This window comes from uncultured Pseudokineococcus sp., assembly GCF_947499845.1.
GTDB lineage: Bacteria > Actinomycetota > Actinomycetes > Actinomycetales > Quadrisphaeraceae > Pseudokineococcus.
In genome coordinates, this window is record NZ_CANMPM010000005.1 from 112,204 (window position 1) to 201,096 (window position 88,893).

An 88,893-nucleotide genomic window follows, 5' to 3' on the forward strand; every position below is an offset into this window, starting at 1 on the left:
GCCGCCATCACCACCGTCCACGGGGTGGGCTACCGCGTCGACGGCCACGCAGGATGAGCGGCGGGGCGGGATGAGCGGCGGGGTGTCGTGGGTCGGCTCCTGGTGGCGGCGCCGGGCCGGCGCGGCGAGCCTGCGCAGCCGCCTGTCCTGGGGCGCCACCCTCGTCGTGGCCGCCTGGGCGCTCCTCCTGGCGGTCGGCGCCTACCTCCTGCTCGGCGAGGCCCTGGAGGAGGAGGCCGTGGGGGTGCTGCGGGCCCGCGCCCAGGCCGTCGCGGCCACCGTGGCCGTCGACGCGGGAGGCGCCGTCGAGCTGCGCGAGGGCGGCGACGACTCGGCGCTCGACGTCGGCACCTGGGTGTACGACCCGGACGGCGCGGTCGTCGAGCGCCCCCCGGGCGCCAGCGAGCGGATCGACGAGATCGCGGGCCGCCTCGCGCGGCGAGCGGCCGACGAGGGCGCGGAGGTCGTCGTCGACGCCGGGCTCGTGACGCCCACGCGGCTGCTCGCCCTGCCCGTCGGGACCAGCGGCGGCGGGGCGCCGGCGGTCGTCGTCACGAGCGCCTCCTTCGCGCCGTACGAGGGGCTGCGCGAGCTGGCGGCGGCGGGCTCGGCCGTCGCCGGGCTCGCGCTCGTCGTCGTCGTGCACCTCGTCCTGCGGGCGACCGTGGCGCGGGCGCTGCAGCCGGTGCAGGACATGACGGCGCAGGCGGCGCGGTGGAGCGCCGACGACGTCGACCGCCGCTTCGGCGCCGCCCCCCGGCCGGCGGAGCTCGCGGCGCTGGCCGCCGTCCTCGACGGGGTGCTCGACCGCGTGGGCGCCGCGCTCCGCCACGAGCGCACCTTCACCGCCGAGGTCTCCCACGAGCTGAGGACGCCCCTGGCCCGCGTGCGCGCCGAGGTGGACTGGCTCCGGCGCGCCGGCGGGGGCGGCGAGGACGTCGAGCGGGGGCTCGCGACGCTCGACGAGGCGGCCGCGACCCTCGAGGGCGTGGTCGTCACCCTGCTCGACACGGCCCGGGCGTCCTCGAGCCGGGCGCCGGGGCGCGCCGCCGCACGCCCCGTCCTGGAGGGGCTGGCGGGCGCCGCCCGCGAGCGGCGGCCGGAGGTCGACGTGGAGGTGGCCGGGGACGTGGTCGGGGACGTGGTCGGGGACGCGGCCGGGGAGGTGACCGGCGACGTGGCCGGGGACGTCGTCGTCGGCGTCGACGCCGCGGTGCTCGAGCGGCTCCTGCAGCCGGTCGTCGACAACGCCGTCCGGCACGCGCGCTCGCGGGTGGGGCTGTCGGCGGCCTCCGCGCCCGACGACGGGGTCGTCGTCGCGGTCGACGACGACGGGCCCGGGATCCCGTCGCACCTCCTCGAGGAGGTGTTCGTGCCGGGCGTGCGCGGGGACCCCGGGGACGGCCACGACGGCGCAGGGCTGGGGCTGGCGCTCGTCCGCCGCCTGGCGCGGGCGGCGGGCGGGGACGCGCACGCGGAGGGGCGGCCGGGCGGGCGCGTCGTCGTGCGGCTGCCCCGCGGCTGAGGGGCTCCCGCGTCGCAGCGGGCGTTCAGGCGGATGTCAGGTGCTGGCGCCGACCCTGGGGTCGACAGCGACCCCGGCGCCGCCCGCCCCTGCTCCCGCCCGTCGCGGCGCCCGCACCACGAGGCCCAGGAGATCCACCATGACCACCACCCGCACGGCCACCGACCGCAGCGCCACCGGCTCCTCGCGCGGCGTCGCCCTCCTCGTCACGCTCGCGGCGCTGTCGGTGCTCGCGGAGCTGTGGCAGTTCGTCACCGCCGGCCAGCTCTTCCCGGGCGACGGCGCTCTCGAGTACCACGAGGCGGGCGCGATCGTCCTGCACGTCGCCTCGGGGCTCACCCTCGTCGCCGCCTTCCTGGCCTCCCGCCGCGGAGCCGCGCCGACGTGGCTGTGGGTGCTCGCCGGGGTCGTCTTCGCCCTCACCTTCGTCCAGGCCGCCACCGGCGGGCGCGACACGCTGTGGATCCACGTCCCGGGCGCGATGGTCGTGACCGTCGGCTCGGTGTGGGTGCTGGCGGCGTCCACCGGCCTCGCCCGCGGGACGTCGGCGGCGCGCGCCGGGGCGTGAGCGCCGTGAGCGGCCTCGTCGACCACCTGCTGCAGGCCCCGGCCTGGGTGGTCTACCTGGCCGCCTCCGGCGTCGTCTTCGTCGAGGCCGCTGTCTTCCTCGGCTTCGTCGTGCCGGGGGAGACGGCGGCCGTGCTCGCCGGCGCCGCCGCGGCGCTGGGCCACGTGTCGCTGCCGGTCGTGCTCGTGGTCGTCGCCCTCGGCGCGACGACGGGCGACGCCGTCGGCTACGCGGTCGGGCGCCGGCTCGGGCCCGCCGTCCTCGACCACCGGTGGCTGGCGCGCCGCCGCGCGGCCCTCGACCGCGCCGCCGACCTCCTCGCCCGCCGCGGCGGCCCCGCCGTCCTCCTCGGCCGGTGGACCGCCTTCCTGCGCGCCGTCACCCCGGCTCTCGCGGGCAGCGCCCGCATGCCGTTCCGCCGCTTCCTCCTGTGGGACGTGATCGGCGGGCTGCTGTGGACGGGCGTCGTCGTCACCGTCGGCTACCTCGCCGGCACCTCCTACGCCTCCGCGGCGTCGCGGCTCGGGGAGGGCACCGCCGCGGCCGCCGTCCTCGTCCTCGTCGCCGCGGTGGTCGCCTGGCGGGTCGTGCGGCACCGCCGGTCGCGCCACCACGGGTCGGGATCCGATCCGCAGGACGGCGCGGCGCGGGAGGACGGGGCCGGGCGGGAGGGCGCGGCGGCGCTGAGCCCCTAGCGCGCCGCCAGCGCCGAGCGGGCGTCCGGCCAGGCGCGCAGGCGCTCGCGGACCCGCTCGTCGCGCTCGGCGGCCACGGCCTCGGCGCGGGCGCCCTCGAGCAGCGCGTCGAGGTCGACGACCCTTCCGCTGCCCGCCGAGGCCACGGCCGCCTCGACCACCGCGAGGCTCATGGCGTTCTCGTGCACCTCGCCGCTGGGCGCCTCGCCCGTGCGCAGGGCCGCGCAGAAGACGGCGAGGGCGCCGGCGATGCCGTCGAAGGGCGAGCGCGGCCCGGCGAGCAGCGCGTCGACGCCGGCCCGGCCCTCGGCGGGCGCGTCCTCGGCCACGACGACGACGGGCTCGTCGTCGCCGTCCCAGCGCACCGAGCCGTGGGCGCAGCTGGCGGTCCACCGCCCGTTCCACGAGGTCTCCTCGCCCGGCGCGCACCAGGAGCCGGTGTAGGAGTAGCGCGCCCCGCCGCCCGTGGTGACGACGGCCGCGGCGCTCGCGTCGCCGCGGTACCAGCTCCACGGCGGGTTGGACGTCGTGCACCACACCGCGGCGGGCTCGTCGCCGAGGACGTGCCGCGCGGTGTCGAAGGCGTGGATCGCCATGTCGACGAGCAGCGGGTGGTCCATCTCCTCGCGGAAGCCCCCGAAGCGGGGCGCGCGGAAGAACTCCGTCGTCAGGGTGCCCGCCCCGCCGAGGAGGGCCACGGCGTCCCGGAACAGCGACACGTGCGGGTTCCACCGCCGCGACTGGCTGACCATGAAGAGCTCGCCGGTCACCTCGGCGGCCGCGACGAGCGAGAGCGCCTGCGCCAGCGTCGCCGCCGCCGGCTTCTCGCCGAGCACGGGCAGGCCGGCCGCCAGCGCCGCGGTCGTCACGGGGTGGTGGGCGGCCGGGACGGTGACGTCCACGACGGCCCGCGCACCGGTCGCGCGCGCCAGCTCGACGGCGTCGCGCCCCAGCGGCAGGTCGGGCCGGCCGAGGTCCGCGGCGGCGCGCCGCGCGGCGTCCAGGTCGAGGTCGACGAGGCCGACGAGCTCGGCGTCCGGGGACGCCTCGAGGACGTCGAGCCAGGCCCGGCCCATGCCGCCCGCCCCGACGGAGACGACCGGCAGCCGCTCGTCGGTGCCGAGGTCGAGCACGCGGTGGCTCACGCCCCGTCCTGCCCGGCCACGCGCGCCGCGGGGTCGACCGCGCCCGTGTAGCCGTGCCCGCTCCAGAAGCGCTCGGTCTCGTAGCGCAGCAGCACCGGCGCCGAGCGCTCGCGGCGGTCGCTGGCGGCCCACTCGACGCCGTTGGAGATGACCCGGCGGACGCCCTCGTGGAAGTACACGGGGTAGTCCTGGTCGCCGGGGGAGAAGTAGAAGACGCGCCCGTGGCCGCGCCTGAAGGTGCAGCCCGAGCGCATGACCTCCCCGCCCGAGAACGTCGAGAGGAAAACGAGCTCGTCGGGGGCGGGGATGTCGAAGTGCTCCCCGTACATCTCGTCCTCGTCGATGACCATCGGGTGCGGGACGCCGCGGGCGATGGGGTGGGTCGGGTCCACGGTCCACACGAGCTCGCGGTCGTGCGCGCTGCGCCACCGCAGGGAGCACGAAGTCCCCATGAGGCGCGTGAAGATCTTCGACCAGTGGCCGGAGTGCAGGACGAGCAGCCCCATGCCCGCGAGGACGTGCCGGTGCACCCGCTCGACGACGGCGTCGTCCACCTCGTCGTGGGCCGCGTGGCCCCACCACGTGAGGACGTCGGTGCCGGCGAGCACCTCCTCGGTCAGGCCGTGCTCGGGGTCGTCGAGCGTCGCGGTGCGGACGACGGCGCGCTCGCCGAGGTTGGCCTCGACGCCCGCGGCGATGGCGCCGTGCATGCCGTCGGGGTAGCGGGCGGCGACCTCGGGCTCGGTCTGCTCGTGGCGGTTCTCGCCCCAGACGAGGACGCGCAGCGGCTCCTCGCGGCGCGCGCGCAGGGGCAGCGGCGCGGGGTCGGGGCCGGCCGCGCCGTCCTCCGAGGTGCGGTACGTCGTCTCGCTCATGCGCTCCTCCTGCGGGTGGGGTGGTGCTCGCGGCCGCTCGTCACTTGACCGCACCGCCCGTGACGCCCGCGGCGACGTACCGCTGGGCGAGGACGAGCAGCGCGATGGCGGGCAGCGAGGCCATGACGGCGGTCGCCATGACGGTGCTCCAGTCGCTCACGTAGGTCCCGATGTACTGGTAGAGGCCCAGCGTGATGGGTCGGACGTCGGCCGTCGTCGTCAGCGTCAGGGCGAAGAGGAAGTCGCCCCAGGCGAAGAGGAAGGTGAAGAGCCCCGCGGTGATGAGCGCGTTGCGGCTGATGGGCAGCACGACCGAGACGAACGCCCGGATCGGCCCCGCGCCGTCGACCCGGGCGGCCTCGACGAGCGAGGGCTCGAGGCTGCGCATGAACGCGAGCAGGATGAGGATCGCGAAGGGGATCCCCGCCGTCGCGTCCGCCAGCACGAGGCCGCCGACGGTGTTGAGCAGGCCGAGGTCGTTGTAGGCGCTGTAGAGCGCGTTGGCCACGATGATGCCGGGGATCATCTGGCTGATGAGGACGCCGAAGAGCACGACCCCGGCGTACCGGATGCGGAACTGCGCCAGGGCGTAGGCGGCCGGGGCCGCGATGACGAGGCTGAGGGCGACGGCGCCGAGCGAGACCACGAGGCTCGTCACGAGGTTGCCGCTCTGCTGCTCGAAGGCCGTGCGGTAGCCCTCGAAGCTCAGCTGGGCGGGGAACCACGACGTCCGCGACGCCGAGCCCGCCGGCTGCAGCGAGACGTTGAGCATCCAGTACAGCGGGAAGAGCAGAACCGCGAGGAGCGCGACGCCGGCCACGGTGGAGCCCCAGCTGCGGCGGCGCCGCTGCTGGGGGGCCGGGCCGGCGTCGGGCACGGGCACGGACGCGTTCAGCGACATGGGTGCTCCAGGGTGGTCGTCGCCGGGACGGGGGCCGGGGAGGGCGTGGGCGGCCTCACTCGTCGACCGCCCGGCGGTTGGCGCGCAGGTACAGGACGGCGAAGACCAGCGAGACGACGATGAGGACGTTGCCGACCGCGGCGCCGAGCCCGAACTCGAACTGGGTGAAGGAGAGGCTGTACGACTGCACGGCGAGGGTCTGCGTGGCCCCGGCCGGCCCGCCCTGCGTGAGGCCGAGGATGACGTCGAGGACCTTCAGCGTGTAGACGACGCCGAGCACCAGCACGACCGTGACCACCGGTCGCAGCAGCGGCCAGGTGATGTGCCGGAAGGCCCGCCAGCCCGTGGCGCCGTCCAGCGAGCCCGCCTCGTAGAGCTCCTCGGGGATGTCCTGCAACCCGGCGTAGAGGATCGTCGTGTTGAACGGGATGCCGATCCAGATGTTGACGACGATGACCGCGACGAGCGCCAGCGACGTGTCGGTGAGCCATCCCGGCGACCCGCTGACGATCCCCAGGGCGCCGAGCACCTGGTTGAGGACGCCGTTGTCGCGGTCGAGGATCCAGCCCCACACGGCGCTCGCGGCGATGAGCGGGATGAGCCACGGCAGCAGGAGGAGCGAGCGCAGCAGGTTCCCCAGGGGGAAGCGGCGGCGGAAGAAGACGGCGATGGCGAGCCCGAGGACGAACTGCCCCGCGATGGAGCCCACGGTGAAGATCGCCGTGTTGAGGGCGGTCCGGCCGAAGGAGGGGTCGCCGAGGACGGTCGCGTAGTTGTCGAGGCCGACCCACGGCGCCTCGCCGGTGACGAAGGTCCGCGTCGTGTAGTCCTGGAACCCCATGAGGAGGTTCTGGACGACCGGGTAGCCGAAGAAGGCCAGCAGGTAGACCACGGCCGGCGCCAGGAACGCCAGCTCCAGCAGGCGCACCCGGGCGCGCGGCCCGCGCCACCGGGACCGGCGCGACGCGGCGCCGCCCGCCGTCGGACCGTCGCCCGAGCCGTCCTGCGGACGGGCGGCGGCGCCGCCCGTCCGCGTCGTCGTCGTGCTCACGGGGCGGCTCAGCGCCCCTGGGCCTGCTCGAGCGCCTGCTCCGGCGTCGCCCCGCCGGTGAGCGCCGTCTGCACGGCCTCGTAGATCGACGTCGCGGCGTCGGTCCACTCGGCGCCGAGCTCCCCGGTGCGCGAGCGCAGATCGGGCACCTGGTCCACGAAGGCCTGGATGCGCGGGTCCTCGGCGACGACCTGCTCGCCCAGCTCGGGCTTGGAGGGGACGGTGCTGTTGGTGAGGGCGTCCTCGACGATGTTCTCGTCGGTGCCCATGCAGGCGATGACGTCGGCCGCGACCTGCTGGCGCGCCTCGTCGCCCGTGGCGGGCAGGGTCCACGTCGCGCCGCCCAGGGGCGCGGAGACGGTGCCGCCGGCCTCGGGCGCGGGGAGGGTCGTCACCTCGTACTCCACGTCCGGGTTCTGCGCGAGGACGGGGAACTGCCACGTGCCCTCGTAGCTCGGCGGGGCCGAGAAGGCGATGCCGTAGCGGTCGCCCTCGGTGAGCGTCTCGGCGGCGGAGCGCAGCTCGTCCCAGGTGGTCGGCGGCTCGACGCCCGCCTCCTCGAGGGCGGCGGGGTCGTAGAACAGGGCGAGGGTGTTCGTCGTGGGCTGGAGCCCGTAGAGCTCGCCCTCGTAGGTGTTCGCGTCGACGACGCCCTGGCTGTAGCCCTCGGCGGACACGCCGTACTGGTCGAGCGGGGCCAGCGCCCCGGCGTCGGCCAGCTGCTGGACGTCGGGGTTGTCGATGGACAGGACGTCCGGGAGCGTCTGCGAGGACGCCTGCTGCAGGACGCGGGAGATGATGTCGCCGCCGGGGATCGACTGCCGCTCGATGTCGACGCCGACCTCCTCGCCGCACGCGTCGAGCTGCTCGCCGTAGAAGGTGGCGCCCGGGTCGGTGACGAAGGTGTCCTGGACGGTGATGCTCGTGACGTCGGCCGGGTCGCCCGACCCGGCGTCGTCCCCGCCGCCGCAGGCGGCGAGACCCACGGCGCCGAGCAGGGCCGCGGCGGCCGCGGCGACGGAGCGCCCGGTCGCGCGGGTGGTGGGGTGGTGAGCGTGCGCTCCTCGTCGAGCCATGGCGGGTCCTCCGTGCAGCAGCTGGGCCTCCGGCGTGTCACCGGTGGGGGCGGGTGCCCCGGGCGATGCGCATCGACGGAGACGAGACCCGTCCGCGGGGTGTCCGCGGAGCCCGTCTCTTCATCGATACGGATCGACCGGCGGTGACGCTAGCAACCGGGTGGTCGCAGCGGCAAGACCGTGCCCTCCGGCTCCCGCGGTGACCGATCGGCCTCCTTGCTGCCTGGCGTCGACCTGGCCTACGGTCCGCGGCATGCGCTGAGTCGAAGCGTATCGACGCGCTCGACGGAGAGGCGCGGACACCGGGGACGAGGAGACGGCGTGAAGTTCACCGACGGCTACTGGCAGGACCGACCGGGCGCGCACGTGCTCCGGGCCCGGCAGGTCCGCTCGATCACGGCGGGCGACGGGCGCATGACGGTCCTCGCGCCCACCGCCGTCGTCCGCGGTCGCGGCGACACCCTCAACCGGCCGGCCCTGACCGTCACGTACAGCTCCCCGGCGCCGGGCGTCATCGGCGTGCGGGTGGAGCACCACGCCGGTCGCCGCTCCGCCGGTCCGTCCTTCGCGCTGGCGGCGGAGCCCGGCCACGTCCCCGACGTCGTCGTCGACGACGACGCGGGCGTCCTCACCGCGGGAGACCTGTCGGTGCGCGTGCCCCTCGGCGACGCCTGGGAGGCCGAGTTCCGCTCCGGCGGGCGGCTCCTCACCGCGAGCCGCGCGAAGGCGGTCGGTGCGGTGACGACCGACGACGGTGGCGAGTTCGTCCACGAGCAGCTGTCGCTCGCCGTCGACGAGCACGTCTACGGCCTGGGGGAGCGCTTCACGCCCTTCGTGCGCAACGGGCAGGTCGTCGACGTCTGGAACGCCGACGGCGGCACCTCCAGCGAGCAGGCCTACAAGAACGTGCCGTTCTACCTCTCGGACCTGGGCTACGGCGTCTTCGTCGACCACCCCGAGCACGTCTCCTTCGAGGTCGCCTCCGAGGTCGTCTCGCGGGCGCAGATGTCCGTGCCCGGGCAGGTGCTGCAGTACTACGTCGTCGACGGCCCGACGCCGAAGGATGTGCTCGCCCGCTACACGGCCCTGACGGGGCGGGCGCCGCAGGTGCCCGCCTGGTCCTACGGCCTGTGGCTCTCGACGTCCTTCACGACGGACTACGACGAGGCGACCGTCACGGCGTCCGTCGACGGGATGCTCGAGCGCGGCGTCCCCCTGTCCGTCGTGCACTTCGACTGCTTCTGGATGCGCGAGTTCCGCTGGTGCGACTTCGAGTGGGACCCGGACGTCTTCCCCGACCCGGCGGGGATGCTGGAGCGCCTGCACGACAAGGGGTTGCGCACCTGCGTGTGGATCAACCCCTACATCGCCCAGGCCTCGCCGCTCTTCGCCGAGGCCGCGGAGGCCGGCCACCTCGTGCGGCGCCCCGACGGCGGCGTCTGGCAGTGGGACATGTGGCAGGCGGGCATGGGCGTCGTCGACGTCACGAGCCCGGCGGCGCGGGAGTGGTACCAGGGCCACCTGCGGCGGCTGCTGGCGATGGGCGTCGACTCCTTCAAGACCGACTTCGGCGAGCGCATCCCCACCGACGTCGTCTGGCACGACGGGTCCGACCCGCAGCGCATGCACAACTACTACGCGCAGGCCTACAACGAGATGGTGTTCGAGGTCCTGCGCGAGCACCACGGCGAGGGCGGCGCCGTCGTCTTCGCCCGGGCGGCCACGGCCGGCGGCCAGCAGATGCCCGTGCACTGGGGCGGCGACTGCTTCTCGACCTTCGAGGCCATGGCCGAGACCCTGCGCGGCGGGCTGTCCCTCGGGCTGTCCGGCTTCGGGTACTGGAGCCACGACATCGGCGGCTTCGAGGGCACGCCCGACCCGGAGGTCTTCAAGCGCTGGGTGGCCTTCGGGCTGCTGTCCTCGCACAGCCGGCTCCACGGGTCGAGCTCGGTGCGCGTGCCCTGGGCCTTCGACGACGAGGCCGTGGAGGTCACCCGCACCTTCGCGCGGCTGAAGATGGCGCTCATGCCGTACCTGGCCGGCGTCGCCCGGGAGGTCACCGACGCCGGGCTGCCGATGGCGCGGGCGATGGTGCTCGAGCACCCGGAGGACCCGACGGCCGCCTTCCTCGACCGCCAGTACATGCTCGGCGGCGCGCTGCTCGTCGCCCCCGTCATGTCGGGGGACGGCGTCGTCTCGTACTACGTGCCCGAGGGGGAGTGGACCTCAGTGCTGTCGGGCGAGGTCGTCACCGGGCCGCGGTGGGTGCGCGAGCGGCACGCCGCCACCTCGTTGCCGCTGCTCGTGCGCCCGGGGACGGTCCTGCCCGTCGGCGCGCGCGACGACCGCCCCGACTACGCGTGGGACGAGGGCGTCGTCCTGCGCCTGTTCGCGCTGGCCGACGGGCACCGCTCGACCGTCGTCGTCCCCCGGGAGGACGGGCCGGGCACGACCTTCACGGTCGCGCGGGACGGCGACGAGGTCGTCGTCGAGGCGGACTCCGGCCTCGGCGGGTGGGGCGTGCAGGTGGCGGGGGACGCGGCGACGCTCGTGCGCGCACCGGAGGGCGCCCGCGAGGTGCGCCTGCAGCTCTGACGCCGTCTCAGGCGCCGGCGGGCCCGGCGACGGTCGTGCGGCGGTGCGTCAGCCGCGGCGGCACGAGGTGCACGCCGCCGCCGGTGGGCGGGTCGTCGCCGAGGAGGCGGAAGAGCTCCTGCACGGCGCGGCGCGAGACGTCGCGGCTCTCCGTCGAGACGTTGCTCACGGGCGGCGACGTCGCCGCGGCCGTGGCGTCCGGGAGCATCGCGACGACCGAGACGTCGCGCCCCGGGACGACGCCCCGCTCGGCGAGGGCCGTCAGCGCGAGCGGGACGGCACCCCCGCTGGCCACGACGAGGCCCAGCCCCGCGTCGTCGTCCAGGCCGTCGTCGTCCGCGCCGTCGCCGTCCCGCGCCGTCTCCAGCGCCCGGCCCACGGCGGCCCGGACGGCGGCCGCGGTGTGCGCGACGGGCGACAGGAGCGCGCACTCGACGCCCGCCGCCGACGCCGCGGCGAGGGCCGCGTCCCCGAAGCGGCGCACGTAGCCGATGTCGCGCTCGACGGCCTCCGGCGGGTAGCCCAGGACGGCGATGCGGCGGTGGCCCCGCTCGACGAGGCCCTCCACGGCCAGGCGCCCGGCGGCGGCGAAGTCGAGGTCGACGCACACGAGGCCGTCGGGCTCCTCCGGGACGCCGACGAGGAGCACGGGCACCCGCAGGCCCGAGGCGACGGCGATCCGCTCGTCCCGCGCCTCCACCTCCATGAGGACGATGGCGTCGCAGAGGCGCCGGCCCTCGAGGCGGGTGAGCGCGCTCGTCCCCTCGTCGGCGGTGACGAGGAGGACGTCGTGGTCGTGCTCGCGCGCGCCGCTCGCGATGGTCTCGATGAAGGGCAGCAGGCCGCCCGGGTCGGCGGAGGCGCCGAAGGGGACGACGAGGCCGACGACGTGCGTGCGCCGCCCGGCGAGGGCCCGGGCGCCCGCGTTGGGGTGGTAGGTCAGCTCCTCGATGGCGGCCTGGACGCGCTGCCGCACCTCCTCGGAGATGGGCCGCTTGCCGCTCATGACGTACGAGACGGTGCTCTGGGAGACGCCGGCGAGCCGGGCGACGTCCTTGCTCGTCGGCACGTCGCCACCTCTCTGCTCGGTCGGGCCCGCCCCGCTCCCGACGTCGACCTGCGGGTCGATCCGGATCGACGATCGACGCTAGGGCACGGCCTCGGGCGCGGACAACCACCGGTCCGCGTGCGGCGGTGCTGGTGGGCGCCCTCCGGCCTGCGTCGGCGCGGACTTCGAGGGCCGGCGGCCGGCGCGTCGGCCCTCGAAGTCCGCGCCCGCACCCGGCGGCCCGGCGCGTCGGCCCTCGAAGTCCGCGCCGGGACGGACGCGGGGCCGCCGCCCGGGAGGGCGACGACCCCGCGGTCGTGGACGGTCGCTGCTGCGACCGGTGGGGCCGCGGCCGAGGGCCGCGACCGGTGGTGCGTCAGCTCGCGGCGCCCATGAGGTGCTCGAGGGCGAGCTGGTCGAGGCGCACGTGGCCGCCGTGGCGGGCGCCCGAGGCCTCGGCGTCGAAGTCCTCGAAGGCGGTGCGGTCCGCGGCGAGGTCGGCGAGGGTCTCGCCCTCGGCGAGGGTCGGGGTCGCGAGCTCGGTGACCTGCGCCTGCTGCAGGGCCTCCTGGACGCGCGGGTCGGCGCGGAACGCGAGGGCGCGCTCCTTGAGCAGGAGGTAGGTCGCCATGTTCGCCTCGGCCGACGTCCAGACGCCCTCGGTCGACTCCACGCGCAGCGGCTTGTAGTCGAAGTGGCGCGGACCGTCGTACGTGGGACCGCCGCCCGGGAAGCCGTTCTCGAGCAGGTCGACCGTGGTGAAGGCGTTGATGAGGTCGCCGTGGCCGAAGATGAGGTCCTGGTCGAACTTGGGCCCGTGCTGGCCGTTGAGGTCGATGTGGAAGAGCTTGCCCGCGGAGAGCGCCTGGGCGATGCCCTGCGTGAAGTTGAGGTTGGACATCTGCTCGTGCCCGACCTCGGGGTTCACGCCCACGAGGTGGGGGTGCTCGAGGGTGTGGGTGAAGGCGATGGCGTGCCCGACCGTCGGCAGGAGGATGTCGCCGCGGGGCTCGTTCGGCTTCGGCTCGATGGCGATCCGGATGTCCCAGCCCTGCTCGACGATGTGCGTCGTCAGCAGGTCGACGGCCTCCTTGTAGCGGGAGAGCGCGCCGTGGACGTCCTTGGCGACGTCGACCTCGCTGCCCTCGCGCCCGCCCCACATGACGAAGGTCTTGGCGCCCAGCTCGACGCCGAGCTCGATCTGCATCAGCGCCTTGCGGAGGGCGTAGCGCCGCACGCCGCGGTCGTTCGCGGTGAAGGCGCCCTCCTTGAACATCGGGTGGCTGAAGAGGTTGGTCGTGACCATCGGCACCTGCATGCCGGTGTCCCGCAGCGCCCCGCGCAGGCGGTCGAGGATGCGCGTGCGCTCGGCGGCGTCGCGCTGCGTCGTCTCGAAGGGGACGACGTCGTCGTCGTGGAACGTGATGCCGTAGGCGCCCATGTCCGACAGGCGGTGCACGGCCTCGACGGTGTCGAGCACCGGGCGGGTGGCCGCGCCGAAGGGGTCGTTGGCCGTCCAGCCCACGGTCCAGAGGCCGAAGGAGAACTTGTCGTCACGGGTGGGCGTGGGTGCCACGGGGAGGCTCCTCGTCGTCGAGTCGGGCTTTCGTCCAGTCACTGAACATAAGCGGTCGGCGGGGCGCCGTCAACGGGGAGGGCCGCCCGTCCTCCTCCGGGTGAAGGGGCGTCACCGTCGCCCGGGGGAGGCGCTCGGGGCGTGAAGGAGGCGTCACCTTCGCGGTGGGAGGGGGCTGGGGCGTGAAGGAGGCGTCACCTTCGCGGTGGGAGGGGGCTGGGGCGTGAAGGGGGCGTCACCTTCGCCGGAGGAGGCGGAGAGGGTGGGTCGTCGTTCCGGGAGCGGTGGGCACCGGGGGCTGTGGCACGGTGCGCGCGTGGACGTCACGCGGCAGGAGGACCTGCGCGAGCGCAACAGCGCCGCGCTCCTGTCGCGCGTCGTCGCCGCCGCCGAGCCGCCGTCGCGCGCGTCGCTGGCCGCGGCCACGGGGCTGACGCGCACCACCGTCTCCGCGCTCGTCGACCAGATGCTGCTGGCCGGGCTGCTCGAGGAGGTCGACCCGCCCGGGCCGGCCCGGGGGCGACCGGCGCAGCGCCTGCGGCTGTCGGGACGGCGCGTGGCCGGCCTCGGCGTCGAGGTGGGGGTCCGGCACCTCGCCGCGGGCGTGCGCGACCTGGCGGGCGCGACCCGCGTCCTGCGCGTCGTCCCCGGCGACCAGCGCGGCGCGGAGCCCGAGCGGGTGCTCGACGCGGCGCTCGCGCTCGCCGACGAGGTGCTGGCCGCCGCGGCGGCGCAGAGGCTCGAGGTCGTCGGTGCGGCGTGGGGCCTCCCCGGGCTCGTGGACGCGAGCGCCGGCGTCGTCCGGATGGCGCCCAACCTCGGGTGGCGCGACGTCGACGTCCTCGGGCGCCTGCGGGACGGCGCGGCCGCGCGGGGCGGGGGCGCCGGGGCGCTGCCCACCGTCCTGGAGAACGAGGCGGCGCTCGCCGCCCTCGCCGAGGCGCGCTCGGTGGACGCCGCGGTCGGGTCGAGCGGCCCCGGGGCGGGTGAGGCGGCTGCGGCGAGCGCCCCGCCTGCGGACGGCCCCGCCCCCGGCAGCTTCCTCCTCGTCTCGGGCGAGGTCGGCATCGGCGCCGCCGCCGTCGTCGGCGGGCGCCTGCAGCGGGGCGAGCACGGCTGGAGCGGCGAGCTGGGGCACGTGGGGGTGGACCCGGGCGGCCCGGTGTGCGGCTGCGGGGCGACCGGCTGCCTCGAGGTCTACGCGGGGCAGGACGCCGTCCTCGCCGCCGCGGGGCTCGACCCGGGCGGGAGCAGCGCGGCCGAGGGGGGCGGGGCCGGCGCCGTCCTCGCCCGCGCCGCCGCCCGCGGCGAGGAGCGGGTGCTGCGGGCCCTCGACGCGGCGGGCCGGGCCCTGGGCGTCGCGACCGCCTCGGCGGTCAACGTGCTCGACGTCGACGCCGTCGTGCTGGGCGGCGTGTACGCGCCCCTCGAGCCGTGGCTCGGCCCACCGCTGCGGGAGGAGCTGGACCGCCGGGTGCTGCGCGCCCGCGTGCTGCCCGTCGCCGTGCGCGCGGCGCGCCTGGGCTCGGACGCCGTCGTGCTCGGCGGGGCCGCCCGCGTGCTGCAGGGCGTGCTCGAGCGGCCGGCGGCGCTCCTCGCGGCGGTTCCGCCGCCCGGCGCGGCAGGTGGCAGCACCACGTCGGCGTAGAGGCCGACCACGTGCTGCCACCTGGCCCTCTGCGGATCGCCGGCCACGAGGTCGAGGCGGAGGGCGGCCCGCTGCGCGTCCGCGGGGCCCGAGCGGGGCCGCTCGTCGCTCCCAGGGCCTGGTGCGCGGCGCCGTCGGACCGCACGATGGGCCCCCGAGCCGCGAGGGAGGACGCCGTGACCGTCGACCCGCCGACGTCGGTGCGCGCCCCGCGACGCCCCGAGCAGCCCGAGCTGACGGTCGCCGACGCCGCCGCCTGGCGGGCCTGGCTCGACGAGCACGAGAGCACCAGCGACGGCGTCTGGCTGCGGCTCGCGCGCAAGGCCGCGGCCGCCGACGGCGGCGGTCCGACGACGCTCGTCTACGCCGAGTCGCTGGAGGAGGCGCTGTGCAGCGGCTGGATCGACGGGCAGTCGCGCCGGGGGGACGAGCGCGCCTACTGGCAGCGCTTCACGCCCCGCCGGGCGCGGAGCCTGTGGTCCGCGCGCAACACGGTCGCCGTCGCCCGGCTCGCCGAGGCCGGCCGGATGCGCCCGCGCGGGGCGGCCGAGGTCGAGCGCGCGCAGGCCGACGGGCGCTGGGACCGCGCGTACGCCGGACCCGCCGACATGGTCGTCCCCGAGGACCTGCGGTCAGCCCTCGACGCGGACCCCGCCGTCGCCGCCGCCTTCGCGGCGCAGCCCGCGCAGGACCGCTACGCCGCGTGCTTCCGCGTCGTGACGGCGTCCACCCTGGCCGTCCGCGCCCGCCGCGTCGCCGCGGTCGTCGAGCGCTTGGCCGGCGCGCAGGGCGAGTAGGCGACGACTCGCCCCGGGGTGCGGCGCCCGGAGGCGGACTCGCCCGGGCGGGGCGCCCCGGGCGCCCCTGCGCACGCGCGCGGCCGCGGGGTGCCAGGGTCTGCGCCGTGCCCGAGGCCCCTCCGCCGTCGCCCGTCCCGCCGCCGCGGGGCGCTGCTGCGCGCCCGGGACGACGTCGCGGGGGACGCCGCCCGGGCGCCCTCGCCCCGGTGCGCGGGGCGGCCGGGCGGGGGACGGGCAACCCGGCCCTCGTCGTCGTCGGCGGCTTCGCGGGCGCCTCCGCGGTCGGGACGGCGCTGCTCTCGCTGCCCGTCGCGACGGCGTCCGGCCAGCGGGCGCCGCTCGTCGACGCCCTCTTCACCGCCGTGTCGGCCGTGTGCGTCACCGGGCTCGTGACCGTCGACACCGGCTCGTACTGGTCGATCTTCGGCCAGGTCGTCATCCTCCTGCTCATCCAGGCCGGCGGGCTGGGGATCATGACGCTGGCGACGCTCATCGCGCTGCTGCTGCGCCACCGGCTCGGCCTGCGGGCCCGGCTCGTCGCCCAGACGGAGACGAAGACGCTCACGAGCGCGGACGTGCGCCGGGTCGTGCGCCGCGTCGTGCTCTTCAGCCTGGGCTGCGAGGCCGTCGTCGCCGTCGTCCTCACCGCCCGCTTCGCCGCGGGGTACGACGAGCGGCTCGGCGCGGCGCTCTACGACGGCGTCTTCCACGCCGTCTCGGCCTTCAACAACGCGGGCTTCTCGACGAACGCCGACAGCCTCGTCGGGTACGCGGGCGACCCGGTGGTCCTCGGCGCGGTCTGCGCGGCCGTGGTCGTGGGCGGCCTGGGCTTCCCCGTCGTCTTCGAGCTCGTGCGCTCCTGGCGCCGCCCGTCGGGGTGGTCGGTCCTGACGCGCATCACGGTCGCGGTCACGGCGGTGCTCCTCGTCGTCGGCACGGTCGGGTACCTCGTGGGCGAGGTCAGCAACCCGGCGACGCTGGGGGCCCTGGACCCCGAGGACCGGGCGCTGGGGGCCTTCACGGCGTCCGTCATGGCCCGCACCGCCGGCTTCAACGCCGTCGACATCGGTGCGCTGCGCCCCGAGACGCTGTTCCTCACCGACGTCCTCATGTTCATCGGGGGCGGCAGCGCCGGCACGGCCGGCGGCATCAAGGTGACGACCTTCGGGCTGCTCGCCTTCGTCGTCTGGGCCGAGGTCCGCGGCGAGCCGGCCGTCGTCGTGGGGCGGCGCCGCGTGCCGCCGGCCACGCAGCGGCAGGCGCTCTCGGTGGCCCTCCTCGGGACGGCGCTCGCCGTCGTCGGCACCTCGCTCCTGCTCGACCTCACGAGCGTCTCCCTCGACCAGGCGCTCTTCGAGGCCGTCTCGGCCTTCGCCACCGTCGGCCTGTCGACGGGCATCACCGCCGACCTGCCCACCGACGCGCGGCTCGTGCTCGTGGCGCTCATGCTCGCGGGCAGGGTGGGGCCGCTGACGCTCGCCACGGCCCTGGCCCTGCGCGAGCGCTCGCGCCGCACGCAGTACCCCGAGGAGAGGACCATCGTTGGCTGACCGCCTGACCCCCGTCGCCGTCATCGGGCTCGGCCGCTTCGGCACCGCCCTCGCCCTCGAGCTCGTGCGGCGCGGCGCGGAGGTGCTCGCCGTCGACCGCGACCCCGTCGTCGTCCAGCGGATGGCGGGCCAGATCGGCCAGGTCGTGGCCGCGGACTGCACCGACCGCGAGGCCCTCGAGGAGCTGGGCGTCCCCGACTTCGACCGCGCCGTCGTCGCCGTCGGCAGCGACCAGCACTCGAGCATCCTCACGACGGCGCTGCTCGACGAGCTCGGCGTCGAGCACATCTGGGCCAAGGCGCTCGACCGCCAGCACGAGCGGATCCTGCGCCGCGTCGGCGCCCACCACGTCGTCCTGCCCGAGGAGGAGATGGGCGCGCGCCTGGCGCACCTCGTGTCCGGCGAGGTCAGCGACTACCTGCAGGTGAGCCGCGACTGGGTGCTGGCGACGGCGACCCCGCCGCAGGACCTCGTGGGCGTGCCGCTCGGCGAGAGCGGCCTGCGGCGCCGGCACCGCGTCACGGTCGTCTCCGTCAAGCACGCCGGGGCCGAGGAGTTCACCTACGCGGACGCGAGCACGACCCTCGCCTACGGCGACGAGATCCTGCTCGCGGGGCGCACGGCCGACGTCGACCGGTACGTGCGCTCGCGGTAGCCGGCCCGGCGCTCCTCGGGTCGAGGGCCCGGGTCGAGGGCCCGGGTCGAGGGAAGGGCCGGGGCGACGAGGGGCGAGGGACGACGAGGGGCCCGCACCCGGTCGGGTGCGGGCCCCTCGGGGCGTGCGGGTGCTCAGGCGGTGAGCTTGCGGCTCACCGAGATGGCGCGGGTGACCATGTGGTCGAGCGCGCCGTTGGTGACGTCGTCGACCGGGGCGTCGTTGCCGCCGCCGGTGACGTGCCCGACGCCGTAGGGGTTGCCGTCGACGAACTTCGAGCCGTCGGTGTAGCCCGGGGTCACGACGATGCCGCCGAAGTGGTGGATGGTCGTGTACAGGCTCAGCAGGACGGCCTCCTGGCCGCCGTGCAGCGTCTGCGACGCCGTGAAGCCGGCGTAGACCTTGTCGGCCAGCAGCCCCTTGGCCCACAGGCCGCCGAGGCTGTCGATGAAGACCTTGAGGCGGCCGGCCACGTTGCCGTAGCGCGACGGGGAGCCGAAGAGCACGACGTCCGCCCACTCCATGTCGTCGGCGGTCGGCTCCTGCGGGCGGTCCGTCGAGCCCTCGGCGCCAGCGGCGTCCTCGCGGCCCACGGCGAGGAGGCGCACCTCGGCGCCCTGCTCCTCGGCCGTCGCGGCCAGGCGGCGGGCCATCGTGTCGATGGTGCCGGTCATGGAGTAGTAGATGATCGCGACCTTGGTCGCCATGGGGCCTCCTCGGATCGGTGCTCGTGCCACGCCCACGGGTATGTGAACGTTGGACTACCGTCAGCGTAGCCGAGGTCTCCGACGGGTGCGCCCGGTCGTGCGCGAGACGTCCTCCGGACGGGCCTGCACCGGCTCGCCGCGCCGGCGCCCGAGCGCCACGCCCGCGCTCGCCGTGCTGACGAGCGCCAGCGCCACGAGCTCGGCCGGCGCCAGGCCCTGCCCCAGCACCACGAGCCCGGCGATCGCGGCGGCGACCGGCTGCAGGCTCATGAGGACGCCGAAGACGCGGGTGGGCAGGCGGCGCAGCGCCGCGAGGTCCGCCCCGTACGGCACGACGGACGACAGCAGCGCCACGGCCAGGGCCGCGAGCAGCAGGCCCGGGCGCTCGACGACCCCGAGCGCGCCCCCCAGCCCGAAGGGGGCCACGAGGACGGCGCCGACGAGCAGCGAGACGGCCAGCCCGCCCGTGCCCGGCACGAGGCGGCCGACCCGGGCGCTGGCGAGGATGTAGCCCGCCCAGCACGCCCCCGCCGAGGCGGCCAGCACGAGGCCGAGGACGTCGAGGCCCTCGCCGGCCCCGGCGTCGCCGAGCGCCCGGACGCCGAGGAGCACGACCCCGGCCAGGGCGAGCGCCGACCACAGCGCGTCCTGCGCGCGGCGGGCCTGCACGACCGACAGGACGAGCGGGCCGAGCAGCTCCACGGACACGGCGACGCCGAGGGGGAGGCGCTCGATCGAGAGGTAGAACAGCGCGTTCATGCCGGCCATGGCGGCCCCCAGCAGCGCGCACCCCGCCAGCGCGCCCGCCGACCAGCGGTGCACGCGCGGGCGCAGCAGCACCGCGAGGAGGCCGCCCGCGAGCAGCAGCCGCAGCAGGACCGTGCCGGGCGCCCCCAGCGCCGGGAAGAGCGTGCTCGCGACGGCGCTGCCGAACTGGACGCTGCCGATCGAGACCGCCATGAGCAGCGGCGCCGGCACCCGGTCGACCGGCCCCAGGACGGGAGGGGCTGCGGGAGGGGGCGCGGCGGTCACCCGAGGTTCCTACCCCGGGCGGCCCCGACGGCGGGCGGCGGGCCCGCTGGGCGGACGCCCGTTTCGTCCGTGGAGGAGGCCACGGCGTCCGCCCGCGGGGGCTCGCTCGCCGGAAGAAGGGTACGAACTCCGCCCGCGGGAGCCCGCTCGGCGGACGAAGGCTACGAACTCCGTCTGCGGGAGCCCCCTCGACGGAAGAAGGCTACGAAGTCCGCCAAGGGCGCCTCGGGGGAGGCGCGCGACGGCGCCTCCCCCACGGGGCTCAGCCGCGGCTCTCGCCCTGCTCGCCCTCGGGGTCGTCGCGCTCCTCGCCGTCGACCGCCGCGTCGTCCGGCGTCGCCTCGCCCTCCGGCGTCGCCTCGCCCTCCGGCGCGGCCGTCCCCTCCGGCGCGGCCGTCCCCTCCGGTGCGGCGTCGGCGCCCGGCGCCGCAGGGTCCTCGGGCGCCCAGGGGTGGTCGCGGTCGTCGCCGGAGGCGTCGAGGCCGCGCAGGTAGGCCTCGAGGTCGGCGGCCAGCTCGTCGCCGTCGGGCATCTCGTCGGCCGGCAGCGACGGCGCGAGCAGGCCCGGGCCCTCGAGCGCGCGGCCGGCGAGGACGGCGTCGTAGGTGTGCTCCATCGCCGTCACCGCGCTGCGGGTGTCCTCGTCGCCGGCGACCTGGCGGTCGACCTCGGCGAGGACGTCCTTCGACGCCGCGACGAGCGGCCCCGTCGGCAGCTCGAGGTCGGCCGTCTCGCCGAGGGCCTCCAGCAGCGCGATGGCGGCCGGCGGGAAGTCCGCCTGCGCGAGGTAGTGCGGCACGTGCGCGGTGAAGCCCACGGTCGGCAGGCCCGCCTGCCCGAGGCGCTGCTCGAGGAGCGCACCGACGTGGCCCGGCACCTCGACCTCGCCGATCCAGCGCGGGCGCCCCGCGATGAGGGACCGGTCGCTGGCGTGCGGGGTGAGCCCCACGGGGCGCGTGTGCGGCGCCGCCCAGGGGATGCCGTGCAGGCCCACGACCATGCGCACGTCGAAGCGCTCCGCGAGGAGGCGGACGGCGGCCGTGAAGCGCTCCCACTGCAGGTCCGGCTCCGGGCCCGACAGCACGAGGAAGGGTCGCCCGCCCTCGTCCCGGACGGCGTGCACGAGGATCTCGGGCATCGTCACGGAGTCGAAGCGGTCGGTGCGGAAGGTCATGCGCGGCCGGCGGTCGCGGTAGTCGACGAGCTGGTCGGCGTCGAAGCGCGCGACGGGCTCGTTCTCCAGCTCGGCCAGGAGCGTGCTGACCGCCAGCGAGCTCGCGGACCCGGCGTCGACGAAGCCGCGCAGGGCGTGGACGAGCACGGGCCGCTCGCCGGGGGTGAGGTCGGAGGTCTCGTAGACCTCGACGAGGTCGTGGGGATCGAGCATGTCCTCCCCAACGCGCGAGGGGCGCTCCTGCATCCCGGCGCCCCTCCCGGGCCGCCCACGTGGCCCCGGGGACGGGGAGGAGGGCCGCCGCGCGCCCAGGACGCCGAGCCCCCGCGGCGGCACACTCGCGGGCATGACCCCGCCGACCGGAGACCGTGACCCCCACGACGCCGCCCCCCACGACGACCGGCGCCCCGGCGCCCGCTCGGACGACGTCGAGGCGGGCCGCCCCGACCTCCGCGACCCGGCGGTCGGCCTGCGCCTGGAGGCCCGGCAGGTCACGTCGCCGCTGGCCCACCACGGCGAGGGCCCGGTGTGGGACGAGCGGGCGGGCGCGCTGCGCTGGGTCGACATGCTCCGCGGCGACCTGCTCTCGTGGACGCTCCCGGAGGGGTGGGACGGCGAGCGCGCTGCTGACGACGACGTCGAGCGGCACCACCTCGGCGACGTCCTCGCCGTCGTGCGCCCCCGCGAGCAGGGGGGCTTCGTCGTGGCCCTCGAGCGCTGCCTCGCCCTGCTCGACGAGGGCGACCTGGGCCGCGTCCCGCCGCGCCGCCTGCCCGACGTGTGGGACGACCCGACGATCCGCTTCAACGAGGGGGCCTGCGACCCGCAGGGGCGCTTCTACGCGGGGTCGATGGCCTACGACGCCCGCGAGGGCGCGGCGAGCCTGTACCGCCTCGACCCGGACCACTCGGTGCACGTCGTCCTCGAGGGCCTGACGATCTCCAACGGCCTCGCGTGGTCCCCCGACGGGTCCTGCGCGTACTACCACGACACGCCCACCCAGCGGCTGTGGCGCCTCGTCGTCGACGACGCCGGCGAGGTCGTCGACCGCCGCGCCCTGTGGGAGACGCCGGAGGAGAAGGGCGGCCCCGACGGCCTCGCCGTCGACGAGGAGGGCTGCGTGTGGGCGGCCCTCTTCGGCGGCTCGGCGGTCCACCGCATCTCGCCGGACGGGGACCTGCTGGCGGTCGTCGACGTCGGCGCCCGCCAGGTCACCGCGTGCGCCTTCGGGGGCCCGGACCTCGCTGACCTCTTCATCACGACGTCGGCCGAGGGCCTCGAGGAGGCCGAGCCGGGCGCCGACCCGGCCGCCGACCGCGACGACGACCCGCTCGCCGGGGCGCTCTTCACGGTGCGGCCGGGGGTGCGGGGCCTGCCGGTGCGGCCCTTCGCGGGCTGAGGCCCGCGCCCGATCGCGCCGGGGGTCGCGACCGCCGCCCCGTAGGGTGGGCCGGGACGGCCGACGGGTCGGGCGCCCTCCTCCTGCGGGGCCGCGGGCACGCCCGCGGCCGACCACGGGGGACGGCGGCCGAGGTCCCGGCCGGTGCGCGGCGCCGCCGCGCGCAGCTCCGCACGGGTCGGGCCCCTCGGGCCCGGCCCACCGACCCGAGAGGCCGGTGCCCGTGATCGCTCTCGTCGGCGCCCACGCCGTGGCCGCGCTCGTCGCGCCCGCCCTCGTCCGCGTGCTCGGGCGCCGCGCCTTCCTCGTCCTCGCGCTCGTGCCCGCCGCGTCGCTGGTGTGGCTGGTGTCGCTGCTCGTCGGCGGGGGCCCGGGCGTCGAGCGGGTCGAGGTGGTGCCGTGGGCGCCGTTCCTCGACCTCGAGCTGGCCTTCCGCGTCGACCCCCTGTCGCTCGTCCTGGGCCTGCTCGTCACGGGCGTCGGCGCGCTCGTCCTCGCCTACTGCACGTCGTACTTCGACGACGACGAGGAGGGCCTCGGCCGCTTCGCCGGCGTCCTCGTCGCCTTCGCGGGGGCGATGCTCGGCCTCGTCCTCGCCGACGACGTCCTGCTCCTGTACGTCATGTGGGAGCTGACGACCGTCTTCTCGTACCTGCTCGTCGGCCACCTCACGGAGCAGCGCGCGAGCCGGCTGGCGGCCATGCGGGCGCTCGTCGTCACGACCTTCGGCGGGCTCGCGATGCTCGTCGGCCTCGTCGTCCTGGCCGAGCGGGCGAGCACCTACCGCCTCTCGGAGCTCGTCGCGGACCCGCCCGTCGTCGACGCGGCCACCACGACGGGGCTCGTCCTCGTCCTCGTGGGCGCGCTGTCGAAGTCCGCGATCTGGCCCTTCTCGCTGTGGCTGCCGAGCGCCATGGCCGCGCCGACCCCCGTCAGCGCCTACCTGCACGCCGCGGCGATGGTGAAGGCGGGCGTGTACCTCCTCGCCCGGCTGGCCCCCGGCTTCGCCGACGACCCCGCCTGGCACCCGGTCGTCCTCGGCCTCGGCGGCGTGACGATGCTCGTCGGCGGCTGGCGGGCGCTGCGCCAGTACGACCTCAAGCTCCTGCTCGCCTACGGGACCGTGAGCCAGCTGGGCTTCATGACCGTCGTCGTGGGCCTCGGCGGGCCCGACGGCGCCCTGGCCGGCCTGGCGCTCGTCTGCGCCCACGCGCTCTTCAAGTCGACCCTCTTCCTCTCGGTCGGGGCCATCGACCACGCCACGGGCACGCGTGACCTGCGCCAGCTCTCGGGCGTCCCGCGCCGGCTGCCCGTCGTCACGGCCGCCGCGCTCCTGGCCGCGGCGTCGATGGCCGGCGTCACACCGCTGGCCGGCTTCGCGGCCAAGGAGTCGGCCTTCGACGCCCTGCTCCACCGGCCGGAGGGGTGGGCGACGGCGGCGCTCGTCGTCGTCGTGCTCGGCTCGGGGCTCACGGCCGGCTACACGATCCGCTTCTGCTGGGGCGCCTTCGCCGCCAAGGGCCGCGAGCCCTCGTCGGCGCACGGCGTCGGGCTCGGCCTCAACGCGGTGCCGGCGGTCCTGGCCCTCGGCGGCCTCGCCGTCGGCCTGGCCACCGGCCCGTGGGAGGCGCTGCTGGCCCCCTACGCCGAGAGCACCGGCGGCGAGCCGGAGGTGCACCTGCAGGCCTGGTACGGCCTGTCGCCGGCCTTCGGGCTCAGCGTCGCGTCCCTGGCCCTCGGCGCCGCCCTCTTCGCCGCCCGCCGCGCCGTCCTGCGGGTGCAGGCGGCCGCGCCCGTCCTCGTCGACACCGAGCGGGGCTACGCGCGCCTCGTCCGCCTCACCGAGCGCCTGGCCGTCGAGGCCACGGGCGCCACGCAGCGCGGCTCGCTGCCCGCCTACCTGGCCATCATCTTCACGGTGCTCGTCGTCGGGCCCGGCCTCGCCGCGGCCCTCTCGGGCGCGTGGGACGTGCGCGTGCGCTGGTGGGACACGCCCGCGCAGCTCGCGGTCGCCGTCGTCGTCGCCGCGGCGGCGGTCGCGACGACGCGCTCGCGGCGGCGGCTCAAGGCGGCCGTGCTGCTCGGCGTCACCGGGTACGGGACGGCGCTGCTCTTCGCCCTCCACGGCGCACCGGACCTGGCCCTCACCCAGGTCCTCGTCGAGACGGTGAGCCTCGTCGTCTTCGTCCTCGTGCTGCGCCGCCTGCCCCCCTACTTCTCCGACCGGCCGCTGCGGCGCAGCCGCTTCCTGCGCGCCGGGCTCGCGGTGGCCGTGGGCGCCGCGGTGAGCGCCGCCGGTGTCGTCGCGGCGGGCGCCCGCACCGCCGTCCCCGTCTCCGAGCCGTTCCCCGACCTGGCCTACGACGAGGGCGGGGGCCGCAACGTCGTCAACGTGATCCTCGTCGACATCCGCGCGTGGGACACCGTCGGCGAGCTGTCGGTGCTGCTCGTGGCCGCCACCGGCGTCGCGAGCCTCGTCTTCCTCGGCCGCCGCTTCGGCCACCTCGACGTGGAGGAGGGGCGCGAGGCCGCCGTCGTGCCCGCCGCCTCCTTCCCCTCCGCCCGGGCGGCCCGCGCGGCCGCGGCGCTCGCCTCGCCCCCCGGCGCGGCTGCGGGCGACGGCGGGGGGCCGGGGCGCGGCGGGAGCGACGGCGCGGACGACGACGCCGAGCCGCCGGACGCGGGCGTGCCGGACGCCCGCGAGGAGTCGGCCCCCCGCAGCTGGACGCGCACGGCGCCGTCCCTGCCCGCGGAGCGGCGCTCGGTCATCTTCGAGACGGTCACGCGGCTGACCTTCCACACCGTCGTGCTCTTCTCGCTCTACCTGCTCTTCGCCGGGCACAACCAGCCCGGCGGCGGCTTCGCCGGAGGGCTCGTGGCGGGCCTCGCGCTCATGGTCCGCTACCTGTCCGGGGGCCGGCGCGAGCTCGACCGCGCGGCGCCCGTGCCCGCGGGCCTCCTCCTCGGCTCGGGCCTCTTCCTGTCCGCCGGCGTCGGCCTGGCCGCGGCGCTGCTCGGGTACACGCCGCTGCAGAGCGCGGTGCGCGACCTCGAGGTGCCCGTCCTCGGCGAGGTGCACCTCATCACGGCCCTGTTCTTCGACCTGGGGGTCTACCTGCTCGTCATCGGCCTCGTCCTCGACGTCCTGCGCAGCCTCGGCGGCGGCGTCGACGCCCACATCGAGGCGGACGCCGAGGAGGGCCGCGCGACGGCCGCGCTGTCGGTCTCCGGCCCGCTCGCCGGGTCCGGGGTCGCCCCGGGGCCCGACGGCGCGGCCGGTGCGGCAGGGGCGCAGCCCGACCGCGAGGAGGTCGTGCGCGCCGCCGCGGCGCCGGGCCGGGGCCCGGGTGGTGCCGGCGACGACGCGGGGGAGGGGCGCTCGTGAGTCCGGCGCTGGTCCTCGTCGCCGTCGTCTTCGTGCTCGTGGCGACGGGCGTCTACCTGGTCCTCGAGCGGAGCCTCACGCGCGTGCTCGTCGGCGTCATCCTCATGAGCAACGGCATCAACGTGCTCTTCCTCGTCGCCAGCGGGGCCGCCGGGGAGCCGGCGCTCGTGGGCAGCGCCGAGCCGGCGCGGATGAGCGACCCGCTGCCGCAGGCGATGGTGCTGACGGCCATCGTCATCACGCTCGGGCTCACGGCCTTCCTGCTCGCCATGGCCTACCGCAGCTGGCAGCTGCACGGGCACGACGAGGTGCAGGACGACGTCGAGGACCGGCAGGTCCGGGGCCGCGCCGTGCGCGACGAGACCTCCGGCAGCTACGACCCGGACGACGAGGAGGCCCCCGTGGAGGAGCGCTCGGAGGACCGCCGGCGGGCCCACGCGAGCCCCTCGCCCCGCGACCCCTCTCCCCACGACCGGGCGCCCGACGACGGCCCGCGCCGGGCCGCGCAGCGGCGGGAGGAGGGCCCGTGAGCGGCGTCGGGGCCCTCGCCGCCGCCCTCCCGCACCTGCTCGCCCTCGGCGCCGACGACGCCCCCACGGGTCCGCAGGGCCTGGGGCTGCGCGCCACGCAGGGCCAGGTGCTCGAGTGGCCGACGCTCGTGCCGCTGCCCGTCCTCGTGCCCCTCGTGGCCGCGGGTCTCGCGCTGGCGCTGGCGCGGCACCGCAGGGCGCAGGCCGCCGTCAGCACCGTCGCGCTCTCGGTCGTCCTCGCCACGTCCGTGGCGATGCTCCTCGCGGTGCAGGACGTCGGGACCCTCGTCGTCACGGTGGGCGGGTGGCCGGCCGCCAGCGGCATCTCGCTCGTCGCCGACCAGCTGTCCACCCTCATGCTCAGCGTCTCGAGCGCCGTGACCCTCGGCGTCCTCGTGTACTCGGTGGCGCAGGGCGCCGCGGACGGGGACGACGGCGCGCCCGTCGCGATCTTCCACCCGACCTACCTCGTGCTGTCCGCGGGCGTCTCCAACGCCTTCCTCTCCGGCGACCTGTTCAACCTCTACGTCGGCTTCGAGATGCTGCTCGCGGCGAGCTTCGTGCTGCTCACCCTCGGCGGCACCAGCGCCCGCATCCGCGCGGGGTCGACCTACGTCGTCGTGAGCATCGCCAGCTCGCTCGTCTTCCTCGCCGCCATCGCGCTGGTCTACGCGGCCACCGGCACGGCCAACCTCGCCCAGCTGCCCGAGCGCCTCGACGCCCTCGACGACGGCGTGCGCCTCGCCCTCCAGCTGGCGCTGCTCGTGGCCTTCGGCATCAAGGCGGCGGTCTTCCCGCTGTCGGCGTGGCTGCCCGACTCCTACCCGACGGCGCCCGCCCCGGTCACGGCCGTCTTCGCCGGCCTGCTCACCAAGGTCGGCGTCTACGCCATCATCCGCACCCAGACCCTGCTGTTCCCCGAGGGCCGCCTCGACGACCTCCTGCTCGTCGTCGCCCTCGCCACGATGGTCGTCGGGATCCTCGGCGCCGTGGCGCAGAGCGACGTCAAGCGCCTGCTGTCCTTCACGCTCGTCAGCCACATCGGCTACATGGTCTTCGGCATCGCCGTCGGCTCGGTCGCCGGCCTCGCCTCGGCGATCTTCTACGTCGTCCACCACATCACCGTGCAGACGACCCTCTTCCTCGTGCTGGGCCTCGTCGAGCGGCGGGGCGGCTCGACGTCGATGGACCACCTGGGCGGCATGGCCAAGCTGTCGCCGCTGCTCGGCGTCCTCTTCTTCGTGCCGGCGATGAACCTCGCGGGCATCCCGCCCCTGTCGGGCTTCCTCGGCAAGGTCGGGCTCATCCAGGCGGGCGTGGCCGACGGAGGGGTCCTGCCGCTGGTGCTCGTCGGCGGCAGCGTCGTCACGAGCCTGCTCACCCTCTACGCCGTCGCCAAGGCGTGGAACCGCGCCTTCTGGAGCCGGCCGGCGACGGTGGGCCGCGAGGAGGAGACCCGCTCGGACGACGACGAGGCGCCCGACGCGGCGACGACGCTGTCCGGCGTCGGCGAGGTGAGCCAGCGGCAGGACGCCGTGGAGCGGGCGCAGGGCGTCTCGGCCCTCGCCACGGAGGAGGACGACGAGGCCGCCGCCGCGGGCGCGCTCACCGGCGCCGCCGTCGACCCCGAGCGCACCCCCGTCGAGATGACGCGCGTGCCCCGCGGGATGGTCGCCCCGACGGCGGCGCTCGTGGCGCTGGGCCTGTCCCTCACCGTGCTGGCGGGGCCGCTGCTGCGCGTCGCCGAGGACTCGGCGCTCGAGCTCGACCAGCGCCAGCCCTACGTCCGCGCCGTCCTCGGGCAGGCGGCGGCCGACCGCGTCGCGCCGACGACACAGGTCGGCCCGGCGGGGGGCTCGCGGTGACCCGCGCGCGCCGCGCGGTCGTCCAGTGGCCCGTCCTCGTCTGGACGGCCCTCGTCTGGGTGCTGCTGTGGGGCGACCTGTCGGTGGCCAACGTGCTCGCGGGCGCCGTGCTCGGCCTGCTCGTCGTCCTCGTCTTCCCCCAGCCGCCGGTGCGCTTCCCCGGCGCGGTGCGCCCGGGGCCGGTCCTGCGCCTGCTGCTGACCTTCGCCCTCGACGTCGTCCGCGCGTCGCTGCAGGTGGCCGCCCTCGTGCTGAGCCGGCGCACCCCGACGAGCTCGGTGCTCGAGGTGCACCTGCGCACGGCGAGCCTCGCGCACCTCACCGCCACGGCCGAGCTCATCTCGCTCGTGCCCGGCAGCGTCGTCGTCGAGGTGCGGCCGGGCACGCAGAGCCTCTTCGTGCACGTCATCGACACCCCGGACGCCGCCGCGGCGGAGCGGGAGCGGGCGGGGGTGCTGCGCGTGGAGGAGCGGGTCGTGCGGGCGTTCGGGACCGCCGAGGAGGTCGCCGACGTCGAGCGGGGCGACGCCACCGGCCGCGGCCGGCACCCGCGGCCGCCGGTGCGCCGCCGCGTCGTCGAGGGCGGCGCCCGCGCGGGCCGCTCGCCGCGGCCGGGCGAGCCCGTGCACGAGGTGGGCGAGCCCGGCGAGGACTCCGCGCGCCGCGAGGCGCCCGACGACGCCGCGGCGGCGGCCGCGACGCAGGAGGACGTGGAGGCGGGCCGGGGCAGGAGCAGCGGGAGCACGGGCAGAGGCGAGGAGGAGCGGTGACCGGGGTGCTGGAGGGGCTGGGCCTGGGCGGGGCGTCGGTCGGCGGCGGCTGGTCGGGGGTGCTCGTGCTGCTGGCCGGGGCGGCCCTCCTGGTCGCCGGGCTGTGCGTGCTCGTGCGCGCGGTCGTGGGGCCGACGGTCCTCGACCGCGTGGTGGCGCTCGACGCGCTCGTCGTCGTCCTCGTCGCCGCCTTCGGGCTGCAGGCGGCCGTGACCCGCAGCACCGCGACGCTGCCGGTACTCGTCGTGCTCGCCCTCGTCGGGTTCGTCGGGTCGGTCTCGGTGGCGCGCTTCGCCGCGAAGGAGACCCGGTGAGCGGCGGCGCCGTGGGCGCCGTCCTCGACGTGCTCGCGGGGCTGTGCCTCGGCGCCGGCGTCCTCCTCGCGCTCGTCGCGGCCCTCGGCGTCCTCCGGCTGCCCGACGTCCTCACCCGGCTGCACGCGGCCGCGAAGCCGCAGGCGCTCGGCGTCGTGCTCGTGGCGGTCGGGGTGGGCCTCGCCGTCCGGACCCCGACGGCGATCGGCGTCGTGGCGCTCGTCGTCGTCTTCCAGCTCGTGACGGCGCCCGTGGCCGCGCACATGGTCGGCCGGGCGGCCTACCGGACGGGCAAGGTGCGCCGCGACCTGCTCCTCGTCGACGAGCTCAGCGACCTCGAGGGCGGCGAGGCCCCCGAAGGCGGGCTGCCCGACGGCTGCACGGTCCACGACGCTGAGCCCGCGCCCGGTGCCCCCCGCGCCGACCACGAGGAGCCCCGCCGCGCCTGACGCGGGTCGACCTCGTGGGCCGGGGCCCTCGCGGGTGGACCCTGTGGGCCGACGCGCCGTGCGTCGTCCCACGGGGTCCACCGCGGTGGCCGGTGCCCCACGAGGTCGACCACCGGCGCGTCCCCGGGTGCTGGCCAGGGGAGCTCGACCCCAGGGCAGCTCGATCTCAGGGGAGCTCGACCTCAGGGCAGCTCGACCACGGGGCCGACCGAGGACGTCGCCAGCCGCAGCGCCGTCGGCTGCACGAACCCGGCCAGCGCGGTGATCCTCAGCGCCGCGACGTCGTGGACGCCGCCGGCGCTGCGCTGGTCGTTGACGACGAGGGAGACCGCCGACCGCAGCCCGGACAGGGCCGTGGACGCCGCCTGGGTCACCGCCGGCAGCGGCGCGCGGACGGCGGTGCCGAAGGTGGCGACGGCGCCGGAGGGGCCGAGGAGGTTCGTGAGGCTGGTCTGGACGAGGCCGGTGACGAGCGACGCGACGTTGGCCGGGACCAGCGAGAGGGGAGCTATGACGCCCACCAGCTGCACCTGCGCCGTCCCGGCGAGCACTTGGGCGGCCGTGGCGTCGAGGGACAGCAGCGGCAGCCCCGCGAGGCGCACGTCGACCACCACCCGCGCCGCCCGCAGCGCCGCGTCGACGGCGGTCTGCAGGCTCGTCGCCCACTGGGTCAGCAGGGTGTCGACCCGGGTGGTCACCTGGGTCAGCAGGGCGTCGTCGAGCACCAGCTCGGTGCCCGGGGCGCGGCCGTTGAGCCCGCCCCGGCCGGACAGGAGCCGCTCGAGGTCGACCTCGACGACGCCCCGTCCCAGGTCGACGACGACCTCGGTGCCCTCGCCGAGCCGGGCGTTGAGCAGCGGGTTCACGGCGGCAGCGAGGTCGACCTGGACGGTGACCGTCGTGAGCGAGCCCGACAGCCCGCTGATGGCCTTGATGCTCGAGACGAGCTGGCTCTCGAGGCCCCTCACGGACGACGTGGCGCTCGACGTCGCGGTGACGGCGCTCTGCCGCGCCGCGACGACCGCCGGCGACGCCAGCTGCAGGCGGAGCCCGGCCACCCGGTAGTCGCGCACCGGCCCGGCGCCCGTCTCGTCGCGCAGGCACCCGTCGAGCGCCGCCGTCGAGGACAGGGCTCCGACCTGGAGCTTGAGCCCCGCGAGGGAGGAGACGCCGGGGGCGAGAGCGGCGAGGTCGACCACCGCGGGACCGGGCAGGGACCCGTCGGGGCCGACGGTCGAGGAGGTCGTGCGCACCGCGCCGGTGTCCGTGACAGCGCCGGCGGCGGAGCGCGCCTCATCGTCGCTCCCGGCGTACGCCGTCTGGTGGAGCAGGGCGGCCTCCTGGCCGGCGGCCGGCAGGACGACGACGGACGCCGCCTGCCCGCTCGCGACGCCGCTCAGGGCGGTGACCGACAGCGGTGCCGCGTAGGCGTCCGTCCCCACGGCGGGGGCGGTGCTCGGCGTGGCGACGGCGCTCGTCCCGGGCGCGCCGGTGTGCTGCGTCGTCACGCCCGAGAGCGAGGCGACGGGCGACAGGTCCGCCCCCAGCAGCGTGCCGGAGAGCATCCGGGCGTCGGCGCGCGAGGCGTACCGGTAGGCGCGGTCGCAGTCCCGGGCGCCGCCGAGGAGCTCGGAGCGCACGTGCTCGGTGTCGAGCCACGAGGCGTCGGTGAGCCCCAGGGCCGGGAGGCCGACCGGCCCGTCACCGTCGGCCGCCCGGCCGAGGGCCGGCAGCAGGGCGACGGCGACGGCGAGCGCGCCGGCGCCGGCGATCACGCGCGCGCGGGTGCCACCGGCTCGGGAGCGACGGCGGGGGTGGCGGCTCACGGGGTCCTCCGGCGGGTGCGGGTGCGGGCGACGCGGCCGAGGAGCAGACCGACCGCGACGGCGGCCGCGGCGGCGGCCGCGGCGGGCAGGGCGTCGGCGCCCGTGCGGGCGAGGCGCTGGGGCAGGGACAGGGGGGTGGTGCCGCTCGTCGTGCCGGCGGCGTCGGAGCGCACGCCGCTGCGCGACAGCGGGAGGAGGCCGGCGTCGCCGGTGGACGCGCCGATCGGCAGGGCGCCGCCCGAGGTGCCTTCGGGCGACCCGGGGACGCCTCCGGTGGTGCCCGGCGCGCCTCCCGTCGTGCCGGGGACGCCGGGCGTCCCGCCGGGAGCGCCGGGCGTGCCCCCCGGTGCACCGGGGGTGCCGGGAGTGCCTCCCGGACCACCCGGCGTGCCGGGCGTGCCAGGCGTGCCGGGCGTGCCCGGGCCGGGACCCGACGTCGGGCCGGGGCTCGGGAAGGGGGTGGGCGTCGGGCCGGGGCCCGGCACGGGGTCGAGCTCGTCGCCGATCGCCGTGACGCCGACGCCCATGAAGGACCGCTGGCCCTGCAGCTCGTCGGGCGCGTCCTCCGGGAGCGCCAGCGTCATGAGCAGGTGCTCCCCCTGGCGCGACGTGATGGACCGGTGCGGGATGGTCGTCAGGCGTGGCGCGTCGCCCAGCCGCTGCGCGGGGAGCATCACGCGCAGGCCGGAGGCGCAGGTGGGCTGGGCCGCCGACGTCGCGTGGAGCTGGCGCGAGACGCCCGCCCACGGCTGCGCGCACCCCGCGAGGGAGATGAGCAGGCCCTTCGGGTGGTCCACCATCGGGCCGTCGGCCACGAGCTGGAGGCTGAGCTCGCCGGTGGGGGCGCCCTCGATGCGGGCGTCGATCGTCCAGTCCACCTCCTCGCCCGGGGCGAGCCGGCTGAGGGCGTCCGGGTCGACGGTCGAGACGAGGCGCAGCACGTCGACCTCGTCGCGCGGCGTCGAGCTCGCGGCGGCCGGGGCGGCGGCGAGGACGGGGGCGAGCGCGGCGGCCGCCACCACGGCGACGGCGGCGCGGGACGCGGCGCTCACCGGGCCACCTGCTCGTGCTCGTGCGCCGCCTCGTCCTGCCGCCGCGGCCAGACCGCGAGGACGACGAGGCCGGCGACCGCCGCCGTGGCGGCGCCGAGGACGGCGGGGCGCTGGGCGGTCTCGACCCAGGTGCCGAGGTGCGGGAGGGCCCACACCACGCGGCCCACGCGGGTCACCTCGTAGGGCATCGGGTCCACGGAGCTGTTGGCGTCGCCGCGCAGGACGAGCCGGGCGCCGCCGGGCACCGCCGGGTCGGGGTCCGCCTGCACCACGCGGTGCGTGATGGGCAGCCGGCCCTCCCGGGTGACGGTGACGACGTCGCCCATGCCGACGTCGGTGGCGTCGACCTGCCGGACCACCGCCAGGGCCCCGGTCGGCATGGTCGGCGACATCGAACCGGTCGTGAAGACGACCAGCGTGGCGTCGAGGACCGCGCCCAGCAGGACCAACGCCAGGCACGCGCAGCCCAGCACCGCTCCGGTCGTGAGGGCCGCCTCGCGCAGCCGCTCCCTCGTCGTGCTCATGTCCCACCCCCGTGGTGACGGTCGTGCGGGCGCCGGCCCGCGGAGGGCCGGTGCCGCGCTCAGCGGGACTGGCTGGTGAAGGACCAGACGGGCGTGGCGCCGAGACCCTGGAGGGAGTCGGGCGAGCCGCCGGGCAGGGTGATGGCGAAGCACAGGTCGACCGGCGCGCCGGCCGTCGTGGCCGTGGCGGCGCCGAGCTGGAGCGCGCCCGCGGTGGAGCCGGTGCTCAGCGGGGCGCTCGTGACGAGCTCGGTGCCCAGCGCCGTCGCCGGGGCGAAGGCGGCGTCGCCGCACGCGCCCTGCGGGACGCCGCTGCGCACCGAGTAGCGCAGCGCGCCGAAGAAGGTGGGGTCGCCGGCCTGGAGGAGGGCGGGGGCCACGGTGACGTTCGCGGCGGCGCTGCCGACCGCCGTCCGCAGCTGCATGGGCGCGTAGACGAGGTCGCTCGGAGAGAGGGCCCGAGCCTTGAGCGGCGAGAAGACGAGCCCGCCGGCGACCGGCTGCGTCTCGCGGTTGACGAAGTTGGCGACACCGCCGACGCCGTCCCAGACGTTCTGCTCGACCTCGAAGACGCTGGCGGCGACGCCGCTGACGCCGCCGTCCGCCGAGCCGTCGCCGTACACCCACTCGGTGTCGGTCCAGGCGGCCAGGGTGGCGGCTGAGCCGACGCCGAGGACGAGGCCGCCCGCGAGGAGGGCCCGCACGAGGCCGCGACGGCGCCGAGGCTCGGGCCGAGCGGTGCGACGCCAGCCGTAGGCGGCGGTGGAGGCAGAATCGCTGGTGCTGGCGTCGGTGCTCACGTCGGGACCCCCCGGTCGTCGGACCGGGGCCGTCCCCGGGTCCTCCTGTGCCAGGGGTCTCGGCACGCGGGGAGGAGGACCTGCGTCGTTGAAAGATGAATCTCCACCGGCCGGGGTAACTCACCGGGTGGAGAGACGACGCCCGTCGGTCCGGCCCGAGGCTCTCGATGGCGTGGGACCGGGGGCGACGCAACGGCAGCGGAGGGGTCGACGCCTCACGTGAGCAGTTCGAGCAGGCCTCGCAGCACAGGCACCAGCGTGGGGATCAGTGCGGCGACCAGACCGAGGACGAGAAGGACGGCCACCACGCGCACGCCCCGCGACGGCCCGCCCGCGGGGTCGCGGAGCGTGCGGAGGACCACGGGGTCAGTGGGCCTTCTCGAGGTTGCCAGGGAGGTGACCGGTGCTCTTGCGGTAGTACGACGCCGCGTTGCGGCGGAACGCGAGCCGCGCGACGCCGACGACCGCGCCCGACAGGAGGGCCCAGGCGATGGCCTCCTTCCACGTCGTCTCGTCCGACTCGGGGTTGATGGGCGGCTCGCCGCCGAGGGTCTTGCGCCACACGGCGGTGAGGACCTTGTTCGCGGCGATGCCGGCGGCCACGGCGCCCCCCGTGCCGACGACCTTCCAGATGGCGTCTCCCATGCGGCTCACCCTGCCGCCGCCCCCGCCGACGGGCAAGGCAGGACGTCGAGGGTCGACGCGTCCACCGGTGCGTCGCCGGCGAGTGTCGTCACGCTGAGTGCCGACTTTGGACAGCCAGTGGCCAGATGGGGGTCTCTGGGGGGACGATGCCGGGGGCGTCGTCGCCCTGACGGCGCCAGCCGGACCCGTCCGCCCCCCGCGCGGACGCTGGGGGAGCCGTGCTGACGGCCGAGAGGAGCACGTCCATGAAGGTCTTCCGCTGCGGCGACGTCGTGCCCGGCTGCACCACCGAGCTCCGCGGGGACGACGAGGAGGCGGTGCTCGAGGCCGTCGAGCGCCACGCCCGCGCGCAGCACGGCGTCGCGCCGGACGCCGAGCTCGTCGGCGCCGTGCGGGACCGGGTCCGCGAGGGGTGACCGCCGTGAGCGCCGCGCCGGGCACCGCCGGAGGGCCCGCGCCGGGGGCGGACCCCCGGAGCACCGCCCGGCGGGCGCTCGCGGCGGTGCTCGCCGAGCCGGAGCTGCTGGGGTGCGCGGTGCAGCCGGTCGTCGGCCTCGAGAGCGCCACGGTCGCGGGCTACGAGGTGCTGGCCCGTCCGGCCGCCCACCTCGGGGTCGGACCGGCGCCGCTCTTCGCCGCGGCCGGCGACGAGGGCGCGCTGGCGCACCTGCACGTGCTCGCCCTGCGCCTCGCGCGACCCCTGCTCGACACCCTGCCGCCCGACACCTTCCTCACCGTCAACGTCGACCCGCTGGCCCTCGCCGAGCCCGCCGTGGTCGACGAGCTGCTCTCCTGGGGGGACCTCGGCGGCCTCGTCGTCGAGGTGCTCGAGGGGCGCTGGCCGGACGACCACGCCCGCGTGATCGCTCCGCTCGACGCCCTGCGCACAGCGGGGGCGCTGGTCGCCCTCGACGACGTCGGCGCGGCCTGGGCCGGGCTCGCGCGCGTGCTCGAGGTGCGCCCCTCCTTCGTCAAGCTCGACGGGCGGCTCGTCGCGCAGCTGGGGCGGGACCCGGCCGTGGAGGCCGCGGTGCGCGCCGTCGGGGACATGGCCGCCACGCTCGACGCCTGGGTGTGCCTCGAGGGCGTCGAGCGGCGCGAGCAGCTGGCGACCGCCGTCCGCCTCGGGGTGCCGCTGGCGCAGGGCTACCTGCTCGGCCGCCCCGAGCGGGCGTGGCCCGCCGGGGACCTCGGCGACGCGCGGGACCTCGCCGCCGCCGCGCGGCGTGGCGAGGGCCTGGCGGACCTCGTCCGCAGCCCGTCGGCGGAGGAGCTGCGCACGGACGCGCGTGGCCGGCCGCTGGCCGTCCGCACGGCGCTGCCCGACGGCGGCCGGCACGAGCACCCCGTGACGTCGCTCTCGCCCGCCACCGCGCCGCACGAGGCGCTGGCCCGCGCGATGGCGAGGCCCCAGCACGAGCGCTTCGCGCCGCTGGTCGTCACCGCCGCGGACGGGCGCACCCTCGGGCTCGTGCACGTGGACGTCCTGGCCACGGCGGTGGCGACGGCGGCCCACCGCGCCGCGGCGGGCTGACGCCGGGGCGTCGAGCGGGGCGGCGCTGCGACCCGCCGCCGCGCGGGGCTAGCATCGGCGGCGGACGACAGGGGAGCGCCGGAGGGCGCTGAGAGTGCGGCGAGCGCCGCAGACCCTCGAACCTGACCCGGTTAGCACCGGCGTAGGGAGTCGGGCTCGACGCCGTCGCGCACCCGCGCGCGGCGTCCCCCTCGTGCACCGCACGGGAGGAGCACCACCATGTCCAGCACCGAGAGCACCACCGCACGCCCCACCGGACGCAGCCGCCGCAGCTGGCGCGTCGTCGACATCGTCACCTGCGCCGTCGTCGGCGTCGCCGCGGGCGTCGCCCTCTGGGCGTTCGGCGCCCTCTACGAGCCGATCACGGCCCCGCTGGCCTTCCTCGCGCCCCTGGCCGGCCTCGTCAACGGCGGCTTCCTCTTCCCCGGCCTCCTCGGCGCCCTCGTCGTGCGCCGGCCGGGGGCGGCCGTCTTCGCCGAGGTGCTCGCGGGCGTCACGTCGATGCTCATCGGCACCCAGTGGGGGGTCACCGTCCTCGTGTGGGCCCTCGTGCAGGGCCTCGCGGCCGAGATCGGGTTCGCCGTCCTCGGCTACCGGCGGTGGGGGCTGCCCGCCGCGCTCCTCGCCGGGGCCACCTCGGGCGTCGCCGTGGGCCTCATGGACACGACCTTCACCAGCTCGGTGACGTGGACCGCCGGCTGGAAGCTCATCTACATCGGCTCCTCGGTCGTCTCCGGGATCGTCCTCGCCGGCCTCCTGGCCCACCTCGTCGTCCGGGCGCTCGCCCGCACCGGGGCGCTGTCCGCCCTGCCCTCGGGCCGCACCGCCGAGCGGGTCTGACCGCCGTGCCCGCCCTCGCCGCCGCGGCGGGCGCCCGCGGCGGCGGGCGGGCCGCCCACCGCTCCCCGGACCGGACGGCAGACCGCTCCTCCGGTCGCCCCGACGACGGCGCTGCGGAGCCCGTGGGCGTCGTCGCCCGCGGGTGGTCGTGGCGCCACGGCGGCCGCCGCCGCGCGGCCGTCAGCGGCCTCGACCTCGTCGTCGACCCGGGGGAGCGCGTGCTCCTCCTCGGCCCCTCGGGGTCGGGCAAGTCGACGCTCCTCGCGGGGCTCGTCGGGGTGCTCCCCGACGCCGACGCGCAGGGCCCCGGCGACGAGGGGGCCGAGGGCGAGGCGACCGGTGAGCTCCTCGTCGGCGGGGCTCCCGCCGGCGCGCGCCGAGGGCGCGCCGGGCTCGTGCTGCAGGACCCGGAGAGCCAGGTCGTGCTCGCGCGGGTGGGGGACGACGTCGCCTTCGGCTGCGAGAACCTCGAGGTGCCGCCCGCGGAGATCTGGCCGCGGGTGCGGGCGGCGCTCGACGCCGTCGGCCTCGACGTGCCCCTCGACCACCCCACGGCCGCCCTGTCGGGCGGCCAGAAGCAGCGCCTGGCGCTCGCGGGCGTCCTCGCCATGCGGCCCGGGCTCGTGCTCCTCGACGAGCCGACGGCCAACCTCGACCCCGCTGGCGTGCAGGAGGTCCGCGACGCCGTCGTGCGGGCGGTGGGGGCCACGGGGGCGACGCTCGTCATCGTCGAGCACCGCGTCGCCGTGTGGGCCGACGTCGTCGACCGGGTCGTCGTCCTCGGAGCTGGTGGGGGGGCCGGTGCGGGGGGCGGGGGCGCGGTGGTGGCGGACGGGCCGCCGGAGCGCGTCCTCGCCGAGCACGGCGACGAGCTGGCGGCCCGCGGCGTGTGGGTGCCGCCCCGCTACCGCTCCGGCCCGCTCGTCCCGGGGTGGGACGCCCCGGAGCCCGGCGGGGAGCTGCTCGCCGCCCGCGCGCTGGCGTGCGCCCGCCCGGGCGGCCCGGTGGCCGTGCGCTCCGCCGACCTCGCGCTGCGGGCCGGCTCGGCCACGGCGCTCACCGGCCCCAACGGCGCGGGCAAGACGACGCTCGCGCTGACGCTCGCGGGGCTGCTGGAGCCGGTCGGCGGCGCCGTCCGCGCGTTCCCGGACCTCGTGGGGGACCACGGTCCCGGTCCCGCGCCCGGCACCGCGCCCTGGCGCTGGCGCTCGCGCGACCTCCTCCGCCGGGTCGGCACCGTCTTCCAGGACCCGGAGCACCAGCTCGTCGCGGCGACGGTCGAGGGCGAGCTGGCGCACGGCCCCCGCCTGCTCGGCCGGCCCGAGGCGGAGGTCCGCCGCCGCACCGACGAGCTGCTCGAGCGCCTCGGCCTCACCGCGCTGGCGCGCGCCCACCCCTTCACCCTCTCCGGCGGCGAGAAGCGCCGGCTGTCCGTGGCCACGGCCCTCGCCGTCGGGCCGCGCGTCGTCGTCCTCGACGAGCCGACCTTCGGCCAGGACGCGCTGACGTGGGCCGGCCTCGTCGAGCTCCTCCGCGAGCTCGTCGACGGCGGGGCGGCCCTGCTCGCCGTCACCCACGACGCCGACCTGGTCGGCGCCCTCGGCGCCCGGGTGCACCACCTCGCGCCGCCGGACCCGGCGGTGCCGCTCGCGCCGCGGGAGGACGACGGCCGGAGCGCCTCGGGGCTGCGGCGGCTCCTCGGCCGGAGGCGGGCGTGAGCGGCGCCCCCACGACCGGCACCTCGGCGACCGCCGCCGCGGCGGGTGCCCCTGCACCCACCGCGGGGACGACGACGCTCGGCGGGCTCGCCGGGGGCCTGCGGTCGACGCCGCTGACCCGGGCGAACCCGTTGGCCACCCTGCTCGGCGGGCTGCTCGTGGCCGCCGCCCTGCTGCTCACGGTCGACGTCGTCAGCGCGGCCGTCGCGCTGGTGCTCGAGGTGTGCCTCCTGCCCCTCGCCGGCCTGGCGCCGCGCCCGCTGCTCGTGCGGCTGCTGCCCGTGCTCCTCGCGAGCGTGCCCGCCGGCCTCGTCACCGCCGTCATCGGCCGCGACGCCGGCGCCGTGCTCGTGGGGCTCGGGCCTCTCACCGTCACCGAGGGCTCGCTGGGGCTCGGCGCCGCCATCACGCTGCGGGTGCTCGCCGTGGGCGTCCCCGGCGTCGTGCTCCTGCTGGCGACCGACCCCACCGACCTCGCCGACGGGCTCGCCCAGCGGCTGCGCCTGCCCCACCGGTTCGTGCTCGGCGGCCTGGCCGGCCTGCGCCTCGTGGGCCTGCTCGTCGTCGAGTGGCGGACGCTCGCGATGGCCCGCCGGGCGCGGGGCCTCGGCGACGCCCGCGGCCCCCTCGCGGGCACCCGCGTCGTGGCCGGCCAGGTCCTGGCGCTCCTCGTCATCGCCCTGCGCCGCGCCACCCGGCTCGCGCTCGCCATGGAGGCCCGCGGCTTCGGGGTGCCGGGCGCCGGGCGCACCTGGGCGCGCACGAGCTCCTTCGCCGCGCGCGACGCGGGCGTCGTCGCCGTCTGCGCCGCCGTGGCCGCTGCCGCGACCGCCGCCGCCGTGCTCGCCGGCACGTGGGCGCCCGTGCTGGGCTGAGACCGGCCGCTCACCGGGGCGGGTCCGTGCTCCGTGCCTCTGCGTGACCCCGGGGTGCGTCGCGTCACACGCTCGAAACACTCCGCAACCACCGGGTGACACGCGTCGTGCACTGTCGCTCGCGTCACACCGGCTGAGCCGCAGGAGGACCCCGTGAGCGCCATGACCGTCACCGCCGCCACCGCACCGGGCCGCGCGCCGTCCCGCTCCCGGAGCGGGCTGCCCACGCCGCCCGTCCGCACCCTCGACCGCACGGCCGCCGCCGTCGCGGGGCTGAGCGCCGCCGGCCGGGCCGCCCGCGCTGAGGGGCTGCGCAACCACCCCGCCGGCAGCCGCGCCCGGCGCGCCGGGGCTGCCGGCGTCGCGGCCCCCACCACGACCGCGCCCGCCGCGACCACCTCCGCCCCGCGGGCGCGGACGCGCCCGAGCCGGGCCCTCCCGCGCCGCACCGCGCCGCCGCCCGTGCCGGTCGCCGAGGGGCTCGACGTCGCGGGCCGCCCGTGGCAGCTCACGACCACCGGGCCGGGGCTCTCCCGCGCCGCGCTCGACGACGACGCCCCGCTCGACGTCCTCGCCGGGCTGGAGGCGCGCGGCGCCGCCGGTGCCGCGCCGGCGCGGCTCGTCGTCCGCGCGGCGCAGCCCGCCGACCTGCCCGCCGTCGCGGCCATGCACGGGCGCTGCACCGGCACCACCCTCCTGCAGCGCTACCGCAGCGGTGGGCGGACGCCCTCCCTCACGGCGCTCGCGGACCTGCTGCGCGAGCCCCTCGCCCTCGTCGTCCTCGCCGGGCCCCGGCAGGTCGTCGCCGTCGCGACGGCACGCGTGGGCGAGCGCCCCAGCGCCGACTTCACCACCGAGGTCGGCCTCCTCGTCGAGGACGGCTGGCAGGCCCGTGGCGTCGGCCGTGCGCTGGCCCGCCACGTCGGCGCCTCCCTGCGCCTGCTCGGGTACGGGCAGGTCGTGACGCGGTCGGCGACCTCGTCGCTGCCCCTCGCCCGGGTCATGGAGGGTGTCGGCACCACCCGCCACGTCGGCGCGCCGGACGGTGGGGCCCAGCTCACGACCCGTCTCGACGTCGACGCCCTCGACGGCCTGGCCGGTGGCGTCGCGGCGGCGCCGGCCGGGGCGCTCGCCGCCCGCTGACGGCGCGGGCGCCCCGGTCCCGCTCCCCGGCTCCCCGGTCCCGCTCTCCCCGGTCGGGCGCCTCAGCGGGGGCGCAGGACGGCGGTGAGCGCGCGGTGGTCGCTGGCGCCCGCCGGGTCGACGACCACCCCGACGGGCTCCCAGGCGGCGGCGTCGAGGAGCACGTGGTCGATGGGGGCGGCCAGGGCGGCGGGCAGCCCGGCCGGCCAGGTGCCCGGGGGCGCCGCGGCCGCCGACCCGGCCCGGGCGCACGCCCCTCCCGCCAGGACGGCGTGGTCGGGCGTGGCGTTGAGGTCGCCCGCGACGACGCCGCCAGGCAGGCGCCCGCACAGGTCGACGGCGGCCGCGGTCTCCTCCCGCCACAGGTCCATGTCGAACAGGAGCGGCACGGCGGGCAGCGTGTGCACCGCGGCGAGCGGCGGCCCGTCGCCGTCGCGGGGCCGGGCCACGACGGCGCCGCCGCGCAGGTCCGGCGCCGGGGCGGCCTCGTAGGCGCCGAGGTCCTCGGCGACGAGCAGGTGGGTCTGCGGGCGCACGAAGGGCAGCAGCACCCCGCCCGCGCGCGGCCGCAGCAGCGCCTCGGCCGGGCCGGCGGAGCCCTGCTCCGCGTCCTCCCGCGACGCCGCGGAGAAGAGCTGCACCGGGCGGCCGGCGCGCGCCAGGGCGTCGGCGACGTCCCGCGCGAGCGGCTCCGGAGCCTCGGAGAGGGCCAGCACGTCCGCCTCGCGCCGCAGCGCGAGCGCGACGACGTCGCCGGCGTCCGCGCCCTGCGGGCCGACGTTCAGGGTGGTGACGACGAGGTCGCCGGGCTGGCGCACGGGCGCCCCGGTCGCCGGCGCCGCGTCCGCCGCGGGCGGGGGAGCGCGCCAGAGCAGGACGCCGGCGTGCCCGGCCGCCACCACGAGAAGGCAGGCGGTGAGCCCGAGGACCCACGGCGGCCACCCGCCGCGCGGACCCCGTCGTGGTCGACCGCGACGTCCCCTCCGCAGGCGCACGAGCGTGCCCACGAGCAGCAGGACCAGGGCGAGGGCCAGGGAGCCCGCCGCGGTGACCGCCCGGAGCGTGACGAGCTGCGCCCAGGGCGTCCGCATCGACAGGCCGACGGCGGCGGGCGCCAGCGAGACCAGCGCCGTGGCGCCGACGACGACGGCGACGGCCGCGCCGAGCGCGTCGAGGACGCGGTCGGCCCGCGGCCGGGCGGCGCCGGCCGCGGACCCCCGTCGGCTCGAGGGCGTGCGCACGCCACGGAGCCTGGCGCACGACGTCCCGGCCCCCGCGCGCGGGGGGCGGGACGTCGTGGGGCGCAGCCCCGGCTGCGGTCCGGGGGCGCCGCCGACGGCTCAGGCGGCGGGCACCATGCCGTGGGGGTCGAGCACGAACTTCTGCGCGACGCCGCTGTCGAACTCGGCGTAGCCCCGCGGCGCGTCGTCCAGGCCGATGACGGTGGCGTTGACGGCCTTCGCGATCTGCACCTTGTCGTGGAGGATCGCCATCATCAGCTGGCGGTTGTAGCGCATGACCGGGCACTGGCCCGTCGTGAAGGACAGCGACTTGGCCCAGCCCGTGCCCAGGCTGAGGGAGAGCGAGCCCTTCTTGGCCGCCTCGTCGATGCCGCCCGGGTCGCCGGTCACGTAGAGGCCCGGGATGCCGAGCGCGCCGCCGGCCGCCGTGATCTCCATGAGCGAGTTGAGGACGGTCGCGGGCGCCTCGGACTTCGAGCCCTCGCCGTGGCCGCGGGCCTCGAAGCCGACGGCGTCGACGCCGCAGTCGACCTCGGGGACCCCGAGGACCTGCTCGATCTGGTCCTTCGGGTCGCCCTTGCTGACGTCGACCGTCTCGCAGCCGAAGCTGCGCGCCTGGGCGAGCCGGCGCTCGTCGAGGTCGCCGACGATGACCGCCGCGGCGCCGAGCAGCTGGGCGCCGACCGCCGCCGCGAGGCCGACGGGGCCCGCGCCGGCGATGTAGACGGTCGAGCCCGGCTTCACGCCCGCCGTGTACGCGCCGTGGAAGCCCGTCGGGAAGATGTCCGACAGCATCGTGAGGTCGCGGATCTTCTCGAGCGCCTGGTCGCGGTCGGGGAAGGGCAGCAGGTTCCAGTCCGCGTAGGGCACGAGCACGTAGTCGGCCTGCCCGCCGACCCAGCCGCCCATGTCGACGTAGCCGTACGCCGACCCGGGCCGGTCGGGGTTGACGTTGAGGCAGATGCCCGTCTTCCCCTCCTTGCAGTTGCGGCAGCGGCCGCACGCGATGTTGAAGGGCACCGAGCAGATCTGCCCCTTCTGGATGAACTCGACGCCCGGCCCGGTCTCGACGACCTCACCGGTGATCTCGTGGCCGAGGACGAGGCCCTCGGGCGCCGTCGTGCGACCGCGCACCATGTGCTGGTCGCTGCCGCAGATGTTGCTCGTGACGACCTTGAGGATCGCCGCGTGGGGCAGCTGCCGGCCGACGTTGGCCGGGTTGACGCCCGGCCCGTCCTGCAGCTCGAAGGTCGGGTAGGGGATCTCGTCGACCGAGACCTTCCCCGGGCCCTGGTACGTCACTCCGCGGTTGCCTGCCATGCCGGACCTCCTGGGTGCGCCCGGCCGCGCCGTCGCGGCCGGTGCCCCGGATCCTGCCCCTCTCGGCGCTGCTGTCAACGGGTCGTCCGACCCTGCTCGAGGGCCCGCTCAGAGCGCGTGCGCGGCCGACCAGCCGCGCCACGCGTCCGCGTCGCCCTCGACGACGACGTCGTCGCCCCGCCGCCACAGCGCGAGCAGCAGGTCGACCGCCCGGCCCCGCACGACGACGTCCGCCGGGGCTGCCTCGCCGGTGACGTCCCCGCCGGCTCCGGCGCCCGTGCCGACGACGGTGCTGCCGTCGGCGTCCCACCGGACGAGCCACCGACCGCCGGAGCGGCCGTCGGGGGACGGGCCCTCGAGGACCGGGCCGTCGGGGACCGGGGGCCGGTCCACCTCCTCCACGAGGAGGTGGACCGGGGGCCGGTCCACCTCCTCCACGAGGAGGTGGACCGGCGCGGCCGGCGAGGCGGCGGCCGCCCGCGCGGCGACGCCCGGGTTGAGGGGCACGACGAGCAGGTGCTCGTCGACCCCGTCCCGCGCCACCGCGACCGGCGTCGACGGCGTCCGGCCGGCGGACAGCGCGACGTCCGCGGCGTGGACGGCCGTCTCGTGGAGCAGCCGGCGCCGCCAGAAGCCCGCGGTCGGCTCCGGGCCGAAGGTCCAGGCCGGGGCCTGCGGGTCGCTCGCGCGCAGGGCGCTGAGCACGTCGTCGGCGCTGTCCCGCAGCCAGGTGCGCGGGTCCGGCCCGGGCGCCGGGACGACGTCGCGCCAGCGCGCGCGGGTGGTCGTGCCCGAGCGGACCATCGCCGCGGCCCAGCGGTAGGTGCCGCCCACGTGCTCCAGCAGCGCCCCGACGTCCCAGCCGGGGCAGGCCGGGACGGGCGCCGCGAGGTCGACGTCCTCCGCCTCCACGAGCAGGGCGTCCACCTGCTCGGCCAGGGCCTCGAGGTGGTCCACGTCGAGGTGGTCCGGGTCGTCCGCCGCGCTCACGCGCGGACCCTCCCCGGCGAGGACCGGGCGGTCAAGGACGCCGCCGCCACCACGGGCGCCGGCGCGGCGCCGGTGCCGGTGGCGGGTCGGGTGCCGGCCGCGGCGGGTGGGCCTCGCGCCAGCGGTCCAGCTGCACCTGCAGGTCCAGCGGGCCGACGGCGACCGGCGGTCCGGAGGCGGGGCGCAGGTAGGCGTCGCGCAGGCGGCCGTTGAAGTCGGCGACGAGCTCGCGGACCTCGCGCTCCGAGCGCATCCCCGGGACCGCGGCCCGCAGCTCGGCGCGCTCGCGGCGCAGGGCCAGGCCGACTGGCATCGCGGCCGAGAGGTCGGCGCCCTCGCGCTCGGCCCAGTCGAGGACCCACTGGTAGCTCGTGCGCTGGCGGTGCAGGTCGGGGATGGGCCGGCCCTCGCCGCGCAGGCCGGAGAAGGAGCCGCGCGCCTGCGCCTCCCGGATCTGCTGCTCGACGCGGTCGGCGACCGGGACGCCGCGGTGCCAGCGGCGGTCCCGCGCACGCTCCGGCGACCCGCGCTCCGGCCCTGCGCGGTCGGCGACGGTCCCGTCTGGGGGGCCCACGGGAGCGCCGTCGCCCCCGGTCGGGCGCCCCGCCCGTCGGTCCTCCACCGCACCTCCCCGGTCTCTCGCGCGACCCCCATCGTCAGTCGCCGGGCGCAGGAGCGTCCAGCCGGGGTGCTGCTCCTCCTGCTGCTGCGACATCCCGCCGGCGGCCTCGCCGACGGTCTCTCCGGCGGTCCCGACGGCGCTCCGGGAGACCCCGGGGAACACGACGGGCCCCGGAGGTGCTACACATGTCCGGTCGTCCAGTTTCGTGTGTCGTGTCATCCACGCTCGCGGTAACGAGGTGGCGGTGCGCACGAGGTCCCGAAAGGCGGGGCCGAGGCGCCGTCACCTGGGTCGGCCGGTCGCGCAGAGTGCGCGACCGACACCCGTGAAGGAGTGGTGGTCACATGGCACAGGGAACCGTGAAGTGGTTCAACCCGGAGAAGGGCTTCGGCTTCATCTCGCCGAGCGACGGCAGCGCTGACGTCTTCGTGCACCACAGCGAGATCGACATGCAGGGCTACCGCACCCTCGACGAGGGCCAGCAGGTCGAGTTCGAGGTCGGGCAGGGCCAGAAGGGCCCCCAGGCCCAGGGCGTCCGCCCGGTCTGATCCTCGGCAGGCTCGTGAGCCCCGGCTGAGCTCCGGCTCTCCGGCACCACGCAGTCGCAGGAGCAGCGTGAGCCCGCCTCCCCCTCGGGGGAGGCGGGCTCTCGTGCGTCATGGGGAGGGCGCGACGGCGCGTCGTGGCTCCCGGGCTCCCCCTCCCCCCGCGGGCTCGCACGCATCGGCCCGACCAGGAGCTGTGTGCTGAGGGCGTGGTCGACCGCGTCCTGGGCGCACAGCTCTGCCGGGCTCCCGTCGTCGTCGCCGCAGCCCCTCGCCGTCGGACGACGACGCGTCAGGGGCGCACGTCGGCGGGCCCGTCGCGCATCGGCAGGCCGGCGGCCACCCACGCCTGGACGCCGCCCTCCAGGTCCGTCGCCCGCGGCAGCCCGACGGCGCGCAGCGACGCCGCCGCCAGGCTCGAGCTGTACCCGTGCCGGCACACGACGACGACCTGCAGGTCCGGGCCGGTGGCCTCGGGGATGCGCCAGGGGCTCGTCGGGTCGAGGCGCCACTCGAGCACGGTGCGGTCGATGACGAGCGCGCCCGGGAGCTCGCCCTGCTCCCGGCGGTGCGCCTCGGTGCGGGTGTCCACGACGAGCGCACCGCGCGCGGCGGCCTCCACGACCTCGTGCGGGCCCAGCCGCCGCACCCCCTGCCGCGCCGCGGCCCGCACCTCGTCGACGCCCACGCCCGCAGCCTGCCCCACGCCGCGCGGCACGTCGCGGGGCGCCGCCCGGTGCGTCCCGGTGCGTCAGCCCGCCTGCAGCACCTGCCGCCGCACGAGGACGGCGGTGCCCACGCCCTGCTGCGCCCCGGCCTCCGCGGCGCCGGCGCGGAGCATCTCCTCGGGCGAGCTGCCGAGGATCTCCCAGTAGGTCTCGTGCGCGCGCAGGGAGGCCATGCCGCGGTCCAGCGTGGCGGTCGTGTCGACGGCGTGCGTCGGCTCGGCGTCCATGACGTGCACGACCTCGCGGACCCCGCCCCACGGCTCGAGGCCCTCGTCGAGCAGCTCGCGGAAGACCCAGCGGTTCCCGGCGTCGCGGACGGCGTCCACGAGCACGGCCGCGAGGGCGCGGTGGTCGGCCTGGTCGGGCACTCCGCCCCAGTCGCGCGAGGCGTTCGCGACGACGACCTCGGGGCGCACCCGCCGCACCGCCCGGGCGATCGCGCGGCGCACCGCGAGGTCGGGCTGCAGGACGCCGTCCGGCAGCCCGGCGAAGTCGACGTCGTCGGCGCCCACCGCGGCGCAGGCCGCCCGCTGCTCCCGCTCGCGCAGGGGCGCGGACTCCTCCGGCGACACCGTGTCGATGCCCGCCTCGCCGCGCGTGAGCAGCAGGTACGCCACCTGCCGGCCCTGGTCGGTCCAGCGGGCGACGGCGGCGGCAGCGCCGTACTCGAGGTCGTCCGGGTGCGCGGCGACGGCGAGCGCCGTCCCGAAGTCCTCGGGGAGCCAGGGGAGCGGGGGCTGGGGGCGCTGGGTGCTCGTCATCCGCCCAGCCTGCTCCGTCGCGCCGCCGCGGTCGAGGGCGGCGCCGGGTGCCGCGCCGGGGGACCTGCGGAAGGGCCGACCGCGGGGCGTCGTCGCAGGTCAGCGCGTCGGCGACCACCCCTTCCTCGTGCTCCGCAGGTCCTCCGGCGGGGGCCGGCCCGGGCGGACCGTGGTGCGGCCCCGCCTGCGCTGGCAGGCTGGCGGCATGCCGACGCCCCCCATGCCCGCCGACGTCGCCGCGCTCTTCGCCCGGCCGAACCCCGCCGTCATGGCGACGGTGGCCGCCGACGGGCGCCCGGTCAGCGTGGCCACCTGGTACCTCGTCGAGGACGACGGCCGTGTCCTCCTCGGCCTCGACGCCGGGCGCGCACGCCTGGAGCACCTGCGCCGCGACGGCCGCGTCTCCCTCACGGCTCTCGCCGAAGGCGACTGGTACACGCACGTGAGCGTCCAGGGCCGCGTCGTCGAGATCGTCGACGACGAGGGCCTCGCCGGCATCGACCGGCTCTCGCGGCACTACACCGGCCGCGACTACCCGCAGCGGGACCGGCCGCGCGTCCTCGCGTGGGTCGAGGTCGACCGCTGGCACGGCTGGGGCGGCGCCGGGCAGGGCTGAGAGCCCGGCGACCCCGCGAGCACCCGGGGTGAGCGCCGCGGGCGGGAGTGAGCGGCCTCACGCCGCCCGCGCCTCCCGGGCGGCGTCGCCGGCCGCCGGCTCCGCCAGGATGCCCGGGTGGTCAGCATCGACGTGCCCGAGCCGCAGGTGGTCGTCGCCGCCGACGGCACCCGCATCGCCTCCTACGTCTGGGAGCCGGAGGGCGGGGACGGCGACGCGCCCGTCGTCGTGGCCGTCCACGGCTTCGCCTCCAGCGCGGCGGCGAACTTCGCCCAGACGGGCTGGACGCGCGACCTGCCGCGCGCCGGCTTCCGCGTCATCGCGCTCGACCAGCGGGGGCACGGGGCCAGCGACACCCCGCACGACCCGGCGCGCTACGACCTCGACGTGCTCGTCGACGACGTCGTCGCCGTGCTCGACCACCACGGCGTGGACGCCGCCCACTACGTCGGGTACTCCCTCGGCGCGCGCGTCGGCTGGCGGGCGGCCCTCCGCGCTCCCGTGCGGGTGCTGTCCGCGGTGCTCGGCGGCGTCCCCGACGGCGAGCCGCTCGAGCGCTTCGACCTCGCGCAGGCCCGCGCCCACGTCGAGGAGGGCGCCGAGGTCACCGACCGCATCACGGCCGCCTACCTGACGATGGCGGACTCGGTGGCGGGCAACGACGTCCGCGCGCTCATCGCCCTCGTGGAGGGGATGCGGGGCAGCGGGAGCCTGGACCCGGAGGACCCGCCGCACCAGCCGGTGCTCGTGGCGACCGGCAGCGAGGACGGCATCCTCGAGCGCTCCCGCCGGCTCGCCGCGGCGCTCCCGCAGGGCTCCTTCGTCGAGATCCCCGGGCGGCACCACTTCAACGCGCCCACCTCGCGGCACTTCCGGACCGCTGCCGTCGACTTCCTCACGGACGCGCCGGCCCCGGCGCCGCCGGCGGAGCCGGTGCCGCTCGAGCTCGCGCGGTCGTGGCTGCTCGTGCCCGCGCTCGGGGACGTCGACGCGGCCGCGCGCTCCGGCTGCGACGCCCTGGTCCTGGACCTCGAGGACGCCGTCGACGGCACCCGCAAGGACGAGGCCCGGGACGCCGCCGTGGCCTGGCTGCGGCGAGGGGGCCGCGCGTGGGTGCGGGTCAACGGCCGCGCGAGCGAGCACTGGTCGCGCGACGTCGACGCCCTGCGCGGCCTGCCCGGGCTCGTCGGCGTCGTGCTCTCCAAGACCGAGCAGGGCACGCAGGTCACCGAGACGGCGGACCGCCTCGGCGGCGAGGTCCCCGTCGTCGCGCTCGTCGAGTCCGCGCTCGGCGTCGAGGCCGCCGTGGAGGTCGCCCGGGCGCGCGGCTGCGTCCGCCTCGCCTTCGGCAGCCAGGACTACCGGCTCGACACGGCGACCGCGGACACCGAGGTGGCCATGGGCTACCCGCGCTCGCGGCTCGTCGTCGCCAGCCGCATCGGCGGGCTGCCGGCACCCGTCGACGGCCCGACGACGGGCGGCGGCCGGGCCGAGCTGCGGCGGGCCTGCGAGGCGGCGACGGCGCTCGGGCTCACCGGGAAGCTGTGCCTGGCGCCGGAGGACGCGGGCGTCGTCGCCGAGGCGCTGAGCCCCGCGCGCACGGACGTCGCCTGGGCGCGAGAGGTCCTCGCCGACTTCGCGGCCCGCGGCCGGGTGGTCCGCGACAGCAGCGACCTCCCGCGGGTCGGCCGCGCCGAGCGCCTCGACCGGCTCGCACGCGCCTACGGCGTCGAGCCGGGCTGACGCGCCCTCACTCCTCCGACGCCCGGCGAGCACGGGCGCGACGGCGCCCCTCGTGCATCGCGGCCGCCCGCGGCGGGGGGATGGTGCGCCCCTCGGCGACCAGCGTGGCGGGGACGACCTGCGGGTCGGGCAGGGCGGCCCGCCACGGGTCCGCCCCGGCGGCCCGCCCGGCGAGCAGCGCCGCGGCCTCGCGCAGCGACGGACGCCCGGGCGCCCAGGCGTCGAGGTCCTCCCAGCCCAGCGGCCAGGACACGGGCGTGCCGGGGCGCACCCGGGGGCTCCAGGCGCAGGCGAGCGTCCCGCCGCCCGCGCGGGTCGGGTCGAGGAAGACCCGGCCGCCGCGGTCGGCGAGGAGGTAGGCCGTGGTCGCCACCTCCGGGTCGAGGCGCTCCGCGCGCGCCGCCAGCGCCCGGGTGGCCGCGGCGGCGTCCTCGACGTCGAGGCCCCGCACCGGCACGACGACGTGGAGCCCCTTGGCCCCGCTGGTCTTGACGGCCGAGGCCAGGCCGGCGTCGTCGAGCGCCGCGCGCACGAGCCGGGCCGCGGCCACGACGGCGTCAGCCCCGGCGCCCTCGGGCGGGTCCAGGTCGAGGACGAGCCGGGACGCCCGGCCCTCGCCGTCGAGGACGGTGGGGTGCAGCTCGACGGCCCGCTGCCCGGCGAGCCACACGAGGGTCCGGACGTCCTCGACGAGCGGGTGCCGGACGCTCCGGTGCGAGGCCTCCGACCACACCTCCCGCACCGCGACCCACGCCGGCGCCGAGGCGGGCAGGTTCTTCTGGACGAAGGGCCGCTGGCCCGGTCGGACCCGGACGACGGTCAGCGGGCGGCCCGCGAGCTCGGGCAGCAGGCGGTCGGCGGCCGCCTCGACGTGGTCGACGAGGTCGCGCTTGGTGGCGTCGGCGCCGTCGAAGAGCGCGTCGTCGAGGGAGGTGAGGGGGACGCCGTGGCGCTCCTCGACGGGGCCGGCGCTGCGGGGCACGGGCGAAGTCTGCGCCCAGAGGGCTGGTGGCACGAGGCCTCGTGGTGCTATGCATAGCAGCGTAAGGTGTCGAGCCGGCGTGCGGACGCCGGGAGGAGGCGGTCGTGCGGATCGACAAGGACCTCGTGGCCGCGTCGGCGTCACCGCTGGTGCTGGGCCTGCTCGCTGAGGGCGAGACCTACGGCTACGCGCTGCTGCAGCGCGTGCGGGAGGTCAGCCGCGGGGAGCTGGAGTGGGCCGACGGGATGCTCTACCCGCTCCTGCACCGGCTCGAGCGCCAGGGGTGGGTCGTCGCCGAGTGGCGCACCCCGCCCGGGGAGCGGCGCCGGAAGTACTACGCCATCACCGACGGCGGCCGCGCGGCCCTCGTCGAGCAGCGCCGCCAGTGGGGCGCCGTCGTCCGGGCGCTCGAGGGCGCGTGGCCCGCCGCGGCGTCGCCCGCGGCGGGCGGCCCCGCGCTGGGGACGGCGTGATGGCGCACGTGACGGAGCCCGGCGGCGGGGCGCCCGGCCGCGCGGACGGCGAGCTCGAGGTGCGGGTGGCGCAGTGGCGGGCCCACGTCGGCCGCTCGCCCGCCGTGTCCCCGGGGGACGTCGACGAGCTCGAATCGCACCTGCGCGACCAGCTCGACGACCTGCGCGCCGCGGGGCTCACGGACGACGAGGCCTTCCTCGTCGCCGTCCGCCGCCTGGGTGCCGTCGACGCCCTGTCCGCCGAGTACGCCCGCGAGCACGGCGACCGGCTGTGGAAGCAGCTCGTCCTGGCTCCGCCGGGTGCGGGTGCGGGACGCCGGCGACTGCGGCGGGCGGTGCTCCTCGCCGTCGGCGCCGCCCTGGCGGTGCAGGTGCTGCGGCTGCTCGGTGGGACGCTGGGCGAGGTGGTGGTCGCGGGCCTCGCGCCCGTCGTCACCCTGCCCTTCCTCGCCGCCCTCGTCGGGGCCGGGCGCGAGGACGGCGAGCGCCTCGGAGCCCGCTGGCTCGTCGTGACCGCCCCCTTCGTCGCCGGTGCGGCGCTCGTCCTCCTCCCACCGTGGGCGGAGGGCTCGTCGACGCAGGTGCTCGTCGCCCTCCACCTGCCCGTCGTGCTCTGGGCCGCCGTCGGGTACGCGCTCGTCGGGGGTCGGTGGCGCTCGCCGTCCGCGCGCATGGACGTCGTCCGCGCCACGGGCGAGTGGGTCGTCTACTACGCGCTCATCGCCCTCGGCGGTGGCGTCCTCGTCGGGGCGACCGTCCTCCTCCTCGCCCCGCTGGGGGACGACGTCGTCGAGCAGGTGCTGCTGTGGCTCGTGCCGTCGGGGGCCGCGGGCGCCGTCGTCGTCGCGGCGTGGCTCGTGGAGGCCAAGCAGTCCGTCGTCGAGAACATGGCGCCGGTGCTGACGGCCGTCTTCACGCCGCTGTTCGCCGTCGTGCTCACGGCGTCGGCGACCGTGTACGCGCTCACGGGGCTGGCGGCGGACTTCGACCGGGACCTGCTGCTCGGCTTCGACCTGCTGCTGCTCGTCGTGCTCGGGCTCGTGCTCTACGCGCTGTCCGCCCAGCGGCCCGACCGACGGCCGGGCGCGACGGACGTCGTCCAGCTCGTCGCCGTCGTCGCGGCGCTCGTGCTCGACGCCCTCGTGCTCGTCGCCCTGCTGGGGCGCGTCGGCGACCTGGGCCTGACGCCCAACCGCGTGGCGGCGCTGGGGCTGAACGGCGTGCTGCTCGTCGACCTCCTCGTGGCCGCCGCGCTCGCGGCCGGCTTCCTCGTCGGCCGGGTCCGCGCCGACCGGCTGGCGCGCTGGCAGACGTCGTACCTGCCGGTCCTCGTCGCCTGGGCGGCGCTCGTCGTCCTCGTCCTGCCGCCGGTCTTCGGCTACCGCTGACCGCCTCCCCGCGCTCGGCGCCCGCGGTCCTGCGCGGCCGCGCGGCGCGCCGCGCGGGCGCCCCGCTCGACCCACCCGCGCAGCTCGTCGTCGTCCGCGAGGGCCGCCGGGGCGACGAGCACCCAGCCGCGGGTGGGCCGGCCCCGCATGACGACGGGGCCGACGCCGTCCCGCTCGAGGAGCGCGGGGGCGTCCTCCGGGTCCACCCGCACCATGAGCCCGCCGCCGCCGCTGACGGCGACCGCCATCCGCCCGCCGAGCAGGACGGCGAGCCCGCCGAACATCGCCTTCTCGGCCCGGTCGCGCTCGGCCGCCAGCGCCTCGCGGACGCGCTCGGCGAGGTCCTCGTCGTGGGCCACGGCGGCAGTCTGGCGCCGTCCCGCCCGCCGCGGGGCCGATGAGCTCAGCCGTCCGGCCGGGTCGACCCCGGTGAGGGGCGCCGCAGCGGGCGGCGCCGTCCGCGGACCTGAGGGGGAGCGGTGCGCACGCTCGCGATCACGCAGAACGTCACGCTCGACGGCCGGGTGGAGATGCTCGGCGACTGGTTCGACGACCAGGAGCAGGGGCACGCCGACAACGCGGACATGATGGCGGAGAACCGCCGGCAGGACGCCGCCGCCGACGCCCTCCTCGTCGGCCGCCGCACCTTCGAGGACTTTCGCGGGTACTGGCGCGACCTCGAGGGGGACACCACGGGCATCTCGGAGTACCTGGACGGTGTCCGCAAGCACGTCGTCTCGTCGACGCTCGAGGACCCGGACTGGGACGGGACGACGGTCCTGCGGCCCGCCGGGCCCGACGACCTGGTCGCGCAGGTGCAGCGGCTCAAGCAGGCGGACGGGAAGGACGTCGTCTGCACCGGCTCGATCGCCCTGTGCCACGCGCTCGTCGTGGCGGACCTCGTCGACGAGTACCGGCTCTTCACCTACCCCGTCGTCCAGGGCGCCGGGCGCCGCCTCTTCCCCGACGGCCACGAGGCGTCGGGGCTGCGGCTGGCGGAGGCGACCGCCTTCCGGTCCGGCATCGGCTACCAGCGCTGGGTGCGCCGCTGACGGGGGCCGCCCGGGCGTCCCGCGGGACGTGGCCGCCTCTGCGCTCAGCCCTCGGCGGCCGCCGCTGCCGGAGCACGGGCGACGCGCGGCCGCCCGGCCCGGCGCGCGGCCGGGGGCAGGCGGTGCACGGCCAGGGCGATGAGCGGGGTCCCCACGAGCGTGGGCAGCACCCAGGCGAGCGGGCTCGACCACTGCGTGAGGAGGAAGGCCGTGACGAAGGAGAGGTAGGACGCGCCCATGAGGCGGACGTGGGCCGGCAGCCAGCCCGGCGGGCGGCGGCGGGCCAGCGCCGTCCCGGCGAGCGCGCAGACGAGCGTCGCGACGGCGATGGTCGCGAACCCCCACAGCCGGCCCGGGTCGAGGGCGGCCAGGGCGAGGGCCGTCGTCGTCATGACCACGGTGACGGGGACGTAGACCCGGCCCGCCACGCCGTGCCGGTCGCGCCGCTTCGGCAGCGCCATGACGACGGGGCCGAGGAGCAGCCCGGCGCCGCCCGCGACGACGTGGGGGACGAGCAGGGCGGTGTGCAGGTCCATGACGGCTCCCGTCGTCCACTGTGGACTGTGCTAGCCGAGAGCGTGGCACCGCCTACTGTGGAACGTCAAGGGGGACGGACGAGGACGGTGACGAGGAGGAACAGGTGGCGACCACGCTCAACGCGACGGCGGCGTCGCTGCTGGGCTTCCTGCACGACGGCCCGCAGTCGGGCTACGACCTCGTCGGCACGGCGGAGCGGTCGATCGGCGACTTCTGGAGCCTCACGCGCAGCCAGGTCTACCGGGAGCTCTCGGCCATGGCGGGCGCCGGGCTCGTCGTCGCGCAGGAGGCCGGCCCGCGGGACCGTCGCGCGTACGCCCTCACCGACGACGGGCGCGCCGCCTTCCGCGCGTGGCTGGCCCGGCCGCCGGGGGAGGAGCAGATCCGGTACCCGCTGCTGCTCACCCTGGCCTTCGCCCGCCACCTGCCCGCGGGCGAGCTGGCGGCCTTCGTCGCCCAGCACCGCGCCGTCCACGCCGCCCGGCTCGCGGAGTACCGCCGTGAGCGGGCCGAGGCGCTCGCCGCCGGCGCCCGGCCCGTCGACCTCGTGACCCTCGACTTCGGGCTGCGCTACGAGGAGGCGGTGCTCGGGTGGTTCGACGCGCTGCCGCCGGAGGTCACCGGCGGCTGAGGGCGGCGCCGGCCGGACCGGGACCGCGTCCGGTGGCGATGGCCGGCGGCCCTACGAGGTGGGTACCGGGTCCGGGGTCGTGCACGTCCCGGCGGCGAGGTCGACCCGCTCACCCGGCCCGCCCGTGGCCTCGTCGAGGACCTCGCCGTCGGCGACGAGCTGGACGGTGCCGCTCCCCGTCGTCGCCGTCATCCAGGTGGGCAGGTCGTACAGGGCTCCCATGCTCCCGACCGTCCGGTCGTCCTGGACGACCGACACGTAGCCGAAGGGGTCGACGCCGGCGTCCTCGCCGACGCAGACGGCGACGGTCATCCGCATCGCGGGCCCCGCCCCGGTGCCGTCGCCGCCCCCGTCGGCCCCGCACCCGGCGACCGCGGTCGCCGCGAGGAGCGCGAGCAGCGCTGCGGTGGACCTCGTCGTGGTCATGCGCCATGGCACCACACGAGACGCTCCCCGGAGCGGTCCGCGGCGCTCTCGTCGTCGGCGGTGGGTGCCACGCTCCGGGGGTGGACGACGACAGGCGGGCGCCCACCCCGCTCGCGCTGCTGGTGCGCTCATGACCGCCCCCGACCCCGACCCCGAGACTGGCCCGCGCCCGCCGGCCGGCCTCGCGCTGCGCCGCCTCGGCGAGGAGGACTGGCCCCTGTGGCGCCGGCTGCGGCGAGCGGCGCTCGCGGACGCCCCGGGCGCCTTCGGGTCGACTCTCGCGCAGTGGAGCGGGGACGGCGACCGCGAGGAGCGCTGGCGCGCCCGGCTGCGCGAGGTCGCCCTCCACCTCGTCGTCGAGCGGGACGGCGAGCCGGTCGGCGTCGTGGCCGCCGCCGCGCCGGTGGAGGAGGACGTCGTCCAGCTCATCTCGCTGTGGGTGGACCCGGAGGCGCGGGGCACCGGGGCGGGCGACGTCGCCGTCCGCGGCGTCGTCGCGTGGGCCGCCTCGGAGCACCCCGGCGTCGACGTCGTCCTCTCCGTCGCGTCCGGGAACGACGCGGCGGCGCGCCTCTACGCGCGGCACGGCTTCGTCGAGGACGGGCCCTCGCCCGACGCGGGCTGCGAGCGGCGCCTGCGGCGCCGGTCGTGAGCGGCGCCCGGGCCCCTGCGGAGCCCGGGCCCCGGGCCGACCGGGCCGCCGGAAGGCGTCCCGGCGGCCCCGTCGGTGCCCCGCCGCGCTGCGGGAGGCGTGGGCTCCTGGTGCTCGAGCGCGGTCAGCGGCCGCGCAGGCCCCGCAGCACCTTGCCCACGACGCCGCCGCCGGCGCCGCTCCCGGCCCCGGTCCTCGCGGTGGCGCCGCTCCTCGGCGCGCCACCACCCCGGCGGCCCGCCCCGCCGGCGCCCTGCGTGGCACCGCGGGCTCCGCCTCGAGCGGCCTGCTTGGCTGTGCCCATCAGCTTGTTCACGATGCTCATGACTGCTCTTCCTCGTGCCCCCGCGCCGTCGCGGGGGCACCCGACCGTAGGGCCGCGGTGCGGCCCTCGCCCGTCAGCCGCCGGCCCCCCGCGGTGGACACAACCGGCGGCCGCCGTCACCCGGTCGGAGCAGCGGGCTCCGCACGGGTCCCCCCGAGGGGGTCAAGTCGGGCGCGCCGCAGGACGACGGAGCAGGGGTGAGACGACACCGCGACGCTGCCGCTGCTGCTGCGCCGATGCCCCGCGACGTCGAGGCGCTCGAGAAGGTCCTCCAGGTCCTCGACGAGGGCGTGGCCGACGAGGCCGACGCCCACGCGCGGATCATCGGGGCCCTCGTGCCGGCCCTCCACCTGACGTACGGCGCCGTGTGGCTGCCGACGCCGGAGGGCACGCTCGCGCTCGCCCACGAGGCGGGCGAGCTCGTCGGCGCCCTGGCCACCGCGGCCGGGGGCGCGCGCGTCCTGCGCCGCACCGACGGCCTGCTCGGCGAAGCCGTGCGCACGCGCCGGCCCGTCGTCGCGACCGGCGACGGCGCCAGCGCCTCGTGCCAGCGGTGGCAGGCGGCGGTGGGCGCCGGCGCCACGGGCGGGTGCGCACTGCCGGTCCTGCAGGGCGGGGACGTCGTCGCCGTCCAGGAGTTCTACACGCGCGAGCAGCTGCCCTTCTTCGGCGCCCGCGCCGAGAAGTGGGAGGCCATCGGCCGCATCACGGCGCAGGCGCGCGAGCGCGCGCTCGTGGCCGCCGAGCTGGCCGAGGTCTCGGCGTCGCGCCTCGCCGTCACGACCGTCGTCAGCCGCATCACCGCGACCCGCGACGAGGCAGCGGCCATCACGACGGCGCTCGAGACGGTGCGCGACGCCTTCGGCTGGGTCTACGGCTCCTTCTGGGTCGTCGACGGCGACGTGCTGCGCTTCGCCGTCGAGTCCGGCTCCGCCGGTGACGAGTTCCGGCAGGTCACCCGCTCCGCGACCTTCGCCGAGGGCGTCGGGCTCGCCGGGCGGGCCTGGAAGGCGCGCGACCTCGTGCACGTGCGCGACCTCAGCCGCCTCACCGACTGCGTCCGCGCCCCCGCCGCCGGCCGCGCCGGCGTCCGGTCGGGCGTGTGCCTGCCCGTCCTCGTCGACGACCGGGTCGTCGCGACGATGGACTTCTTCACGACCGAGGAGAGCGACCTCTCCGAGTCGCGCGCCTCGGCGCTGCGCAACGTCCAGCAGCTGCTGTCGCAGCACCTCGAGCGGCTGCGCCGCCTGCAGTACGACGAGGAGAAGGCCCAGGAGCTCCTCGGCACCGTCTCGCAGGTGCGGGGCGCCACGGAGGACGCGCACGCGGTGGCGGGCGCCGCCGTCGCGCGCACCGCGACCCTGACGACCGACGTCGACGCGCTCGCGAGCGCCTCGGCGGCCATCAGCGACGTCATCGGGATCATCTCCAAGATCGCCGCGCAGACGAACCTCCTCGCGCTCAACGCGACGATCGAGGCGGCCCGCGCCGGCGAGGTCGGCCGCGGCTTCGCCGTCGTCGCGGGCGAGGTCAAGGAGCTGGCCCGCGAGACGGCCGCCGCCACCGAGCGGGTCGCCGAGCAGGTCCGCACCATCCAGGCCAGCAGCGTCGCGGTGTCCTCGGGCATCCACGAGACGAGCGAGATCATCAGCCGGATGGACGCCGTCCAGTCCCGGATCTCCGAGGTGCTCGCCCAGCAGGCCGCCATGGCCGAGGAGTTCGCGGCCCGGGGCTGACGCGAGGTCGACCCGGGGGCGCCCCGTCGCCGTCGTCGCCGCCATGATGGCCCGCGGCGCACGGACGACGAGGACCGCGGGAGGACCGGCGATGACGACGGACGCAGCAGAGGCCATCACCTCGGGGAGGACGGCCCTGGGCCTCGAGCTGGGCTCGACCCGGATCAAGGCGGTGCTCGTCGGCCCCGACCGGGAGGTCCTGGCCTCGGGCGGGTCCTCGTGGGAGAACGAGCTCGTCGACGGGCGGTGGACGTACGCGCTCGAGGACGTCTGGGACGGCGTCGCCGCGGTGTTCGGTGCGGTCGCCGCGCAGGTGCGCGAGCGGCACGGGGTCGCCCTGGAGCGCCTCGGCGCCCTGGGCGTCTCGGCGATGATGCACGGCTACCTCGCGCTCGACGCCGACGACGAGCTGCTCGTGCCCTTCCGCACGTGGCGCAACACGAGCACGGGCGAGGCCGTGGAGCGCCTGTCCGGGCCGCTCGACTTCAACGTGCCGCACCGGTGGACCGTCGCCCACCTCGTGCAGGCGGCGATGGACGGCGAGGAGCACCTGTCGCAGCTCGCGGCCGTCACGACGCTGGCCGGGTACGTGCACCGTCGCCTGACCGGTGAGCTCGTGCTCGGCGTCGGGGACGCCAGCGGCGTCTTCCCGGTCGCGTCCGCCGGGGGCGCCCCGGACTACGACGCCGACCGCCTCGCCACCGCCCAGCGCCTGATCGACGAGGCGCTGCCCGAGGGCGTCGCCGTCTCCCTCGCCGACGTGCTGCCGCGCGTGGCGGTCGCCGGGGAGGGCGCGGGGGAGCTCACCGAGGCCGGCGCCCGGCTGCTCGACCCGTCCGGCGCCCTGCAGCCGGGGGCGCTCGTGTGCCCGCCGGAGGGCGACGCGGGCACGGGCATGGTCGCCACCGGGTCGGTCGCGCCGCGCACCGGCAACGTCAGCGCCGGCACGAGCATCTTCGCGATGGTGGTCCTCGAGGGGCCGCTCGACCGGGTGCACCGCGAGCTCGACATGGTCACGACCCCTGCCGGCGACCCGGTCGCGATGGTCCACTGCAACAACGGGGCCAGCGAGCTCGACGCCTGGGCGCGCCTGTTCCAGCAGTTCGCCGCGGCGATCGGCGCCCCCGCGGACGACGGCGCCGTCTTCGGGGCGCTCTTCCGCGCCTCGCTCGACGGGGCGCCCGACGGCGGCGGGATGCTCGCCTACAACTACCTCTCGGGCGAGCCCATCACCGAGCTCGAGGAGGGGCGGCCGCTCTTCCTGCGGACGCCGGGGCGGCCCTTCGACCTGCCGACCTTCATGCGCACCCAGATCTACGCGGCCTTCGCGACGCTGAAGATCGGCATGGACGTGCTGGCCGGCGAGGGGGTCCGCCTCGACGGGATGTTCGCCCACGGCGGCGTCTTCGCGACGCCGGGCGTGGCCCAGCGCCACCTCGCCGCGGCCATCGGTGCGCCGGTGTCGGTGGGCGACCTGGCCTCGGAGGGCGGGGCGTGGGGCGCGGCCGTCCTCGCCACCTACGCCGCCGACCGCGCGGCCGGGCGCGACGGCGGGCTGTCGCTGGCCGACTACGTCGCCGAGCGGGTGGTCGCCGGGGCGCGCATCGAGACGGTCGAGCCGGACCCGGACGACGTCGCGGGCTTCGACGCCTACCTGCGGCGCTACGTCGACGGCCTCGCCGTCGAGCGCGCCGCCGTCGAGGCGGTGACGAGCTGACCGCCGGCGCCTCGGCCGCCGGCGCCGCGAGCGGGCCCGCGGCCGCCGTCGTGCGGCCCTACCGCGAGCAGGACCGGGCGGACCTCTACGACGTCTGCGTGCGCACGGGCGCGGCCGGCGGCGACGCGCGGGGCCGCCACGGGGACGACGACCTGCTCGGCGACGTGTGGCTCGGGGCCTACCTGCACCTCGAGCCCGAGCTGGCCTTCGTGCTCGACGACGGCGGCCGCGCCGTCGGCTACTGCGTCGGCACCGCCTCGACGGCGCGCTTCGTGCGCGGCTACCGCGACGTCTGGATCCCCCGCCTGGGGAGCCGGCGACCCGTGCCGCCCTCCCCGCCGAGGACGCCCGACGAGGAGGTGCTGGCCCTCCACCACGACCCCGAGCGCCTGCTGGTGCCCGAGCTCGCGGACCACCCCGCGCACCTGCACGTCGACCTGCTGCCCTCCCACCAGGGCGCCGGGCACGGGCGGGCGCTCGTCCACGCCTTCCTGGCGTCGGCGCGCCGCGCGGGTGCGCGGGCGGTCCACCTCGGTGTCGCCGCGGAGAACACCCGGGCCCGCGCCTTCTACGCGCGCCTCGGGTTCACCGCGCTCCCCGTGCCGGGGGCCGTGCCGGGCACCGTCCTGGGCCGCAGCACCACCTGAGCCCCGCCCGTCGCCGGGCGTCGGCGCCGTCGCGCCTCAGGGCGGCGGCAGGGGCTCCCCGTCGGCACGGGCGGCACGGGAGGTCGAGCGGTAGTCGCGGGCCGTGCGGCCGAGGACGGTGCGGAAGTCGTGCGCCAGGTGGGCCTGGTCGGCGTACCCGAGGTCGGCCGCCACCTGCGCGACGGTCGTCCCCGGCTCCTCGCGCAGCCGCTGCGCCGCCTCCTGCAGCCGGTAGCGGCGGATGACGGCGAGCGGCGGCAGCCCGATGCAGCGCTCGGCCGCCCGCTGCACGGCGCGCGTCGAGACCCCGAGGTACCGGGCCAGCTGGTCCACGCGCACGAGGCCGCGGTCGGCCGCGACGACGTCCTCCAGGGCGTTCGCCAGGCGCCCGACCTCGTCGGGGGCGGGCAGGTGCTCCTCCGCCCAGGCGAGGAGCGCCGCCACGGCGCCCCGGCGGCCGGCGTCCTCGTCGGGGCGCGCCATGGCCGCGGCGACGTCCCGCTGCAGGTCCGGCGCCGCCACGGGCACGGTCGTGTCGCGCAGCTCCCGGGGGCGCGGGTGCAGCGCCGCCAGGCCCGCCGGGCGCAGCAGGGCCCCGACGACCCAGCCGGCGCCCTCGAGGTCGACGTGGGAGGCGCGGGTCGTCGGTCCGGCGAGCTCCACCCCGTCCGGGCCGACGACGAGGTTGGCCGACGGGAAGGGCAGCAGGTGCTGGCGCGAGACCTCGCCCGGCGGCAGGTCCCAGCGGGGCACCCAGCACCAGCGGACCCGGTCGGCGAGCCGGGGCGGCGCGGCCTCGCGCGCGAAGACGGGCAGGCGCCCGGGGAACAGGACGCCGCGCCGGTCCTCGAGGTCGGCCACCGCACCTTCCCGACGTCGTCGCAGATCTCCAAGACGCCCGTGCGGCGGCGTCCCTACGGTCGCGCCATGCCTGATGAGCAGCCCACCGACGACAGCCCCTCCGACAGCCCGCGCCCCGGCGTGACGGGCGAGCACACCACCGACGGGGTCCCGCACGGCGCGACGAGCCTGACGCCCTTCCTGGCCCTCCGCGGCGCCGCGGAGGCGGTCGAGTTCTACCGCACGGCCTTCGGCGCGCGGGTCGTCGACGTCACCGAGATGGGCGGTGTCGTCGTCCACGCCGACCTCGACCTCGGGCACGGCCACCTCCAGCTGGGCGAGCCGAGCCCCGACTTCGGCCTCGTCCCGGCGCCCGAGGAGGGGGCCTGCTACTCGCTCGGCCTCTACTGCGCCGACGCCGACGCGCTGGTGGCCCGCGCGGTCGAGGCCGGGGCGACGGTGCGGGAGCCGCTCATGACCTTCGTCTCGGGCGACCGCTACGCCTCGCTGCTCGACCCCTTCGGCGTGCGGTGGTCGGTGATGTCCCGCGTGGAGGACCTCTCCGAGGAGGAGAGCGCCCGCCGCGTCGCCGCGTGGGCGGCGGAGCAGGCGGGATCCGCCTGAGCCCGGCGGCCCCCGCCGAGGACGTGGCGCACGGCGACCTGCGCAACGCCTCACTCGACACCCGCGCACTCCTCTGACCTGGGACGACGCTGTGTCACCGCCCCTTCCGCAGGTCGGTGTGCGCGCGACCGCGCCCACGGCGGGGTCGGCGCTCCCTCAGTCGAGGCAGAACTCGTTCCCCTCCGGGTCGGCCATGACGACGTGGCCGGCGTCGAGCGGAGGTCGGGGCTCGTGGCGGGAGAGCCGGGTGGCGCCGAGGGCCACGAGCCGCTCGGCCTCCTGCTCCAGCGCCCCCATCCGCTCGTCGCCGGTGAGCCCCGGCGCGGCGCGGACGTCGAGGTGCAGCCGGTTCTTGCCCCGCTTCGGCTCCGGGACGCGCTGGAAGTACAGGCGCGGGCCCGCGCCGGACGGGTCGACGACGGCGGAGGCGTCGTCCCACCGCTCCGGCGGCACGCCCATCGCCGCGAGCGCCTCCTCCCACGAGGCGAACCCCGCGGGCGGGGCCTGGACCTCGTAGCCCAGCGCCTGCGCCCAGAAGGCGGCCGGGCGCCCGGGGGCCGGCGCAGTCGACCGTCACCTGCAGCTCGCGGGGCACGCCGTCACGCCTCCTCGGGCGGCCGCCACGGCTGGACGAAGTCGTTCGCGGGCCAGCCCTCGACGGCGGCCAGCAGCGAGGTGCTGCTCGCGCCGTCCAGCTGCTCGCGGACGATGTCGGCGTGGCCCGCGTGCCGGGCGACCTCGGTGACGAGGTGGACCATCCGGTAGCGCTCGACGGACGGCGTCGGCTCCGGGCGCCCGAACCACGGAGCCGGCGGCTCGAGGGCGTCGCCGCCCGGGTCGGTGGTGCGCCAGCGGTCGAGGAGCTCGGCGCGGACGCGGTCGAGGTCGGCCACCGCGCCGGCCAGCGTCTCGTCGTCGCCGAGCGCGAAGCTCGCCTCGAAGCGGGCTCGGTCCTCCGGGGTGGGCGCGCCGTCGGCGACGAGCCGGCCGCCGAGGACGTGCGCCACGTGCTTGACGAGCCCGCCGACCGACAGGCTGCTCCGGCAGGGGGTGGCGCGCGCCTGCTCCTCGGTGAGGCCGTGCGCCGCGGCGCGCAGCGCGTCGAGGTGCTCCTCGAGGTGCCCGACGAGCACCTCGCGCTCCGAGTACGTGCCGGGACCGAACACCGCGACCTCCGAGGCCGGCTGCTGCTGCGGACGGCCCGAACGGTAGGACCTCGGGCCCCCCGTGCCCAGCCCCCGGCGCTACCGTCCTGCCCGTGGTCCTCCAGGTGCCGGTGGACGTCGCCCGCCCGGCCTTCGCCGACTCCGTCAGCGGTCTGCTCGCGGCCGTCGAGGGCCTCGACGAGACGGCCCTCCTCGGCGCCTCGCGCTGCCACGGGTGGACGCGGCTCGACGTCGTCGTCCACGTCCTCGGGGGGTGGCAGGAGGTGCTCGGCGGGCTGGTGTCGCGCACCGAGGAGCCGCCGACCGTCGACGCCGCCACGTACTGGCTCACCTTCGCGGCGGCCGCGGCCGACGAGGACCCCGTCGCGGAGCTCATGGCGCAGCGGCGGCGGACGGCGTCCTACGCCCGGCCGTCCTCGGCCGTGACGCACCTGCGCGCCGTCGGTGCGGCGGTGCTGCGGGGCGCCGCCGTCGCCGACGACCGCCACGTCTTCCAGGGCGACATCCTCGCCACCGGTGACTTCCTCGCCACCTGGGCCGTCGAGCACGCGGTGCACCACCTCGACCTGCTCGTCGAAGAGGCTCCGCCGTCCACCGCGCTCGCGCTCGCGCGCACCACCGTCGAGGCGCTCGCCGGCGGCCCGCTGCCGACGAGCGACGACGTCGAGGCCGTGCTCGTCGGCGCCGGTCGCCGGCCCGTGCCCGAGGGCTGGGGCGAGGTCGGGCGGCGGCTGCCGGCGCTGGGGTAGCGGCCCTCAGTCCGTCGCGTCGACCTCCACGGTCACCAGGGTGTCGTCGAAGCAGACGTGCCCGGCCGCCAGCAGGACGTTGTGCAGCGGCTCCTCGTAGCTCCACGCGGCGTCCGCGACGACGCGCCCGGAGGAGGTGCGCAGCGACCAGTAGGTCGACCAGCCCTTGTACGGGCACGCCGTCTTCGTCGACGAGACGTGCAGCGCGGCGACGACGTCCTCGCGCGGCAGGTAGAAGCGCGGCGGCAGCTGCGCCTCGAACACGGCGACCGGCTCGGTGCTCTCGGCGAGCAGCTCGCCGTCGAGCGTGACCCGCACCCGGCGGGCGCTCGGCAGGGCGTCGACCCGGTGGAAGGGGTCGCGGGGGTGGCCGACGTTCTCCTCCTCCTCGTGCCACCAGGGGCCGAGGGCGTCGAAGTCGACGAGCACGAGGCCCGCGAGGTCCTCGTCGTCGGGCCGGAAGGCCGCGCCCGGGCGCACGACGCCGCCCGCGGACAGGTCGAGCGCCGTCCCGGCGGTGGTGTGCGCGGCGAAGGGGACGTCGGGGCCGAGCATCCCGTCGGCGGGCGCCGCGTCGCCGAGGTCGCGGGCGGGCGCGAGGTCGGCGCGCACGTCCTCCTCCGGGACGGCGTACTGGCACAGGAAGCGTCGCGGCTCCCACACCGCGACGGCGCGCGTCGTGTCGAGCACCACCCCGCCCCCCAGCGCCGCCCGCACGCGCTTGCCGAGCGGCTCGAACCGCAGCGCGTCCGTCGCGCCGCCCAGGACCTGCTGCTGCCTCGTGGCCATGGCGCCATCGTCGGTCGACGCCGCCCGGCCCACACCTCGGCGACTCACCGCGTGGCGCCCCGGCAGCCGTCGGGGCGGTCACCGGTGCCCGCGAGCACCGGTGACCGCCCCGAGAGGTGCTGCGGCTCAGACCTCCTGGCTGCGGCGGCGACGGAGCGCGAGGAGGCCCGCGCCGCCGGCAGCGGCGAGCGCGGCGCCGCCGACGAGCGAGGCCGTGGGGACGCCACCGGCCGTCCCGCCGTCACCGGCGTCGGCGCCGCCGCCCGGCATCGCCATCGAGGCGACGTCGAGCGTGCCGCAGGCGGCCGGGTCGGTGGCCTCCTCGGGCAGCGAGGGGTCGAGGTCGGACACGACGTCGCCGTCGTAGCTGCCCGACCCGTTGAGGTCGACGCCGTGCAGGACGACGACGCCGTCACCGTCCGCGATCTGCTGGGCCACCTCCGGCGAGACCTCGAGGGTGCGCGAGTAGGACGCGTCCCCGACCGGGAAGCGGTCGACGGCGAGGCCGCTGTCGGGGGAGGAGTCGCCCTCGGTGGTGAGGGAGACGGCGATGCCGCCGTAGCTGCCGGCGGCGTCGCTCACCTGCAGGGCGCCGTCGGCGCCCGAGCCCTCGGTGTCGTTCGACGGGCAGGAGTTCGTCCCGCCGATGTGGATGTGCTGGGCGTGCGGGGCACCGGCGAGCAGGCCGCTCGGCGTGATGCTGATGGTCAGCTCGGTGCCCGAGATCGAGCCGGTGACGTCGGCGGTGACGCCCGAGTCGTTGAGCTGGGTGAGCGAGCCCGTGAGGTCGGTCGAGCTCGACGTCGAGGCCATCGCGGGTGCGGCGAGCGGCAGAGCCGCGAGGCTCAGGGCGGCTGCCAGGGCGAGCGTGCGCTTCGGGTCCATGGGGCGCCTTCCGTGGTGGTGACCGCTCACCCGGCGCAGGGCGCGACGGCAGCGGTACGGGCGAGAAGCCCGCATGGCGAAGAAGATCACCTATCGCGCCGCTTGGCTACCCTTCGTGAGATCCGATGACGTGAGGTGACGACGGGTCGGTGGTGGGGACGACGTCCGCAACTCCCGTCCCTTGCCCCGCCGCGACGCCCGGAAGGAGGCTGCAGCCGTGCGCCGGCTGGTCGTCTCCGTCCTCACCTCCCTCGACGGCGCCTACGTCGGCCCGGGGGGCGACCTGTCGGTGCTGCCCTTCGAGGACGCCTTCAACGACCACAACCTGGCGCTGCTGAGGCGGGCGGGGACGCTGCTCTACGGCTCGACGTGGTTCTCCGAGAACTGGTCGCACTGGTCCGCCGTGGCGCAGGACCCGGCGTCGGGGGAGCGCGACCGGGAGATCGCGCGGCTCGTGACGTCGCTGGACTCGCTCGTCGTCAGCGACACGACCGACGTCGACACCGGCGCCCTCTGGGCCGCGACTACGCGCGTCGTCCGGCGCGACGACGCGCCCGCGGAGATCACCCGGCTGAAGGCCGGCGACGGCGGCGACCTGCTCCTCTTCGGCAGCGCGACGACGTGGAACCCCCTGCTGGCGCAGGGTCTCGTCGACGAGCTCGTCGTCCTCGTCGGGGCCGGGCTCGCCGGCGACGGCGCACGGCTCTACGCCGGGCCGCCGGCGGGGCTCCGCCTGCTCGAGGCGCAGGTGCTCCCGGGCTCGCAGCTCGTCCGGCTCCGCTACGACGCGACGCCGACCGCGGGCTGAGCCGGGGCGGGCGCGCGGCGCTACGCCGGTCGGTTCAGCCGGGCGACCAGGCGTAGGTGGCGTCCGGCTCGCCCTCCTCGGTCGTGGAGCCGTCGCTCGTCCCGACGAGCACGAAGCCGGCGCGCTCGTAGAAGGCCCGGGCCCGGGCGACCACGCGGCCGCCCTCCTCGGCGACGGTCACGACCTGCGACGGCAGGACGACGTCGGTGAACCAGGCGCGCGTCTCCTCGCGCGGGTGCAGCCGCGGCAGCCACGGCATCGCCTGCTCGCGGGCGTCGTGGTGGACGGCGGCCAGCGCGACGGCGTCGGCCGGGGTGGCCGGTCGCAGGCGCGCTGCGGCGCGGCGTCCCTCGCCGTCAGCCATGGAGGGGGAGCTTGTAGCCGCGGTGCGAGGCGACGAAGCCGAGCCGCTCGTAGAAGCGGTGGGCGTCGGTCCGCGAGCCGTCGGTGGTGAGCTGGACGACGGCGCAGCCGCGCCGGCGCGCCTCGTCGACCACCCAGCGCAGCAGCGCCGTCCCGAGACCGGTGCCGCGCAGGTCGCCCCGCACGCGGACCGCCTCCACCTGCGCTCGCGTGGCGCCGCGGCGCGAGAGCCCGGGCAGCACGCCCAGCTGGAGGGTCCCGACGACCTCGCCGGCGCGCTCGGCGACGACGACCTGCTGGGCGCCGTCGGCGTCGACGCGGGCGAGCGCCGCCCGGTAGGGCTCGAGGTCCTCGGGTCCGTCGAGGCGCTCTCGACCCGCTCCGAGGGGGTCGTCGGCGAGCATCGCCACGACCGCCGGGAGGTCGCCGGCGACGGCGTCCCGCAGCACGACCGACGTCCCGCCCACCACCAGCTCGGCCAGCACCGTCACAGGGCCAGCATGCCGCCGTCGGTGGCCCGGGGTGTCGGGTCGGTCCTGGACCGGCCCGGCGGCGCCGAGTCCGACGTTGCGCGGGTCCCGGAGGGCTCCCGACCCGCGCGACGTCGGACTCGCGGCATGACGTCGGACTCGAGCCACCCGCCCTTCGCCCAGGACGGGTCGGGGCGGGGGTCGGCGCTCCTCAGGCCGCGTCGGCGGCGCTGACCTCGAGGAGGCTGCGCCACGGGTCCTCGAAGCGCAGGGTGCGCCCGTCGTGCTGCGCGTCGACGCCGTGTCGCCGCAGCCGCTCGGCGAGGGCGTCGACGTCGGACGCGGAGGGGACGACGACGGAGACCTGCCCGAGCCCGATGGTCGCCGCGCGGGCGCCGGCGCCGCGGCTGCCCCAGCTGTTCATGGCCATGTGGTGGTGGTAGCCGCCGGCCGCGACGAAGATCGCCCCGTTCCACTCGGCGGTGAGCTCGAAGCCGAGGGCGTCGACGTAGAAGTCCTTCGCGGTCGCGACGTCGCCGACCTTGAGGTGCACGTGGCCCACCTCGGCGCTCGTCGCGGGGCGCTCGACGAGGTGGTCGCGCAGGAAGCCCTGCGGGTCCAGCGGCTCGGCGCCCATGACGACCCGGCCGTCGCGGTAGGACCAGTCCTCGCGGGGCCGGTCGCGGTACAGCTCGATGCCGTTGCCCTCGGGGTCGATGAAGTAGAAGGCCTCGGAGACGAGGTGGTCCGCGGACCCCACGTAGACCGACCGCGGGTGGCGGGCGGCCGAGGCGACGACGTCGGCCAGCGCCGAGCGGTCCGGGAAGAGGAGCGCCGTGTGGAACAGGCCCGCCTGCCCCGGCGCGGGGGCGGGGAGCCCGGGGGTGAGGACGAGGACGACGAGCGCCGTGCGCCCGCGGCCGAGCACGACGACGTCGCCCGCCGCCGCGCCCGGTGCGCCGCGGTCCGTCGCGGTGCGGGCGTCGTCGCCGGAGAGCTCCTCGAGGCCCAGCGCGTCGCGGTAGTACGCCGTCATCCCCGCGAGGTCGGCGACGTGGAGGGTGACGGCGTCCATCGTCGTCGCGCTCGGCAGGAGGTCGTGCGCGGGCCGGGGCGCCGCGGTCGCGCCGTCGAGGACGGCGGAGGGGGTCGGGCGGTCCGGCATGACGGTCTCCAGAGGTTGTCGCGTGAACCAGAGAGGTCGACGGTACGCCGATACAGTCGTCGCGACAACCATCGAGGGGGATGCATGAGCACGGAGTGGCTCGACCGGCGCCAGCTGGCGGCGTGGGTGCGCGTGGCGTCCGTGCTGGAGGTGCTGCCCGGCGTGCTCGACGGGCAGCTGCGGCGCGACGGCGGCGTCACGCTCTTCGAGTACTTCGTGCTGGCCGTCCTCACCGAGGCGCCCGGCGGGACGATGCGCATGAGCGCGCTGGCGCAGCGGACGAACGCCACCCTCCCGCGGCTGTCCAACGTGGTGCGGCGCATGGAGTCCCGCGGGCTGCTCGTCCGACGCCGGGCCGACGACGACGCCCGCGCCACCGACGTGGGCCTCACCGAGGAGGGGTGGGCGACGACGGAGCGGGCGGCGCCGGGCCACGTCGCCGCGGTGCGCCACCACGTCGTCGACGCGCTCACGCCCGAGCAGCTCGACCAGCTCGTCGCCATCACCGACGCCCTCCTCGAGCGCCTCGACCCGACCGGCGGCATGGCGGCGACGTACCGCCGCTACGACGGCTGACGGCGGACCGGCTCCCGCTCACCCGCCCGCGACGCGGGCCCTCTCCTCCGCGGGGGTGCGGCGCCCGAAGACGCCCACGCCGAGGCCGACGGACACCACGAGCAGCAGCGACATGACGACGAGCAGCGGCACGGGCCCGAGCTGGGCGATGAGCGGCAGCGCCGCCGCGGTGACGAGCCCGCCGCCGAAGAAGGGCTCGAAGGCGAGCTGCTTGTAGCCGAACGCCTCCATGGCCGGGGTGGCGGCGTGCGGGTCGGCGACCCGGATGAGGATGAGGCCGGTGGCGGTGACGCCGAGGGACTGGCCGAGGTCGCCCACCCCGCGCTCGAACCAGAAGCGGGGGATCATCCGGCGGGCCAGGACGACGAAGACGCCGATGTTCCAGGCGAGGCCGGCGACGGCCAGCAGGAGGAACGTCACCCAGTTCGACGCGATCGCCTGGAGGGACAGCGTGGCCAGGGCGCTGATGATGAGCAGGTCGAGGGCGATGCCCTGGATCCGCAGCATCATCTGGCGGTCGACGATGCCCGTGGTGTCGTAGCGGTCCACGAGCTTCTGCACGAGGACGCCGCCGATCATGGCGAGCGGGAACAGCGGCACGTAGGCGAAGAGCTCGATGGTGTCGGCCCACAGCGCGGCCTCGAGCGCCTGCAGCCCCTCGAGCACGGCGAGGCCGACGAGCACGGCGACCGCGACGACGGCGAAGTGGATGGCGAGCGGCTCCACCGACGCCGTGCGCACCGTGAGCATGGCCGCCGGCTCCTGCTCGTCCTTCTCGTAGAGCCCGCGCTGCTCGGCGAGCGACGTCTTCGCGTCCGCCTCGAGCACCTCGGCGCGCCCCGTCCGCACCCCCCAGTTGATGAGCGCGATGCCGACGACGACACCCGAGACGACGCCGATCGTGGCGAGCCCGAGCGCCAGGTCCTGCCCCTCGGGGAAGCCGAGCTCCTCGAAGGTGGAGCCGAGGCCGGCGGCCGTCCCGTGGCCGCCCTCGAAGCCGACCTCGATGAGCGCGCCGACGAGCGGGCTCTGCCCGAGCAGGGGCACGAGGACGAGCACCGCGAGGAGCAGGCCGATGACGTACTGGCCGGACGCCATCGTCACGCCGAGGGCGAGCTGCGGGCCGGCGAGCTCGGCGGCCTGACGCGCCTTGGGGATGCGCTCGCCGAGGAAGAGGGTGGCGAAGACGACGGAGATGAGCAGGCCCGGCAGGGAGGACCAGACCTCGAGGAACTCCTCCGGCCAGGCGCCGCCGGCGAGGGGTGCGCCCTCGCCCCCGATCGCGCGGGCGACGGCGCCGACGACGCCCGGCCCCAGCACGAGGGCGAGGAAGCCGCCGATGATCGAGCTGGGCAGGAACAGCTTCTGCGCCGTCCTCGACCGGATGCGGAGGAACTTGGCGACGAGGAGGACGACCCCCAGCACCAGCAGGCTCAGACCGACGACCTCTGCGGACACGGTGGCTCCCAGGGCTCCGGGGGCGGGGGCCCCGGCGGGGGCCCGATGGGTCCGCACACCGTGACGGCTCGGGACGGACCGGACAACCCCCCTCGCGCGGGCCGGGGCGGCGCGCGTCAGCGCAGGTGCTGCACGAGGCGGCGCTCGCCGGCGGCCGGGTCGACGACGACCTCGGCGAGGGCGCCGTCGACGAGCGCGAGCTGCGGCGGCACGTGCCCGCAGTCGACGTCGACGACGACGGGGACCTCGAGGCCGGCGAGGGCGCTGCGGACGGCGTCGTGCTGGGAGAAGGAGCCGCTCGCCGGTGCGCCCGTCCGCCCGACGAGGACGGCGGAGGCGACGTCGAACCAGCCGGCGAGGCGCATGCGCCACAGGTCGCGGGCGACGTCTGTGGCGCCGTCCCCGCCGGCCTCCAGGTGCAGCAGCAGGCCGTCGTCGCCGGCGTGCGCCGCGGCGAAGGCGCGGACGTCGCCGTAGGGGGTGCCCGCGAGGATCGACGTCGTCTCGACGCACCCGCCGAGGAGCCGCCCGCGGGCGCGCACGGGCCCGGCGCCGGGGTCGAGCAGCTCCCACGTGCCGGTGCGGTCGTGGGTGGGCTCGGTGACGGCGGGGTCCGCCTCCCAGTCGTCGAAGCCCTCGGCGCGGTGGGCGGTCGAGGGCCCCTGCGCCAGAGCCGCTCCGGCGGGCGCGGAGACCACGTCGAGCCAGGGGAGCAGCGGCTCGGGCACCCGGTAGGGCGTGTCGAGGAGGTTCGGGCCGTGCAGCGTCGCCCACGCGAGCCGCGTCGTCAGGGCCAGCGTCAGCGTCGAGGTGTCGGAGTAGCCGACGAGCCACGTCGGCTCGGCGGCGGCGAGGGCGTCCCAGTCGAGCAGCGGCAGCACCTCGACGGCCAGCTCGCCGCCCCACGGCGGGACGACGGCGCGGACCTCGGGGTCGAGGAGCATCGCCTGCAGCTCCGCGGCCCGCTCGGCCGCCGGGGCGCTGACGTGCTCGCCGTGGCGCAGGCCCGGCCGGTCGACGACGCAGGCGCCGACCCGCACGCGCAGGCCCCGCCGGCGCAGGACGTCGACCGCGACGTCGAGCCGCGGCGCCAGCGGTGCCGGCACCCCGCTGGACGGCGCGGTCACCCCCACGACGTCGCCGGGGCGCAGGGGGCGGGGGAAGCGGACGGTCACGGCGCGAGCGTGCCACCGCGGGTGCCACCCAGGGCGGGGAGCCGGCGGGCTAGGAGGCCTCGCGGGGGTGGCGGGGCCACGGCCGCGGCACGCGGCCCTCGCTCTCGGGCCACCCGACGTCGTTGAGCTCGTAGACTACCTGACCCTGCTCCGTGGTGGTGCCGGAGGCGTCGGTCAGCGTCAGGGCGCCGCGAGCCCGGTAGCGCTCGTAGGAGGGCCGGACCCCGAGCTCGTCGTAGCGGGCGCGCTGCTCGCCGCCCGGCTCGGTCGCGGCGTGAGCGTCCAGCTCGACGAGCGGGTGGCCGCGCTCGACCACGAGCTCGACGACGCGCCCGCCGTCCCGGGCGACGTGCCGCGCCCGCGCCGGGCGCTCCCCGCCGCTCTCCGGGTCCCGCTCGGTCTCGACCGTGCTCTCCACCGCGCCGCGGCGGTCGACGACGACGGCGCCGGTGCTGTCCATGACGCCGAGGAGCGGCATCCGGGTGAGCCCGTAGCGGTCGCTCGTCACGAGGTCGAAGACCATGGCGGTGAGGCGCTCGCCGTGGAAGCGGCCCCACAGCCAGTGGTGCCACGAGCCCACCAGGTCGACGTCCGTCCACTGGTGGTCGGAGTAGCCCTGGCCGGCGACGTCCCACGTCCGGCCGTCGACCGTCACGGTGCCCGACACGCGGCAGCGCGCCACCGCCTGGACGGCGAAGTGGTGCTCGCCGTCGCCCCCGAGCGCGACGTGCCCGGTGCCGCCGGGGCGGTAGGGACGGACGAGCGCCTCGCAGACCAGGTGCAGCCCCGGGCCGTCGTCGGGGGCGACCTCGACGTCCAGGTGCCGGAGGTCACCGCTGGTGCGGTGGGGGCCGAAGGGGAGCTCGCAGCGGGTGGTCCCGACGTCCGCCACGTCGACGACGCCCGGGACGGCGCGCTGGTGCCGGCGCCCGTCGGGCGTCGTCAGGAACAGGTTGACGAGCGTGGCGGCGCGGCCCTCGCCCGCGGGCCCCACCAGGCAGAAGGCGACGGCGACGGCGGTCCCGTCGTCCGTCCCCGCCTCGACGTGCCACAGCTCGCTGCGCCCCTCGGCGACCTCCTGCCGGCGGCCCACCTCCCACGGCTCGGTCTCACCGGGGCGGAGCCCCAGCCGGGCGAGGTCCTCGGGGGCGGTCAGCAGGCGTGCGCGCGTCATGCGGGTCCTCTCGACGGACGTGGCGGTCGGTCGCGGTGGCGGTCGTGGTCGGGGCGTCCGCGGCCGGCGCTCAGTGCTTGAGCACCTCGTGGCGCAGCATGTGGAGCACGCCGACCCGCAGGCCCGGCGTCGCGGCCGCGGCGGTGCGGCGGACGAAGCGGTCGTCCTCCAGCTGGTCCAGCAGCATCGCGGCGAGGTCGCCGCGTGCCATCAGCGGCCCGTCGATCCGGGTCTCCGCGACCGCGTAGCCGGTGCCGTCCCGGTCGACGAGCCCGGGCGGCCGCACGACCGTCCAGTCGAGGTCGCTCGCGGTGACGAGGTCCTCCATGCGCTGCATGTCGTCGTACACGGTGCGCCCCAAGTGGTCCCGCATGAGCGAGCGCGACAGCCGGGCGACGGCGCGGGGTGCCGGGTGCCCGGTGTCGACGCCCCCGGAGGTGACGACGACGAGCCGCCGCCTCCCGTGGCGGCGCATCGCCGCGACCAGGAGCCGGGCCGTCACGGAGTAGACCTCGACGGGCTTCCGCGTGAAGGCCGTGCCGATGGTGCAGACGACGGCGTCCGCCTCCGCCACCGCGGCGTCGACGACGGCCTCGTCCGTCGCGTCCCCGGCGACGACGCGCAGCCGGGGGTGCCCGTCGGGGTGGCGCTCCAGGGAGAAGGACTCGGGGTGGCGGGTCAGCGCGTGGACCTCGTGGCCGCGCTCGAGCGCCTGGTCGACCGTGCGGCGGCCCGTCGGTCCGTTGGCGCCGAGCACGAGGAGCCGGCGGTGGCGCAGGGGCGCGCGCTCGGCGCTGTCCGGTGAGGAGGGCATGCGGCGAGCCTGCACCCGACTAGCAGAGACCTGCAAGTGGACGCTGCGACGATGCGGTCGTGGACGCGGACCGTGCCCTGACCGAGGCGGAGCTGGACGGCGTCGTGACGTGGAACGTCGTCCGCGTCGCGCGCTACCTGGGCCAGCGCCTGGCCGAGCGCCTCGCCGAGCTGGACCTGCACCCGGTGCACTTCGGCGTCCTCGCGCAGCTCGACATCACCGGGCCGATGTCGCAGGCCGACCTGGCACGGGCGGTGCTCCTGCGCCCGCAGAGCATCGCCCCGCTGCTCGACGGCCTCGAGCGGCGAGGTCTCCTCGAGCGCACGGGCGAGCGCGCGCGCGGACGGCGGAACCCGGTGCGCCTCACCGCGTCCGGCCGGGAGGCCCTCGAGGGGGCGTGGGGTGTCGCCCTGTCGAGCAACGACCTCCGCGACTCCGGGCTGACTGCCGAGGAGGGCGGCGAGCTGAACCGCCTCCTGCTCAAGGTCGTCGGGGCGAGCCGGGGGCGGGTCGACGACGACGCGGCGTGGGACCTCAGGGGGACGTAGGTCGACACGGAGACGGGGCGCCGCGCCGTCGTGGCGCGACGCCCCGCGCGCCGCCGGTGCCCCTCGCCGGGGCGCGGCCCCGCGACCGGCTCGGGCCGCCTCAGGCGCCGAGCCGCTCCAGGTCCTCGAGCAGGCCCGGGTGGGTCGGGGTCCAGCCGAGCGCCTCGCGGGTCCGGGCGCTGGAGGCGGGCTGGTCGAGGGCGAACACCGGCCCGAAGGGGCCGAAGTCCTCGACGGGCAGCGACCGCACCGGGAGGCCCAGGCGGCGGCCGATGACGGCGGCGATGTCGCGGACGGCGTCGCCCTCGTCGGCGACGGCGTGCCAGGCCGTCCCTGCGGGAGCGCCCTCGAGCACGAGGCGGAACAGCGACGCCGCGTCCGCGGCGTGGACGGCGGGCCAGCGCTGGGTGCCGTCGCCGGGGTAGCCGGCCACGCCGCTGGCGCGGGCGGCGTCGGTGAGCAGCCCGGCGAAGCCGCCCCGTCCGTCGGCGTGGACGGTCCGGGGCATGCGGACCGCCGCGGAGCGCACGCCGCGCTCGGCCAGGGCGAGGACGGCGGTCACGGTCTGCGCCCGGCGGGCGACGGGGCCGTCGAGGGGCAGGGGGTCCTCCTCGGTGGCGGCGCGGCCCGCGACCCACGGCGTCCCCGAGACGGTGACGAGCGGCCGGTCGCTGCCCACGAGCTCCTCGCTGAGGGCGGTGGCCGCGGCCTCCTCCTCGGCCATGCCGGCCTCGACGGACTCGGTGGACCCGTAGTCGCGGCTGAAGGCGAGGCTGACGACGCCGTCGGCGTCGCGGGCGCCGGCGCGCAGGACGTCGAGGTCGGCGAGGCCGCCGCGCAGCGGGCGGGCGCCGGCGGCCGTGAGGGCGTCGGCGGAGCCCTGCGAGCGGGCGAGGGCGGTGACGGTGTGGTCGTGGGCGAGCAGCTCGGCGACGACGGCGGTGCCGATCGTTCCGGTGCCCCCGGTGCCCCCGGTGACGAAGACGTGCACGACGTTCTCCTCGGGTGGGTGGGCTCCCAGCCGTCACTGATGCGACTGGTGTCCCGTCACCGTAGCCCACCGATGCGACAGGTGTCGCGTCGGTAGTCTCGGCCCATGCCGCGATGGGAGCCGGGAGGCCGGGAGCGCCTCGTCGTGGCGGCCGTGGACCTCTTCACCGAGCAGGGTTACGACGCCACGACCGTCGCCGAGATCGCCGAGCGCGCCGGCGTCACGCGCAGCACCTTCTTCCGCCACTTCTCGGACAAGCGCGAGGTGCTGGTGGCGGGGCAGGAGTCGCTGAGCCGGCTCCTCGTCGAGGGGGTCGCCGAGGCGCCTCCGGGGGCCACCCCGCTGGAGGCGGTGGCGGAGGGCCTCGCCCGCGCGTCGGGCGCCATGGGCCCGCTGAACCGCGAGCTCGGTCCCCGGCTGCGGGCGGCCGTCGCGGCCAGCGCCGAGCTGCAGGAGCGCGACGCGCTGAAGAGCGTCGGCATGGCGGCCGCCGTCACCGGGGCCCTCGTCGAGCGGGGGGTGCCCGACGCCGCGGCGCACCTGGCCGCCGAGATGGGCGTCCTCGCCTTCAAGCTCGGCTACGCCCGGTGGTCCGAGGGCGACCGGGCCGAGGACGAGCCGTTGGCCCCCCACACCGCGGCGGCCCTGCAGGAGCTCGTGGCTGCGAGCGCCTCCCTGTCCTGAGGGGAGCGCCACCGGCCCGACGTGGTGGACCGGGGGCGCCGGTCAGAAGACGGCGACGGGGTTCACCGGCACGCCCGTGGCGCCGCGCAGCCGCGGGGGCGCCAGCACGAGCAGGAAGGCGCTGCGGCCGAGCTCGGCGCACACCGCGGCGAGCTCCTCGACGGCGGCGCTGTCGACGAGCGGCATCCCGAGCCGGGCCAGCCCGACCATGTGCAGCGGCATCGGCACCGGACCCTCGAGCGGGGGCACGGCGTCCCCGACGTCGCCCGCGTAGACGGCCACGTCGCGCCGGTGCATCCAGGCGACCGCGTCGAGCGTCATGCCGGGCGTCGGCTCGTCGGCCTCCCAGGAGACCTCCCAGCCGGTGCGGACGACGAGCGCGTCACCGGGCTCGAGCCGGACGCCGGCGCGCTCCTCGGCGGCGTCGAGGTCGGCGGCGGTCACCGGGTGCGCCGGCGGCAGCCGGTCGCCCGGCGCGAGGTCGAGGAGCACCCCGCGGGTCACCACCCCGTCGGCGAAGGCCGTCGTCGAGCCGTGCTGGACGCCGGCCGCCGTGACGGCCTCCGCGAGCGGGCGCCGGGGGTGCACCTCGCCGTCCAGGGGCATGTGGACGACGGCGTCGAGGTGGGTCAGGCGCGGGTCGTGGGGGACGACGGTGAGGACCTCCGACATCCCCATGGGCGGCACCCCCGTCCAGAGGAGGGCCTGCTGGACGGGCGGGGAGGCCGGCGCGGGCGGGGCGAAGGGGTTGCTCGCGACCGGCGCCGGGTCGATCGGGCGGGCCAGCGGCACGTGCCGCCCCGTGCGCACCTCGGCGGCGGCCCGGGCGCGCACCGCGTCGGTGACGAGGTTGAGCGTCCCCCGCTCGTCGTCGTCACCCCAGCGACCCCGGTCGTCGGGCAGCTGCTCCCGGTCGTGCGAGCGGTCCTCGTCGGTCTCGGCCACGCGGTCCGTCCCTCCGTCGTCGTCCGCCCCCGAGCAGCGAGCACCCCCGGAGCCGTGCGCCCCGCGTCCCGGCCAGGCTGCGGCGTGGTCGTCCTTCGCGCACCTCGCGGCGTCGACGGCGGCGTCCGGCGGACGGCCTAGCTGGTGGCCATCCGCTGCGTCCCGACGACGGCGAGCACCTGCAGCTTCTCGTGGTCCTCGGTGCCGGGCTGGGCGGTGTAGACGAGCAGCGAGTGGGACTGGTCGGGGTCGAGCAGCCGCTGGCAGCTGAGCGAGAGGGGGCCGACCTCGGGGTGGACGAAGCGCTTGACGTCCTCGGGCACCAGGCCGACCTCGTGCTGGTCCCACAGCGCGCGGAACTCGGCGTGGTCACCCAGCAGGTCGACCAGGTGCGCGGCGCGGGAGGCCGGGCCCCGGAGGGTGACGACGCGGCGCAGGTGCGAGACGTACAGCCGTGAGAGGTGCTCGTGCTCGGCGGGGTCGTGCCGGCTGCGAGCCTCGGGATCGGTGAACCAGCGGTACCCCACGCTGCGGGCCGGGCCGGTGAAGCGGGTGCTGTCGCCCAGCAGCGCCCTCGCGAGCGGCGTCTGCCGCAGCGTCTCGCCCAGCTCGCTGACCACCTCGGCCGGCGTGTCGACGAGGCGGTCCATGATGCGCTGGAGCCCCGGGCTGACGTGCGCGCTCGCCGCGCCCCGCGGGGGCGGCTGGTGCCCGGCCAGGCGCAAGAGGTGGTCGCGCTCGTCCAGGGTCAGGTGCAGCCCCTGGGCCATGGAGGCCACCATCTCCAGCGACGGCTGCGGGCCCCGCTGGCGCTCGAGCCGCGCGTAGTAGTCGGTCGACATGTGGCACAGGGCCGCCACCTCCTCGCGGCGCAGCCCGTCCGTGCGCCGCCGCGGGCCGCGCGGCAGGCCCACGTCCTCGGGCTGGACCGCCTCGCGCCGGGTGCGCAGGAAGTGCGCCAGCCCGTCCCTGTCGACCGTCACCGCGGACCTCCCGACCTCGTCACGGCCGCCGCCGACGGGCGCCCGGTCCTGTCTACCCGTGCGACGGCGCGGTGAGCCACGGCCTGCCGGTCCCCCTCTCGCGGTGAGCTCTCCGGGGAGGGCGGCCGGTCGCGGACGTGCCGCCCCGGCGCAGGGGCGGACCGGCGGTCCGTGGCTCCGCGGGTCCCTTGTCCCGGTCCGGGCGGTGGCGGAGCGTCGAGCCCACGCCGACCCCGGCGCCGTCGGGACCCGCCGGCGACCACCGCAGGACCTCCAGGAGGAGCCATGCCCCGCCCTCGCAGCACCACGACGCTGCCGGACCTCTCCGGCCGCCTCGCCGTCGTCACCGGAGCCAGTGACGGCGTCGGCCTCGTCGTCGCCCGCCGGCTGGCCGCCGCCGGGGCCGAGGTCCTGCTCCCCGTCCGCAGCCCCGCCAAGGGCCGGGCGGCGCTGGAGACCATCACGGCGGCGGTGCCCCGCGCACGGGTCTCCCTGCGCGAGCTCGACCTCGCGTCGCTCGCGTCCGTCGCCGCGCTCGGCCGCACGCTCGCGGAGGAGGGCCGCCCCGTGCACCTCCTCGTCGCCAACGCCGGCGTCATGACGCCGCCGGCGCGCACCACCACCGCCGACGGCCACGAGCTGCAGCTCGGCGTCAACCACCTCGGCCACGTCGCGCTCGTCGCGCACCTGCTGCCGCTGCTGGCGGCCGGGCGCGTCCGGGTCGTCTCGCAGATCAGCATCGCGGCGATGCGCGGCTCGGTGCGCTGGGACGACCCCGACTGGGAGCAGCGCTACGACGGCCAGGCCGCCTACTCCTCCTCCAAGATCGCGCAGGGGCTCTTCGCCCTCGAGCTGGACCGGCGCAGCCGGGCCCACGGCTGGGGCCTGACGTGCGCGCTGTCCCACCCCGGCGTCGTGCCCACGGGCCTGCTCGCCGCCCGGCCCGAGATGGGCCGCGACCGCGACACCCCGCAGGTGCGGCTCATCCGCCACCTCTCGCGCTGGGGCCTCGCCGGCACCCTCGAGACGGCGCCGCTGCCCGCGCTCGTGGCCGCCACCGCGCCCGAGCCCGCGGGCGGCCTGATGTTCGGCCCGCGGGGCCTCGGCCACGTGAGCGGCGGCCCCGCCGAGCAGGCGCTCTTCCGGCCGCTGCGCAGCACCGCCGACGCCGCGCGGGTCTGGGGCTGGTCGGAGCGGCTGGCCGGCGTCCGCCTCCCCGAGGGCGCGCTCGAGCCGGTCGCGCCGTGGCGGGGCGCCACCTCGTGACCGCGCGGACGTGGACGGCGCCCGAGGTGACGTCGTCGCCGGCCCCGCGCTCCCGGCGCCGGCGGGCCGCGGTGGCGCTCGTCGCCGCCGTCCTCACGGCCGCCGTCACGCTCACCCCGGTGGGCGAGGGGTGGGCCTGGGGCGCCCCGGGGGAGGAGCTGCGCTGGTACCTCGCCGGGCTCGACCACCCCGGCACGCTCGTGCAGCTGCTCGGCAACCTCCTCCTGCTCGTCCCGCTCGCCCTCACCGTCCACCGGCTGGAGGAGCAGGTCGCCCGTCCGCGGGTCCTCGTCGCGCTGGCCGTCGCCACGGCGGCCTCGATCGAGGTCCTCCAGCTGGCGCTCCCGCTCGGCCGGGTCGTCTCGCCGCTGGACGCGGCGCTCAACGCGACCGGCGCCGTGCTGGCCGTGGTCGTCGCCGAGGCGCTGGCGACGGCGGCTCGCCCCGGCCGCCGTCCGGCCCGCACGGCCCGCGCCCGGGCGGCCTGAGGGCGCCCGACCGACCGTCTCGCCTCGCGCCGGGGCTGACGGGTCGCCAGGGTCGTGGGGCCGGCGCGGACGCGCCGGCGCGCGACGACGACGGAGGACGCATGGCCACCTGGCTCATCACCGGATGCTCGACGGGGCTCGGACGCTCGCTCGCCGAGGCGGTCCTCGAGCGGGGCGGGCAGGCCGTCGTCACGGCGCGCGACCCCGGGTCGGTGCAGGACCTCGTCGACGCCCACCCGGACACGGCGCTCGCGGTCGCGCTCGACGTCACCGACGGCGAGCAGGTCCGAGCCGCCGTCGCCGCGGCGGAGGAGCGCTTCGGCGGCGTCGACGTCCTCGTCAACAACGCCGGGTACGGCTACCGCGGCGCCGTCGAGGAGGGCGACGAGGGCGACGTCGCGCACCTGTTCGCCACGAACGTCCACGGACCGGTCGCCATGGCGAAGGCCGTGCTGCCCGGCATGCGGGCCCGCCGCAGCGGCACGATCGTCAACATCTCCTCGATCGGCGCGCGGGTGTGCCCGCCCGGCTCCGGCTACTACGCCGCGACGAAGGCGGCGCTCGAGGGCCTCAGCGGGTCGATGCGCGCCGAGCTCGCGCCCCTCGGCGTCACCGTCATGGCGGTCGAGCCGGGCGGCTTCCGCACCGACTTCGCGGGGCGGTCGCTGACGGGCACGCGAGTGGTCATCGAGGACTACGACGAGACGGTCGGGGCCCGGCGCAAGGAGAACGACCGCGCGCACGGCACCCAGCCCGGCGACCCCGCCAAGGCCGCCGCGGCGATGATCACCGCCGTGGAGTCCGGGCGGGCGCCCGGCCTGCTGATGCTGGGCAGCGACGCCCTCTCCTCGATCGACCAGGTGCTCGACGCCCAGCGCGCCGAGATCGACGAGTGGCGCGAGCTCAGCGCGAGCACCGACCTCGACTGAGAGCTCGGTCCGGCGAGAGCCCCACGGGGGCCGCGCTCACTGCCACGCTGGGCTCGTGGACGTCTCGAGCGTGACCGTCGGGCTGCCGGTGAGCGACCTGGCCCGGGCGGTGGCCTGGTACCAGCGGGTGCTGGAGCTGGGGGAGCCCGACGTCGAGATCGGTGACGACCTCGTCGAGTTCCAGGTCGGGCCGGTCTGGTTGCAGCTCGGGCAGGGAGTCACGGCCCGCTCCGGCGCCGAGGTCGTCCTGCGCCTCGGGGTGGCCGACGCGACGGCCGAGCGCACGCGGATGGTCGGGCTCGGCGTCGAGGCCAGCCCCGTCGAGCACGTCGAGGGGGTGGTGGACCACTTCGAGCTCCACGACCCGGACGGCAACCGGCTCGGCGTCTACGCGCTGGTGGAGGGTTCCCCGACGCCGTAGGGGCCGTCGCTGCGGCGCCGTCCGGTCCCCGCTCGCCGCCAGGGGCTCAGGACCTGGTCGGCGTCCCTGCCGTCGCGGGAGTGTGCAGCGTCGCCCACGCGGTGTCGAGCGCGGCCTCGAGGGGCCAGCTCGCGCGCTCGGGCTGGCTGAGCAGCAGTCCGCCCTGGATGGCGGCGAGCACGGACGTGGCGAGGCGGTCGGGGTCGGCGGCCGGGTCGATGCTCCCGGTGGCCTGCATGCGGCGGACCCCGGCGGCGAGGCGGGTGCGCCAGGTGGTCCACGCCGTCCGCAGGAAGGCGGCGGTCTCGGCGTCCGTGGCGGCCATCTGCGCGGTGAGCGACCCGATCGGGCAGGCCCAGCGCCCGAGGCCCAGGTAGTACGCCTCCAGCCCCTGGCGCCACGCCTCCCACGACTCCCACGTCGAGAGGTCCGACAGGTGCGGCTCCTGCGCGGCGAGCAGCTGCTCGCCCTCCCACTGCGCCACGGCGCGCACCAGCTCGGCCTTGCCGCCGGGGAAGTAGTGGAAGAGCTGGCTCTTGCTCGTGAGCGTCGCGGCCCGGACGTCGTCGAGGCTCGTGCCGTCGACGCCGGCGTCGAGGATCCGCAGCGCCGTCGCCTCGACGATGCGCTGGCGCGTCGCCCGACCCTTCTCGGTCAGCCCGCCCGTCGTCCGCTCGCTCATGCCCACCAGCCTACGTCGCTGGACCGTCCGGTCCAGCCATACTATGATTGGACCATGCAGTCCAATGAGCAGACCGTGGCAACCCTCCCCCGTGACGCCCGCCTCGAGGGCCGCACCGCCGTCGTCACCGGCTCGTCCAGCGGCATCGGGGAGGCCATCGCCCGCGTGCTGGCCTCCTCCGGTGCCGAGGTCGTCGTGCACGGCCGTGACGCCGCCCGCACCGAGGCGGTCGTCGCCGCCATCCGCGCCGACGGCGGCACCGCCCACGCCGTCACCGCCGACCTCGGCGCGTCCCCCGACGCCGTCCGCGACTTCGCCCGCGAGGCCACCGCCGCGCTCGGCGGCCGCGTCGACGTCCTCGTCAACAACGCCGGCGTCTACCCCGCCGGGCCCACCGCCGCGACGTCCGACGCCGAGCTCGAGGCCGTGTGGGCGCTGAACATCCGGGCGCCCCACGTGCTCGTCGGCGCCCTGGCGCCCGCGATGGCCGAGCGCGGCAGCGGCGCCATCGTCACCGTCGGGTCTTAGATGGCCCGCACGGGCGTCCCCTTCGGTGCCGTGTACACCGCGAGCAAGGCGGCGACGGAGCAGTTCACGCGCACCTGGGCCGCCGAGTACGGCCGGTCCGGCGTCCGCGTCAACACCGTCGCCCCCGGCGCCACGTCGACCCCGGGCAACGCCGGCGCCGAGGAGGCGCTGGCCGCCATGACCGCGACCACGCCGGCGGGCCGCCCCGTGCGCCCCGTCGACATCGCCACGGCCGTGCGCTGGGTCGTCACCGACGAGGCCGCCTTCGTCCAGGGCGCGCTGCTCGACGTCGACGGCGGCCTCTCGGCCACCCGCTACCTGCAGCCGGCCTGAGTCGTGGCCACCACCAGCCCCCAGCCCTCGACCGACCAGTTCCCGACCTACCGGACCCCGGAGCCCCGGCCCTCCGCGGTCGGCCCCCTCGCCCGCCTCGCGGGCAGGACGGCGCTCGTCACCGGCGCCACCAGCGGCATCGGTCGCGCCACCGCCGTCCGCCTGGCCGCCGAGGGCGCGTTCGTCGCCGTCGGCGGCCGGGACGTCCGGCGCGGCCAGGCCGTTGTCGCGGAGGTCACCGCGGCGGGCGGGCGCGCCGTCTTCGTGCCCGTCGACCTCGACGGGACCGAGGCGACCTCCCACGACGCCGCCGCCCGCGCGGAGGCGGCGCTCGGCGGCCGCGTCGACGTCCTCGTCGACAACGCCGCCGTCGTCTCGGTGTCCTCCACGGCGCAGACGACGGAGGCCCAGCTCGCCGAGGCGTGGGCCGTCAACGTGACCGGGCCCTTCTTCCTCGTGGCCCGGCTCGCCCCGGCGATGGCCGCCCGCGGGGGAGGCGCCGTCATCGGCATCAGCTCGTGGATGGCGCAGGGCGGCACGCCCGTGGTCCCGGCGTACTCGGCGTCCAAGGCCGCGGCGGACGCGCTCGTCCGGAACTGGGCCACGGAGTTCGGGCCCGCCGGTGTCCGCGTGAACTCCGTGAGCCCGGGCGTCGTGCGCCCCGTCGACGACCGGTCCGACCCGGGCTGGCCGTCGGTCGTGGGCACGCCGCTCGGCCGGTTCGTGCGCCTCGAGCAGGTCGCCGCCGCGGTGGCCTACCTGGCGAGCGACGACGCGGAGGGCGTGCACGGCACGCGCCTCGACGTCGACGGCGGCCGGACCAGCACCGCGGTCGTCGCCGGCTGAGGCGGGCCGGGGGCCCGCCTCAGCCGTCAGGTCGAGCCGTAGAGCTCGCGGGCGGAGCCGACGAGCTCGGCCGCGCACGACGGCTCGTCGTCGCGCCACCAGGCCAGCCAGACGGGCACGGGCTCCGCGTCGAGGAACCGGTCGGTAGACGAGGCCCGGGCGCGGGTGCTGCCACGCGGTGGCCTCCGAGGTGATCCCGATCGCCTGCCCGGCGGCGATGAGCGAGAGCCACTCGTCCACGGAGTGGGTGTCGCGCGTCGCGGCCGGGGCGGCCTCGGGGGGTCACACGTCCTCGGTGCGCCAGGTGGTCGCCGAGGCCGTCCTGCCGCCGCTGGCCCGGCCGCCGCTGCGCCGGTCGACCTGGTCGCAGTGGTGGCCCGTGCTGCTGCTGGCCCTCGTCTTCGCCGGCATGAACCTGGCGCTCTACACCGCCGTCGACCGCATCGGCCTGGCCCTGGCCGTGACGCTGGAGGTCCTCGGGCCTCTGGGCGTGGCGCTGGCCGCGTCCCGCTCGCGCCGCGACCTGCTCACCGCGCTCGTCGCGGCGGCCGGCGTCTACCTCCTCGTGCTGCCCGGCCCTCGAGCGACCTCGTGGGCGTCGCCGTCGGCGTCGCCGCCGGGGCGTGCTGGGCGGCCTACATCGTGATGAACCGGGTGGTCGGCCGGCGGCTGCCGGGGCTGCAGGGCCCCGCCCTGGCGAGCGGCCTGTCCGCGGTGGGCTACCTGCCGGTCCTCGTGCTCGTCACCGCCGACGGTCGGTGGGACGCCGAGACCCTCCTGCGGGTGCTCGCCACCGGGCTGCTGTCCTCCGTCGTGCCCTTCGCCGCCGACCTCGTGGCCCTGCGCACCGTGCCCCCGCGCCTGTTCGGAGTCCTCTCGAGCACGCAGCCGGTGCTCGCGGCGCTGGTCGGTCTCGTGCTGCTGGGCCAGGTCGTGGCGGCGCACGAGTGGGCCGGCATCGCCGTCGTCGTGGTGGCGAACGTGCTGGCCGTCACGTCTGCGTCGCGGCGCAGCCGGCGGAGGAGCGGCGGTCGGGCTCCCTCGGTGGACGGGGGCGACGCCGCGTCCGGTGCCTGAGCGCCTACCGCAGGTGGTGCTCGACCGCGCGAGCGCTGCGGTCGGGGACGACGGCGGGGACCTCGCCGTGAGCTCGCTGCGCCCGCAGCCGGCGCCGCAGCTCCCACAGCCGGTCCTGCTCCAGGCGGATCTGGCGGAGGCGCTGCTCGTCGTCGACCGACCTGCTGGCCCGCTGCAGCAGCCGGTGCTCCTCGGCGACCAGCTCGGTGAGGTCGGCGGCCAGGTCCTCGGGGCGGAGCGGCTGCTCGATCATGGCGTCTCCCTGCTGTGCGGGCCTGGGGCGCGGGACGTCGGTGCCGACGTCCCCGCTGCCGCGGAAGGGTGCTGCGACATCTTGAGCACGAACTCGGCCCGGTGGGTGGCGCGCGGGGCGATCGGGGGCGACGGTCTGCCGCGACGGGCAGCCGCCCGGCGTCCCGGCCTCCCGCCCACGAGCTCGCGGCGCCGTGCGGGCGAGCGATCCGCGGCCCTCCCCGTCGTCGTCCGTCACGCAGCCCGGGGCGTCCGTCCGGGCAGGACGAGCGTGGCGCCGAGGACGACGACGGCGCAGACGACGAAGGCCGCCGGCAGGCCGACCTGCGCGGCCAGGGCACCGGTGGCGGAGGCGCCGACGGCCTGCCCGGCGGTGAGGGCGACGAAGAGCGTCGCCGTGGCCGGTCCGGCGGCGTCCGGTCGCAGGTCGCCGGCCCAGGCGATGAGGACGCCGGACAGGGCCGTGTAGGCGCCGCCGAAGACGGCGCCGGCGACGGCGGCGAGCACCACCTGCCCGGGGGCGACGGCGAGGACAGCGGTGGCCGCCGCGGTGAGCGTGACCGTGGGGACCCAGGACCGGCGCAGCCCGAGCAGGCGCACGGCGTCGCCGCTGGCCGCGCCGAGGACGGCCGCCGCGCCGAGGAGCACCCACAGCGCCGCCGTGGTCCGCTCGGGCAGGCCGCCGGTGGTGGTGACGAGGTCGCGCCCGAAGGTCCACACCGCCGCGCTGCCCAGCCCCGCGACGGCGGCGGCCAGCACCGGCCGCGCCATCGTCCGGCGCGGTGACCTCGGGGTCCCCAACCCGCTGCGCCGTCCGGAGTCGCGCTCCGGCGGCGGTACGGGCCAGGTGGCGGACCGGTCGACCACCGCGGCGGTGAGCACGGCGGCCACGGCCGCGGCGAACCACACGGGGCGCCAGACCTGGGGCGCGGCGAGGACGGCCGCGCCGGTGACGGCGACCCCGATGCCGGTGCCGGCGTTGACGACCGACTGCGCCCGGTCGACCAGCGGGCCGCGCGCGGTCGAGGCGACGGCGACGACCAGCGACGGCGAGGCCGCGCCGGCGGCGCCCCCGGCGACGAGCACGCCCACGGCCAGCGCCGCCGCCGACCACGACAGCGACACGAGGAGCGCACCCGCGGCGGCCAGGGCAGCGGCCAGCCACAGCGCCGTGCGCGCGCCCCGGGCGGCGATGAGCCGCTGCGCGACGAGGGCCGCGACGCAGTAGGCCGCGAAGCTCCCGGAGGCGATGGCGCCGGCGAGGCCGGGGGGCAGCGAGAACTCGGCCGACAGCTGCGGCAGCTGCAGGCCGTACCCGAAGCGGACGACGCCGTAGGTGAGCGCGACGAGGCCGGTCCCGGATGCGACAAGGGAGCGGACGCGACGGGGCCGCTCGGGATCGGCGCCCCTGGGCGTCGACGCCCCCGCCGTGTCGCAGGGCGCCTGCTGTAACGATCGCTTCACCATAATGGTCGTTATAGTAGAGGCATGCCGACGAGGACCGCACGCCGTCCGGCTCGTGAGCGCCTGCTCGACGCCGCCGAGGAGCTCTTCTACGAGCACGGGGTCGCCGCGACCGGCGTGGACGCGGTGCTGCGGCGGGCGGAGGTGGCGCCGGCGACCCTGTACGCGCACTTCGCGGGCAAGGACGGGCTCGTCGCGGCCTACCTGCAGCGCCGCCACGAGCGCTGGCGCGAGGCGTGGGACGCTGAGCTGGCCCGCTGCGGGGACGTCGCGGACGCCCGGGTGCTCGCGGTCTTCGACGCTCTCGACGGCTTCCCCGCCGAGCCGGGCAGCGCTCGCGGGTGCGCCTTCCTGGCCGCGTCCGTGGAGGTCGTCTCCCCCGAGCACCCCGCCCACCGGTGGCTGGTCGAGGACACCCGGCTGCTCGTCGACCGGCTCCACGCGCTGTCGGCGGCCACCGGCGCCGCCGACCCGGCGGCCCTGGCCGCCGAGCTGCTCGCCCTCTACGACGGCGCCCTCGCCGCCCGGGCCCGGCGCGCCGTCACCGGCGGGGCCCTGCCCGACCTGCCGCCGGTGCGCGACCTCGCCGCCGCGGCCGTGGCGCGACATCGCGGCGGCGAGTCGGGCGCGGGCGGGTGACCGACGCGACGAGGCTCACGTCGTCCGCGCGGTGGCAGGAGCGCTCGGGGCAGGCCCTACGGCGGAGGTGCGGAGCACCGCGCGGCTCGAGCGCCCACCGTGCCCCTGCCCGTGCGCTGGTGGCGGCCGCCGGTCGCGACATCGAGGCTGCGGCCACCACGGGCGCCGTCCGCGACGACAGGCTCGATGTCGTCGCCGAGGCGGAGGTCGTCGTCCCGGTGCGGTCTGACGCGGGACCACGGGCCCGAAGGCTCTCGGGGTCGCCCGTCAGGTCGAGGGCCCCCAGCGCAGCGGCGGCCGGTCGGGGAAGAGGGCCGTCTGCAGGGCCGACGCCTGCGCGCGCCAGAAGGTCCGGGAGACCTGCCGGCGCGGGAAGAGCGCGTCGAAGCCGTGGAAGGCTCCCTCGACGACGTCCAGGGCGCACGCGACGCCCGCCTCCCGCAGCCGGTGCGCGTACCGCACGTCCTCGTCGTGGAAGAGGTCGAGCGTGCCGACGCCGACCCACGCCGGCGGCAGCCCGGTGAGGTCGGCGCGACGGGCGGGGGCGGCGTACGCCGAGACGCCGGGGCTGCCGGGCGGGACGCCGAGGTACGAGGTCCAGCCGTAGCGGTTGCTCGCGGGCGTCCAGACCCGCACCCCCGGCACGGGCGCGCCGTCCCGCACGACGGTCCGGTCGTCGATCATCGGGTAGACGAGCAGCTGGAAGGCGACGGCCGGCCCGCCCCGGTCGTGCGCCAGGAGCACGAGCCCCGCGGCCAGGCCCCCGCCGGCGCTCGCCCCGCCCACGGCGATCCGCTCCGGGTCGACCCCGACGTCGCCCGCCCCGGCCGCCAGCCAGCGCAGCGCGGCGTAGCAGTCCTCCACCTGGGACGGCGCCTGCGCGCCGGGGGCGAGCCGGTACTCGACGCTCGCGACGACGACGCCGAGGGTCCGGGCGAGGTCCATGTTCGCGCGCTCGTCGATGAGCGCTGTGCCCGAGACCATCCCGCCACCGTGGATCCACAGCAGCGCCGGGACGCGCCCCTGCGCCGAGCGGGGCCGGTAGGTCCGCACCCGCACCGCGGGCGCGCCGTCCGGGCCCGGGACCGCGTGGTCCTCGACCAGCAGGTCCTCGCCCCCGCTGGTGCCCCGAGGTCTCACGCGGTTGAGCAGCGACGTCGACACCGGCCCGAAGCGCACCGGCGGGATGAGGCGGCCGACCGCCAGGTCGGGGTGGAAGCGGACCACGGCGGGCCTCCTGCGTCTGCGTGCTGCGGGTGGGTGGGCGTCGCCCGGGCGGGTGCTCGGACGCGCGAGGGTTCGGGAGACCGCGCCCGTCGAGGACCGGTGGTCCGCGCAGACGACGGCGACGACGCCGCGCACCCATGCTGCAGGACTCGAAGGAGTTGTCGTCGTCTCCGCCGGCTGACCCGCGACGTCTCACCGTCGCGCCAGCGCCGGCGTCTCCGGAGCGCGCCGCGATCCTCAGCCGGACCACCTCGCCGTCCCGGCGCCTCGTCGGGCGCGGAGGCCCCGCTCGGTGCCGGTCGGCGCGATGCGCGTCCGCTCCGTCGTGGCTCTCGCCCCGACGTCTGCCTGTCCCGGTCGAGGACCTCGCACAGCCGGGCAGCGAGGGGACCACCTGCTCGCGCGGGCGACCACCGCGGGCCACCGGCGGGGTCACGTCGGCTGGCCCTCACCTCTCGGCGAAGGCGGTGAGGGGCACGGCTCTCGACCTGGCGTGCGGTGCTCGCTGGCCCGGGACCGTCCACGAGCTTAGCGACGGTCGTCGGTCGGTCGCCGTCACGCGGTGGAGGGGTGCTGTGGGCCCCGCTCGCGCGACGACCCCGCTGAGGCGGGGTGCCAGGACGGTCCTACCGTGGCGTCGGCCGTGGTCGTCGACGTGGGGGAGCTCCCGTGGTGCCTGCTCCGGACCGCTTCGTGCTGGGGGACGCCGAGGTCTTCCGGGTGGTGGAGTGGCTCGGTCCGCTGGCGCCCGTGGCGGACCTCTTCCCCGACACCCCGCGGGAGGTGTGGCAGGGGCACACCTGGTTGGCGCCGCACTTCCACGAGCGAGCCTCGGAGCGCTACCGGGCGGCGGTGCAGACCTGGGTGGTGCGCACGGGTGGTCTGACGGTGCTGGTCGACACCGGCGTCGGGAACGACAGGGACCGCCCACAAGCTCCGGGCTTCTCCTCGTTGGCCACCGACTTCCTCCGACGACTGGCCGCTGCCGGGGTGGCCCCCGAGGACGTCGACGTCGTGGTGAACACCCACATCCACTACGACCACGTCGGGTGGAACACCCGCCGTGACGGCGACCGCTGGGTGCCGACCTTCCCCAACGCCACCTACCTGCTGCCGGCGCCGGACGTCGAGCACTTCCACCCTGACAACGCCGACCAGGTGCGTGCGCCCCGGACCGAGGACGAGGCGCGTCGCTTCGCCGGGGCCCGCCTCGTCTACGCCGACAGCATCACCCCGGTCCTCGAGGCCGGGCAGGTGCGCGCGTGGCGGGAACCTCACGACCTGCCCGGCGGGATGCACCTGGCGCCGGCCCCCGGGCACACTGTCTCGTACCGGGTCTGATGGAGGCTCTCATCGCACGGGAGGATGAGAGTCATGGCAGCACCGAGGAAGTACCCGGACGAGCTCCGGGAGCGGGCGATCCGGATGGCGGTGGACGCCCGCAAGGACCCGGCGACGAGGTCGGGGGCGATCGCGAGGGTCGGTGGCCAGCTCGGCATCAACGCTGAGACGTTGCGGAACTGGGTGACCCAGGCCGAGATCGACGGCGGCACCCGGCCGGGGACGACGACCGATGAGGCCAGGCGGATCGCAGAGCTCGAACGAGAAGTGCGTGAGCTGCGGCGGGCGAACGACATCCTGAAGACGGCGTCGGCGTTTTTCGCCCAGGCGGAGCTCGACCGCCGACTGAAGTAGTCGTCGACTTCATCGACGCGCACAAGGACCGCTTCGGGGTCGAGCCGATCTGCACGGTGCTGCAGGTCGCCCCCAGCACCTACTACGCCGCCAAGACCCGCCCACCGTCGCCGCGGTCGATCAGGCTCTTCATACCTGCGGTGGGGGCGGTGACGACACGCCGGTCGTGGGCTGAAGGTGGGTGAGGGTCGAGGTCCTCAAGATCAGGAGCGACCAAGCAACCTGCTCAGCGAGGACCTCGACCGTGGACGACTCTACGTACTGCGCCCGCTCCTGCCCGGTCAAGCCCGCTGGGGTGGTGTACCTGGTGGTGCGCGTGATGCTCGTGGTTGGTCAGGCCGTGAGGGCCTGCAGGGGGTCGGTGCTCACCTCCTGACCGTTGCTGGTGGGCGTGGTGGTGGCGCCGCCGGGTAGGGC

The 88,893-nt window shown here is 77.2% G+C and carries 94 protein-coding genes, 3 pseudogenes, 1 riboswitch and 1 other annotated feature (1 of these 99 only partly in view); of the genes and pseudogenes, 51 read left to right on the forward strand and 46 right to left on the reverse strand.

Translation table 11 applies throughout. The annotated features are described in order from the left end of the window. The 4 genes from Q0789_RS07020 to Q0789_RS07035 all read left to right on the forward strand — a co-directional run. Positions 1-57, forward strand: partial view of a response regulator transcription factor gene (locus tag Q0789_RS07020; protein WP_298803548.1) — the 3' portion only. The gene continues 630 nt to the left of window position 1, outside the view; 57 of the gene's 687 nt are visible here — the last part of the coding sequence; its start codon lies off the left edge, out of view; the stop codon is at positions 55-57. 13 nt (positions 58-70) lie between these two features. Next, positions 71-1,525, forward strand: a complete 1,455-nt coding sequence (locus tag Q0789_RS07025) for a HAMP domain-containing sensor histidine kinase (protein ID WP_298803550.1) — start codon at positions 71-73, stop codon at positions 1,523-1,525. 139 nt (positions 1,526-1,664) lie between these two features. Beyond that, positions 1,665-2,093, forward strand: coding sequence for a hypothetical protein (locus Q0789_RS07030; protein ID WP_298803552.1), 429 nt, complete (start codon positions 1,665-1,667; stop codon positions 2,091-2,093). Between the two features lie 5 nt (positions 2,094-2,098). Beyond that, a complete protein-coding gene (locus Q0789_RS07035; protein WP_298803554.1) occupies positions 2,099-2,788 on the forward strand; it encodes a DedA family protein in 690 nt (229 codons plus the stop codon). Here the strand turns inward: Q0789_RS07035 and Q0789_RS07040 are convergent. The 5 genes from Q0789_RS07040 to Q0789_RS07060 form a co-directional block, all read right to left on the reverse strand. Next, positions 2,785-3,933: a Gfo/Idh/MocA family oxidoreductase gene (locus tag Q0789_RS07040; protein ID WP_298803556.1), complete on the reverse strand. Its 1,149-nt coding sequence runs from the start codon at positions 3,931-3,933 to the stop codon at positions 2,785-2,787. The two genes, Q0789_RS07035 and Q0789_RS07040, sit on opposite strands and share 4 nt — an antisense overlap. Next, on the reverse strand, positions 3,930-4,808 hold the full coding sequence (locus Q0789_RS07045) for a ThuA domain-containing protein (protein ID WP_298803558.1): 879 nt from the start codon (positions 4,806-4,808) through the stop codon (positions 3,930-3,932). Before Q0789_RS07045 ends, Q0789_RS07040 begins: the two co-directional genes overlap by 4 nt. A gap of 40 nt (positions 4,809-4,848) precedes the next feature. Then, entirely contained in the window at positions 4,849-5,709 is an 861-nt protein-coding gene (locus Q0789_RS07050; protein WP_298803560.1) for a carbohydrate ABC transporter permease, read from the reverse strand. 55 nt (positions 5,710-5,764) lie between these two features. Next, positions 5,765-6,637 carry a sugar ABC transporter permease gene (locus Q0789_RS07055; protein WP_363326061.1) on the reverse strand — a complete coding sequence of 291 codons (873 nt, stop codon included), beginning with the start codon at positions 6,635-6,637 and terminating at the stop codon, positions 5,765-5,767. Between the two features lie 131 nt (positions 6,638-6,768). After that, a complete protein-coding gene (locus Q0789_RS07060; protein ID WP_298803564.1) occupies positions 6,769-7,836 on the reverse strand; it encodes an extracellular solute-binding protein in 1,068 nt (355 codons plus the stop codon). Positions 7,837-8,157: 321 nt separating this feature from the next. On the opposite strand from Q0789_RS07060, the gene yicI reads away from it, so the two are divergent. Beyond that, on the forward strand, positions 8,158-10,431 hold the full coding sequence (gene yicI, locus Q0789_RS07065) for an alpha-xylosidase (protein ID WP_298803566.1): 2,274 nt from the start codon (positions 8,158-8,160) through the stop codon (positions 10,429-10,431). A 7-nt stretch (positions 10,432-10,438) separates the two neighbouring features. On the opposite strand, the gene Q0789_RS07070 is transcribed toward yicI, so the two are convergent. Both Q0789_RS07070 and xylA read right to left on the reverse strand, forming a co-directional pair. Continuing rightward, complete coding sequence (locus Q0789_RS07070) at positions 10,439-11,500, reverse strand: LacI family DNA-binding transcriptional regulator (protein WP_298803568.1); 1,062 nt, start codon at positions 11,498-11,500, stop codon at positions 10,439-10,441. 355 nt (positions 11,501-11,855) lie between these two features. Further along, entirely contained in the window at positions 11,856-13,055 is a 1,200-nt protein-coding gene (gene xylA / locus Q0789_RS07075; protein WP_298803571.1) for a xylose isomerase, read from the reverse strand. Positions 13,056-13,371: 316 nt separating this feature from the next. On the opposite strand from xylA, the gene Q0789_RS07080 reads away from it, so the two are divergent. The 4 genes from Q0789_RS07080 to Q0789_RS07095 all read left to right on the forward strand — a co-directional run bounded on the left by Q0789_RS07080 (position 13,372) and on the right by Q0789_RS07095 (position 17,708). Beyond that, positions 13,372-14,703 (forward strand): ROK family transcriptional regulator, encoded by a 1,332-nt coding sequence (locus Q0789_RS07080; protein WP_298803574.1) that lies wholly within the window; start codon positions 13,372-13,374, stop codon positions 14,701-14,703. Between the two features lie 176 nt (positions 14,704-14,879). Further along, positions 14,880-15,500: a YdeI family protein gene (locus Q0789_RS07085; RefSeq protein ID WP_298803576.1), complete on the forward strand. Its 621-nt coding sequence runs from the start codon at positions 14,880-14,882 to the stop codon at positions 15,498-15,500. 209 nt (positions 15,501-15,709) lie between these two features. Then, complete coding sequence (locus Q0789_RS07090) at positions 15,710-17,053, forward strand: potassium transporter TrkG (RefSeq protein WP_363326060.1); 1,344 nt, start codon at positions 15,710-15,712, stop codon at positions 17,051-17,053. Next, positions 17,046-17,708, forward strand: coding sequence for a TrkA family potassium uptake protein (locus Q0789_RS07095; protein ID WP_298803580.1), 663 nt, complete (start codon positions 17,046-17,048; stop codon positions 17,706-17,708). Before Q0789_RS07090 ends, Q0789_RS07095 begins: the two co-directional genes overlap by 8 nt. Positions 17,709-17,842: 134 nt before the next feature. Here Q0789_RS07095 and Q0789_RS07100 read toward each other — a convergent pair whose 3' ends face one another. The 3 genes and pseudogenes from Q0789_RS07100 to Q0789_RS07110 form a co-directional block, all read right to left on the reverse strand. Beyond that, positions 17,843-18,415 (reverse strand): flavodoxin family protein, encoded by a 573-nt coding sequence (locus tag Q0789_RS07100; RefSeq protein ID WP_298803582.1) that lies wholly within the window; start codon positions 18,413-18,415, stop codon positions 17,843-17,845. Positions 18,416-18,475: 60 nt separating this feature from the next. Further along, positions 18,476-19,447: an EamA family transporter gene (locus Q0789_RS07105; RefSeq protein WP_298803584.1), complete on the reverse strand. Its 972-nt coding sequence runs from the start codon at positions 19,445-19,447 to the stop codon at positions 18,476-18,478. A 487-nt stretch (positions 19,448-19,934) separates the two neighbouring features. Beyond that, a pseudogene (locus Q0789_RS07110) lies at positions 19,935-20,834 on the reverse strand (PAC2 family protein); the annotation flags it as partial. 133 nt (positions 20,835-20,967) lie between these two features. Here Q0789_RS07110 and Q0789_RS07115 point away from each other — a divergent pair. The 7 genes from Q0789_RS07115 to mnhG all read left to right on the forward strand — a co-directional run bounded on the left by Q0789_RS07115 (position 20,968) and on the right by mnhG (position 29,333). Then, positions 20,968-22,020, forward strand: a complete 1,053-nt coding sequence (locus Q0789_RS07115) for an SMP-30/gluconolactonase/LRE family protein (protein ID WP_298803589.1) — start codon at positions 20,968-20,970, stop codon at positions 22,018-22,020. Between the two features lie 223 nt (positions 22,021-22,243). Further along, positions 22,244-25,405 (forward strand): Na+/H+ antiporter subunit A, encoded by a 3,162-nt coding sequence (locus Q0789_RS07120; RefSeq protein WP_298803591.1) that lies wholly within the window; start codon positions 22,244-22,246, stop codon positions 25,403-25,405. Further along, positions 25,402-25,935: a Na(+)/H(+) antiporter subunit C gene (locus tag Q0789_RS07125; protein ID WP_298803593.1), complete on the forward strand. Its 534-nt coding sequence runs from the start codon at positions 25,402-25,404 to the stop codon at positions 25,933-25,935. Before Q0789_RS07120 ends, Q0789_RS07125 begins: the two co-directional genes overlap by 4 nt. Positions 25,936-26,042: 107 nt before the next feature. Further along, on the forward strand, positions 26,043-27,800 hold the full coding sequence (locus Q0789_RS07130) for a Na+/H+ antiporter subunit D (RefSeq protein ID WP_366917672.1): 1,758 nt from the start codon (positions 26,043-26,045) through the stop codon (positions 27,798-27,800). Then, positions 27,797-28,570: a Na+/H+ antiporter subunit E gene (locus Q0789_RS07135; protein WP_298803597.1), complete on the forward strand. Its 774-nt coding sequence runs from the start codon at positions 27,797-27,799 to the stop codon at positions 28,568-28,570. The genes Q0789_RS07130 and Q0789_RS07135 overlap by 4 nt, the downstream gene beginning before the upstream one ends. Continuing rightward, positions 28,567-28,884 carry a monovalent cation/H+ antiporter complex subunit F gene (locus Q0789_RS07140; RefSeq protein ID WP_298803599.1) on the forward strand — a complete coding sequence of 106 codons (318 nt, stop codon included), beginning with the start codon at positions 28,567-28,569 and terminating at the stop codon, positions 28,882-28,884. The genes Q0789_RS07135 and Q0789_RS07140 overlap by 4 nt, the downstream gene beginning before the upstream one ends. Then, complete coding sequence (gene mnhG / locus Q0789_RS07145; RefSeq protein WP_298803601.1) at positions 28,881-29,333, forward strand: monovalent cation/H(+) antiporter subunit G; 453 nt, start codon at positions 28,881-28,883, stop codon at positions 29,331-29,333. Before Q0789_RS07140 ends, mnhG begins: the two co-directional genes overlap by 4 nt. 182 nt (positions 29,334-29,515) lie before the next feature. Here the strand turns inward: mnhG and Q0789_RS07150 are convergent, their stop codons facing one another. From Q0789_RS07150 to Q0789_RS07175, 6 genes are all read right to left on the reverse strand, one after another. Continuing rightward, entirely contained in the window at positions 29,516-31,108 is a 1,593-nt protein-coding gene (locus tag Q0789_RS07150) for a choice-of-anchor G family protein (protein WP_298803603.1), read from the reverse strand. Between the two features lie 47 nt (positions 31,109-31,155). Next, positions 31,156-32,211: a hypothetical protein gene (locus Q0789_RS07155; protein ID WP_298803605.1), complete on the reverse strand. Its 1,056-nt coding sequence runs from the start codon at positions 32,209-32,211 to the stop codon at positions 31,156-31,158. Then, the gene (locus Q0789_RS07160; RefSeq protein WP_298803607.1) at positions 32,208-32,735 is read right to left on the reverse strand and encodes a signal peptidase I; all 528 of its coding nucleotides are present in this window, start codon (positions 32,733-32,735) and stop codon (positions 32,208-32,210) included. The genes Q0789_RS07155 and Q0789_RS07160 overlap by 4 nt, the downstream gene beginning before the upstream one ends. Positions 32,736-32,794: 59 nt before the next feature. Continuing rightward, positions 32,795-33,535 carry a SipW-dependent-type signal peptide-containing protein gene (locus Q0789_RS07165; RefSeq protein WP_298803609.1) on the reverse strand — a complete coding sequence of 247 codons (741 nt, stop codon included), beginning with the start codon at positions 33,533-33,535 and terminating at the stop codon, positions 32,795-32,797. Positions 33,536-33,750: 215 nt separating this feature from the next. Next, the gene (locus tag Q0789_RS07170) at positions 33,751-33,897 is read right to left on the reverse strand and encodes a hypothetical protein (RefSeq protein ID WP_298803613.1); all 147 of its coding nucleotides are present in this window, start codon (positions 33,895-33,897) and stop codon (positions 33,751-33,753) included. Between the two features lie 4 nt (positions 33,898-33,901). Continuing rightward, positions 33,902-34,180, reverse strand: coding sequence for a DUF4235 domain-containing protein (locus tag Q0789_RS07175; RefSeq protein WP_298803615.1), 279 nt, complete (start codon positions 34,178-34,180; stop codon positions 33,902-33,904). 245 nt (positions 34,181-34,425) lie between these two features. Here Q0789_RS07175 and Q0789_RS07180 point away from each other — a divergent pair, with 245 nt between their 5' ends. From Q0789_RS07180 to Q0789_RS07205, 6 genes are all read left to right on the forward strand, one after another. Then, on the forward strand, positions 34,426-34,596 hold the full coding sequence (locus Q0789_RS07180) for a DUF1059 domain-containing protein (RefSeq protein WP_298803617.1): 171 nt from the start codon (positions 34,426-34,428) through the stop codon (positions 34,594-34,596). A 5-nt stretch (positions 34,597-34,601) separates the two neighbouring features. Further along, on the forward strand, positions 34,602-35,714 hold the full coding sequence (locus Q0789_RS07185) for an EAL domain-containing protein (RefSeq protein WP_298803619.1): 1,113 nt from the start codon (positions 34,602-34,604) through the stop codon (positions 35,712-35,714). Between the two features lie 65 nt (positions 35,715-35,779). Then, a riboswitch (TPP riboswitch) is annotated at positions 35,780-35,867 on the forward strand. 66 nt (positions 35,868-35,933) lie between these two features. After that, the gene (locus Q0789_RS07190; RefSeq protein WP_298803622.1) at positions 35,934-36,554 is read left to right on the forward strand and encodes an ECF transporter S component; all 621 of its coding nucleotides are present in this window, start codon (positions 35,934-35,936) and stop codon (positions 36,552-36,554) included. Between the two features lie 122 nt (positions 36,555-36,676). Continuing rightward, a complete protein-coding gene (locus tag Q0789_RS07195; protein WP_366917673.1) occupies positions 36,677-38,272 on the forward strand; it encodes an ABC transporter ATP-binding protein in 1,596 nt (531 codons plus the stop codon). A gap of 98 nt (positions 38,273-38,370) precedes the next feature. Next, the gene (locus tag Q0789_RS07200) at positions 38,371-39,147 is read left to right on the forward strand and encodes an energy-coupling factor transporter transmembrane component T (protein WP_366917674.1); all 777 of its coding nucleotides are present in this window, start codon (positions 38,371-38,373) and stop codon (positions 39,145-39,147) included. Positions 39,148-39,300: 153 nt separating this feature from the next. Continuing rightward, complete coding sequence (locus Q0789_RS07205; protein WP_298803628.1) at positions 39,301-40,290, forward strand: hypothetical protein; 990 nt, start codon at positions 39,301-39,303, stop codon at positions 40,288-40,290. A 62-nt stretch (positions 40,291-40,352) separates the two neighbouring features. On the opposite strand, the gene Q0789_RS07210 is transcribed toward Q0789_RS07205, so the two are convergent. From Q0789_RS07210 to Q0789_RS07225, 4 genes are all read right to left on the reverse strand, one after another. Further along, a complete protein-coding gene (locus tag Q0789_RS07210; RefSeq protein ID WP_298803630.1) occupies positions 40,353-41,531 on the reverse strand; it encodes an endonuclease/exonuclease/phosphatase family protein in 1,179 nt (392 codons plus the stop codon). 99 nt (positions 41,532-41,630) lie between these two features. Continuing rightward, positions 41,631-42,851 (reverse strand): formaldehyde dehydrogenase, glutathione-independent, encoded by a 1,221-nt coding sequence (fdhA, locus tag Q0789_RS07215; RefSeq protein ID WP_298803634.1) that lies wholly within the window; start codon positions 42,849-42,851, stop codon positions 41,631-41,633. Between the two features lie 108 nt (positions 42,852-42,959). Then, positions 42,960-43,841 carry a maleylpyruvate isomerase N-terminal domain-containing protein gene (locus Q0789_RS07220; protein ID WP_298803636.1) on the reverse strand — a complete coding sequence of 294 codons (882 nt, stop codon included), beginning with the start codon at positions 43,839-43,841 and terminating at the stop codon, positions 42,960-42,962. Positions 43,842-43,872: 31 nt separating this feature from the next. Next, positions 43,873-44,415: a DUF1992 domain-containing protein gene (locus Q0789_RS07225; protein WP_298803638.1), complete on the reverse strand. Its 543-nt coding sequence runs from the start codon at positions 44,413-44,415 to the stop codon at positions 43,873-43,875. A 392-nt stretch (positions 44,416-44,807) separates the two neighbouring features. Here Q0789_RS07225 and Q0789_RS07230 point away from each other — a divergent pair, with 392 nt between their 5' ends. Then, entirely contained in the window at positions 44,808-45,011 is a 204-nt protein-coding gene (locus tag Q0789_RS07230; RefSeq protein WP_171203379.1) for a cold-shock protein, read from the forward strand. 289 nt (positions 45,012-45,300) lie between these two features. On the opposite strand, the gene Q0789_RS07235 is transcribed toward Q0789_RS07230, so the two are convergent. Together Q0789_RS07235 and Q0789_RS07240 are read right to left on the reverse strand one after the other, a co-directional pair. Next, entirely contained in the window at positions 45,301-45,696 is a 396-nt protein-coding gene (locus Q0789_RS07235; RefSeq protein WP_298803641.1) for a rhodanese-like domain-containing protein, read from the reverse strand. Between the two features lie 63 nt (positions 45,697-45,759). After that, positions 45,760-46,497, reverse strand: coding sequence for a PIG-L deacetylase family protein (locus Q0789_RS07240; RefSeq protein WP_298803643.1), 738 nt, complete (start codon positions 46,495-46,497; stop codon positions 45,760-45,762). A gap of 205 nt (positions 46,498-46,702) precedes the next feature. Between Q0789_RS07240 and Q0789_RS07245 the strand changes: the two genes are divergently transcribed. Both Q0789_RS07245 and Q0789_RS07250 read left to right on the forward strand, forming a co-directional pair. After that, on the forward strand, positions 46,703-47,113 hold the full coding sequence (locus Q0789_RS07245) for a TIGR03618 family F420-dependent PPOX class oxidoreductase (RefSeq protein ID WP_298803645.1): 411 nt from the start codon (positions 46,703-46,705) through the stop codon (positions 47,111-47,113). 117 nt (positions 47,114-47,230) lie between these two features. Further along, positions 47,231-48,856: an alpha/beta fold hydrolase gene (locus tag Q0789_RS07250; protein ID WP_298803648.1), complete on the forward strand. Its 1,626-nt coding sequence runs from the start codon at positions 47,231-47,233 to the stop codon at positions 48,854-48,856. 7 nt (positions 48,857-48,863) lie between these two features. Here the strand turns inward: Q0789_RS07250 and Q0789_RS07255 are convergent, their stop codons facing one another. After that, positions 48,864-49,838: a hypothetical protein gene (locus tag Q0789_RS07255; RefSeq protein ID WP_298803650.1), complete on the reverse strand. Its 975-nt coding sequence runs from the start codon at positions 49,836-49,838 to the stop codon at positions 48,864-48,866. Positions 49,839-49,942: 104 nt separating this feature from the next. Here Q0789_RS07255 and Q0789_RS07260 point away from each other — a divergent pair, with 104 nt between their 5' ends. Then, positions 49,943-50,311 carry a PadR family transcriptional regulator gene (locus tag Q0789_RS07260; RefSeq protein ID WP_298803652.1) on the forward strand — a complete coding sequence of 123 codons (369 nt, stop codon included), beginning with the start codon at positions 49,943-49,945 and terminating at the stop codon, positions 50,309-50,311. Continuing rightward, positions 50,311-51,699 (forward strand): permease prefix domain 1-containing protein, encoded by a 1,389-nt coding sequence (locus Q0789_RS07265; RefSeq protein WP_298803655.1) that lies wholly within the window; start codon positions 50,311-50,313, stop codon positions 51,697-51,699. Before Q0789_RS07260 ends, Q0789_RS07265 begins: the two co-directional genes overlap by 1 nt. Here the strand turns inward: Q0789_RS07265 and Q0789_RS07270 are convergent. After that, positions 51,690-52,058, reverse strand: a complete 369-nt coding sequence (locus tag Q0789_RS07270) for a TfoX/Sxy family protein (RefSeq protein WP_298803657.1) — start codon at positions 52,056-52,058, stop codon at positions 51,690-51,692. The two genes, Q0789_RS07265 and Q0789_RS07270, sit on opposite strands and share 10 nt — an antisense overlap. A 120-nt stretch (positions 52,059-52,178) precedes the next feature. Here Q0789_RS07270 and Q0789_RS07275 point away from each other — a divergent pair, with 120 nt between their 5' ends. Next, the gene (locus tag Q0789_RS07275; RefSeq protein WP_298803659.1) at positions 52,179-52,751 is read left to right on the forward strand and encodes a dihydrofolate reductase family protein; all 573 of its coding nucleotides are present in this window, start codon (positions 52,179-52,181) and stop codon (positions 52,749-52,751) included. Between the two features lie 44 nt (positions 52,752-52,795). On the opposite strand, the gene Q0789_RS07280 is transcribed toward Q0789_RS07275, so the two are convergent. Further along, positions 52,796-53,287: a DUF2306 domain-containing protein gene (locus Q0789_RS07280; protein WP_298803661.1), complete on the reverse strand. Its 492-nt coding sequence runs from the start codon at positions 53,285-53,287 to the stop codon at positions 52,796-52,798. 104 nt (positions 53,288-53,391) lie between these two features. Between Q0789_RS07280 and Q0789_RS07285 the strand changes: the two genes are divergently transcribed. Next, a complete protein-coding gene (locus Q0789_RS07285; protein ID WP_298803663.1) occupies positions 53,392-53,919 on the forward strand; it encodes a PadR family transcriptional regulator in 528 nt (175 codons plus the stop codon). A gap of 51 nt (positions 53,920-53,970) precedes the next feature. Here Q0789_RS07285 and Q0789_RS07290 read toward each other — a convergent pair whose 3' ends face one another. Next, entirely contained in the window at positions 53,971-54,345 is a 375-nt protein-coding gene (locus Q0789_RS07290) for a hypothetical protein (RefSeq protein WP_298803665.1), read from the reverse strand. A 130-nt stretch (positions 54,346-54,475) separates the two neighbouring features. Between Q0789_RS07290 and Q0789_RS07295 the strand changes: the two genes are divergently transcribed. Then, a complete protein-coding gene (locus Q0789_RS07295) occupies positions 54,476-54,997 on the forward strand; it encodes a GNAT family N-acetyltransferase (RefSeq protein WP_298803667.1) in 522 nt (173 codons plus the stop codon). Positions 54,998-55,121: 124 nt separating this feature from the next. Here Q0789_RS07295 and Q0789_RS07300 read toward each other — a convergent pair whose 3' ends face one another. Further along, positions 55,122-55,322, reverse strand: coding sequence for a hypothetical protein (locus Q0789_RS07300; RefSeq protein ID WP_298803669.1), 201 nt, complete (start codon positions 55,320-55,322; stop codon positions 55,122-55,124). A 236-nt stretch (positions 55,323-55,558) separates the two neighbouring features. Between Q0789_RS07300 and Q0789_RS07305 the strand changes: the two genes are divergently transcribed. From Q0789_RS07305 to Q0789_RS07315, 3 genes are all read left to right on the forward strand, one after another. Continuing rightward, complete coding sequence (locus tag Q0789_RS07305) at positions 55,559-57,058, forward strand: methyl-accepting chemotaxis protein (RefSeq protein WP_298803671.1); 1,500 nt, start codon at positions 55,559-55,561, stop codon at positions 57,056-57,058. 91 nt (positions 57,059-57,149) lie between these two features. Then, the gene (locus Q0789_RS07310) at positions 57,150-58,775 is read left to right on the forward strand and encodes an FGGY-family carbohydrate kinase (RefSeq protein ID WP_298803673.1); all 1,626 of its coding nucleotides are present in this window, start codon (positions 57,150-57,152) and stop codon (positions 58,773-58,775) included. A 50-nt stretch (positions 58,776-58,825) separates the two neighbouring features. Next, positions 58,826-59,422, forward strand: a complete 597-nt coding sequence (locus tag Q0789_RS07315) for an N-acetyltransferase (RefSeq protein ID WP_298803675.1) — start codon at positions 58,826-58,828, stop codon at positions 59,420-59,422. Between the two features lie 36 nt (positions 59,423-59,458). Here the strand turns inward: Q0789_RS07315 and Q0789_RS07320 are convergent, their stop codons facing one another. Then, positions 59,459-60,283, reverse strand: a complete 825-nt coding sequence (locus Q0789_RS07320; protein ID WP_298803677.1) for a helix-turn-helix domain-containing protein — start codon at positions 60,281-60,283, stop codon at positions 59,459-59,461. Between the two features lie 66 nt (positions 60,284-60,349). On the opposite strand from Q0789_RS07320, the gene Q0789_RS07325 reads away from it, so the two are divergent. Next, positions 60,350-60,886 carry a glyoxalase/bleomycin resistance/extradiol dioxygenase family protein gene (locus tag Q0789_RS07325; RefSeq protein WP_298803680.1) on the forward strand — a complete coding sequence of 179 codons (537 nt, stop codon included), beginning with the start codon at positions 60,350-60,352 and terminating at the stop codon, positions 60,884-60,886. 156 nt (positions 60,887-61,042) lie between these two features. Here Q0789_RS07325 and Q0789_RS07330 read toward each other — a convergent pair. Beyond that, positions 61,043-61,481 (reverse strand): annotated as a pseudogene (locus Q0789_RS07330) (VOC family protein). Positions 61,482-61,485: 4 nt separating this feature from the next. Continuing rightward, a complete protein-coding gene (locus tag Q0789_RS07335; protein ID WP_298803682.1) occupies positions 61,486-62,052 on the reverse strand; it encodes a DinB family protein in 567 nt (188 codons plus the stop codon). 92 nt (positions 62,053-62,144) lie between these two features. On the opposite strand from Q0789_RS07335, the gene Q0789_RS07340 reads away from it, so the two are divergent. Then, positions 62,145-62,801: a maleylpyruvate isomerase N-terminal domain-containing protein gene (locus tag Q0789_RS07340; protein ID WP_298803684.1), complete on the forward strand. Its 657-nt coding sequence runs from the start codon at positions 62,145-62,147 to the stop codon at positions 62,799-62,801. 6 nt (positions 62,802-62,807) lie between these two features. On the opposite strand, the gene Q0789_RS07345 is transcribed toward Q0789_RS07340, so the two are convergent. Together Q0789_RS07345 and Q0789_RS07350 are read right to left on the reverse strand one after the other, a co-directional pair. Next, positions 62,808-63,590, reverse strand: coding sequence for a DUF427 domain-containing protein (locus Q0789_RS07345; protein WP_298803685.1), 783 nt, complete (start codon positions 63,588-63,590; stop codon positions 62,808-62,810). 126 nt (positions 63,591-63,716) lie between these two features. Then, the gene (locus tag Q0789_RS07350) at positions 63,717-64,475 is read right to left on the reverse strand and encodes a hypothetical protein (RefSeq protein WP_298803687.1); all 759 of its coding nucleotides are present in this window, start codon (positions 64,473-64,475) and stop codon (positions 63,717-63,719) included. A 217-nt stretch (positions 64,476-64,692) separates the two neighbouring features. Between Q0789_RS07350 and Q0789_RS07355 the strand changes: the two genes are divergently transcribed. Further along, entirely contained in the window at positions 64,693-65,283 is a 591-nt protein-coding gene (locus Q0789_RS07355) for a dihydrofolate reductase family protein (RefSeq protein ID WP_298803689.1), read from the forward strand. Positions 65,284-65,317: 34 nt separating this feature from the next. On the opposite strand, the gene Q0789_RS07360 is transcribed toward Q0789_RS07355, so the two are convergent. The 3 genes from Q0789_RS07360 to Q0789_RS07370 form a co-directional block, all read right to left on the reverse strand. After that, a complete protein-coding gene (locus Q0789_RS07360; RefSeq protein WP_298803690.1) occupies positions 65,318-65,647 on the reverse strand; it encodes a hypothetical protein in 330 nt (109 codons plus the stop codon). Continuing rightward, positions 65,640-66,050 carry a GNAT family N-acetyltransferase gene (locus tag Q0789_RS07365; RefSeq protein ID WP_366917675.1) on the reverse strand — a complete coding sequence of 137 codons (411 nt, stop codon included), beginning with the start codon at positions 66,048-66,050 and terminating at the stop codon, positions 65,640-65,642. Before Q0789_RS07365 ends, Q0789_RS07360 begins: the two co-directional genes overlap by 8 nt. Positions 66,051-66,327: 277 nt before the next feature. Continuing rightward, positions 66,328-67,281 (reverse strand): VOC family protein, encoded by a 954-nt coding sequence (locus tag Q0789_RS07370; protein WP_298803694.1) that lies wholly within the window; start codon positions 67,279-67,281, stop codon positions 66,328-66,330. An 84-nt stretch (positions 67,282-67,365) separates the two neighbouring features. Between Q0789_RS07370 and Q0789_RS07375 the strand changes: the two genes are divergently transcribed. Further along, positions 67,366-67,857, forward strand: a complete 492-nt coding sequence (locus Q0789_RS07375; RefSeq protein ID WP_298803696.1) for a MarR family winged helix-turn-helix transcriptional regulator — start codon at positions 67,366-67,368, stop codon at positions 67,855-67,857. Between the two features lie 18 nt (positions 67,858-67,875). Here Q0789_RS07375 and Q0789_RS07380 read toward each other — a convergent pair whose 3' ends face one another. The 4 genes from Q0789_RS07380 to Q0789_RS07395 form a co-directional block, all read right to left on the reverse strand. Then, entirely contained in the window at positions 67,876-69,315 is a 1,440-nt protein-coding gene (locus tag Q0789_RS07380; protein WP_298803698.1) for a sodium/glutamate symporter, read from the reverse strand. Between the two features lie 116 nt (positions 69,316-69,431). Further along, complete coding sequence (locus tag Q0789_RS07385; protein ID WP_298803701.1) at positions 69,432-70,490, reverse strand: S66 peptidase family protein; 1,059 nt, start codon at positions 70,488-70,490, stop codon at positions 69,432-69,434. Between the two features lie 49 nt (positions 70,491-70,539). Beyond that, a complete protein-coding gene (locus Q0789_RS07390) occupies positions 70,540-71,664 on the reverse strand; it encodes a hypothetical protein (protein WP_298803703.1) in 1,125 nt (374 codons plus the stop codon). Positions 71,665-71,734: 70 nt separating this feature from the next. Continuing rightward, positions 71,735-72,478: an NAD(P)-dependent oxidoreductase gene (locus tag Q0789_RS07395; protein ID WP_298803705.1), complete on the reverse strand. Its 744-nt coding sequence runs from the start codon at positions 72,476-72,478 to the stop codon at positions 71,735-71,737. Positions 72,479-72,537: 59 nt separating this feature from the next. On the opposite strand from Q0789_RS07395, the gene Q0789_RS07400 reads away from it, so the two are divergent. After that, positions 72,538-73,026 (forward strand): MarR family transcriptional regulator, encoded by a 489-nt coding sequence (locus tag Q0789_RS07400; protein WP_298803707.1) that lies wholly within the window; start codon positions 72,538-72,540, stop codon positions 73,024-73,026. Positions 73,027-73,126: 100 nt separating this feature from the next. Here the strand turns inward: Q0789_RS07400 and Q0789_RS07405 are convergent, their stop codons facing one another. Further along, positions 73,127-74,017 carry an NAD-dependent epimerase/dehydratase family protein gene (locus Q0789_RS07405; RefSeq protein ID WP_298803709.1) on the reverse strand — a complete coding sequence of 297 codons (891 nt, stop codon included), beginning with the start codon at positions 74,015-74,017 and terminating at the stop codon, positions 73,127-73,129. 105 nt (positions 74,018-74,122) lie between these two features. Between Q0789_RS07405 and Q0789_RS07410 the strand changes: the two genes are divergently transcribed. Further along, a complete protein-coding gene (locus Q0789_RS07410) occupies positions 74,123-74,701 on the forward strand; it encodes a TetR/AcrR family transcriptional regulator (RefSeq protein WP_298803711.1) in 579 nt (192 codons plus the stop codon). A 42-nt stretch (positions 74,702-74,743) separates the two neighbouring features. Here Q0789_RS07410 and Q0789_RS07415 read toward each other — a convergent pair whose 3' ends face one another. Continuing rightward, complete coding sequence (locus tag Q0789_RS07415) at positions 74,744-75,646, reverse strand: cyclase family protein (RefSeq protein WP_298803713.1); 903 nt, start codon at positions 75,644-75,646, stop codon at positions 74,744-74,746. Between the two features lie 137 nt (positions 75,647-75,783). After that, the gene (locus Q0789_RS07420; RefSeq protein ID WP_298803715.1) at positions 75,784-76,629 is read right to left on the reverse strand and encodes a helix-turn-helix transcriptional regulator; all 846 of its coding nucleotides are present in this window, start codon (positions 76,627-76,629) and stop codon (positions 75,784-75,786) included. A 285-nt stretch (positions 76,630-76,914) separates the two neighbouring features. On the opposite strand from Q0789_RS07420, the gene Q0789_RS07425 reads away from it, so the two are divergent. The 4 genes from Q0789_RS07425 (at position 76,915) to Q0789_RS07440 (ending at position 79,733) form a co-directional block, all read left to right on the forward strand. Continuing rightward, positions 76,915-77,895, forward strand: coding sequence for an SDR family oxidoreductase (locus Q0789_RS07425; RefSeq protein WP_298803717.1), 981 nt, complete (start codon positions 76,915-76,917; stop codon positions 77,893-77,895). Then, on the forward strand, positions 77,892-78,383 hold the full coding sequence (locus Q0789_RS07430; RefSeq protein ID WP_298803719.1) for a VanZ family protein: 492 nt from the start codon (positions 77,892-77,894) through the stop codon (positions 78,381-78,383). The genes Q0789_RS07425 and Q0789_RS07430 overlap by 4 nt, the downstream gene beginning before the upstream one ends. Before the next feature lie 101 nt (positions 78,384-78,484). Next, positions 78,485-79,312, forward strand: coding sequence for an oxidoreductase (locus Q0789_RS07435; RefSeq protein WP_298803721.1), 828 nt, complete (start codon positions 78,485-78,487; stop codon positions 79,310-79,312). Positions 79,313-79,367: 55 nt separating this feature from the next. Next, a complete protein-coding gene (locus tag Q0789_RS07440; RefSeq protein WP_298803723.1) occupies positions 79,368-79,733 on the forward strand; it encodes a VOC family protein in 366 nt (121 codons plus the stop codon). A 46-nt stretch (positions 79,734-79,779) separates the two neighbouring features. On the opposite strand, the gene Q0789_RS07445 is transcribed toward Q0789_RS07440, so the two are convergent. Further along, the gene (locus tag Q0789_RS07445; protein ID WP_298803725.1) at positions 79,780-80,415 is read right to left on the reverse strand and encodes a TetR family transcriptional regulator C-terminal domain-containing protein; all 636 of its coding nucleotides are present in this window, start codon (positions 80,413-80,415) and stop codon (positions 79,780-79,782) included. A gap of 54 nt (positions 80,416-80,469) precedes the next feature. On the opposite strand from Q0789_RS07445, the pseudogene Q0789_RS07450 reads away from it, so the two are divergent. The 4 genes and pseudogenes from Q0789_RS07450 (at position 80,470) to Q0789_RS07465 (ending at position 83,199) form a co-directional block, all read left to right on the forward strand. Further along, a pseudogene (locus Q0789_RS07450) lies at positions 80,470-81,276 on the forward strand (SDR family oxidoreductase). Between the two features lie 3 nt (positions 81,277-81,279). After that, a complete protein-coding gene (locus Q0789_RS07455; RefSeq protein WP_298803727.1) occupies positions 81,280-82,122 on the forward strand; it encodes an SDR family NAD(P)-dependent oxidoreductase in 843 nt (280 codons plus the stop codon). A gap of 217 nt (positions 82,123-82,339) precedes the next feature. Further along, positions 82,340-82,768 (forward strand): hypothetical protein, encoded by a 429-nt coding sequence (locus Q0789_RS07460; protein ID WP_298803729.1) that lies wholly within the window; start codon positions 82,340-82,342, stop codon positions 82,766-82,768. Beyond that, positions 82,714-83,199 carry an EamA family transporter gene (locus tag Q0789_RS07465; protein ID WP_298803730.1) on the forward strand — a complete coding sequence of 162 codons (486 nt, stop codon included), beginning with the start codon at positions 82,714-82,716 and terminating at the stop codon, positions 83,197-83,199. Before Q0789_RS07460 ends, Q0789_RS07465 begins: the two co-directional genes overlap by 55 nt. A 4-nt stretch (positions 83,200-83,203) precedes the next feature. On the opposite strand, the gene Q0789_RS07470 is transcribed toward Q0789_RS07465, so the two are convergent. Next, positions 83,204-83,452, reverse strand: a complete 249-nt coding sequence (locus Q0789_RS07470) for a DUF2630 family protein (RefSeq protein ID WP_298803732.1) — start codon at positions 83,450-83,452, stop codon at positions 83,204-83,206. A gap of 233 nt (positions 83,453-83,685) precedes the next feature. After that, complete coding sequence (locus Q0789_RS07475; RefSeq protein WP_298803734.1) at positions 83,686-84,918, reverse strand: MFS transporter; 1,233 nt, start codon at positions 84,916-84,918, stop codon at positions 83,686-83,688. 21 nt (positions 84,919-84,939) lie between these two features. Between Q0789_RS07475 and Q0789_RS07480 the strand changes: the two genes are divergently transcribed. After that, the gene (locus Q0789_RS07480) at positions 84,940-85,554 is read left to right on the forward strand and encodes a TetR/AcrR family transcriptional regulator (RefSeq protein ID WP_298803735.1); all 615 of its coding nucleotides are present in this window, start codon (positions 84,940-84,942) and stop codon (positions 85,552-85,554) included. A gap of 267 nt (positions 85,555-85,821) precedes the next feature. Here the strand turns inward: Q0789_RS07480 and Q0789_RS07485 are convergent, their stop codons facing one another. Continuing rightward, positions 85,822-86,781, reverse strand: a complete 960-nt coding sequence (locus Q0789_RS07485; protein ID WP_298803737.1) for an alpha/beta hydrolase — start codon at positions 86,779-86,781, stop codon at positions 85,822-85,824. A gap of 669 nt (positions 86,782-87,450) precedes the next feature. Between Q0789_RS07485 and Q0789_RS07490 the strand changes: the two genes are divergently transcribed. The 3 genes from Q0789_RS07490 to Q0789_RS07500 all read left to right on the forward strand — a co-directional run bounded on the left by Q0789_RS07490 (position 87,451) and on the right by Q0789_RS07500 (position 88,852). Then, positions 87,451-88,122: an MBL fold metallo-hydrolase gene (locus Q0789_RS07490; RefSeq protein WP_298803739.1), complete on the forward strand. Its 672-nt coding sequence runs from the start codon at positions 87,451-87,453 to the stop codon at positions 88,120-88,122. Positions 88,123-88,155: 33 nt separating this feature from the next. Next, a complete protein-coding gene (locus Q0789_RS07495; RefSeq protein WP_298803741.1) occupies positions 88,156-88,476 on the forward strand; it encodes a transposase in 321 nt (106 codons plus the stop codon). Continuing rightward, positions 88,434-88,550: a sequence feature (AL1L pseudoknot), on the forward strand. (Overlaps the previous gene by 43 nt.) A gap of 170 nt (positions 88,551-88,720) precedes the next feature. Further along, a complete protein-coding gene (locus Q0789_RS07500; RefSeq protein ID WP_298803744.1) occupies positions 88,721-88,852 on the forward strand; it encodes a hypothetical protein in 132 nt (43 codons plus the stop codon). Positions 88,853-88,893 lie beyond the last annotated feature (41 nt).

What these genes read in the sequence shown, in the direction of transcription:
- Q0789_RS07025 (WP_298803550.1), top strand. Translation starts at nt 71, where the DNA reads ATGAGCGGCGGGGTGTCGTGGGTCGGCTCCTGGTGGCGGCGCCGGGCC.
- Q0789_RS07030 (WP_298803552.1), top strand. Translation starts at nt 1,665, where the DNA reads ATGACCACCACCCGCACGGCCACCGACCGCAGCGCCACCGGCTCCTCG.
- Q0789_RS07045 (WP_298803558.1), bottom strand. Translation starts at nt 4,808, where the DNA reads ATGAGCGAGACGACGTACCGCACCTCGGAGGACGGCGCGGCCGGCCCC.
- Q0789_RS07050 (WP_298803560.1), bottom strand. Translation starts at nt 5,709, where the DNA reads ATGTCGCTGAACGCGTCCGTGCCCGTGCCCGACGCCGGCCCGGCCCCC.
- Q0789_RS07060 (WP_298803564.1), bottom strand. Translation starts at nt 7,836, where the DNA reads ATGGCTCGACGAGGAGCGCACGCTCACCACCCCACCACCCGCGCGACC.
- Q0789_RS07100 (WP_298803582.1), bottom strand. Translation starts at nt 18,415, where the DNA reads ATGGCGACCAAGGTCGCGATCATCTACTACTCCATGACCGGCACCATC.
- Q0789_RS07115 (WP_298803589.1), top strand. Translation starts at nt 20,968, where the DNA reads ATGACCCCGCCGACCGGAGACCGTGACCCCCACGACGCCGCCCCCCAC.
- Q0789_RS07160 (WP_298803607.1), bottom strand. Translation starts at nt 32,735, where the DNA reads ATGAGCACGACGAGGGAGCGGCTGCGCGAGGCGGCCCTCACGACCGGA.
- Q0789_RS07175 (WP_298803615.1), bottom strand. Translation starts at nt 34,180, where the DNA reads ATGGGAGACGCCATCTGGAAGGTCGTCGGCACGGGGGGCGCCGTGGCC.
- Q0789_RS07180 (WP_298803617.1), top strand. Translation starts at nt 34,426, where the DNA reads ATGAAGGTCTTCCGCTGCGGCGACGTCGTGCCCGGCTGCACCACCGAG.
- Q0789_RS07190 (WP_298803622.1), top strand. Translation starts at nt 35,934, where the DNA reads ATGTCCAGCACCGAGAGCACCACCGCACGCCCCACCGGACGCAGCCGC.
- fdhA (WP_298803634.1), bottom strand. Translation starts at nt 42,851, where the DNA reads ATGGCAGGCAACCGCGGAGTGACGTACCAGGGCCCGGGGAAGGTCTCG.
- Q0789_RS07230 (WP_171203379.1), top strand. Translation starts at nt 44,808, where the DNA reads ATGGCACAGGGAACCGTGAAGTGGTTCAACCCGGAGAAGGGCTTCGGC.
- Q0789_RS07240 (WP_298803643.1), bottom strand. Translation starts at nt 46,497, where the DNA reads ATGACGAGCACCCAGCGCCCCCAGCCCCCGCTCCCCTGGCTCCCCGAG.
- Q0789_RS07245 (WP_298803645.1), top strand. Translation starts at nt 46,703, where the DNA reads ATGCCGACGCCCCCCATGCCCGCCGACGTCGCCGCGCTCTTCGCCCGG.
- Q0789_RS07265 (WP_298803655.1), top strand. Translation starts at nt 50,311, where the DNA reads ATGGCGCACGTGACGGAGCCCGGCGGCGGGGCGCCCGGCCGCGCGGAC.
- Q0789_RS07280 (WP_298803661.1), bottom strand. Translation starts at nt 53,287, where the DNA reads ATGGACCTGCACACCGCCCTGCTCGTCCCCCACGTCGTCGCGGGCGGC.
- Q0789_RS07290 (WP_298803665.1), bottom strand. Translation starts at nt 54,345, where the DNA reads ATGACCACGACGAGGTCCACCGCAGCGCTGCTCGCGCTCCTCGCGGCG.
- Q0789_RS07295 (WP_298803667.1), top strand. Translation starts at nt 54,476, where the DNA reads ATGACCGCCCCCGACCCCGACCCCGAGACTGGCCCGCGCCCGCCGGCC.
- Q0789_RS07300 (WP_298803669.1), bottom strand. Translation starts at nt 55,322, where the DNA reads ATGAGCATCGTGAACAAGCTGATGGGCACAGCCAAGCAGGCCGCTCGA.
- Q0789_RS07305 (WP_298803671.1), top strand. Translation starts at nt 55,559, where the DNA reads ATGCCCCGCGACGTCGAGGCGCTCGAGAAGGTCCTCCAGGTCCTCGAC.
- Q0789_RS07310 (WP_298803673.1), top strand. Translation starts at nt 57,150, where the DNA reads ATGACGACGGACGCAGCAGAGGCCATCACCTCGGGGAGGACGGCCCTG.
- Q0789_RS07325 (WP_298803680.1), top strand. Translation starts at nt 60,350, where the DNA reads ATGCCTGATGAGCAGCCCACCGACGACAGCCCCTCCGACAGCCCGCGC.
- Q0789_RS07345 (WP_298803685.1), bottom strand. Translation starts at nt 63,590, where the DNA reads ATGGCCACGAGGCAGCAGCAGGTCCTGGGCGGCGCGACGGACGCGCTG.
- Q0789_RS07350 (WP_298803687.1), bottom strand. Translation starts at nt 64,475, where the DNA reads ATGGACCCGAAGCGCACGCTCGCCCTGGCAGCCGCCCTGAGCCTCGCG.
- Q0789_RS07360 (WP_298803690.1), bottom strand. Translation starts at nt 65,647, where the DNA reads ATGGCTGACGGCGAGGGACGCCGCGCCGCAGCGCGCCTGCGACCGGCC.
- Q0789_RS07365 (WP_366917675.1), bottom strand. Translation starts at nt 66,050, where the DNA reads ATGCTCGCCGACGACCCCCTCGGAGCGGGTCGAGAGCGCCTCGACGGA.
- Q0789_RS07370 (WP_298803694.1), bottom strand. Translation starts at nt 67,281, where the DNA reads ATGCCGGACCGCCCGACCCCCTCCGCCGTCCTCGACGGCGCGACCGCG.
- Q0789_RS07375 (WP_298803696.1), top strand. Translation starts at nt 67,366, where the DNA reads ATGAGCACGGAGTGGCTCGACCGGCGCCAGCTGGCGGCGTGGGTGCGC.
- Q0789_RS07390 (WP_298803703.1), bottom strand. Translation starts at nt 71,664, where the DNA reads ATGACGCGCGCACGCCTGCTGACCGCCCCCGAGGACCTCGCCCGGCTG.
- Q0789_RS07395 (WP_298803705.1), bottom strand. Translation starts at nt 72,478, where the DNA reads ATGCCCTCCTCACCGGACAGCGCCGAGCGCGCGCCCCTGCGCCACCGC.
- Q0789_RS07410 (WP_298803711.1), top strand. Translation starts at nt 74,123, where the DNA reads ATGCCGCGATGGGAGCCGGGAGGCCGGGAGCGCCTCGTCGTGGCGGCC.
- Q0789_RS07425 (WP_298803717.1), top strand. Translation starts at nt 76,915, where the DNA reads ATGCCCCGCCCTCGCAGCACCACGACGCTGCCGGACCTCTCCGGCCGC.
- Q0789_RS07435 (WP_298803721.1), top strand. Translation starts at nt 78,485, where the DNA reads ATGGCCACCTGGCTCATCACCGGATGCTCGACGGGGCTCGGACGCTCG.
- Q0789_RS07445 (WP_298803725.1), bottom strand. Translation starts at nt 80,415, where the DNA reads ATGAGCGAGCGGACGACGGGCGGGCTGACCGAGAAGGGTCGGGCGACG.
- Q0789_RS07460 (WP_298803729.1), top strand. Translation starts at nt 82,340, where the DNA reads ATGAGCGAGAGCCACTCGTCCACGGAGTGGGTGTCGCGCGTCGCGGCC.
- Q0789_RS07470 (WP_298803732.1), bottom strand. Translation starts at nt 83,452, where the DNA reads ATGATCGAGCAGCCGCTCCGCCCCGAGGACCTGGCCGCCGACCTCACC.
- Q0789_RS07475 (WP_298803734.1), bottom strand. Translation starts at nt 84,918, where the DNA reads ATGGTGAAGCGATCGTTACAGCAGGCGCCCTGCGACACGGCGGGGGCG.
- Q0789_RS07480 (WP_298803735.1), top strand. Translation starts at nt 84,940, where the DNA reads ATGCCGACGAGGACCGCACGCCGTCCGGCTCGTGAGCGCCTGCTCGAC.
- Q0789_RS07495 (WP_298803741.1), top strand. Translation starts at nt 88,156, where the DNA reads ATGGCAGCACCGAGGAAGTACCCGGACGAGCTCCGGGAGCGGGCGATC.